General features: G+C 43.8%; 93 protein-coding genes, 2 tRNA genes and 3 pseudogenes (1 of these 98 running past the window's edge). 57 read left to right on the forward strand and 41 right to left on the reverse strand.

Translation table 11 applies throughout. The features are described from left to right. Positions 1 to 103 precede the first annotated feature (103 nt). Both ABR189_RS26880 and ABR189_RS26885 read right to left on the reverse strand, forming a co-directional pair. Positions 104 to 292, reverse strand: coding sequence for an ester cyclase (locus ABR189_RS26880; protein WP_354663613.1), 189 nt, complete (start codon positions 290 to 292; stop codon positions 104 to 106). Positions 293 to 338: 46 nt separating this feature from the next. Next, positions 339 to 854: a hypothetical protein gene (locus tag ABR189_RS26885; RefSeq protein WP_354663614.1), complete on the reverse strand. Its 516-nt coding sequence runs from the start codon at positions 852 to 854 to the stop codon at positions 339 to 341. A gap of 247 nt (positions 855 to 1101) precedes the next feature. On the opposite strand from ABR189_RS26885, the gene ABR189_RS26890 reads away from it, so the two are divergent. From ABR189_RS26890 to ABR189_RS26995, 22 genes are all read left to right on the forward strand, one after another. Continuing rightward, a complete protein-coding gene (locus ABR189_RS26890; RefSeq protein WP_354663615.1) occupies positions 1102 to 1578 on the forward strand; it encodes a hypothetical protein in 477 nt (158 codons plus the stop codon). 183 nt (positions 1579 to 1761) lie between these two features. Continuing rightward, on the forward strand, positions 1762 to 2049 hold the full coding sequence (locus ABR189_RS26895; protein ID WP_245989110.1) for a DUF4134 domain-containing protein: 288 nt from the start codon (positions 1762 to 1764) through the stop codon (positions 2047 to 2049). A 13-nt stretch (positions 2050 to 2062) separates the two neighbouring features. Next, positions 2063 to 2491: a DUF1896 family protein gene (locus ABR189_RS26900; protein ID WP_354663616.1), complete on the forward strand. Its 429-nt coding sequence runs from the start codon at positions 2063 to 2065 to the stop codon at positions 2489 to 2491. 38 nt (positions 2492 to 2529) lie between these two features. Next, positions 2530 to 8070 carry a helicase-like domain-containing protein gene (locus tag ABR189_RS26905; protein WP_354663617.1) on the forward strand — a complete coding sequence of 1847 codons (5541 nt, stop codon included), beginning with the start codon at positions 2530 to 2532 and terminating at the stop codon, positions 8068 to 8070. 20 nt (positions 8071 to 8090) lie between these two features. Beyond that, a complete protein-coding gene (locus ABR189_RS26910; RefSeq protein ID WP_354663618.1) occupies positions 8091 to 8420 on the forward strand; it encodes a DUF4133 domain-containing protein in 330 nt (109 codons plus the stop codon). Then, positions 8417 to 9244: a hypothetical protein gene (locus tag ABR189_RS26915; protein WP_354663619.1), complete on the forward strand. Its 828-nt coding sequence runs from the start codon at positions 8417 to 8419 to the stop codon at positions 9242 to 9244. The genes ABR189_RS26910 and ABR189_RS26915 overlap by 4 nt, the downstream gene beginning before the upstream one ends. A 49-nt stretch (positions 9245 to 9293) precedes the next feature. Beyond that, positions 9294 to 11762: a TraG family conjugative transposon ATPase gene (locus ABR189_RS26920; RefSeq protein WP_354663620.1), complete on the forward strand. Its 2469-nt coding sequence runs from the start codon at positions 9294 to 9296 to the stop codon at positions 11760 to 11762. Between the two features lie 10 nt (positions 11763 to 11772). Continuing rightward, a complete protein-coding gene (locus tag ABR189_RS26925) occupies positions 11773 to 12168 on the forward strand; it encodes a hypothetical protein (protein WP_354663621.1) in 396 nt (131 codons plus the stop codon). Next, positions 12165 to 12851, forward strand: coding sequence for a conjugal transfer protein TraI (locus ABR189_RS26930; RefSeq protein WP_354663622.1), 687 nt, complete (start codon positions 12165 to 12167; stop codon positions 12849 to 12851). The genes ABR189_RS26925 and ABR189_RS26930 overlap by 4 nt, the downstream gene beginning before the upstream one ends. A gap of 10 nt (positions 12852 to 12861) precedes the next feature. Then, the gene (locus ABR189_RS26935) at positions 12862 to 13512 is read left to right on the forward strand and encodes a hypothetical protein (RefSeq protein ID WP_354663623.1); all 651 of its coding nucleotides are present in this window, start codon (positions 12862 to 12864) and stop codon (positions 13510 to 13512) included. Between the two features lie 2 nt (positions 13513 to 13514). Then, complete coding sequence (locus tag ABR189_RS26940) at positions 13515 to 14153, forward strand: TerB family tellurite resistance protein (protein ID WP_354663624.1); 639 nt, start codon at positions 13515 to 13517, stop codon at positions 14151 to 14153. A gap of 10 nt (positions 14154 to 14163) precedes the next feature. Then, positions 14164 to 15372, forward strand: coding sequence for a conjugative transposon protein TraJ (traJ, locus tag ABR189_RS26945; RefSeq protein WP_354663625.1), 1209 nt, complete (start codon positions 14164 to 14166; stop codon positions 15370 to 15372). Between the two features lie 18 nt (positions 15373 to 15390). Further along, positions 15391 to 16014, forward strand: coding sequence for a conjugative transposon protein TraK (traK, locus tag ABR189_RS26950; RefSeq protein WP_354663626.1), 624 nt, complete (start codon positions 15391 to 15393; stop codon positions 16012 to 16014). 11 nt (positions 16015 to 16025) lie between these two features. Then, entirely contained in the window at positions 16026 to 16508 is a 483-nt protein-coding gene (locus ABR189_RS26955) for a hypothetical protein (protein ID WP_354663627.1), read from the forward strand. A gap of 2 nt (positions 16509 to 16510) precedes the next feature. Next, on the forward strand, positions 16511 to 17818 hold the full coding sequence (gene traM / locus ABR189_RS26960; RefSeq protein WP_354663628.1) for a conjugative transposon protein TraM: 1308 nt from the start codon (positions 16511 to 16513) through the stop codon (positions 17816 to 17818). A 28-nt stretch (positions 17819 to 17846) separates the two neighbouring features. Beyond that, the gene (traN, locus tag ABR189_RS26965) at positions 17847 to 18689 is read left to right on the forward strand and encodes a conjugative transposon protein TraN (protein ID WP_354663629.1); all 843 of its coding nucleotides are present in this window, start codon (positions 17847 to 17849) and stop codon (positions 18687 to 18689) included. Between the two features lie 74 nt (positions 18690 to 18763). After that, positions 18764 to 19921, forward strand: coding sequence for a hypothetical protein (locus tag ABR189_RS26970; protein WP_354663630.1), 1158 nt, complete (start codon positions 18764 to 18766; stop codon positions 19919 to 19921). Positions 19922 to 20007: 86 nt separating this feature from the next. Continuing rightward, positions 20008 to 20757: a hypothetical protein gene (locus ABR189_RS26975; protein ID WP_354663631.1), complete on the forward strand. Its 750-nt coding sequence runs from the start codon at positions 20008 to 20010 to the stop codon at positions 20755 to 20757. A 26-nt stretch (positions 20758 to 20783) separates the two neighbouring features. Then, positions 20784 to 21836: a hypothetical protein gene (locus tag ABR189_RS26980; protein ID WP_354663632.1), complete on the forward strand. Its 1053-nt coding sequence runs from the start codon at positions 20784 to 20786 to the stop codon at positions 21834 to 21836. Positions 21837 to 21849: 13 nt separating this feature from the next. Then, the gene (locus tag ABR189_RS26985) at positions 21850 to 22143 is read left to right on the forward strand and encodes a hypothetical protein (protein WP_354663633.1); all 294 of its coding nucleotides are present in this window, start codon (positions 21850 to 21852) and stop codon (positions 22141 to 22143) included. Positions 22144 to 22208: 65 nt separating this feature from the next. Further along, positions 22209 to 22403 (forward strand): hypothetical protein, encoded by a 195-nt coding sequence (locus tag ABR189_RS26990; protein ID WP_354663634.1) that lies wholly within the window; start codon positions 22209 to 22211, stop codon positions 22401 to 22403. Positions 22404 to 22408: 5 nt separating this feature from the next. After that, positions 22409 to 23968 (forward strand): recombinase family protein, encoded by a 1560-nt coding sequence (locus tag ABR189_RS26995; protein ID WP_354663635.1) that lies wholly within the window; start codon positions 22409 to 22411, stop codon positions 23966 to 23968. Positions 23969 to 23973: 5 nt separating this feature from the next. Here the strand turns inward: ABR189_RS26995 and ABR189_RS27000 are convergent, their stop codons facing one another. Further along, entirely contained in the window at positions 23974 to 25536 is a 1563-nt protein-coding gene (locus tag ABR189_RS27000) for a Fic family protein (RefSeq protein ID WP_354663636.1), read from the reverse strand. Positions 25537 to 25705: 169 nt separating this feature from the next. Here ABR189_RS27000 and ABR189_RS27005 point away from each other — a divergent pair. Then, positions 25706 to 26635: pseudogene (locus ABR189_RS27005) on the forward strand (recombinase family protein); the annotation flags it as partial. A gap of 580 nt (positions 26636 to 27215) precedes the next feature. Here ABR189_RS27005 and ABR189_RS27010 read toward each other — a convergent pair. Both ABR189_RS27010 and ABR189_RS27015 read right to left on the reverse strand, forming a co-directional pair. Then, a tRNA-Lys gene (locus tag ABR189_RS27010) sits at positions 27216 to 27291 on the reverse strand. A gap of 283 nt (positions 27292 to 27574) precedes the next feature. Further along, complete coding sequence (locus ABR189_RS27015) at positions 27575 to 28267, reverse strand: response regulator transcription factor (RefSeq protein WP_354663637.1); 693 nt, start codon at positions 28265 to 28267, stop codon at positions 27575 to 27577. Positions 28268 to 28910: 643 nt separating this feature from the next. Between ABR189_RS27015 and ABR189_RS27020 the strand changes: the two genes are divergently transcribed. Next, positions 28911 to 29237, forward strand: a complete 327-nt coding sequence (locus tag ABR189_RS27020) for a helix-turn-helix domain-containing protein (RefSeq protein ID WP_354663638.1) — start codon at positions 28911 to 28913, stop codon at positions 29235 to 29237. Between the two features lie 5 nt (positions 29238 to 29242). Here ABR189_RS27020 and ABR189_RS27025 read toward each other — a convergent pair whose 3' ends face one another. The 9 genes and pseudogenes from ABR189_RS27025 to ABR189_RS27065 form a co-directional block, all read right to left on the reverse strand. Continuing rightward, entirely contained in the window at positions 29243 to 29554 is a 312-nt protein-coding gene (locus ABR189_RS27025) for a hypothetical protein (protein ID WP_354663639.1), read from the reverse strand. Between the two features lie 270 nt (positions 29555 to 29824). Beyond that, positions 29825 to 30418: a hypothetical protein gene (locus tag ABR189_RS27030; protein ID WP_354663640.1), complete on the reverse strand. Its 594-nt coding sequence runs from the start codon at positions 30416 to 30418 to the stop codon at positions 29825 to 29827. A 123-nt stretch (positions 30419 to 30541) separates the two neighbouring features. Continuing rightward, a complete protein-coding gene (locus ABR189_RS27035) occupies positions 30542 to 31633 on the reverse strand; it encodes a DUF6371 domain-containing protein (protein ID WP_354664010.1) in 1092 nt (363 codons plus the stop codon). 75 nt (positions 31634 to 31708) lie between these two features. Further along, positions 31709 to 31921: pseudogene (locus ABR189_RS27040) on the reverse strand (PG0870-related protein); the annotation flags it as partial. Positions 31922 to 31956: 35 nt separating this feature from the next. Continuing rightward, positions 31957 to 33585, reverse strand: coding sequence for a DNA primase family protein (locus ABR189_RS27045; RefSeq protein ID WP_354663641.1), 1629 nt, complete (start codon positions 33583 to 33585; stop codon positions 31957 to 31959). A gap of 3 nt (positions 33586 to 33588) precedes the next feature. Beyond that, the gene (locus tag ABR189_RS27050; RefSeq protein ID WP_354663642.1) at positions 33589 to 33885 is read right to left on the reverse strand and encodes a helix-turn-helix domain-containing protein; all 297 of its coding nucleotides are present in this window, start codon (positions 33883 to 33885) and stop codon (positions 33589 to 33591) included. A gap of 74 nt (positions 33886 to 33959) precedes the next feature. Continuing rightward, on the reverse strand, positions 33960 to 34829 hold the full coding sequence (locus ABR189_RS27055) for a hypothetical protein (protein WP_354663643.1): 870 nt from the start codon (positions 34827 to 34829) through the stop codon (positions 33960 to 33962). Positions 34830 to 34914: 85 nt separating this feature from the next. Beyond that, positions 34915 to 36195, reverse strand: coding sequence for a site-specific integrase (locus tag ABR189_RS27060; RefSeq protein ID WP_354663644.1), 1281 nt, complete (start codon positions 36193 to 36195; stop codon positions 34915 to 34917). Positions 36196 to 36384: 189 nt separating this feature from the next. After that, positions 36385 to 36458, reverse strand: a tRNA-Lys gene (locus tag ABR189_RS27065). A 158-nt stretch (positions 36459 to 36616) separates the two neighbouring features. On the opposite strand from ABR189_RS27065, the gene ABR189_RS27070 reads away from it, so the two are divergent. From ABR189_RS27070 to ABR189_RS27090, 5 genes are all read left to right on the forward strand, one after another. Beyond that, positions 36617 to 37795 carry a thiolase family protein gene (locus ABR189_RS27070; RefSeq protein WP_354663645.1) on the forward strand — a complete coding sequence of 393 codons (1179 nt, stop codon included), beginning with the start codon at positions 36617 to 36619 and terminating at the stop codon, positions 37793 to 37795. Between the two features lie 293 nt (positions 37796 to 38088). After that, on the forward strand, positions 38089 to 39720 hold the full coding sequence (locus ABR189_RS27075; protein WP_354663646.1) for a DUF1800 domain-containing protein: 1632 nt from the start codon (positions 38089 to 38091) through the stop codon (positions 39718 to 39720). 78 nt (positions 39721 to 39798) lie between these two features. Next, positions 39799 to 41382: a DUF1501 domain-containing protein gene (locus ABR189_RS27080; RefSeq protein WP_354663647.1), complete on the forward strand. Its 1584-nt coding sequence runs from the start codon at positions 39799 to 39801 to the stop codon at positions 41380 to 41382. 255 nt (positions 41383 to 41637) lie between these two features. Beyond that, positions 41638 to 41970 (forward strand): hypothetical protein, encoded by a 333-nt coding sequence (locus ABR189_RS27085; RefSeq protein ID WP_354663648.1) that lies wholly within the window; start codon positions 41638 to 41640, stop codon positions 41968 to 41970. Positions 41971 to 42112: 142 nt separating this feature from the next. Beyond that, positions 42113 to 44575, forward strand: a complete 2463-nt coding sequence (locus tag ABR189_RS27090; RefSeq protein WP_354663649.1) for a TonB-dependent receptor — start codon at positions 42113 to 42115, stop codon at positions 44573 to 44575. A 546-nt stretch (positions 44576 to 45121) separates the two neighbouring features. On the opposite strand, the gene ABR189_RS27095 is transcribed toward ABR189_RS27090, so the two are convergent. Together ABR189_RS27095 and ABR189_RS27100 are read right to left on the reverse strand one after the other, a co-directional pair. Next, complete coding sequence (locus ABR189_RS27095; RefSeq protein ID WP_354663650.1) at positions 45122 to 45559, reverse strand: DUF983 domain-containing protein; 438 nt, start codon at positions 45557 to 45559, stop codon at positions 45122 to 45124. A 103-nt stretch (positions 45560 to 45662) separates the two neighbouring features. After that, positions 45663 to 47456: an ABC transporter ATP-binding protein gene (locus tag ABR189_RS27100; RefSeq protein WP_354663651.1), complete on the reverse strand. Its 1794-nt coding sequence runs from the start codon at positions 47454 to 47456 to the stop codon at positions 45663 to 45665. Between the two features lie 456 nt (positions 47457 to 47912). Between ABR189_RS27100 and ABR189_RS27105 the strand changes: the two genes are divergently transcribed. After that, complete coding sequence (locus ABR189_RS27105) at positions 47913 to 50042, forward strand: elongation factor G (protein ID WP_354663652.1); 2130 nt, start codon at positions 47913 to 47915, stop codon at positions 50040 to 50042. A 51-nt stretch (positions 50043 to 50093) separates the two neighbouring features. Here the strand turns inward: ABR189_RS27105 and ABR189_RS27110 are convergent, their stop codons facing one another. The 5 genes from ABR189_RS27110 to ubiE all read right to left on the reverse strand — a co-directional run bounded on the left by ABR189_RS27110 (position 50094) and on the right by ubiE (position 56118). Further along, positions 50094 to 51635, reverse strand: coding sequence for a YifB family Mg chelatase-like AAA ATPase (locus ABR189_RS27110; RefSeq protein WP_354663653.1), 1542 nt, complete (start codon positions 51633 to 51635; stop codon positions 50094 to 50096). Between the two features lie 118 nt (positions 51636 to 51753). Further along, positions 51754 to 53082: a MutS-related protein gene (locus tag ABR189_RS27115; protein WP_354663654.1), complete on the reverse strand. Its 1329-nt coding sequence runs from the start codon at positions 53080 to 53082 to the stop codon at positions 51754 to 51756. Between the two features lie 177 nt (positions 53083 to 53259). After that, the gene (locus tag ABR189_RS27120) at positions 53260 to 54603 is read right to left on the reverse strand and encodes a dihydroorotase (RefSeq protein WP_354663656.1); all 1344 of its coding nucleotides are present in this window, start codon (positions 54601 to 54603) and stop codon (positions 53260 to 53262) included. Positions 54604 to 54697: 94 nt separating this feature from the next. Beyond that, positions 54698 to 55399: a type IX secretion/gliding motility protein PorT/SprT gene (gene porT / locus ABR189_RS27125; protein WP_354663657.1), complete on the reverse strand. Its 702-nt coding sequence runs from the start codon at positions 55397 to 55399 to the stop codon at positions 54698 to 54700. Beyond that, the gene (gene ubiE, locus ABR189_RS27130) at positions 55372 to 56118 is read right to left on the reverse strand and encodes a bifunctional demethylmenaquinone methyltransferase/2-methoxy-6-polyprenyl-1,4-benzoquinol methylase UbiE (protein WP_354663658.1); all 747 of its coding nucleotides are present in this window, start codon (positions 56116 to 56118) and stop codon (positions 55372 to 55374) included. The genes porT and ubiE overlap by 28 nt, the downstream gene beginning before the upstream one ends. Positions 56119 to 56249: 131 nt before the next feature. Between ubiE and yihA the strand changes: the two genes are divergently transcribed. Further along, the gene (gene yihA, locus ABR189_RS27135) at positions 56250 to 56858 is read left to right on the forward strand and encodes a ribosome biogenesis GTP-binding protein YihA/YsxC (protein ID WP_354663659.1); all 609 of its coding nucleotides are present in this window, start codon (positions 56250 to 56252) and stop codon (positions 56856 to 56858) included. A 69-nt stretch (positions 56859 to 56927) separates the two neighbouring features. Here the strand turns inward: yihA and ABR189_RS27140 are convergent, their stop codons facing one another. The 13 genes from ABR189_RS27140 to ABR189_RS27200 all read right to left on the reverse strand — a co-directional run bounded on the left by ABR189_RS27140 (position 56928) and on the right by ABR189_RS27200 (position 73358). Further along, the gene (locus ABR189_RS27140; RefSeq protein WP_354663660.1) at positions 56928 to 57326 is read right to left on the reverse strand and encodes a hypothetical protein; all 399 of its coding nucleotides are present in this window, start codon (positions 57324 to 57326) and stop codon (positions 56928 to 56930) included. Positions 57327 to 57487: 161 nt separating this feature from the next. After that, a complete protein-coding gene (locus ABR189_RS27145; RefSeq protein ID WP_354663661.1) occupies positions 57488 to 57961 on the reverse strand; it encodes a ribonuclease H-like YkuK family protein in 474 nt (157 codons plus the stop codon). A gap of 205 nt (positions 57962 to 58166) precedes the next feature. After that, entirely contained in the window at positions 58167 to 58559 is a 393-nt protein-coding gene (locus ABR189_RS27150) for a CoA-binding protein (RefSeq protein ID WP_354663662.1), read from the reverse strand. A 35-nt stretch (positions 58560 to 58594) separates the two neighbouring features. Further along, positions 58595 to 59542, reverse strand: coding sequence for a TIGR01777 family oxidoreductase (locus ABR189_RS27155; RefSeq protein ID WP_354663663.1), 948 nt, complete (start codon positions 59540 to 59542; stop codon positions 58595 to 58597). Between the two features lie 62 nt (positions 59543 to 59604). Further along, positions 59605 to 60111 carry a GbsR/MarR family transcriptional regulator gene (locus tag ABR189_RS27160; RefSeq protein ID WP_354663664.1) on the reverse strand — a complete coding sequence of 169 codons (507 nt, stop codon included), beginning with the start codon at positions 60109 to 60111 and terminating at the stop codon, positions 59605 to 59607. Between the two features lie 285 nt (positions 60112 to 60396). Further along, positions 60397 to 61848 carry a TlpA family protein disulfide reductase gene (locus ABR189_RS27165; protein ID WP_354663665.1) on the reverse strand — a complete coding sequence of 484 codons (1452 nt, stop codon included), beginning with the start codon at positions 61846 to 61848 and terminating at the stop codon, positions 60397 to 60399. A 19-nt stretch (positions 61849 to 61867) separates the two neighbouring features. Further along, complete coding sequence (locus tag ABR189_RS27170) at positions 61868 to 63280, reverse strand: RagB/SusD family nutrient uptake outer membrane protein (RefSeq protein ID WP_354663666.1); 1413 nt, start codon at positions 63278 to 63280, stop codon at positions 61868 to 61870. 21 nt (positions 63281 to 63301) lie between these two features. After that, positions 63302 to 66811: a SusC/RagA family TonB-linked outer membrane protein gene (locus ABR189_RS27175; protein WP_354663667.1), complete on the reverse strand. Its 3510-nt coding sequence runs from the start codon at positions 66809 to 66811 to the stop codon at positions 63302 to 63304. A gap of 326 nt (positions 66812 to 67137) precedes the next feature. Beyond that, positions 67138 to 68262 carry a FecR family protein gene (locus ABR189_RS27180; RefSeq protein ID WP_354663668.1) on the reverse strand — a complete coding sequence of 375 codons (1125 nt, stop codon included), beginning with the start codon at positions 68260 to 68262 and terminating at the stop codon, positions 67138 to 67140. 113 nt (positions 68263 to 68375) lie between these two features. Next, positions 68376 to 68948 carry an RNA polymerase sigma factor gene (locus tag ABR189_RS27185; RefSeq protein WP_354663669.1) on the reverse strand — a complete coding sequence of 191 codons (573 nt, stop codon included), beginning with the start codon at positions 68946 to 68948 and terminating at the stop codon, positions 68376 to 68378. Between the two features lie 183 nt (positions 68949 to 69131). Continuing rightward, positions 69132 to 69521, reverse strand: a complete 390-nt coding sequence (locus tag ABR189_RS27190; RefSeq protein WP_354663670.1) for a VOC family protein — start codon at positions 69519 to 69521, stop codon at positions 69132 to 69134. A 192-nt stretch (positions 69522 to 69713) separates the two neighbouring features. Next, positions 69714 to 71360, reverse strand: a complete 1647-nt coding sequence (locus tag ABR189_RS27195; RefSeq protein WP_354663671.1) for a pyruvate dehydrogenase complex dihydrolipoamide acetyltransferase — start codon at positions 71358 to 71360, stop codon at positions 69714 to 69716. A gap of 72 nt (positions 71361 to 71432) precedes the next feature. After that, positions 71433 to 73358, reverse strand: coding sequence for a DNA polymerase III subunit gamma/tau (locus ABR189_RS27200; protein ID WP_354663672.1), 1926 nt, complete (start codon positions 73356 to 73358; stop codon positions 71433 to 71435). A 243-nt stretch (positions 73359 to 73601) separates the two neighbouring features. Between ABR189_RS27200 and ABR189_RS27205 the strand changes: the two genes are divergently transcribed. Then, positions 73602 to 75803 (forward strand): ATP-binding protein, encoded by a 2202-nt coding sequence (locus ABR189_RS27205; RefSeq protein ID WP_354663673.1) that lies wholly within the window; start codon positions 73602 to 73604, stop codon positions 75801 to 75803. 13 nt (positions 75804 to 75816) lie between these two features. Here the strand turns inward: ABR189_RS27205 and ABR189_RS27210 are convergent, their stop codons facing one another. Continuing rightward, positions 75817 to 76977, reverse strand: a complete 1161-nt coding sequence (locus ABR189_RS27210) for a hypothetical protein (RefSeq protein WP_354663674.1) — start codon at positions 76975 to 76977, stop codon at positions 75817 to 75819. A 282-nt stretch (positions 76978 to 77259) separates the two neighbouring features. On the opposite strand from ABR189_RS27210, the gene ABR189_RS27215 reads away from it, so the two are divergent. From ABR189_RS27215 to ABR189_RS27235, 5 genes are all read left to right on the forward strand, one after another. Further along, a complete protein-coding gene (locus ABR189_RS27215; RefSeq protein ID WP_354663675.1) occupies positions 77260 to 78510 on the forward strand; it encodes an efflux RND transporter periplasmic adaptor subunit in 1251 nt (416 codons plus the stop codon). A 20-nt stretch (positions 78511 to 78530) separates the two neighbouring features. After that, positions 78531 to 79901, forward strand: coding sequence for an ABC transporter permease (locus ABR189_RS27220; RefSeq protein ID WP_354663676.1), 1371 nt, complete (start codon positions 78531 to 78533; stop codon positions 79899 to 79901). Further along, complete coding sequence (locus ABR189_RS27225) at positions 79894 to 81360, forward strand: TolC family protein (protein ID WP_354663677.1); 1467 nt, start codon at positions 79894 to 79896, stop codon at positions 81358 to 81360. The genes ABR189_RS27220 and ABR189_RS27225 overlap by 8 nt, the downstream gene beginning before the upstream one ends. Before the next feature lie 34 nt (positions 81361 to 81394). Further along, on the forward strand, positions 81395 to 81997 hold the full coding sequence (locus tag ABR189_RS27230; protein ID WP_354663678.1) for a hypothetical protein: 603 nt from the start codon (positions 81395 to 81397) through the stop codon (positions 81995 to 81997). A gap of 139 nt (positions 81998 to 82136) precedes the next feature. Then, entirely contained in the window at positions 82137 to 82688 is a 552-nt protein-coding gene (locus ABR189_RS27235; RefSeq protein WP_354663679.1) for a GNAT family N-acetyltransferase, read from the forward strand. A 57-nt stretch (positions 82689 to 82745) separates the two neighbouring features. On the opposite strand, the gene ABR189_RS27240 is transcribed toward ABR189_RS27235, so the two are convergent. Continuing rightward, on the reverse strand, positions 82746 to 84071 hold the full coding sequence (locus tag ABR189_RS27240) for a DUF6600 domain-containing protein (protein WP_354663680.1): 1326 nt from the start codon (positions 84069 to 84071) through the stop codon (positions 82746 to 82748). 351 nt (positions 84072 to 84422) lie between these two features. Between ABR189_RS27240 and ABR189_RS27245 the strand changes: the two genes are divergently transcribed. Continuing rightward, entirely contained in the window at positions 84423 to 85064 is a 642-nt protein-coding gene (locus ABR189_RS27245) for a hypothetical protein (protein WP_354663681.1), read from the forward strand. Positions 85065 to 85076: 12 nt separating this feature from the next. Here the strand turns inward: ABR189_RS27245 and ABR189_RS27250 are convergent, their stop codons facing one another. Further along, entirely contained in the window at positions 85077 to 86030 is a 954-nt protein-coding gene (locus ABR189_RS27250) for an Abi family protein (protein WP_354663682.1), read from the reverse strand. Positions 86031 to 86173: 143 nt separating this feature from the next. Next, positions 86174 to 87418: a purple acid phosphatase family protein gene (locus tag ABR189_RS27255; RefSeq protein ID WP_354663683.1), complete on the reverse strand. Its 1245-nt coding sequence runs from the start codon at positions 87416 to 87418 to the stop codon at positions 86174 to 86176. Between the two features lie 364 nt (positions 87419 to 87782). Between ABR189_RS27255 and atpD the strand changes: the two genes are divergently transcribed. Then, positions 87783 to 89285, forward strand: coding sequence for a F0F1 ATP synthase subunit beta (gene atpD, locus ABR189_RS27260; RefSeq protein WP_354663684.1), 1503 nt, complete (start codon positions 87783 to 87785; stop codon positions 89283 to 89285). 63 nt (positions 89286 to 89348) lie between these two features. After that, positions 89349 to 89606 carry an ATP synthase F1 subunit epsilon gene (gene atpC / locus ABR189_RS27265; protein ID WP_354663685.1) on the forward strand — a complete coding sequence of 86 codons (258 nt, stop codon included), beginning with the start codon at positions 89349 to 89351 and terminating at the stop codon, positions 89604 to 89606. Positions 89607 to 90238: 632 nt separating this feature from the next. Here the strand turns inward: atpC and ABR189_RS27270 are convergent. Continuing rightward, positions 90239 to 90790 (reverse strand): YqgE/AlgH family protein, encoded by a 552-nt coding sequence (locus ABR189_RS27270; RefSeq protein WP_354663686.1) that lies wholly within the window; start codon positions 90788 to 90790, stop codon positions 90239 to 90241. Between the two features lie 601 nt (positions 90791 to 91391). On the opposite strand from ABR189_RS27270, the gene ABR189_RS27275 reads away from it, so the two are divergent. The 4 genes from ABR189_RS27275 (at position 91392) to ABR189_RS27290 (ending at position 96914) form a co-directional block, all read left to right on the forward strand. Next, on the forward strand, positions 91392 to 92663 hold the full coding sequence (locus tag ABR189_RS27275) for a sensor histidine kinase (protein WP_354663687.1): 1272 nt from the start codon (positions 91392 to 91394) through the stop codon (positions 92661 to 92663). An 11-nt stretch (positions 92664 to 92674) separates the two neighbouring features. Beyond that, positions 92675 to 93487 (forward strand): HesA/MoeB/ThiF family protein, encoded by an 813-nt coding sequence (locus tag ABR189_RS27280; RefSeq protein WP_354663688.1) that lies wholly within the window; start codon positions 92675 to 92677, stop codon positions 93485 to 93487. An 89-nt stretch (positions 93488 to 93576) separates the two neighbouring features. Further along, positions 93577 to 94371, forward strand: a complete 795-nt coding sequence (locus tag ABR189_RS27285) for an alpha/beta hydrolase (RefSeq protein ID WP_354663689.1) — start codon at positions 93577 to 93579, stop codon at positions 94369 to 94371. 170 nt (positions 94372 to 94541) lie between these two features. Continuing rightward, on the forward strand, positions 94542 to 96914 hold the full coding sequence (locus tag ABR189_RS27290; RefSeq protein WP_354663690.1) for an ABC transporter permease: 2373 nt from the start codon (positions 94542 to 94544) through the stop codon (positions 96912 to 96914). Between the two features lie 106 nt (positions 96915 to 97020). Here the strand turns inward: ABR189_RS27290 and ABR189_RS27295 are convergent, their stop codons facing one another. Then, the gene (locus ABR189_RS27295) at positions 97021 to 97938 is read right to left on the reverse strand and encodes a S66 peptidase family protein (RefSeq protein ID WP_354663691.1); all 918 of its coding nucleotides are present in this window, start codon (positions 97936 to 97938) and stop codon (positions 97021 to 97023) included. A gap of 177 nt (positions 97939 to 98115) precedes the next feature. Here ABR189_RS27295 and metG point away from each other — a divergent pair, with 177 nt between their 5' ends. The 9 genes and pseudogenes from metG to lpxB all read left to right on the forward strand — a co-directional run bounded on the left by metG (position 98116) and on the right by lpxB (position 109045). Then, positions 98116 to 100191 carry a methionine--tRNA ligase gene (gene metG / locus ABR189_RS27300; RefSeq protein ID WP_354663692.1) on the forward strand — a complete coding sequence of 692 codons (2076 nt, stop codon included), beginning with the start codon at positions 98116 to 98118 and terminating at the stop codon, positions 100189 to 100191. Positions 100192 to 100385: 194 nt separating this feature from the next. Continuing rightward, positions 100386 to 100678, forward strand: a pseudogene (locus ABR189_RS27305) (four helix bundle protein). A gap of 69 nt (positions 100679 to 100747) precedes the next feature. Continuing rightward, complete coding sequence (locus ABR189_RS27310; protein WP_354663693.1) at positions 100748 to 103147, forward strand: 3-hydroxyacyl-CoA dehydrogenase/enoyl-CoA hydratase family protein; 2400 nt, start codon at positions 100748 to 100750, stop codon at positions 103145 to 103147. A gap of 262 nt (positions 103148 to 103409) precedes the next feature. Beyond that, a complete protein-coding gene (locus tag ABR189_RS27315; RefSeq protein WP_354663694.1) occupies positions 103410 to 104171 on the forward strand; it encodes an SDR family NAD(P)-dependent oxidoreductase in 762 nt (253 codons plus the stop codon). Between the two features lie 759 nt (positions 104172 to 104930). Then, positions 104931 to 105818, forward strand: coding sequence for an ABC transporter ATP-binding protein (locus ABR189_RS27320; RefSeq protein ID WP_354663695.1), 888 nt, complete (start codon positions 104931 to 104933; stop codon positions 105816 to 105818). A gap of 6 nt (positions 105819 to 105824) precedes the next feature. After that, positions 105825 to 106610: a DUF2705 family protein gene (locus ABR189_RS27325; protein WP_354663696.1), complete on the forward strand. Its 786-nt coding sequence runs from the start codon at positions 105825 to 105827 to the stop codon at positions 106608 to 106610. A 144-nt stretch (positions 106611 to 106754) separates the two neighbouring features. Beyond that, entirely contained in the window at positions 106755 to 107528 is a 774-nt protein-coding gene (gene surE, locus ABR189_RS27330; RefSeq protein WP_354663697.1) for a 5'/3'-nucleotidase SurE, read from the forward strand. Between the two features lie 19 nt (positions 107529 to 107547). After that, positions 107548 to 107844 (forward strand): hypothetical protein, encoded by a 297-nt coding sequence (locus ABR189_RS27335; protein ID WP_354663698.1) that lies wholly within the window; start codon positions 107548 to 107550, stop codon positions 107842 to 107844. A 97-nt stretch (positions 107845 to 107941) separates the two neighbouring features. Beyond that, a complete protein-coding gene (gene lpxB / locus ABR189_RS27340) occupies positions 107942 to 109045 on the forward strand; it encodes a lipid-A-disaccharide synthase (RefSeq protein WP_354663699.1) in 1104 nt (367 codons plus the stop codon). Between the two features lie 78 nt (positions 109046 to 109123). Here the strand turns inward: lpxB and ABR189_RS27345 are convergent, their stop codons facing one another. Beyond that, positions 109124 to 109291, reverse strand: a complete 168-nt coding sequence (locus tag ABR189_RS27345; protein WP_354663700.1) for a DUF6728 family protein — start codon at positions 109289 to 109291, stop codon at positions 109124 to 109126. An 89-nt stretch (positions 109292 to 109380) separates the two neighbouring features. Here ABR189_RS27345 and ABR189_RS27350 point away from each other — a divergent pair, with 89 nt between their 5' ends. The 4 genes from ABR189_RS27350 to ABR189_RS27365 all read left to right on the forward strand — a co-directional run. Continuing rightward, complete coding sequence (locus tag ABR189_RS27350) at positions 109381 to 111966, forward strand: beta-mannosidase (RefSeq protein ID WP_354663701.1); 2586 nt, start codon at positions 109381 to 109383, stop codon at positions 111964 to 111966. Positions 111967 to 111968: 2 nt separating this feature from the next. After that, on the forward strand, positions 111969 to 113405 hold the full coding sequence (locus ABR189_RS27355; protein WP_354663702.1) for an alpha-L-fucosidase: 1437 nt from the start codon (positions 111969 to 111971) through the stop codon (positions 113403 to 113405). A gap of 335 nt (positions 113406 to 113740) precedes the next feature. Next, positions 113741 to 114451: a response regulator transcription factor gene (locus tag ABR189_RS27360; protein ID WP_354663703.1), complete on the forward strand. Its 711-nt coding sequence runs from the start codon at positions 113741 to 113743 to the stop codon at positions 114449 to 114451. Between the two features lie 142 nt (positions 114452 to 114593). Continuing rightward, a protein-coding gene (locus ABR189_RS27365; RefSeq protein WP_354663704.1) for a 2'-5' RNA ligase family protein crosses the window boundary here: on the forward strand, positions 114594 to 115343 show its 5' portion. It continues 84 nt past the right edge of the window; the window shows 750 of its 834 coding nt (coding positions 1-750); the start codon lies at positions 114594 to 114596; the stop codon falls past the right edge of the window.

The raw sequence follows: 115343 nt of genomic DNA on the forward strand, positions 1-115343 counted from the left end.
ACTTCCCGGCACCCGGTCAGTAACGACCCAAAAGGGACAAAAATAAAAGCAAAATGGTTGCTATATTTAATCTTTAAACATCCTAATTAACTACCTGCGGATTTTAGGGAATAGTGAAATATAGATCAGGGATTTCGTCAAAATTTTTTTCAAGCATCTTTTGGTAACCCGAAATGCCAATTTGATTGCCATTGTAGCAAACATCGTCATGGACAAAATGCTTCAAATTGTCTAAATCACGACTATTCAGGCAGGTAATGTATTCTCGATAGATTTGTTCACAATTGGCCATAACCTTTTTTATTTAGGTAACATTGAATGTCACAGAAAATCTATTGCTACTTATCCAGTTTCCAGCCTGTGTCAAAGTAAGAAAGAGTTGCACGTTCAACTTTCTTTTCGGAAAGGTCACGTTTCATCAGCTTGGCAAAAGGTGTGATGTTCTTATAGGCGATAGTATATTCCACGGTAGCACTTTTGTTGTCTTCCTGCAATTGAATTCCAGTAACATCTGCTAAGTCCATATCTGCCACCTTTACCACCTGTACATTGTCATACTTCTCATCTATGCGGATGAGGTAAGGCTTTGCCTTCTCGGTAAAATGGACAATAGGTTGTCCCGCATCTTTTAGCTTCTGCGTTTTATCTATTGTTACTAACCCTTCCGCCTCCAGTCCTGCGTCCAATAGCTTCCGGGCACTTGCCGGATCACTCACATTAACTTCATATTCGTACACCTTCGGATAATTCTTTTCAGAACGTATAACCGAAGCTGCTTCTTCCTTCTCCAGCTTTGTCTGGCTGCAAGATGCCATAAGTAAAATGGCAAGTCCTAATACACTTACTGTTTTCATAACAATGCTTTTTAGCTATTCAACAATAATAGTCAACTAATTTCCTATTACTAATTTAAAAAAAATAATCGGTTTTCAGCCTCTGGAATGGCTGATAATCACAGGGGTACAACGGGTACAACTTTCAATGCAAGAAATGTTGGACTTGAAACGCCTTGCTCATCTTCGTTTTTTTGCTTTCAGAAACAACAGAATACAACGGCTTTCAAAGTCGGGATGAAAAAGTGTAAACGAAAAAAGCAAGCGTATGTTAAAAAACATTTCATGGTCAGACTACATTATTGCAGTTGCCATACTATTAGCCATCTATTACCTCTTTGTAGGGATGAAGTATTTCTCAGGTGAGATCAAGGATCTACTATCCGGGAAAAGAAAACTGAAGTTCAGAGCAGCCGTTCCTAACGAACATGCTGCATACAATCCGGACAATGAGCAAAGCCTTCAGGAAACGAGTGGTTTTGAAAACACCACGGATGATGAATTTTCAGAAGTGGAGCATCTTATTGAACGCCTGAAAACGGTAATAGCAGATGCCTCCAGTAGAAAACTCATTCCCCAGGAGTTTAAGCAATATCTCAGCATGGTGCTGAAAGAATACCCTTCTGTAAGATACTCTCCCCTTCGTTCATCTATCAATGAACTGATTGTATCTGAGTGTCAAAAATATGGTGCTGTTACACTTGACGAGGATGAAGTGGAACTGCTGTGGAAAGAAGCAGTGTAGCAGACCTAATGGAGTGCGCTTCCCTGTCCTTCCCGGTGCGTAAGGGCAAAGTGTGGTAGGAAAGCGGGTTATGTGACGGCGAAGCCACTCCATTCCTTTCGAGTTGATTTCAAACTTTAATAAACGTGTGTTATGGAAATGTGCAGCAGGAAAACAAAAGCAAATAACCGAAAAAGGGTTATTATGATCTGTGCCGCTCTGGCACTATTGGCTATCCATTATGGGGCATTTGCTCAGGATGGCATACAGGGTATCAACGAAGCCAACACTAAGGTGCGAAGCTATTTTGCAGCAGGTACAAACCTGATGTATGCAGTGGGAGCATTGCTTGGTTTGATTGGCGCAGTTAAGGTGTACCAGAAATGGAATGCAGGTGACCAGGACACCGGTAAGGTTGCAGCCGCCTGGTTTGGCAGTTGCATTTTTCTGGTCGTGGTAGCCACTGTTATTCAATCCTTCTTTGGAGTTTAAAAAATCAGGACGTATGCAAAGTATGCTAACGGAAAAGTTGTGGGCGTATATCGTCCACAACAACCCTGACCTGATGCTCAGCTTGCAGGAGGACTATTCAGTTACACGCTATCTGGAGAACAAGGTAGCCGCAGTGATGCCTATGGCAGCGCAGTTTCTTAGCGAAGAAAAGCCGCAATACATTATTGAGGAATTGTGCCTGCAAGCTATGACGGAAGATTTAAAACCGTCCCGCTATCAGTATATCCGCTCAGTTATCGAGGAAGAATTTAATAGTGACTACCTGCGGATGAAGGAAAACGGAACACTCACCTATGAAGTAGTGAACCTCATTGAAGCCTGCAAAAGCATCTTCAGTGATTTTGATTTTAACGGTGAAAATGAAGCAAACAGGCATTTGAGATATGCCATCATCGGACAGGTGCATGACTATCTCGCCTAAGCCCAAAAAAGAAAAGTGAAGAAAGAAAATGTGTGGTTATGGCTTACAATGTTTCTCAAAAGCTGCAAGATAATCTTGATGCTATCCGAATAGCGTTGGATTATCAGAACGGTCGCCCGCTTACTGCGGAGGATGTCGCCAGCCTGAAAAAATACGCAGGTTTTGGCGGCATCAAGGTCGTTTTATATCCTTACGGAACGCCGGAGGAATGGCAGGCTAATGGGGCTACCAAAGAAGATCTGAAGCACCACCAGGGTATAACACAATTACATGAGCTGCTCAGGGAAAACTATGATGATGCAGCCTATAAAGAAATTATCGCTTCATTACGACATAGTGTTTTGACCGCATTCTACACACCAGAGGTCGTACCACAAACATTGTATAGCGTGCTTGAAGCGCAAGGCATACAGCCTAAAAGGTTATACGAGCCTTCTGCCGGTTCCGGGGTATTTATAAGCGAGGCTGTTACAGCCTTTCCTGAACTGGAACAGATCACCGCAGTAGAAAAGGACAGGCTCACCGGATTAGTGCTTTCTGCGGTTAACAGTACGCTCCCTGTTAAAACAGCTACTCACATTACGGGGTTTGAAGAAGCTCCGGTTAGAGATAATGGCGGCTATGACCTTGTAGTAAGCAATATTCCCTTTGGAAACTTCTCGGTATATGACGAAGCATTTCCAGACAAGGAAATATCTGGCAAAATTCACAACTACTTTTTTGCTAAAGGTTTGGATAAACTGGCCGAAGGCGGCCTTATGGCATTCATTACGACGGATGCCTTTTTGAATAGCCCTTCTAACCATGCGGCACGGGAATACCTGTTTGAGCGGGCAAACTTCGTGGGCCTGGCTGTAATGCCGGACAACCTGATGAAAGATACAGGTAATACCGAAGCGCCGAATCACCTGTTAATCGTTCAGAAAAATACAGCAAAGGAAAAGATAAGCTGGGAAGAAGAATGGCTGAATGAAGTACGTGAGAGGGAGAATGAGTTTGGCCGATTTCCTTATAACTACTTCATATCTACGCATGATCACGATGTTGTCATGGGCAATGTGCGTAAGCCCGGAAAAAACCAATACGGCAGGGCTTCAGAAGTAGTATGGCAGGAAGGTGATATTAGCCAGATACGGGATGCCCTTTATGCCAGCCTTACCCATCAATTACAAAATCGCTTCAACACCGAACTGTTTGAGAAAGCACAAGCACTCGCCCTACCAGTTTCAGAAAACGAAGGCAAAAAGCTGACTTACCTGCCTATGCCGGAAAGCAAGGCAGAAGCCCCGTCAGTACAGTTAGGGTTATTTGATACCGCACCGGCAGAACAGATCAACCGGGCAATGGCCTATATCAACCCGCTCGATGAAACCATCGTACAAAAAACAACGGCCCGGATTGTCGGTACAATTCGTACCACTGATAAGCCGAGCCACGAAAATGTAGTATTGCTTACCGCAAAACAGCATAAAAGCAACCGCTTTTTATACAAGCTCTATTCCAACGTCAAAGAAGTAAATCAACTGTCTGTAAACTGGATGGATGCCCGCTTATTGGGACATGAACTTACAGGTATCTCCAATTACCTTAAACAGTTTGATCACAGTTTCAAATATGAAGGCGATCAGACATTGGAAGGTTTTTTCCGCTTTGAGCAAAAAACACCACTTCCTTTTATTGGCCTCAAATCTTATTACCAGGAAGGAACATTGGTAGTGCACATGGGCAGCGTTGGAACTATAGGTAGTCCCGATCCTGAATATAAACAGGCTCTTTTCCAGCCTCTCGGTCTTCAGGGTAATATTCGCTTCTATGAAAGTTACGCTGTATTACGTGACGCTTATCTCGAATTATCTGGCAAGGAAGTATCAGGGGAAACCATCACCGATGTTGATAGGGACAGCCTTAACACTACTTATGAAAAGTTCATTGCCGAATACGGGCTTTTAAATGGTCCCGACAATCGGAGGCGCATTCTTGAAGATACCGCCTTTGGTGTTATTACGCTTTCCTCGCTCGAACGCAGGGATGGCGAAAGGTTTGTAAAAGCCGACATTCTTACTCACGCTATTCATCACGTAAAAGAACGGTTCATCACCGATGACCCCATTGAAGCGCTTGCACACAGCCTTAATGATACAGGCAAGGTAGATGTAGGGTTTATAAGCGCCGCAATGGGGCTGGAAGAAAACGAGGTGATCGGTCGTCTGGGCAACCATGTGTACCTGAATCCTGCAAGCAATGAATGGGAAACTGCCGATCAATATTTAAGCGGCAATGTGGTAGAAAAACTAAGACAGGCAGAACATCTGTCTAATGAGTTTTCTGAGAATCCGCAATATAAACGAAGTACTGAGGCCATATTAAAAGTGCAGCCGGAGCGTATTCCATTTGAACTACTGGATTTCAATTTAGGTGAACGCTGGATACCCACTTCTTACTATGAGCGTTTCGCAACAGCACTGTTTGAACAGGACGCTACTATCAATTATTTCGCTTCGCTGGATGCTTTCAAAGTAAGCACCGGGATGAACATTAAAGTATCGAGGGAATTTGCTGTTACACCCAAAAGCGGACGCACCACTTACGGCTACACGCTGATGGAACATGCACTGGAGAATACCACTCCCTTCTTTACTTATGAAGTAAAGGGGCCGAACAATACAACCATCAGGCTGCCGGATAGTGAAGCCATACAGTTGGCTCACCAAAAGATTGAGCAGATCCGAAGCGGTTTTATCAACTGGCTGAATGAATTGCCCGATACAGAAAAAAAGCACTTGGAAAATCTGTACAACGATACATTCAACTGCTATGTATTACGGGAGTTCGATGGCACTCACCTGAATTTTCCGGGACTTGATAAAAAGGCTTTGGGCATTGAAGACCTGTACAGCAGTCAGAAAAATGCAGCATGGCGCATTATACAGAACAGAGGAGCTTTGGTTGACCACGAAGTAGGGTTAGGTAAAACGCTTACCATGATCGTTTCCGCTCAGGAAATGAAACGCTTGGGCATTGTACATAAACCCATGATCGTTGCCCTGAAGGCAAACGTTAACCAGATTGCCGAAACTTATAAGAAAGCCTATCCAAAGGCCCGCATACTGTTTCCCGGACAAAACGACTTTACACCAGCACAGCGGCTACGGCTCTTCCATGAAATAAAGAATAACAATTGGGATTGCATCATTCTTACACATGATCAATTCGGAAAAATACCACAGTCACCAGAGATACAAAAAGAAATATTCCAGGCAGAGCTTGACAATGTAGAACGTGATCTTGAAACGATCAAAGAGCTTGGCGGTGAAATCTCTAAGAAAATGCTTAAAGGCTTGGAGATACGCAAAAACAACCTGGAAGGCAAGCTGAAGGGAGTGCTTAAAGATATAGAGGAAAAGAAAGATGCAGGTATCAATTTCAGGGATATGGGTATTGATCACCTCTTTGTGGATGAATCTCATAAGTATAAAAACCTCACGTTTACAACCCGTCACAACCGGGTTGCAGGCTTAGGCAATATGGAAGGCAGCCAGAAGGCCCTTAACATGCTGTTTGCCGTCCGTGAGTTGCAGAGCCGGTTTAACAGTGACCTGTGCGTAACCTTCCTTTCCGGCACACCCATATCTAATAGCCTTACCGAAATGTATTTGCTGTTCAAGTACCTGCGTCCGAAGGAAATGGAGCGTCAGCATATTGAGAATTTTGATGGTTGGGCAGCTGTATTCGCACGTAAGACAACAGACTTTGAGTTTTCAGTAACCAATGAAATCATAGCTAAAGAACGCTTCAGGCATTTTATCAAAGTGCCGGAATTGGCTTTGTTCTATAATGAAATTACCGACTACAAGACAGCGAAGCATATTAACCTTGACAAGCCTGATCTGAATGAAACGTTGGTGAATATAAAACCAACGCCCGAACAAGTCGAGTTCATCAAAAACCTGATGCAATTCGCTAAAACAGGTAACGGCGAACTTATTGGACGTGGCAGGCTAACGCCTGAAGAAGATAAAGGCCGGATGCTGATTGCCACCAACTATGCAAAAAAGATGGCCGCAGACATGCGACTGATTAGTGAATGGAAGTACAGCGACCATCCTGATAACAAGGTAAACGTCAGTGCCCGCAAGATTGCTGAAATCTATAAGGAAAGTATGCAGCATAAGGGTACGCAGATTGTGTTCTCCGACATTGGCACGCCTAAACCCAATGACTTCAATATTTACGATGCGCTTAAAGAAAAGCTCGTGAGGGACTTTGGCATTCCTGAGCGTGAGATCACATTCATACACGACTGGACAGATGCTAAAAAGCCAGATCTGTTCCGAAAAATGAACCGGGGTGAAATACGCATTCTATTAGGCAGTACCGAAAAGGCAGGCACAGGATTGAACGTTCAGCAGCGTATGGTGGCTATGCACCATCTGGATATTCCCTGGAAACCTTCTGAGCTGGAGCAACGCAATGGCCGTGGCGCACGCCAGGGCAACCTGATTGCTAAAGAGCATTATGAAAACAAGGTTCGGAACTATGTATATGCCGTGGAGCAGTCGCTTGATAATTACAAATTCAACCTCTTGAAAAATAAACAGACGTTCATTTCGCAAATGAAAAATTGTGAGCTGAATGTCCGCACTATTGATGAAGGCGCAATTGATGAAAAGAGCGGGATGAATTTCTCCGAATACATCGCTATTCTCTCCGGTGATACATCGCTGTTAGAAAAATCAAAGCTGGAAAAGAAAATAGCTGTAATGGAAAGCCTGAAAGTATCTCATTTCAGGGAAGTGTCCCGTAACAAATACCAGTTGGAAACCTTGCAAAACGAGCAGGCTTCTACAGTCAAAACACTGGACAAGTTGCGGGCAGATGAAACAGCCTATAAAAGCGTCCTTCAACTGGATAAGGACGGTGTGAAGGTCAATCTCATTAAACTGGATAACATCAGTTCATCAGATAGCGAAGCTATCGGCAAGCATATTATCAAACTGTACCAGGACTGGAAACCAACTGATGCTGGAGAGCATACCGCACAGGTAGGTACATTATATGGTTTCAACCTGTATATCCGCAGGCAACAGGATGCCTACGAAGAAAATGGCGTTTTTGAGTACCGCTACTCCAATAGCTTCTATGCCCAAAGGGACAATGAGGGCATTAAATACACCTATAATAATGGCCTTCCAAATACAGATAATCCTAAGCTGGCCGCAAGACATTTCCTTAATGCCATTGACCGGGTTGAAAGCCTGAAAGATAAATACGAACATACATTGGCCGACCTGACTACAGCTATCCCGAAACTGGAACAGCTTACTACGAAGCCTTTTTTACAGGAGGTCGAATTGTCGCAAATGAAAAGCGAACTGGCTAATCTGGAAAGGCAGATAGCCATTAAAATACAGGAAAACCAACTGAAGCAGCAACAGGTAGCAGAAAACCAGCCGGGCGAAGTGAGTGAAGTACCTGTCATTCAAATTAACGAAAAACTCAATGGACAAACTGTTCCGAAGGACGTAATACTTGCCACACAACAAATGGCCGAACGTCCCCGAAGCAGAATAAGATTATAAACCAATTAAAGGAAATGGTTATGGCAAATAGTGTCTATCAGATCAACAAGGGAATTAACCAGAGCATAGAGTTCAAGGGTTTGAAAGCGCAGTATATATGGTATCTGGGCGGCGGTGTTGTGGCCCTGCTTATTGTATTTGCGGTAATGTATATCATCGGCTTGCCTACATACCTGTGTATCGGCATTATCCTATCCGCAGGAGCATTCCTCATCATGAAGATTTACGCCATGAGCAATAAGTATGGAGAGTATGGCTTAATGAAAGCCCTTGCCCGTAAGCAGGTCCCGAAGCTCATCAAATCGCGGAGCCGAAAAATTTTTATAGGAACTAAAGAAAAACAATCATGAAAAGAGAATTGCCGGTGTATAGCATCGAAGGAACCGACTTTGTGGTTGATGCGGCTAACCTACAGCTTAGCGAAAAGGCAAACCCTGAAAACGTAATACCTCTGTCAGACATGCGGGATGTAGGCGATGGATATGTATTTGACTACAGTCCAAAAGAAAAGAACATACCGATGCTGTTCAGTGATGATACGGATGTAAGAACAGTTAAAATACCTGAGTTGGTACAGCTTGACCCTGTTGGAATGTCGGAAAAATATGGCTGTTCCATTCAAGAGATGCAGGGTAAAACTGATTTTTCATTGATGGTAGATCAGCAGGCACTTGGAAGAAGGTTGATGGGACAACTGCCGACTGTAGATATTGCCGGTCACACCTTCTTTGTTGATATCCGCATGGACATGCTTCGTCCTAAAGACGATTTTCTTTCCAAAGGAATTGTGTTCAGCCAGATTGATCATTTCTATGATGATGACCGTAAAGTTTACACCATTCCTTACAATCCAAAGACGCATGAATTTCAGGATCTGGACCACGATAATATCACGTCTATTCCCAAAGACCTTATCGTTATTTCGTTTCCTCACGAAAGCGCATTAGACCCCATAGGATATAACCGGAAAGGTGGCTGGGATGAAACATACGGATTAAAAGAAACCAATGTAAAATCTCATTTCGAGGCAAAGATGGTTGATTGGAAGGAAACCGGTATCGAAGCAACAATACAAGAGAATATTAACAAACAGCATAAGCAACAAAATCAAATCAAGCAAACAGACAAAGAACAAAAAAGCCAAAAACGGCAACGCAGAGGGCCGAAGCTATGACATAGCGCTGCCAGAGTGCAGTAAGTGATAACAGGTAAAATAAAGTGAGATGGAAAAAGTGTTGGATGATATATTACCGATCATGGATGTGGAGCATGACTGCATCCTGAGTAAGCAAGGCGACGTGACAGTTGTTTTTAAGGCAGACCTGCCCGAAATATTTACCCTTTCCGATCAGGAATATGAAGCCTTTCACCAGGCATGGATAAAAGCAATTAAGCTGCTTCCCAAATTTAGTGTATTCCACAAACAGGATTGGTTTTTAGAAAGCAGTCATAAACCCGACTTCTCAAAAGACGATACCAGTTTCCTTAGCCGGGCCAGCGAACGGTTCTTTAATGAACGTCCTTTTCTCGCTCATACCTGCTACATCATGCTTACCAAAAAGCCGGAAGGCCGGAAAACAGCCAGTTCGATGTTTTCAAGTCTCCTGCGGAAATCCATAGTGCCAGAAGAAACTTTGAGGCCGCAGATGCTACAGGACTTTCTGGACAGTACGGGACAATTCAAGCGGATCATGGAAGATAGCGGGTTTGTGAAGCTAACAAGATTAAGAGAAAAGGAGCTGCGCAGCCATAGCCGCAAAATGGGATTGGTAGAACAGTATTGCTACCTGTCTGAGCAAAATGATAGTTTCCTGATGGGCGATATCGTTTTTGATGAAGCGATGCGTGTGGGCGATAAATATTGCCAGTTATATACGCTGGGCGATGCAATAGATCTTCCTGCACTATGCGGCAGCCGCATCAATTACGATAAATACAGTACAGACAAAACGAAGTTCAGTGTCGGGTTTGCTTCTACGTTAGGCCAGCTTTTGCCCTGCAATCACATCTACAATCAATACATCTTTATAGAAGATGCACAGAAAACCATCCAAAAACTGGAGAGTAAAAGGCTGAGGCTGCAATCCCTTTCTGCATACAGCAGGGAGAATTTAATTGCAAGGGATGCTACCAACGATTTTCTGAATGAAGCCATCAGTCAGCAACGGTTGCCGGTCAAGGCGCATTTCAACGTGCTTGTATGGACAGACAATAAAGAGGAACTCAAAGACCTGAAGAATATGGTATCCTCTGCACTGGCACAGATGGATGCAGTAGCCAAACAGGAAACCATTGGCGCTCCGCAGATATTTTGGGCGGGCATTCCTGGGAATGCCGCAGACTTCCCGATGAATGATACGTTTGATACGTTCGCGGAACAGGGAACCTGCTTCCTAAACCTCGAAACCGGCTACCGATCTTCTTTAAGTCCGGTAGGTATTCGCATGGGCGACCGGCTTACAGGCAAGCCCGTTCATGTGGACATCAGCGACGAGCCTATGAAAATGGGCATCTGCACAAACAGGAACAAATTTATACTTGGGCCTTCCGGTAGCGGCAAATCATTTTTCACCAACCACATGGTACGCAGCTATTATGAGCAAGGTACGCATATCGTACTGGTGGATGTGGGACATAGTTATAAAGGACTTTGCGACATGGTGAAGGGCTATTACTTCACTTACAGCGAAGACAATCCCATCCGCTTCAATCCCTTTTACATAGGCGAGGGCGATAGCCTTGATACCGAAAAGAAAGAAAGTATCAAAACACTGCTTCTGGCACTGTGGAAGAAGGACGATGAGGCATTCAAGCGGAGCGAATACGTTGCCCTGTCAAATGCCATTGGCGGTTATTACAGTTATCTGGAAAAAAATGCGGCTGTATTTCCCTGTTTCAACAGTTTCTATGCTTTTCTGCGCGATGAATACACGCAGGTGCTGGAGGGTGACAGGGTAAAAGAAAAGGATTTCGATATAGACAACTTTCTCTATGTGCTGCGCCCTTACTACGAAGGCGGCGAATTTGATTACCTGCTGAACGCTACCGAAAACCTGAATTTGTTGCAGGAAAGGTTTATCGTGTTTGAACTGGACAACATTAAGGATCACCCTATCCTGTTTCCGGTGGTAACCATTATCATCATGGAGGTCTTCATCAACAAAATGCGGAAGATGAAAGGCATCCGCAAAATGATATTGATAGAAGAAGCCTGGAAAGCCTTAATGAAAGAAGGCTTTGCCGAATACATCAAATATCTGTTCAAAACAGTCCGCAAATTCTTCGGCGAAGCAATCGTGGTAACGCAGGAAGTAGAAGACATCATTTCTTCTCCGGTGGTAAAGCAAGCCATCATCAATAATAGTGATTGCAAAATCCTGCTCGACCAAAGCAAGTACCAGAACAAATTTGATCAGATACAAGAACTATTGGGGCTAACGGAAAAAGAAAAAGCATTGGTACTCTCGGTCAATAAGTCCAATGATCCCGCTAAGAAATATAAAGAAGTATTCATCAGCCTGGGTGGTATGATGAGTAAGGTTTACCGGACAGAAGTAAGTCTTGAAGAATACCTCGCATACACTACCGAACAAACAGAGAAGGTAAAGCTGATGGAATACGCTACAAAGTTTGATGGAGACATACGCAAAGGCATTGCGGCAATGGCCGAAGACATTAGGAATAAAAGTTAAAAAACATCCGATGAAACTGAAAAAACTGATACGGGATCTATGCTGCGCAATTAAGGTAATCGTGCATTTCGGCAGGGAGCATCATGCCACCATTTCTATGATGCAGGGTATCTATGGAAAACAATCATTGCACAATGATATGGTTACAGGAGTAGATACGATGCTGAGCATAACATCTTGTGGGAGCTTTTATAAAATCACACGCACCGATTACATCAGCAACATATCTGAGAACGAAGAAACGTGGCTTGCTACTTACGGATGGCATTCTAACGGGCATCTGATTGAAATAGGCGGTGATCGGTACTGCATTTTCGATACGGTTTCAAAATCGCTGTACCTCGAAAAGCTAACGGAACAAGGAAAGACAACAATTGAATTATTTACTAAAATCTTGAAGCAATGAAAAAATATGTAAGAATGATGCTTGTGGCTCTTTGCATTTCCTTCACCGTTCTTCCGGTACAGCAGGCAAATGCTACACCCATAGCCATACTGGAGATCATCAAGGCGGCGGTTAAAAAAGTGATAAAGGCGGTTGACTTAAAAATTCAGCGATTGCAGAATAAAACGATCTGGTTGCAGAATGCTCAGAAGACACTGGAAAACACTTTGTCTAAGTTGAAACTGGATGAAATTTCTGACTGGACGGAAAAGCAAAAAGAACAGTACCGCAAGTATTACGACGAGCTGGCACAAGTAAAAGCAATTATCTCCTATTACCAACGCATCCGCGATATTACCAAAAAGCAATTGCGCCTCGTGGACGAATACAACAGGTCATGGGCACTGATCCGGCAGGACAGCCGCTTTACTGCAAAAGAAGTGGTGTATATGGAAAAGGTGTATTCGGGTATTCTCGATGAGAGCCTAAAGAATATTGACCAGATCAATCTCATTATTAAGTCCTTCACCACGAAGATGAGCGATGCGAAAAGGCTGGAGCTGATCAACAATGCAGCCGACCAGGTAGATGCCAACTACTCTGATCTGGTACAGTTCAACAGGCAGAACACATTACTAAGCCTTCAGCGTGCTAAGACCGAAACTGAAGTGCAGGCAGTTAAAAAATTATATGGGCTTCCTTAAATCAATACGTATGAAAAAGATAATCTTATTTCTAATGCTGTTTGTATCGGCAGGGAGCAGTCTGAAAGCACAATCTTTTGCAGAATGGTTTCAGCAAAAAAAGACACAGAAGAAGTACCTGATCCAGCAAATAGCGGCACTTCAGGTATATATCGGATATGCAAAAAAAGGGTACAATATAGCCAAAGAGGGTCTAACAACTATTGGAGGCTTCACCAGAGGCGAATTTAACCTGCACACAGATTATTTCAATTCATTGAAATCTGTCAACCCCGAAATCAAGCGATATGCAATGGTTGCAGATATAGTAGCCTTACAGCTCAAAATTGTACAAAACTACAACCGTACATACCGGAGGCTTAACGGCAGCGATGCACTTTCAGATGATGAACTGGCATACGTCCGCAGGGTCTTCAGCAGACTGCTTGATGATTGCGATAAAATACTGGATGAGCTTATCACAATTACTACCGATGGAAAAATGGAAATGAAGGATGATGAGCGCATGAAGAGAATTAATATGCTATACCTGGACATGCAGGATAAGCTCACATTCTCGCAGAGCTTTTCTAATGATGCAGTATCACTTGCAGCATCACGGTTAAAGGAGAAAACAGATGTACAAACCAGCCGTGTACTGCATGGCATTAAAAACGAGTAACGATGAAAAAGGTAATTGTAATTATATCGCTGTCATTCATGGGTTTGCTTCCCGCTTTCCGAGCATCTGCGCAAGCTGATGAGATAGCACAGCTTTTACTCAATGTTGAGAAGCTGGCGCAATTCAAGCAGATCCTGAGTGACATGAAAAAGGGCTACCAGATTTTGGAAGGTGGCTACAACACCATAAAGAATATTTCCGAAGGCAACTTCAGCTTGCACAAGGCTTTTCTTGACGGTTTAATGGGTGTAAGTCCTACCGTGCGCAATTACAGGCGTGTAGCGGACATCACTAACTACCAGATTACTTTAGTTAAGGAATACCGTAATGCGTATGATCGGTTCCGGCGGGATAACAATTTCAATCCCGATGAGCTGGCGTATTTGGGCCGGGTGTATGACAATTTGTTCAAGGAGAGCCTGCGTAATCTGGATGAACTGCTCACGGCCATCACGGCAGGCAAAGCCCGCATGAGCGATGATGAACGACTGCAAACCATCGACAGGATTTATGCCGACATGCAGGATAAATTAATGTTTCTGCGGCACTTCAATAATAACACTACAATACTGGCTGTGCAAAGGGCGAAGGAGCGCAACGATGCACAGACCATTCGTAAAATCTATGGGTTAAACAATTAAATAAACAGATATGGCAAAGCGTGGAAAGACCGCCTGGCTGGCGGTGGTGGGGTTGATAATGCCTTTTATAAGCCGTGCACAAGGTATAGCCGATGAAATGAGAGGGATGCACGGTGTATTGGAACAATTGTATGATGAGATGATGCCTTTGTGCAGCCAGTTGATCGGCGTAGGCCAGGGATTGGCGGGATTTGCGGCAATGTGGTATATCGCATCAAGGGTATGGGGACATTTATCAAGAGCGGAACCTATTGATTTTTATCCGCTGTTCCGTCCTTTCGTTATTGGATTTTGCGTGATGATATTTCCCTCCGTTTTGGGATTGATCAATGGCGTGATGAAACCTACTGTGACAGCTACTGCTGCAATGGTGGAAAATTCAGATAAAGCTATTTCGGTGCTTTTGCAAAAAAAGGAAGAAGCCATCAAGAAAACGGATGTGTGGCAAATGTATGTGGGAGAAAGCGGTAGCGGTGACAGGGACAAGTGGTATAAATACACACACGATAATGAGGACCCTTCCGAAGAAGGTTTCTTTGAAGGCATCGGTAACGACATCAAGTTCGCCATGTCCAAAGCCTCTTACAACTTCCGCAATTCGGTAAAAGAATGGATGAGTGAAGTGCTTAGGGTTCTATTTGAAGCGGCATCCCTGTGTATTGATACGCTACGAACGTTCCAGTTAGTCGTATTAGCGATACTTGGCCCTTTGGTATTTGGCATTGCAGTGTTTGACGGTTTTCAGCATACGCTTACTGTCTGGATAGCCCGTTATATTAACATCTTTCTATGGTTACCTGTCGCCAACATCTTCGGAAGTATTATAGGGAAGATACAGGAGAAAATGCTGGAGCTGGATATATCACAGGTACAGGATTACGGCGACACATTTTTCAGTAGAACCGATGTGGCTTATCTGGTCTTCATGATAATCGGCATAGTCGGATACTTTACTGTTCCCTCCGTAGCGAATTACATTGTTCATGCCGGTGGTGGTGGTGCATTAGGTCACAAAGTCACAAGCATTTTCGGTAGTTCTTCCAGAACAGTAGTCAATACAGCATCAGCCGGTGCAGGCATGGCCGTAGATGCTATGGGCAGCGCGGCTAACCGTATGTCGCAAAGCATGGCCAGTAGCGGCAATTCCAATCCCTATTTCGGTGATGGCAGTAGTGGCAAATCTGGCTATATGAACGACAAGCTAAAAGGCAATTCATAATAATTCAAAGGAGGATATATGTTCAAGAAAATGAAAAATATTGATACAGCTTTCCGTCATATCAGGAGTTTTACCCTGGTAGTAATTATAGGCTGTGTACTGATATGCTGCTTTGCACTATACAAGAGTTTTAGCCTTGTATCGCAGATGCAAAGCAAAATATACATTCTTGCTAATGGCAAGGCACTGGAAGCCTACGCGTCCGAACGGAAAGATAATATACCTGTTGAGGCAAGGGATCACGTAACTACTTTCCATAAACTATTCTTTACGCTTGACCCTGATGATAAAGCAATCACAGCAAGCATTACTAAAGCCTTGTATCTGGCAGACGGAAGTGCCAAAAGAGCCTACGATGATCTGAAGGAGAACGGGTACTATGCAGGACTTATATCCGGCAACGTCAATCAAACCATTGTTGTGGATAGCGTGGCGGTAGATATCAATGATTACCCGTACAAATTCCGTTGCTATGCTACGCAAAGCATTATCCGACCAACCAGCATTACTACCCGTAGCCTGGTGACAGACGGTGCATTGCGGAATGTATCACGCAGTGACAATAATCCACATGGTTTCCTTATCGAGCGATGGAGTACGATTGACAACAGGGATTTAAAAACAGTAAGCAGGCGACAATAAAAATCAAGATCATGAAACTATTTCCAAAAAGAAAAAAGGACGATGCTGAGTTAAGGCCCAATGCGCTTTCCAAAGGAATAAAAGCAGGCTATCAGCGAATACAGGGTGGCTGGGCAAGTTGGATGATGAGGCGAACAGAGAATTTCTCACGGCGTACATGGTTTGTACTGCTTATTCTTTTCGTTCTATGTACCGGCACATACAGCATATATCTGGGAGTAAGTGCTTTTACCGGAAAGAACACGAGTTCAATGACTATAACACCCATCAAAAAACCGAAGCACGTCACCGAAACCGGAGAAGCAAATGTTGAACCTGCGGAAGTGTCTGAGGCTGAATACAGCCGCATCAAAAGGTTCAGGGTGTATATGGATAGCTTGGCACGAAGTCCTGCGGGGAAAACTCTTTATGACAGCATAATCCACCATCGTCCGGGGCTAATGGACAGTGTGCGGTTTATTGAAAATTATTATCAACAATTAAAACAGAAATAAAAATGGAAAAGCAAGTAAAAACTCCGAAGGAGATCAGGCAGCGCAGGTTCTTATTGGTATTACCACTTCTCGCATTGCCTTTTATGACCATGATTTTTTGGGCACTTGGCGGTGGCAAGGTTGAAAAGGTGGAAGCCCAGGCATCTGCGAAGAAGGGATTTAACATTAACCTGCCGGACGCCAATCTCAAAGAAGACAAGCCGATGGACAAAATGAGCTATTACAATCAGGCTCAACTGGATTCTATCAAATTTCAGGAAATGGTAAAAAATGATCCCAATTACAGGAATATTGGATTATCAGATACCGATGAATACCTGTCGAATGACGAAGATACCTTTCAGCAGCCTGCCAGTCCCAAAGGTTTGAATACATCACTTCAGGGAAGCCGGGGACACAATGACCCCAATACTGATAAAATCTACCGCAAGCTGGCAGAACTGGATCGGGAGATGAACAAGCCAGTACCGACATCATCAGACAATGACGAGTATGATACGTACCAACCCGCTTCATCAAGAAACCGCAATAGTGCCACGATAAATTCTCCTGATGTGGAAAGGCTGGAACAAATGATGAACATGATGAATCAGTCTAATGGCGAAGATCCTGAATTGCAGCAATTGAATGGTATGCTGGATAAGATATTGGACGTACAAAATCCCGAAAGAGTGCAGGAGCGACTAAGACAAACTTCTGAAGCAAACCGGGGACAAGTATTTGCGGTATCATCGAAAAAGAAAGACAATAGTATCACGCTGCTTGATATGGAGCATACATCAGGCAACACAACCAATGGCTTCTATTCACTTACCGGCGCGACAGCTATTGAAGATTCGCAGAATGCTATACAGGCTGTTATTCACGAAACTCAAACTATCGTAGATGGCTCAACTGTCAAATTGAGATTGGTAAATGATGTTTTCATAAATGGCATTCGCATTCCGAAAGACAATTTCCTCTTTGGAATAGCCTCGCTGCGTGGTGAGAGATTAAGTATCAAGATTAACAGTGTACGTTTTGGTAATTCTTTATTCCCGGTTGAATTATCGGTATATGACATGGATGGCCTGGACGGCATTTATATTCCCGGAGCGATTACAAGGGATGTTGCAAAGCAGTCGGCAGACCGTTCTATGCAAACAATTGGGCTAACCAGCCTTGATCCGTCGTGGGGCGCACAGGCAGCAAGCGCAGGTATTGAAGCTGCAAAAACGCTGTTCAGCCGAAAAGTAAAGCTAATCAAGGTAACTGTGAAGGCAGGGTATCAGGTGCTTCTGCGAGACGAAAAGCAAAAACAATCCAACTAAATATTTCAATCACTTAAAATTCCAAAAGATGAAAAAGATCAGTGTAGTAATGGCAATAGGAATTTTCCTGCTATTTACAATTTTCAAGGCTCAGGCCCAAACAAACACAACCTGGCAAACCAAAGCAATCGAAACGTATCATGTAACAGTTGCTTTCACCAAAACCACCAACATCATCTTCCCTTATGCTATCGTTAGCGTCGATATAGGAAGCAGGGATGTACTGGCGCAAAAAGCGAAAGGTGTAGAAAACATTTTGCAGATAAAGGCTGCAAAGGACAGTTTTCCACAAACAAATATCAGCATCATTACGGCTGACGGCAAGCTCACGTCATTTCTCGTTGATTATGACAACCAACCGTCAGTGCTAAACCTGGCTCTCACAGGCGTAGGCAGGCAAAATACTATCTCCATTCCTTCAGAAAACATTAACCAGGAACAAATGGAGCATTTTGCTAAGATGGCTGCGGAGTCAAAAGCGAAGGCAAGAGGTATAAAAGATAAAACTTTCGGCATTCGCTTTAAGCTGAATGGAATCTTTATCCATGAGGACATAATGTTGCTTCGCTTCAATATTTCCAATCAAACCAATATCAACTATGATATTGATCAATTGAGGCTTTATATCCGTGACCAGAAGAAATCCAAAAGGACAGCAACACAGGAAATTGAAATATTACCTGTACTTGTGCAGGATAATACCAGCAAGGTTGCAGGTCAGTCGGATAATACAATTGTGTTTGTTGTACCAAAGTTCACCATTCCTGATAAAAAATATCTCGCTGTGCAATTAATGGAGAAAAATGGCGGTCGGCATCTGGAGCTTCATGTGAAGAACAAGAAGATTATAAAGGCATTGCCGATTGATTAGCATTCGGCAATGAAGCCAATCATTTCATTCCCATTAAATCTCAATCAGCATCTATTTCCTTTAAAAATTGAACTATGAAAATCAGGAAAGACGATTATCAGGAAGTCCTTGAATACCTAACAAATAAACGTTGGGAAGGTGAAGAATTTGTAGCGTTTCTCAATGATGGCTTACCTGCCAGTAAAGAAGAACTATACACATTCTCTACGGAATATGATGCCAGGGAGTTCTGCTATGAAATGTCAACCGACATAGACTTTTACAACTTCTTGTCAATACGGTCGGCGTACAGGACAATGCAGGAAGCTGCGGAAGATAGTAAGCTAATGATTGAAAGGGATGGCATCATTGACGTTTCTCTGATGGTTGCTGTTCGATATGAAAGATTAGAAAGAGAACAATTAAATAACAATCAAAATTCAAAAGTCATGAATCAGAAAAATTTTGAATACCTGCGTGACCAAGTAAAGTACACGGGGTTTGGTGAAGGGTTGGAAAATGACCTGAAGCAAAAAATTCAGGAAGGGAACCCGGAATTTAAGTTGGCCTACGAAAACAAGTACGGCAACGATACAGTAAACGCAACATTGAATTTCAGCCAATCCAAGCAAAGCGATATGTACTTCTTTAATTCCTACCAGGTGAATGTACAGAAGGAAAACACTGCTGAAACAATGGATCAAACCTTCTACATCAATAAAGGCAACAACATTACCCTGAAAGAAGCCTATAACCTGATGGAAGGCAGGTCGGTCAACAAAGATCTCACCAACAAGGAAGGACAAGTGTACAATGCCTGGGTGCAGATGGACTTTAAACAAAGTGACGATAACGGGAACTTCAAGTTGAAGCATTACCATCAAAACTATGGCTATGATCTGGAGGCTGTCTTGTCTAAGCATCCAATCAGAGAATTGAGCAATGAAGAATACAAGGCTAACCTGATGGATTCTCTCAAAAAGGGCAACCTGCAATCTGCAACGTTTCAGATCAACGGTGCAGACCATAAGCAATACGTAGAAGCAAACCCTCAATTCAAGACAATCAACATTTATGATAGCAGTATGCAAAGGGTGGATAACCGGCAATCAAAAAAAGAACAGCAATCTGAAGGGGAAGGCCAGTCAGTTAAACAAGATGGTAAAAAGGAAAAGCAGACACCTGCTGAAGATGATGGCCCTGAGATGCCGAAGACATCTAACAAAAAGAAGAAAAGGCAAAGCATCAGCTAAAAATTGGACAGACCAGCTTACCATAAGTAGCCGTGATGTTGGATGTGTGAAAAGGGAAACTATTTATAACAAAAAAGCAAAGTCAAATGAAAAGTCAAATAATAATGCTGTTAGTATTCATCATCGGTATTTCAGCATGTAAAAAGGATAATAATGCAACAGTAACCGAGGAAGAAAATAAAACTGTGCTGCTACGATCAGGTGCAGGCGCAGTTATGCCAGATAATCCCAACAACGCCTATGACAGCATAGGTTATTGGCATAACGAGATCGTTGCGTATGTGCAGGAATGCAAACAGCCTAACAATGAGCCGGATGTAAAAGCATCAACACAATGTATCCTCCGTTTTTGCAGAGAGAACCAACGGCCTGAACCACCTCCATCGCTGTTTATTACAGTGGAGCAGACGGTACGGCAAAGTAATGAAAGCATTGAAAACCTTATTGCGAATTGTCCTTATGAAGAACCGGTAAAGGCTGCCCTGGATTCGCTGGTGCAATTGATAAAGCGACTTTCAGACAACGAAAGTCCTTATCCGGTCATTAAAGCCACTATTATGGACTATGAGCGCAGGATAATGCAGAATGACATGCTTACTCCTGAGGGACGCGGTATTGCACTTAAAGCCGCATCGGTAGCACGTTACTCCATTTATTATTGGATAGACACGCTCCCTCCTCCGGTTCCAGTGGCAGCTTTTAAGTTTAAGAACATCGTGAAATGGATTGCTGCGGTAACAAGTGATATAGGCGGTGCTATTGTGAGCGGCAATGTGGAGTATGCTGCCGATTGCAGCACCTATGCTTATGATTTGGTGACTTACAGTATGCCTTAATTGTGTACCCTTTAAAAAGTCAGGTTATGAATAACAGCCTTGTGAACAGAGTGGAAGCGGAATTGAATCAATGGCGGTCAAGGGAAGAACGGTTTAGCAAACTATTCTCCTTTAACCTGTCATCGAACAGAGCATTGCTAAAAGAAAAGCTGGATTACTATGAACGTATAGCGGCAAAGTACAAAGGCACGCAGGATCTGGACGAACGGTTTGCGCTTAGGATGTTGCGGCAGGAACGCAGCCGCATGGAGAAGCAGCTTTACCCTAACCTGCTAATAAGGCTGTTGCGACGGTTATTGATAACACCCGTAAAGGAACAAATTGTGATTAGGCAGGATAACAGGAAGACAGAACAAAACAGCCAGGCACTGCACCAACAGGTGCAGCGCACTGGCTTTCCTGACCTTTCGGCAAAAATTAATGAACAGATAAGGCAGGGACAGCAACAGTTTTCCATTCCGGTTTCCTATTACCTCAACGATAAGGAAAGAGTAGATCACCAGCTATCATTTGTAAAAGACCAATCCGGGCAATACCATTTTGAAGGGTATAAAACGGCCTTGTATAATGAAGCAAAACCGGATGAAAAACGCCAGCAATACTTTAGTATGCGTCACGAGCATAATCTCAATACTTCGGAAGCCTATAACCTAATGTCTGGCCGGTGTATTCAGAACGGCGGAACCTGGTTACAGCTCGACCTTAACGATAAGGACCAGCATGGCAACTTTCGTATCAAGCAATTTCATTCCGATTACGGATATGATCTTGATAAGGTACTACAACAGCTTCCTTTGAGGGAGCTAACGAATACAGCCGAAACGGAAAAACTGAAAGAGGCTTTAAAGAATGGCGAAAAGATTTCTGTGAGTTTTATAAAGGATGGCAATGAACAACGCTTTTACATTGAAGCAAATCCACAGTTTAAATCAGTCAATATTTATGACGAGCATTCCAGAAAGATAACCCTACACACGGCATTAGGTAATAAGACAATGGATGCCATGAAGGTAACCCACAAGGTGAATGAACAGCAACAGCAGCAACATTCTAAAAAGAACGGTCTCAAAGTAGGTTAAAAAGATATGGGCAATGGACAGGTTAAGTTACTTATCGGATTTTTTTGAAGCCATAGGAACTGATCCACGCATCAGCATTACCCATATTGGAGTATATGCAGCCCTGTTACAATACCGGATGCAAAAAGGTTTCACTAATCCGATACAGGTATTTAGCCATGAGATTATGAACATTGCGAAATTATCATCGGCTATAACCTACCATAAATGCGTGAAAGAATTAAGCAGTTATGGATACATCAGGTATGAACCTTCATTTAATCGTACAAAAGGCAGCAAGATTTACTTTGCCGAAAGAAGCGATTGAAACTTAGCGTTTAATAATAATCTAAGCCCGTGATGGGCTTTCGTTATCTAAAAGGGAGGTGTGAGATGGAAGATGAAGTGTTGATAAGAATAACTCCTGACAAGGCGATAGAACTATTACAGAAAGATGGCATTTACGTCAATATGGAAGAAGCTCAGATTATACTTGACTTCTTGTACAGCATGGCAAATATCGTCGTGGAGCAGTATGTCAGCAGTAGGCAATCTGATGCCATAACCGCAACAAATGACAATAAATAGCAGCTATGAAAATTGCAGACCTTTATATCAGGGTGAGTACAGATGAACAGGCAGACAAAGGTTATTCTCAACGTGACCAGGAAGAAAGGCTGCGCAGGTATTGCAACATCAATAATATTCAAATACGAAAGGTTATTTTTGAAGATCATTCGGCAAAGACTTTCAAGCGGCCAGCATGGCAAAACCTGTTGGTTGATTTACGGAAGCAAAGAGGTCATTCTGACCTTATTCTTTTTACAAAATGGGATAGGTTTAGCCGTAATGCCGGGGATGCCTACCAAATGATAAGCCTGTTACGCCATCTTGGAGTAGAGCCGCAGGCAGTGGAGCAACCATTGGATTTGTCCATTCCTGAAAACAAAATGATGCTGGCGTTTTACCTCGCAGCACCGGAAGTAGAGAATGACCGCAGGGCGTTAAATGTATTCAATGGGATGCGACGTGCTAAGAAGGAAGGCCGCTGGATGGGCACAGCTCCGATTGGCTATCTGAACAGAATTACAGAAGATGGCAAGAAATACATTGCGCCGAAAGATCAGGATGCTAAAATAATGAAATGGGCTTTTGAGGAAATCTTTCGCAATAAGCTGAATACTGAACAAGTCTGGAAACAAGCACGGGAAAGAGGTTTGAAATGTAGCAAGAATAACTTTTGGGTAGCAATAAGAAATCCTATTTATTGTGGATTGATTTTCGTTCCGCAACATAAGGATGAGCAAAGCCAGCTTGTGCCGGGACAACACGAGCCGATCATAACCACTACATTATTTTTTGATGTGCAGGATGTGTTGGATGGCAGAAAGAGAAAGGCGGTGAGTAAAAAAGTAGTGTCACAGGATGATATTCCTTTACGGGGTTATCTCATTTGTCCAAACTGCGGCAGGTTTCTAACAGGCAGCGGTTCAAAAGGCAGGAAGAAATATTATCATTACTACCATTGCAGTTCTGAATGTGGTGTACGTTACAAAGCAGATGACGCAAACAATTTGATGATAGACGCAATCGGAGATGAAGTGCGCAATGTTCCGCAACTTAAACTGTTCAGGGAGATTATCACAGCCACTTATATGGACGTAAATCGGGTTGAAAAAACGGATCAGAAGCGCATGATGTCACAACTCGATCAGATAAAGCATCGCCTCTCAAAAGCTCGTGAGCTTTTACTACGTGAAGAAATTGAGGGGGAAGACTATCGTACCATTAAGACAGAGGCCAGCGAAAGAATGGCTGATATTGAAGCAAAGCTGAAAGCCTCTAATTCTTTTTCAGACAGTATGGAACTGCTTTGGGATCTTCCGATTTCCAAAGTCTCTCATTTAGGTATTTTATTTCAAAATGGAACTGTCATACAGAAAAGGAAAATTGTAAGTACAATGTTCCCTGATAACCTGATATACGATGGTGTAAAGCTCCATCGCACCAGGGTTAGCGCAGCAATCAGCTTCTTGACCACCCGCAGAAAATGTCCACAGGAAGCTGTTGCAAATAGCAACCAAACTTATCGGGCTGAAAGTGTTCATCTTAACCGCAAACATGCCGTAACTGCATTGCGAAACAGAATGTAGTTTTCCTATTTAGCGTCAGGCAACTTTGCTACAATCTTCCCATGTAACCGCTCGTTGACCAAATAACCGAGAAAAGAAGCAAACGAAGTAATGTCTTGTCCTACACTTGCCTGCTCCAATGCCTGCATATATTCATCCCTTCTTTCAACTGGTATTATTGTCCACGGGTAACCTCCCGAAGCCAGCATAGCATTCATCATAAAACGCCCGATCCGTCCATTACCGTCCATATATGGATGGATAAAAACGAAGATAAAGTGTCCTAACACTGCTCTCACCGATGGTTCCGTTTCTTCCTCCAGTAACTCAAAAAGTACAGGCATAGCATCTCTCATTGCATCTACATTCAAAGGAACATGCTTGGAATTGCCAATGTACACTTGGTGGTTTCGATACCCTGCAAGGTCTGCGGCTTTTAAAAGTCCTGCGGCTATACTTGGGTCAAACAGTTGCCTGTACCATTTTGAATGATCCTTGTCAACCTGCTTTCCTGCATTTGCGCCTTTCAATATAGCTGTGATGGTGTCCTTCACCTGCAGGAAGGCTTGGTAGTAACCTCTGGCTGCCATTGCATCCCTTTGTTTCCGATCTTCTTCGTTCTCCTTGCTGTTCCACTCGCCGCTGCTTACTCTTTCGATCAGTTCCGGGGTTACACGATACCGCTCGATTGAAAGCGAATGGTATGCGTCCGTAACGTAAATGTCGTCAACATCCTTTAAGTAGGCTTGCGGATCATCCGGTAAGCCGGGTGCTTTTGGAAAGCTGGCAATAACAATCTCACGCATCTGCTCCCACATGAGCCTGATACGGTTGGCGTAGGGAGAACGTTCACGGGAGGACAGACTAAGGGTTAGTTTGGTTTCAAAAGGATCTTCTTCCCGTATATCATAATCAGCTTGTTTAAGGGTGTCAACAATTTGATCAGCTATCTTGTCTCTGTTTATATTTCTGAAAGCACCTGCTAACCTACCTGCAAAGGTTGTATGCCCATTCTCCAGTAGAATAGGCAATACTTCCGAAGCATCTCTTATCAATGCAAGGGCTGTACGGGCATCAATGGCATTTCTTGTATAAATACTTGGAGAGCTATAAACCAATGCAGCCGGCAGATTATACATTCTAATCCCATTTGCTATGATGGTTTGATCCGCAGGCGGGACATTTGCCTTTAAATTGAACAAAGAAGTATTATGCGGCAAGGGTGTAGGATTATTATTGCCCTGTGGCGACCGTAACATTAGCTGTTGCGGTACGGCACTGTTTCCTGCATGGATAAGAAGGGATTGGTCTGGTGATAAGCACCATTCTTCTCCAAATTTGTAGTTCAGGAATTTGGCAACAAATTCCCAATAAGAGCTGTACCAGGAAGTTGTTTCTCCTGCTTTTTCCGCAGGGTCAGTAGGTATATACCATCCCTTAGTAACTTCCCTGATAAAGCCGTTTTTAAGTAGTATCTCTCTGTATTTCCGATTGGGTATTTCATCGGTATGAATACCAACAACCCCATTATCCTGCAATTCTTTCAGAAACTTCAGGGATTCTACTAACCGTTCGCGTGGTGTTGCCATATCTTATTTTTATTGAAAGGATGTGCCTCCTATTAAACCGTGTCGCTTTCTGTCTATTAAACAAAGATGTGACAAATTTAGTAAATTTTGCAGTGATAATTCTATTAAATGTTGTTCAATATGATTTTTCTTTGTATCTTTACATTGTACCACACTTAATTTTTATAGTATGAAAATAGCAGACCTTTATGTACGGGTAAGTACGGACGAACAGGCCGATAAGGGCTATTCGCAACGTGACCAGGAGGAACGTTTGCGGAAATACTGCGAAATAAACAATATCCGGGTCAGGAAAGTGATACTGGAAGACCACTCTGCAAAGACGTTCAAACGACCAGCTTGGACTGGATTATTAGGCGACCTGCGTAAGCACAAAGGACATACTGACCTTATTCTGTTTACAAAATGGGATAGGTTCAGCCGTAATGCAGGGGATGCTTACCAGATGATCAGCACCCTTCGGCGTTTGGGTGTCGAGCCGCAGGCAGTTGAACAACCGCTTGACCTATCTATTCCAGAAAATAAAATGATGCTGGCGTTCTACCTCGCAGCACCTGAAGTAGAGAATGACCGTAGGGCATTAAATGTGTTTCATGGTATGCGCCGTGCTAAAAAAGAAGGGCGCTGGATGGGAACCGCACCTATTGGATATGCGAATAAGGTTACTGAGAATGGCAAGAAATATATTGCTCCGAAGGATATTCAGGGAGACATAATGAAATGGGCGTTTGAGGAACTTTCCCATAGTCAGCTTAACACGGAACAGGTATGGAAAAAAGCGAAAGAAAAAGGCTTGAAATGCAGTAAGAATAACTTTTGGGTTGCCATAAGAAATCCGATCTACTGCGGATTAATTTTTATACCAAAGTACAAGGAAGAAGAAAGCATGTTGGTAAAAGGACAGCATGAACCGTTAATTTCTGAAACTCTATATTATGACGTTCAGGATGTATTGGATGGACGCAAGCGGATTTTAGGAACTAAGGTTACGGCAGACGATAATATTCCATTGAGAGGCTTCTTAATCTGTCCAAAATGCGGAAGGATGCTTACCGGCAGCGCATCAAAGGGAAGAACGCAATACTACCACTATTATCATTGCAGTTCAGCTTGCGGAGTTCGTTACAAGGCAAAAGAGGCAAATGACAAAATGGTTGAGGAAATCAGGAAATATGTATTGCCTCTTTCAAGACTTGAAACATGCAAAGACGTAATCACATCTACGTACAAATCAAAAGAGCGTGGTGAAAGAGATGAACAGAAAGATTTAAAGCTGCAATTGCAGGAAGTAAATAGCCGGATTGTAAAAGCAAGAGAATTGCTTTTGTGTGGCGATATAGAAGGCGATGATTATCGTACAATCAAATCTGAATGTGAGGAGAAGATCAATCGTCTGGAAGCAAAATTGAAAGCTGCTGTGAGTTTTCAAACTACGGTACAACCTCTGTGGGATAAGGCATTTAACAATATCGCTCAGCTTTATACTTTGTACAAAGAAGGCTCAGTAGAACTTAAAAGAAAGGTTGTTGGTTCGATATTCCCTGAAAATATCGTATTCGACGGTTGCCAACATCGAACCAAAAGATTGAACGAAATCATCAACATTATATCCTTGATAGATAGGGAATTAAAGCCCAAAAAAAATGGGACAAGTCGTTTGAATTTTGACTTGTCCCATATGGTGATCCCGTTGGGACTCGAACCCAAGACCCATACATTAAAAGTGTATTGCTCTACCAACTGAGCTACGGAATCTTTCCTGCTATAATACAACTTCCAGTTTGCTACAGGTTGGCAAGTTGGAAGTGAAATAAAAACCTGCGGCATGCGCAGGTTTTTATTTCCTTTTGTGACCCCCCTGGGGCTACGTAATGTGTATGTAAGTTATTTATAATCAATTTATTAAGAATTTTTTTAAAACTTTGGGGTACATATAGGGGTACAGCCAAAGCGGAGGCAAAAGTAATAGCCTTTTTGTTATTTTCCAAATTGCTACAATTTATACTAAGCACTAACGAAGTTTGTACCTGGGTCATCATTAAGTATTAAGTACTAACATTAGCCCTTTACTGTGGAAAGATTCTAGCCTTATGATAGGGTCAAGCGAAAAGTGTTTGCGTAACCGGGTTAAATAAACGTCCATGCTGCGTCCAGCAAAAAAATCATTGATCCCCCACACATGCGTTAATACAAACTCCCTTGTTAGCTTTTTGTTAGCATGTTCGCAAAGAAAACGTAATAAGTCTGCTTCCTTGGGGGGAAGTTGGATACTAAGAGAAGAGGCCGTATGAAATATTCGTAACTCACTGTAGTCAAAAGTAAGCTCCCCCATATTATAAGTTAATTTCCTGTCACTTTGCAGCAGTCTGCTTCTTTTTAAGAATACTTCTATCCTCATCAATAATTCTACCAGGTTAAAGGGCTTAATCATGTAATCATCGCCGCCAATTTCAAACCCGTAAATTCTGTCTTGTTCCTGGTAACGGGCGGATGAGAAAATAATAGGTATGTTTTCATTGTGGCTACGTATCTTCTGTGTTAGCTGGAATCCATCCATTTTAGGCATTACAATATCTAAAATGCAAAGGTCAAAAGTGTGATCTTGATACGTTTCCCATCCTTCTTGCCCATTCAGGCAATGTATTACCTCATGGTCTGCCCTTTCCAAATGTCGTTTTACTACTCTAGCGAAAAACTCATCATCCTCTACTAATAGGATAGCTGCTTTCATATTTAGGGGTGGTTGGTTCCTTCATGGAGGGCTTATTGTGTTAATTCTGTATTCTACTGATTATCTCTAGGAGCTTAACAACCTCATTATGATGAATAGAGGAGCTAATCAATAGGCCACAGGAAAAGCCGGTAACAAAAACGATGATACAGAAGATAATAAGCAAATACCAGTCATGCTTTTTTCCCTCATCCATTGTTGCAAGGCTTTAGTAATAAAAGATGATGCGCCTATTACGCTTGTTAAAAAGAAATATAAGGAGAGTAAACCGGGGCTTTAGGATAGACATAAAAAAGGCGCGGTACTCAACTTGCCGCCAGGAGCCAGTAGGAAGGCTATGCGCAGACAAGAAGAGCCCACGCCAAAACGTGAGCCCCTTCCTTTTTGTCTAAGCGCATTGGAAATTTCCTACTTTTCCTGGCTAGATTCAAAAGAAGCAGCTTCTAAATATTGTCAGAAGTGCAAATATATAATTATAATTAACAAAGCATTAATAGCTATTCAGTTATAGCTATACTACCTTGTTGAATATTTTTTACTAAGATAAGAAAAAATATTAAATACCCATGCTATAACATGGGTATTTAATGCATGGATATTAATAACAGGTAACATAGAAGTACGGCGAGGGGTAATTTTAAGAATGGCACGGCGGATATTAAAGAAAAAAGCAGAACGGAAAAAACCATATCCAGTAACGGAGGAAAAATTAAATCTGGCCCTGGGGCTTCTTGCTGAAAGATTGAAATCAGTACGGGATGCGCAAGGCTTCACGTCCTATGAGCATTTTGCCAATGATCTAGAAATTTCTCGGTCACAATATGGGAAGTATGAAGCTGGAGACACGGACATACGTTTTTTGTCCTTGGTAAAAATCATCTTAGGAATGGGGCTTCCATTATCAGATTTTTTTAAGAAAGGGTTTGAAGCTCTTACTGTTGATGAGTCTAATGCCCAAAAGGGTAATTAACTTTTTCATATTAATGAAAGTAACTTCTTCGTGGATGCCCAATAATTAGCAACTTCAACCCAGAGCCTGGTATATTGATCAACATAAGTTTTAACTTTTTCTGTTAAAAATTCGTGGTCTATATTAGTTCCAATATCCTCAGAAATCGTCCAAAAATAATCTAATAAGACAACAGGTACAGGATCAGCTTTGATGAAAAATGGTATAAAGCATAACTCTCCATTTACATTAATTATTTGTAGAAATAGCTCGCCCGCTAAATGTGGCTGGCCTAAAAATAAGATGCAAACTATCTCCCCTTCATTATAAATTGCCATGATTGCATATTATACTTAATTCAAAACTTGATTGTTAATTACCAGTTAACCAATGAAAAAAGCATCCCTTTGGATCACTAATAAATTGGCGGTGTAGATTCCTTTACGGTACAATTAAAACTCGCGGTGAGTTTAATATCGCTTTCCTACGAAGCATTTTCTTTCTATTCCTTTACTGTACAATAAAAACGTGAAGCATCCACCTGCCCGCTCGACTCTCGCTAGTTTCTATTCCTTCAGGGCTTAATTAAAGTAAGCAAAAGTACTATTCTATTTCCTTTTGCACATTGCATTAATAAAATCCTTTTCGCTCACTCCCTCCGCTGCTTTTAACTGTACCATAATCTTTAGATATCGCTTTGTTGGTTTACCTTTATAAAACATCCTAAAGTGCCTGCTGTACAATTCCTCATATAATTTATCAACGCGGAAAGCTGGGCCGTATACCTTTTCTAAATCCCGGTACTTTTTAGACTGTATTTGTTTTTCGTAGTAACCATTTATAGCTGATCGGTGGAGAAAGTAATCATCATATTGGTACAGCTTCCGACAAAGTTTATTTGTAAATGGGCAAAGGAAATACCAAACATAACCCTTACCTAAATTGCTGGCAGCCTTTATAAGGAGAACATTGTACTTAATAGCCTTTTCCTTGTTAACAGTGTACGATAGGGTCAAATAGGCTTCGTTATCATTAATCACTACAATTAAACCTATACAGCCATTGGGGTTACCATTACGGCTCCAAGTTAAAGTGCCAGTTTTCCAGGTGTTAGGCTCCAGGTACTTCCATTTACGAAGATCAGTAATAGAAATACTCTTTCTTTCTTCAAATGTCGTTGGATATTTACCTATTCGTGCCATGTTATTATTTTCAAACCGAAATTATTAGGGAATGTTCCTTTTATCTTCACTTCAATGTTAGTATTTGTTAAGGTGTGGGTAGTAATAGCCCCCTAAAAGGTGTCACATTATGACACATAATTGCTAAGGAATTTTGGTATCCGCCATATACACCAGGCAATCGCTACCGTTTATTTGCCCCTTTCGGAACAATTTATTAAAAGTGTGCTCAATCATCCTTAAAAGACCGTTGTTTATGGTCAATAGATGACCCGCAGCATTAAATAATATATCACCATTGCCCTTATTTTGCCCTATTTTAAGGGAAAAAGAGGTTATTATACAGTTTTCAAAACGTGCTCCCAGGTGTGTAATACAAACTAGGTTGGTAACGGTATATACTTGGTCATTCAGGTATAATAAGTAATCAGGTTCAGGCTCTACATTGCTGCTCTTTGTAGTATCCTGAAATAACCTGAAATCAAAACGGGTTAAATAATCCCGGAGGTCAAGCCCTTTTAGTCTTTCTTCATTGTTAGCAGCTCTTTCCAATAAGTCCGATACTGTAAATGTAGTTATGTGTGTAAGCTCTTTTACTTTCTTGTTCCATAAGTCATACGCTTTACCATCTTTTGATATGTCAGGGAATAGATAAACCTGTCTGCCCTTTAGAGCCTGGCATCTTTCCGCCGTTAAATAGGATAAACTACCTATGGCAAGCCAGGTAAAAGCAGGCAAATATACACTGGCGACTATAGCCGTGGCCGGAGCTTCCACAATGGCTACCGGTTTAGCCTGGTTACTTTTTAAAAGGTGTTCGCCAAATAGGCAGCTAACATAATTACCTTGTTCCTGGTATTCTATTAGCCAACCTGGTACCGGCAGATTCTCCTTTTCCTGTTTGCACTTAAATATAGTATGTACCCACGAAGTGCAGCTTTTCTGTTCCCCATCGGTATTAATACGTTTGGCAGTATGCCCGACGTCATCAAATAGCTTTACCTGACCGGCCCGGATATTACCATTAATATCAATAAACCAAAACACGGTAGCTCCATACCACCGGCTATTTGATGTACCTAAATGATAGGTAGCAATCAATTCCTTTGTTTTATCAGTACCAAATAAGCGGAGGAGATATAATACAAATTTGTTTTGCTCATATGCTTTCCTGCTTTGCCTTAAAAGGTTAAAAGGTATGTAGGTTGGGGATGTTTTAACCTTCGGTTTTATCAACCGATTATTATAAGTAGGGAATATCCATTTTGGGACGTTCTTTAACTGTGCTATTGTGCCAACATCAGGCTTTAGGATGTACCCGCAGTTTACTTCCCTATCACAGCGTCCAAACTGATCCGGTAAGTACTGTTTAGTTTTATTGTCAACAAACCTAACAAACCGTTTCTTACCACAACCGGGACAAAGATGCTTTCTATTTCCTACCTCCAAAGAATATCTATACTCCACCATAAAAAATACTTTTTGTTTGGGCCTACATTTGCTACACCTCCTACACCAGGTCATTTATTAATTGGTGTAGGAGGTGTAGCAAGTGCAGCTTATAAAACATCTTTTATTTTTTCAATAAACAGAGCCATACCGTAGTTTTTGCGTTCTATCACAAAATTGTGATTGCGTAGCCGTTCACTAAATGTCTTTATAGAACAGGCCCGGTAACCACTATCAATGCAGTAAATCCGGTATTCGCTGAATAGGTCTTTAAGTGGTCTGCTTTCATAAGAAGAACTTTGATAGCCCTCATCTTCCAGGAACATTTGTACGCTATCGGATTGCTTTTTATACTGTTCTACCTGCAACCTGGCTGCTTCGCAAGGAGAAAATTTCTTTTGTTTTAATAGTCGGTGTAGTCCTTCCAATACCCAATTAAACACCCCTGATAGCTCCGTTGCAATGATCTTTTTTGATAGCTCTTTGTCTTGTTCTCCTTCCGGAATGGTAATATCAAAGGGAACAATCATAAAGCGCCGAAAGAAAGCGTTTGACTGTTCTACATCCCTGGGCAATTCGTTACAATTAAATATTAGCTTGGCATAATGAGTAAGGGTAAAAGGCTCACCATAGGGTAACCGGGCCTCTACTGGTTCTCCTGATACTAATTGTTTGAAAATGGCGGCTTCCAGGTGCCCGTTTATTTCACTGGCATAGTTTACCAGCATATTAGCCAGTTTGGCCCGGAAATAGCCGGTTTCATTGGTAAGGCTCTGTAAGGAATAACTACTAACATTCTCTTTCCCTAATAGTGCATTCACAATTTCAAAAAACACTGATTTTCCATTGGCCCCACTGCCAAATAGTAGCAGTGTTTTTTCCAGCTTTAAAGCCCCATGTGGTATAAATACATATCCCAGGTATTCAGCTAGTATATACTGGCGTTGTTTGTCGGGGAGTACCTTATTAAGATATGCTTCAAACAAAGGAGCCCTGGCATTACTATTATATTCAAAAGGTAGTTGGTAGGTAATAAAATCCTCTCTGGAAAACCCCCTTAATTTGGTTCCTTTGGGTGTGATTTCAAAGGTGCCATTTTGCAGATTCACTAAAACCATATCGGTGGGCCTGTGCGGGGTAGGCAGATTGGCGGCTGCCAAAAACTGCTTATGTAAATGATCCTTAAACTGATAAAACCGGCTTTTATATTTATCCAGGCCCATTTTTTCGCTGGCCATACCTAAAAAGGTTTTTAGTTCCTCTACATCAAGCAGACACCAGTAAGCCCCATTATACAGGTAAACAAAATCATGATTCCGGCAAATACCCCACCGATTGTCAATTGCCAGTCTTAATATTTCTTCAATGGTGATAATTAAATAATGGGGATGCTTTAATTTACGTTTGTCAAGCTGGGCTTGTACATCTTTGATTTGTGCCCTTATTGCAGGATCATCTTTAAATTGTCCATTAGGCCCAATTAATTGCTTTTCCAGCTTTTCCAGTTCATCGCGTTTACGTTCTATATCAGGAAAAGCCAGCAATTGAAAATCTACCTTTTGTACCTTTTCCAGTAGTTCGCTTAATACTTCACTATGTTGCAACGGAGCCCCTGTTTTTAACAATTCAGATGCATGGGATAAGATGGACGCGGGTGTTATTGCCGAATTATTGCCGATCTCAGCAAATAAAAACTGGTCTTGTTCGGTGAAATCGGGGGTAATATTATGCTCTTTCATCCTTTATCCCCTTTTTGCCTTAATAGACTTTATTTCATTTAATGCCTGTTCAAGTTCTGCGCGTTTATATCGTACACGTGTACCAATACGATAGCCGACAATTTTACCAGTTTTGGTAAAGTCTGAAAGGGTGGGAAGTGAAATGCCGAGGAAAACGGCTGCTTCCTTACGGGTTATTAATTCTGTCAGATTGGGTTGGGTAATACTATCTAATCTCTTAGATAGTTCCATCCTTACAGAATCACAAATAACTGCCTTTAACTGCTCTAACGGGATGGGTGATAAAATTAAATTTTCCATTGTATCGATTTGATACAAAGTTGCCTCTGCTTTATTCCTTTTACTGTCGGGGAACTCTCGGTTACTCTCGGTTTTTATCTTTTCAACTCACTTCTATGGGGTATTCTTTGGAAACGATCTATAACGGTGGGATCACTGATTGGGAAACGGTCTTTGTGCAAAAGCTTTCCCAGGCTTTCTTTGGTTGGGTTGTGCCCTGTAAAATTGAACATGTTTAATAATTGTTCTGCCGTGCGTTCACCAAATGGTGTGGGCTGCTGTAAATACCCTTTTTCTATCAATAGGTCAACTACAAGTGCAAGATGGGCCGGAGTTCCGCACCAGGTTAGTTTGTAAGTATAATGGGAATCTTCCTCATGCGTCCTATTATTATCTAATTCTAAATTGCTTAAACGCTCAATATTCTCATTAACTACTTTTATCTTCTCTATAACACCAAGGTTAGTTAGTTCATCATGAAAATGACTACTATCTATTAAATCAAAACCATCGAAATCAATATGTTTGCATTTTATCCAATATGTTGCCCATTTTTCAAAATGTTTTACTATAAAGTAGAACATATTCTCTCTTGAATGTGATTTTAGCTTATGTGTGTATCCTGATTCTTCCCTTTGTAAAAGGTTGCTTTTCAAGTCATTTAATTCATCATATAATAGGTTTAGCTGCCTATCTAAAATGGCAGGTTCTAATAATAATTTGTTCTCTATTTCTATCTCATGGGAATACCTATAGCTTTCAATTGCACTTTTGATATAAAATTCAAGTGCCTTGCATATTTCATCACAGTAAGGCTTGGATGCGTAAAAGACTTTATTGCCTTTGTGGATATTCAAATAGTAGCAAAATTCATCACTAAAGGGAATGTATGGTGATTTATCAAATTGAGCTTTTGTTATTAGCTGTTTTTCATTTAATAAAAGGTTAATAGTCTTACTGTCCATCTCGCGTAGATTAAATAGGTAATTGTCATATAACAGTGATAGTTAACTCTAACCTAAATAATTACTACGCAACCTATCGGCAGTATCAGACCACCTTCAATTCTTGCCTTTTATCCCAATGCATTTTTAATAGCTTAGCATGTTCATCAGGGGTCAGTTTAATATATCGTAAAAATGATTTATCTGTTTTGTGTCCAGTAATTGCCATGATTGTAATTACTGGGGTGCTTGCCAGGTATTCATTTGTAGCAAATGATCTTCGGGCCGTATGGGTACTAATAAGTGACCATTTAGGGTATGTCTGGATGATTTTATTACCTCCTTTAGTATAGGTAATAGTTATTAATGTTGTAAAGGCGGAAACTAATTTGCCTATCTCCTTTAGGTACTCATTCATCTTTTGATTACTGATAACCTTTGGTAAAGCATAATTGTATTTTTTACGAATCCTTTCTACTACCGGATGTACTGGGATTACAACTTTACTACCTGTCTTGGTTTGTCTTATTTCTATAAAACCATCTTTTATATGTTCAGGGCTTAATATTGAGTAATCCGAAAAGCGTAAACCAGTAAAGCAACCAATCAGGAATAAATCCCTTGTACGGTCTAACCTCGGATTTTGTGACAAGTCTAACTGCTCTATTAACTTTAATTCCTGTTCATTTAGATAAATACTATCACTTTCCTCCTTTGGTTTAAAGAAGTAAGCACTTTCAAAATCAGTACAAACATTAATCCCCCTGCTTTTAGCCTCCCCCAATATTGTTATGATCCGCTTAATATGGTCACCAATCGTATTAATACTTAGCTTTATTTTTGTCGTCAGATAACCTATGTAATCCCCATGAAACCTAATATCTATTGTATCAAAGTCAATTTTTCGGCCATAGGATTTTTGAAACTCTTTTAAATGATTTAAGGTAGTTATATAGCCTTTATTGGTATTGGGTGATATTTTTTGTTTGGTGGCAGGGCTTATGCGCTCTCCTTTTTCTGACCGGGTATTAAAATCCTCATAATAAGAAAAGAAGGTTATCTCTTTAGGCGTTTCCTTTCTCCCTAAGGCTACATCTAACAAATCTTTAAATATCGCAGGGGAGGGGATAGTGCTATTGTCATTCAGGTATTTACGGTAAGTTGTTTTTATTATCTGCTCTATGCTGTCCAGGCGGGCGTTAAATTCTGAATATTCGGGAAAATCTTTAGGCGCCTTAATAGCTCTATGTGTTTTTTTACTCCAATAACTGGGATGTATGTTTTCGGGGAGGTAATATTTTAAAGTAGCGGCTTCGTATGTGATCCGTGCAAATATGCTGGTAGGGGCACCTGCATCGGGCCTTTTGAGATAAAGTTTAATTTCCATTGATCAGGATTAAAAGGTTAACAAATTGTTTTACGGTGTACCCCAATATTGCTTGGGGTACACGTTGGGGTACACGAAAAGTTAATTTCTCTTTTTCTCTCTTTATCGCTCTTTCTTCTGAAAGGCACGTCCAGTAAAGAAAAACGCCCAACCTTAGTAATACTAAGATTGGGCGAATTAAGTTTTTAGTGACCCCCCTGGGGCTCGAACCCAGGACCTACTGATTAAGAGTCAGTAGCTCTAACCAACTGAGCTAGGGAGTCATGCTTTCAAAAGCAGAGCGCAAATTTAATTGATCTCCCGAATATTTCGTGCACTTTATTTAATTAAATTTGAAAATAGGGGGGAATGTGGAAAAATAGAGATGTGGATAACTATCCCCAATAAATCAATCAGTTAGCTAACACTTTAAAAATATTATATGGAAACAGCGTACATAGTAGCCGGATATCGGACAGCGGTAGGCAAAGCCAAACGGGGTGGTTTACGTTTTTACAGACCGGATGATCTGGCGGTAGATGTAATTACGGGATTGCTGAAATCAGTACCACAACTGGATCCCAGCAGGGTGGATGATCTGATTGTAGGTAATGCGGTGCCGGAGGCTGAGCAGGGATTACAGATAGGACGAATGATCTCTGTACGTGCATTGGGCATTAGTGTGCCTGGAGTAACGGTTAACCGCTACTGTGCTTCGGGGCTGGAAACCATTGCTATTGCAACTGCCAAGATACAGAATGGGATGGCGGATTGTATCATAGCTGGTGGAACTGAAAGCATGAGTCTGGTACCTACGGCAGGTTGGAAAACAGTACCCAACTATACTGTGGCCAGTACTACGCCGGATTATTACCTGGGAATGGGGCTCACCGCGGAAGCAGTGGCAAGGGAATATAAGGTGAGCCGGGAAGAGCAGGACGAATTTTCGTTTAAATCTCACCAAAAGGCGATGCATGCCATTAAGAACGGATATTTTAAACAGGGGATATTACCGATAGAAGTGACAGATGTATATGTAGATGAGAAGGGTAAAAAGCAGCAGCGTAAATATGTGGTGGATACTGATGAAGGGCCCCGTGCAGATACATCCATGGCTGCATTGGCTAAGCTGAAACCGGTATTTGCCGCTGATGGAAGCGTAACTGCCGGGAATTCTTCCCAGACATCTGATGGTGCGGCATTTGTAATAGTGATGAGCGAAAAGATGATGAACGAGTTGGGATTAAAGCCAATAGGCCGTTTAGTGGCCTGTGCTTCTGCAGGGGTACATCCACGTATCATGGGTATTGGTCCTGTTGCAGCAGTGCCAAAGGTGCTGAAGCAGGCTGGTAAAACGTTGCAGGATATTGATCTGATAGAGCTGAATGAAGCATTTGCTTCCCAATCAGTGGCAGTTATCCGCGAGTTGGGCATCAACCCCGATATTGTGAATATCAATGGTGGTGCAATAGCATTAGGCCATCCTTTAGGCTGCACTGGCGCGAAATTGACAGTGCAAATACTGGGAGATATGAAACGCCTGCAGAAGAAATATGGTATAGTTACTGCCTGTGTGGGCGGAGGCCAGGGGATCGCAGGAATCATTGAAAATATTACCTAAAATCAGGTGTTTAATGATATAACCGGCTTATAATCATTTGATTATAAGCCGGTTTTTATTTTGTGGCACAGGAATGTGCACCCGGACACCTCTTTTGTATAAAATATTCCCGATAAATTAAACTTTTCATTAATTTGGCACTGGCAAACCTGTACCGGTTTAATACCTGTGTAGACAACCTATGAGTATCAGCTTTTTCGTTTCCCCTGAATAGTGACTGTGCCATAACGAAGAAGAAAGCAACATATCAGCAACTTGTTTATTGGATTTACCTATATAACCATATCGATTTTATGGATCGCAGACAATTCCTAACCTTAACTCCTGCACGCAATAAGCGTACAACAGTGAGCTATGCCCGTACCGCTTCCGGAATTACTCCCTATAATGGGGAATGGGATACCGCACAGGTGGTTCATTTGCTTAAGCGTACCATGTTTGGGGCTACAGGGGCAGATATTGCTCATTTCAGGGCTATGAATATGGAGCAGGCGATAGATGCACTGCTCACTCCGCAAGGAGCACCGCTTCCACCGGTAAATAATTACGGAGCTGATAGTACAGGGGTGGCGCCTGGCGCTACCTGGGTAAGAGCGCTCAAAGGGGATGAAATGCTGGAAGATAAAAGGATTGCATCGTATAAAGCCTGGTGGGTAGGCATGATGCTGAACCAGCAGCGCAGCATACATGAAAAAATGATCCTCTTTTGGCACAACCATTTTGTTACCGAAACAGGTATGGTGAAAGATAGCCGCTATATTTACCAGTATAATGCTACTTTAAGAGCAAATGCGCTGGGTGATTTTAAAGCCCTTACTAAAGCAGTAACACTGGACCCCTGTATGCTGGTATATCTGAACGGGAATCTGAATACGAAAGAGGCCCCGGACGAAAACTATGGCCGCGAATTACACGAGCTGTTTACCGTTGGAAAAGGACCGGATTCCCATTATACGGAAGGGGATGTGCAGGCTACCGCAAGAGTGCTTACCGGCTACCGTATTGATCCGGTAAATATTACCAGTTATCTGGAAACTACCAAGCATGATAATACCAACAAGGTATTCTCTTCCTTTTATGATAATAAAGTAGTGATAGGACAAACAGCACAGGCAGGAGCCAAGGAGCTGGATGAGTTGTTGAAGATAATTTTTGCGCAACCGGAAACTGCCAAGTTCATTTGCCGTAAGCTATACCGTTTCTTTGTTTATTATGATATTGACAGCGCTACAGAAGAAACGATCATTACGCCACTGGCAGAAGTTTTCCGTAACAGCGGTTATGATATCAAACTTACACTGAAAACACTTTTTCAAAGCGAACATTTCTTCGATCCGCTTAATATGGCTTGTTTGATTAAGAGCCCGGTGGACTTTTGTGTTGGGATGTGCCGTGAGTTTGGGGTACAGTTTCCTACAGATGTTACCAGTATGTATAGTGCCTGGAGCCGTATACACGACCGGGCAGCCAATATGTTGCAGAACCTGGGAGATCCACCACTGGTAGCTGGCTGGGATGCGTACTACCAGGCACCTTCTTTCCATGAATTATGGATTAATACTGACACCCTGCCCAAGCGCAACCAGCTGAGTGATATGCTGGTAAGCGATATGGGATTTGGAGGTCTCTATATAGATCCACTTGCTTTTGCCAGCTCATTGTCTGATCCGGGCAACCCGGTGACACTGATCACGGATTCCCTGAATATCCTGTATCGTATGGGCGTTTCAGACACCGTTAAAGCGGCCTTTAAAAACTCCATATTACTCACCGGGCAAGATCCCAACAGCGACCATTACTGGACCACAGCCTGGAATCAGTATAAGGCAAACCCCAACGACATGGCTGCCAAAAGTAATGTACACCTGCGTTTACAGGCGCTGTATAAATATATTATGAACCTGTCTGAATATCAATTGGCCTGATGGCAGAAAAACCTTGTTATGGTACCGGGTATGAAAAGAGGTAGCGGCGTCCGGCCATGATAAATAAAAAATTAACGGATGAAAAGAAGAGACTTTCTCAGATATACTGCTCCTGCTGCTATATTGCCAGCTTTTATTAATGGCTTTTCTATTAAAGCATTTGGACAATCTCCATTACTGGATGCGCTGAATGCTGCTACAGATAATGATCATGTACTGGTGATGATTCAGCTTACCGGCGGTAATGATGGGCTGAACATGGTAATCCCATTGGATGTATATGGTAAATATCAGGCAGCGCGTTCCAATATTGCCATTGCAGAAGGGAAGGTGTTGCGCCTCGCAAATTATAACAAGGCAGGCCTGCATCCGGCGATGAAAGGTGTACAGCAATTGTATGATGAGGGAAAGGTGTCCGTGATCCAAAGTGTGGGATATCCATCTCCCAATTATTCCCATTTCAGGGCTACCGATATCTGGGTAACAGGTTCGGATGCCAACCAGGTGCTAAACAGCGGATGGGCTGGCCGTTACCTGGACAAGGAATTTGCCAATTATCCGGTTGGTTTTCCGAATACAGATATGCCCGACCCATTGGCAATACAGATAGGTTCTATCGTATCTCCGGCTTTCCAGGGGCCGCTCATGAATATGGGGATGGCTATAACAAGTGCTACCAGCTTTTACGATCTGCTGAATGACAGACTGGACCCGGTACCCAATACCAAAGCTGGTACCGAATTAAAATACATACGTCTGATTGCGCAACAAACAGACGATTTTGCTTCCAGTATTAAAAATGCGGCGAATAAAGTAACTAAGCAAGGAGACTATCCTGCTAATAATTATCTGGCGGATCAATTAAAAATAGTAGCCCGGTTGATTGCAGGTGGTCTTAAAACACGCCTGTACATGGTAAGTATGGGAGGCTTTGATACCCATGCCAGCCAAACAAATACAGGAGATACGTCTACCGGAACGCACGCCAATTTGCTTGGCAATTTATCTGCAGCCATCAAAGCGTTTATGGATGATCTTACTACCCTTAAAGCTTCTAAACGCGTGGTAGGGATGACGTTTTCGGAGTTTGGCCGCCGTATAAAATCTAATGGGAGTGTGGGGACAGACCATGGTGCGGCAGCTCCTATGATCGTTTTTGGAGATTATGTATTGCAGGGCGTTTTAGGGAATTCCCCAGCTATGCCGGATGCAGCTTCTGTAAACGATAATATTCCTATGCAGTACGATTTCCGTTCTGTATATGCCTCTATACTGGAGCAGTGGTTTTGTGTAAAGCCGGAAGACCTGTCTACTATCCTGTTGAATGACTATCAGCGCCTGCCCATTGTAAGTGGTATTGCCTGCGGGCTGATCACCGGTGTGCCCGACCCGGTACAAAATGCGGGAATCAATCTTATCACTAATAATCCCAATCCCTTTACCACAAAAACATCCATTGTATACAAGACGAGCGGCGGACATACCATGATACAGATCTTTGATACAATGGGCCGCCTGGTGAGTGTGCCGGTTAATATGGTGCAAACACCGGGGCAATACACTATTACTTTTGATGGGGAATACCTGGCTAATGGCATCTACTATGCCCGTTTCCAAAACGGTGCAGTACAACAGGTAAGGACAATGCTAAAAGTTAGATAAGTACACAGCAGGTAATACGTTTTAGCTTGATTTACTTGTGTTTAAATGGAAATTAATATCATTTTTTCTGTTATGGATAGGTCATAGTTATTCTTGCGCAACATTGTTGCAATTAATTACTACCTTTGCTCCGGATTAAATAGTCCTTAAATCTAAGTGCTGTAGCACATGCTATCAATAGACCACTGTATCTTTAATACAGGTTTTGTCAGGTGAATATTGGATAAGTAAAACTACCGGCATCAGCAGCTGAAAGTGAAAAAGCAACGATTACATAAGATACTGGCATACTTTCTCTTGAGCATTTTTGTGTTTCACACAGCTCCGAGGGAATTTATACACCAGTTTGCAGGCCATGATGATACGATGGACGTGCATGCTTTGCCTGGTACTGTCAGCTTTTCTGTTCCCCATACGCACTGTGATTTTCTGCAAATAGAGGTGGCGCCTTTCGAGCCTGCCAGCTATTTTTATACCGCTCCAATACAACAGGTGGCATGGATATTTGCCCAGCCGTTTATGCCTGTCGTGAAACACATACCTTACCGCGACCTGTCTCCAAGGGCGCCTCCAGCATACCTGATCTGAATTTCTTCGCTGTACAATCATCATTGTACCTGTTATGATTTATTGGCTGCCAGTTATCCTGTAACCGCAATGCAGTAAAGGCATTACTACAGGTAAAACTTGTGCAGGCAGCTGTTATTATTGATTATTTTATTTTTCTTATATGCATTATGTACGCATAATTGTCAGTGGATTATTAGGGATGCTGCTGTTGCTACAGTTGCCGGTACTGGCGAAAGGAGGCCCTGAGGAAGGGGGCTATGATAATTCCTTAAAGGGTAAAGTACTGGACAAATCATCACATACTCCTTTGGTAGGAGCTACAGTTTATTTACCGGATTTACGGGTTGGGGTAGTCGCTGATGCAGCGGGAGCGTTTTTTATCAAAAACTTGCCTAAAGGAAAATATGCGGTGGAGATACATTACATAGGGTATGCCGGATATACAGAAGTGGTAAATATCAATGGTGCTACTACGGCCAACTTTGAATTATCGGAAACACTGATTGAGAAAAACGAGGTAGTGGTGACCGGTGTAAACCTGGCTACTTCCGTTAAGAAAAATCCTACTCCCATTAGTGTTATTCGTAAAGAATATCTGGATGATAATATTGCTACCAATATCATAGATGCCATTTCCAAGGTGCCAGGGGTAAGCCAGCTATCTACCGGACCGGCTATTTCCAAGCCTTTTATCCGGGGATTAGGGTACAACCGGGTAGTAGTAGTAAGTGATGAGGTACGCCAGGAAGGCCAACAGTGGGGTGATGAGCATGGCATTGAAGTGGATGATTATAATGTGAACAAAATCGAGATCCTGAAGGGACCAGCTTCTCTTATATACGGATCAGATGCGCTGGCAGGTGTTATTAATATTATGCCTCCTCCACCATTGCCACTTGGCAAGGTGAAAGGAAATGTAGCAGCTAATTATCTTAGTAATAACGGGATGATAGCTTATCATGCTGATATTGCCGGTAATCAGAATGGATTTAGCTGGAGTGCCTTTGGTACACAAAAATGGGCACATGATTATAAGAATAAGTATGATGGCCCGGTATTTAACTCCCGTTTTAATAATACCAATTATGGTGCTACCATCGGTATTAACAAAGAATGGGGATATTCCCGTCTGAGTTTTACTTCCTTTAATCAAAACCTGGGCCTGGTAGAAGGGGAACGCGACAGTGATGGCCGGTTTCTGAAACCGGTAAATGATAATGGCACCGCAGATGAAACAGTTGCTACAGATAGCGATTTTAAGTCGTATACTATGAGTGTACCTAAACAGAAGATCGTACATCAAAAGCTAGTATGGGATAATAATCTGTATCTGCATAATGGTGGAAGATTGGGAGTTACCCTGGGCTATCAGCAAAATGAACGTAAGGAGTTTGGTAATGTATTATTGCCGGATGAGCCGGAACTTTATCTGCAACTGCGCACATTTAATTACAGCCTGAAATATTATTTACCGGAAATGCATGGCTGGCAAACGACAGTAGGGGTAAATGGTATGCAGCAGCAAAACAAAAACCTGGGAGAAGAATTCCTGATTCCGGCGTATAACTTATTTGATGTGGGAGGATTTGCTATTACCCGTAAGTCATTTAATAAGCTTACCCTGAGTGGTGGTCTGCGTTTTGATAACCGTTCTTTGCATACAAAATCTCTTTACCTGGATGAGGATGGCAAACCGGTGAATGCACCTAAGGATAATGGTACTACCCGCTTTATGGCGATAGACCGTAACTTCTCAAATGTATCCGGTAGTGTAGGCCTCAGCTATGAAGCCAGTGAAAGAGTGACCTTGAAACTGAATGCCGCCCGTGGATTCCGTGCCCCTAACATTTCAGAACTGGCGGCTAACGGTGTGCATGAAGGAACTATTAAATATGAATATGGTAACCGGGATCTGAAGCCGGAAGTAAGTACACAAATTGATGGGGGAGTTGAATTTAATACGCAGCATGTGTCTATGACAGCCAACCTGTTTTACAATCATATCAATAATTTTATTTTCTCACGCAAGCTGGTTAATAGCGCAGGCGCAGATTCCATTCCTGCTGAAAATAATGAAGAACAATATGCAGCGTTTAAATATCAGCAATCAGATGCTAATTTATACGGAGGGGAATTTATGCTGGACATTCACCCGCATCCTATTGACTGGCTGCATTTTGAAAATACGCTTTCTTATGTAAGAGGGGTAGCTGCTAATGGAACGGACTCTACCAGGTACCTGCCTAATATTCCTGCTGGCCGCTGGGTATCTGAGCTGAAAGGAAAGTTTAAGAAAGCAGGGTATTTGCAGAACATTTATGCCGGAGTACAAATGGATATGACCTTCCGGCAAAACAATGTGTTTACGGCGTATGAAACGGAAACGCCTACCAGTGGGTATACTTTATTGAATGCCGGTGTAGGTGCTGACATTGTGAATAAACATAGTAAAACATTATTCTCCCTGCATTTTGCTGTAAATAATTTTACCGATGTAGCCTATCAGAATCATCTCAGTCGTTTAAAATATGGTCCCGTAAACGAGGCGACCGGCAGAACCGGGGTGTTTAATACAGGACGTAATTTCAGCATAAAACTGGCAGTGCCACTTGAATTCAAATAGTTCATAGGTATTTTCTTATTTACTTCCAGGGTGTTTCAGTTTTGAGACACCCTATTTTTATTCTCATACCTGATGAGGAGGGAGGGCTGTCTGGCACTATACTTAGTGTAAGATTAACAATATCCTATTATGACAACCGGAGCGGCATCTTTTACGTATGTAAAGTAGTTCATGCCCCAGGCGTAAAATGTAAAAATAATGTTAAAGCGCTTGCAAACTAGATAAGTTGTTTGTATTTTAATTTAATATAAAAGAAATAATTAAAATAATTTATAACTTTGCTCTCGCTAAAGTAAAGAATGCTAATGTGCGATTACACGGTGGACACCAACCATTTGAGCGTGTAATACCTATTACCTTCGTTTAATTATTCTAGTTATATCATGCAGTGAACATTTTCCCTCAACGTCTATTTCTTCTGTAGTTTAGTGCCCATAAAAATATTCAAGATTTATCTGACAAATGGTTCAGATTTTGGTTGAAAAAAATAGGGGCTGTATTTACAGCCCCTGATTTTTATATTATTTTTTTAAAAGATAATTATTGTTAGTGTTCATGCTGAGATGCTTTATCCGCGGGTAGATTGGCGGTATCTTCATCATAGTACACAAAGAAATACAGGTAAAGTGTTCTGGAAAAGCGCATGAGCCATGGCTGAAAGATGATTAATATAGCGCAGTTTACTGCCAGCCAGATAAAGACGCTGTTATCCCTCCAGCTGATGCCGAAAAATAACCAGTACCATACCAGGTTAAATACAGACAATGCTACAGACAACGCATAACTAACATATCCTGTACCAAACCAAAAGCCCGTTTCCAATTCAAATTTCTGATCACATACCGGGCATTTCTCATGCATGTTGAATATCCTGGAAAAACGCCAGTGAAAAGGATTTTTATCACGATACATATCACCCTTCCTGCACCGGGGGCACTTCATGGTTAACATGCTGAGAAAATAATTAGGATGTTTATGCTTCATGATGCTAGATAAAATTATGCCCGCAAAGTTACGTTTTTTAACTGGCAGTTTTAAGTAACAGGTGCTCATTTCATGTCAATAGCTATTTAGTGGCCATTGTCAGTTATACGCTTACTTCCTGTTTTCTTTCTCCTATCTGCTGACGCCACATCGCATAATAAAGCCCTTTTTCTGCTACCAATTCGTTGTGGGAGCCGGTTTCAATGATTTGTCCTTTTTCCAGTACATATATGCGGTCCGCATGCATAATGGTAGACAAACGATGTGCAATCATTACCGTAATGTGCTCCCGGCTGGAAGTAACTGCCCGGACTGTTTTGGTAATTTCTTCCTCCGTGAGTGAGTCCAGGGCTGAGGTAGCTTCATCAAATACCAGCAACCGGGGCCTGCGCAACAAGGCCCGGGCAATGGATAAACGTTGTTTTTCGCCCCCAGATATTTTTATACCGCCTTCTCCTATCACCGTATCAATACCATTCTCTGCGCGTGCCAGCAAGGAGTAACAAGCTGCCTTGTTCAGCACATCCATGATTTCTTCATCCGTAGCACCGGGATTCACAAACAGCAGGTTTTCCTTGATACTGCCGGAAAAAAGCTGGGTATCCTGGGTTACAAAACCCACCTGGTGGCGCAATTCCTCAATATCAATTTCCTGTGCGTCGGTACCATTGTATAGTATTTTTCCCTCATTAGGTTTGTATAATCCTACCAATAGCTTTACCAGCGTGGTTTTTCCAGAGCCGGATGGGCCTATGAAGGCAATGGTTTCACCGGTTTTAACTTCAAAACTGATTTGATCCAGGGCTTTATTGTTGGCCGTAAGATGTTTGAAGCCCACTTGCTGAAAGGCCAGGTGTTGCAGGCGATTCACCTTTACAGGGTGAGCCGGCATTACTTCTACGGGAGTGTTTAAAATACTCTGGAAGTTCAGCAGCGATACCTGTGCCTCGCGGTAAGACAGAATAATATTGCCCAATTCCTGCAAAGGTCCAAAGATGAAAAAGGAATATAACTGAAGGGTAAATAGCTGCCCCACACTCACCTTATCCTTATAAATGAAATACAGCAGTAAAAACAGGATACTTTGCCGTAACAGGTTTACAAAGGTTCCTTGTACAAAGCTGATACTCCGGATGCTGCGTACTTTTTTGAGTTCCAGCAACAATATTTTTATAGTAGTGGAGTTCAGGCGCCTTATTTCCTGATTGGTAAGCCCAAGGCTTTTTACCAGTTCTATGTTACGTAATGATTCTGTAGTAGCCCCTGCCAGCATCGTGGTTTCCTTCACGATCGTTTTCTGGATTGTTTTTATTTTTTTACTCAGTACATTCATCAGGATACCCAGCAGAATAGTGCCTCCAAAATAAACAGGCACCAATGTCCAATCCACCCGGAATGCGTAAATCATCACAAATACTACCCCTACCAGGGCAACAAAGAGCACATTGATAAAGGAGGTAATAAACTTTTCACAATCGATCCTTACTTTTTGAAGAATAGCGAGGGTTTCTCCGCTCCGCTGATCTTCAAACTGCTGATAAGGCAAACGCAGGGAATGTTTTAATCCATCGGTATACACCTGTGCGCCAAACTTCTGAATGATCACATTCACGAAATAATCCTGGAAAGCCTTGGCAATACGGGATACCATAGCTACTCCAATAGCTGCCAGCAACAAGAGGATAACGCCATTTACATATTCGCTCTGGGAGCGGAGTACGCCTGTTTCTCCTGCTTTTACCACGTCGGTTGTTTTAGGATGGGAGGCATACTGGTCAATGATTTTACCAAATATGTAAGGATCCAGGAGCGAAAATACCTGGTTTATAGTGGCCAGCAACAGTGCCAGCGCAATCAGCCATTTATAGTTTTTTAAATACCGGAGTAATAGTTTCATCTGTAAATTAATTGTCTTTTGTTAGTCGTACGATGTCTGCCTTCCACTTCAGGGTGGGATACTTGCTTTTTTATGTTGATCGGTGCATTCCCGGAGTTCAAATGCCTTGTTTTCCGGTTATGAATACAGTTCTTTGCCAGCTGGCAGGGGTTTTACTGTCAGGTGTGCTTTTTACCAGGTTAAATACCTGGCGCAAAGTTAAGGTAAAACACCTAATTGCGTGTTGTAACATCATTAGGATAAAGTACTGGTAATTTTGCGCAAAATACGTTAACTTAATAGTAAGTTATTAACCAGTTAAAGAAACATCCCGGAAGCAGCTATTCCAACGTATTCCGGGGATAAAATAAGCTATACCAGCAAGGTTTAGTACAATAGGAGATCTTACTCCTGCAGCATAAGGCACTATTACTCCGGCATTCCACGGCTCCCATTTAAAAGACAAAACTTTTACAGATGAAAGCGTATGATGAAAAACACATCAAAAACATTGTATTGTTAGGCGCAGCCAAGAGTGGAAAAACTACCCTGTGTGAAACCATGTTATTTGAAGCGGGTATTACTCATAAGCGCGGTACAGTGGAAGAGAAAAACACCTTGTCAGATTACCATGAGGTAGAGCATGAGCGGGGTAATTCTGTATATGCCACCTGCCTGCATACGGAATGGCGGGACTATAAGATCAATATCATTGATACCCCTGGCCTGGAAGACTTCATTGGCGAGGTGATTGCTGCTATCCGGGTATGTGATACCGCCTTATTGCTCCTGCATGCCCAATATGGGGTAGAAGTAGGCACAGAGCTGATCTGGGATTATGTGGATACTTATAAGAAGCCTACTATGCTGGCAGTCAATCACCTGGACGCAGAGCAGGCCAATTTTAATAAAGCTGTAGAGGATGCCCGCCGTATTCTCGGATCTGCGGTTACTGTTATGCAATACCCTGTTAATCAGGGTATTGGTTTTAATGGGATTATTGACCTGCTGAAAATGACTTATTATAAGTTCCCGGAAGCAGGCGGAAAGCCGGAAAAACTGCCTATTCCGGAAAGTGAAAAGGAAAGGGCTGAGCAGTTGCACAATGAGCTGGTAGAGAAGGCGGCAGAGAACGATGAACAGTTGATGGAATTATACTTTGAAAAAGGTAACCTGGACGAAGATGAATTACGGAAGGGGCTGAAGATAGGTATGTTGAAACATGACGTATTTCCTGTATTCTGCCTGTCTGCTGTGAATAACATGGGCAGCGGGCGACTAATGGGTTTTATTGATAATGTAGCACCCTCTGCCATTGAAATGCCACCGGAACGTACCGAGGATGGGAGGGAGGTGCCCTGCGATCCTGCAGGGCCGGCATGTTTATTTGTATTTAAAACGCTGCTTGAAACGCATATCGGGCGGCTTTCTTTTTTTAAAGTACTTTCCGGTGAAGTAAGGCAGGGCGCAGAGCTGATCAATGAAAAAGGGAATACTACGGAACGGCTGGGACAATTGTTCATTGCGGATGGCCGGAACAGGAATCCTATAGACAGATTACGTTCCGGCGATATTGGCTGTACCCTGAAACTAAAGAATACATTTACCAACCATACCTTATGTGATAAGAATTTTAAGGGGCAGATAGCCCCTATAAAGTACCCGCCTCCTAAAGTAAGGGTAGCTATTGAAACCAAGAGTAAAAGTGATGATGAGAAACTGGGCGAAGTACTGAGCGAAATCCACATGGAAGACCCTACACTGGAAATTGAATACAACCGGGAGCTGAAACAGATCATCCTGCATGGACAGGGGGATTTACACCTGCTGGTTACCAAATGGAGACTGGAAAACATTTATAAGATGGAGGTTGACTATCTGACGGCAAAGATTCCTTATCGGGAAACTATCCAAAAACCGGCGATGTCGTCTTACCGGCATAAAAAGCAGTCGGGTGGGGCAGGACAGTTTGGAGAAGTGTTCATGAAAATAGAGCCTTATTTTGAAGGGATGCCTCCCTTTAAGGAATTTACGGTAAGGGATACAGAAGAAATTGCATTGGATTGGGGGGGCAAGCTGGTTTTTAATAACTGTATTGTAGGAGGGGCTATCGATAGCCGTTTTTTGCCTTCTATTCTTAAAGGGGTGATGGAGCGCATGCAGGAGGGACCGCTAACGGGGTCGTATGTACGTGACGTGCGTGTGAGTGTATACGATGGTAAAATGCATCCGGTAGACAGCAACGATATCTCTTTCAAGATAGCGGGCATGATGGCGTTCCGGGAGGCTTTTCATCAGGCAGCGCCTCAGCTGCTGGAGCCGGTATTTGATCTGGAAGCCACAGCACCGGATGTTATGATGGGAGATATTATGAGTGAGTTGCAGAGCCGCCGTAGTGTTATCACCGGCATGGACTCCCTGAATGGGTATCAGGTAATAAAAGCCCGTACACCACAGGTGGAGTTGGATAAATTAATAGCTGCCCTGCGCAATGTAACGCAGGGAAAAGCTAAAATAAAAGCTGTATTTGCAGAGTATGCACCCGTGCCACCAGAGCTGCAGCGTAAGCTCAGCGAAGATTACAAGAAAACAGAAGAAAGTGTCTAAACTCTCTTTAAATACCTATTGCCAGCAAGTATACTTAACATAGGCGGTCTATCAGCCACCCCATTTCTCTTTATCCAGGCTGCGGAATTGTATAGCTTCTGCCAGATGAGGTGTTTGTATCTGTTCACTGCCTTCCAGGTCTGCTATGGTACGGCTCACTTTCAGGATACGGCTATAGGCTCTTGCTGAAAGCTTCATAAAATCCATTGCTTTTTTTAACAGCGTTGCTCCTTCCTGATCTGGTGTACATATGGTTCTGAGCAGATGACTGTTCATCTGTGCATTGCAGTAAATGCCAGCATGGTCAGCAAAGCGGGCTGTTTGTATTTCACGTGCTTTAATGACTCTCTCCCGGATAGATTCGCTTTTCTCTGTTTCTTCCGTACTGGATAATGCAGAAAAGGGAGTAGGGGTAACTTCTACGTGCAGGTCTATACGATCCAGTAATGGCCCCGAGACCCTGTTTAAATATTTCTGTACTGCGCCAGGCGGACAGGTGCAATCTTTCTCTGAGTGATTGTAAAATCCGCACTGACATGGATTCATAGCTGCAAGTAATAAAAAATTTGAAGGGTAGTCAATTATGGCTTTTGCCCGGGATATTGTGACCAGTCTTTCTTCTATTGGTTGCCGCATTACTTCCAGCACTTTGCGGCGGAACTCCGGAAGTTCATCTAGGAATAATACGCCATTGTGCGCCAGGGAAATTTCGCCGGGCTGTGGAATGCTGCCACCTCCTACCAGCGCAGTATCGCTGACGGTATGATGTGGAGAGCGGAAGGGACGCCTGGCGATAAGGGAAGTATGAGCCGGCAGCTTACCTGCAACGGAATGTATTTTAGTGGTTTCCAATGCTTCGTTCAGGCTTAGTGGTGGGAGTATAGTAGGGAATCTTTTGGCAAGCATGGTTTTGCCTGCACCTGGCGGACCTATCAGGATTACATTATGCCCTCCGGCAGCGGCTATTTCCAGTGCACGTTTAATATTATACTGCCCTTTTACATCAGCGAAGTCAACATCAAAATCGGCCTGAGCGGCTAAGAATTCCTGCCGGGTATCTACTATTACCGGTTGTAAGGATTGGGGCTGTTCAAAAAAATGGATTACTTCCCGCATATGGGATACGCCATATACTTCCAGTTCATTTACCATAGCGGCTTCCCTGGCGTTTTGTTTAGGTAGTATCAGTCCTTTAAAACCATCTTTGCGTGCCTGTATGGCAATAGGAAGTGCTCCTTTAATGGGTTGCAGCGTACCATCCAGGGAAAGCTCACCCATTATAATGTAATCAGCGAGCTTGTCGGCAGGCATTTGTTTAGAAGCAGCAATAATGCCTAATGCTATGGGCAGATCATAAGCGGAGCCGGCCTTTTTAATATCTGCGGGCGCCATATTTACGACCGTTCGTAACCGCGGCATCTTACAGCCGAGGTCAATAATAGCAGACTCTATTCGCCGCTGACTTTCTTTTACGGCATTATCGGGAAGGCCTACAATATAGAATTTGGTTCCTTTGGGGGCTACATTTACCTCTAAGGTAATGGTGATGGCTGCCACGCCTTGCACGGCGCTGCCATAGGTTTTAACAATCATAATGGATGCAATTGGTTGATTTATACCAAGATAACGAAAAATCCTGATGCAGCCAATCCGCAGTGTCCCTGTTCATGAAAATGAATGCCTGTTTACCGGAAGGTCACAGGTCTGATGGTTATTTAATTTCCTGCAACAGATCGAGCACCTTTTCCCGTTTTAAAATGAGGTACCCTATTTTTTCTTTTGCAATACCATCTTTCAGCTGATAGGTAAATTGCAGGTCATCATCAATCACTTGAGATTCGAAATATTTAAAGAGGATTTTGGACTCCTTTTGCAGTTCATCTGCTATCTCATATAAATGGGTAGAGAGGATAAATAAACAATTGGTACTGCGTAAAAGGCCGCGAATAACAGCCAGAGAACAGTTCCTGGCATCTTCCACATTGGTGCCTTTAAACATTTCATCTATCAGTACCAGCCAGTTTTTGCCATTGTTGATCTGAATGATGGTGTTTTTAATACGCTGTACTTCACTGAAAAAATAACTTTCTCCCTTAAAAATATTATCCTGTACCTGTATGTTGCTGAATATACCATGGAAGAAGCTCAGCTGCATTTGTTGTGCAGGTACGCCCATGCCTATATGAGCCAGGAAAACAGCCACTCCAATGGCTTTAATGAAGGTAGTTTTGCCCGCCATATTGGCGCCGGTAAGAAACAGGAAATGAGATTGCTGATCCAGTGTAATATCATATGCTACCGGTTGCGGAATAATCAGGTGATACAACTGTTGTGCAGCAATAAATGGTTGTGGTTTATTTTCAAAAGTGGGGAACTTTAAATTATAATGTTTGATGGCTTTGGCCATAGCATAATAAGCATCCAGTTTTTTATACAGGTCCAGCAGTTCCCATACCAGCTTCTTATGTTTTTTACGGATATGATGATCGTAACGCAGAATTTCCCGGTTGGAAATTTTGCCGCTATCATCCGCCTCCAGGATTTCACTAAAGTCGCGCAGGTGTAACAGGTGAGCTGCACGATCCAGCAGGTATTTCAGTTCTTTGGGCGTTTTATCTGAATTAAAAGTTTCAACAAAGGCGCGGAATCCTTTCACCAGGTTGACCAGTTGTGCAAAGGAAAATTTTATAAAGCCATTATCCGGTGCATACATCGTCTTATACAGCAGGGTACTGATCGTCAATGATAAGCCTTCTGTACTGGAAACCGGTTCTATCTGGGCCTCCATATAGTTTTCCACTACTACAATGGTGCCGTTGGAAATAATAGAGGGCCATTTATCTTCCTGTTCCAGGATGTATTGCAATGCCCGCTGGCGGTTTTCTATTGCGGTGATATCCTGCAACGGGGTGCTGAACAGCTTGCGTAAATAATCCCTTCCACCTGTGGTAGTTGTAAAATCCAGCCGGTGAAACAGCGAAAATTCTTCATCCCGGTTAAAAATTGACAGGTCATAGTAGGAGGTTTTGTCCAGTTGCATGCAGGATATTTTTAGTGAATATACGTTTTGCTATAAAAAAATACTATTGGATAGATGCAGGGATGAGAAAATTCCATAAAGAAAATGGACCACAGGATATCATTATATTCTGTGGTCCATTGTATAAAATAATAAAACGATGATAATATGAGGGGCCGACTATATTATAGCCTGCAACTATCTGGCAAACAGTAGTCTTTGACCTTTAACACTTTCGTTAAACTGTCCATTTTCGTAGGCCAGGTGTCCATTAACAAAAGTATGGGTAATGGCCGCCGGGAAAGTATGTTCTTCAAACGGACTCCAGTTGCATTTATAATAAATGTTTTCTTTGGTAACGGTAGTAGCCTGTTGCAGATCCACTATTACACAATCTGCAAAATACCCTTCCCGGAGATAGCCTCTTTCTTTTATCTGGAAACAGATAGCGGGAGCATGGCACATTTTTTCCACTACCTTTTCAATAGTAATGTTGTTTTTGTTCACATATTCCAGCATCAGCAGCAGGCTATGTTGCACCAGGGGCACACCGGAGGGGGCCTGTAAATAAGGCTGCGCTTTTTCTTCCCAGGTATGGGGAGCATGATCCGTAGCAATAATATCCAGGCGATCATCCAGCAAAGCCTGCCATAGCGCATGTTTATGATGGGGCGCTTTAATGGCAGGGTTACATTTGATCAGGTTGCCATAGCGTGCATAGTCATCGGCAGTGAAATGCAGGTGGTGCACGCATACTTCTGCTGTAATACGTTTTTCTGCCAGGGGCAGCATATTGCTGAACAGCTGCAATTCATTCTCGGTAGAGATATGCAGGATATGTAAGCGGGAATTATATTTTTTAGCAAACTGGATAGCTACCAGAGAGGATTCGAAGCAGCCTTCTTCATTGCGGATCAGCGGATGATCAGCAGCGGTGAGTTGATCGCCTTTTTCCTGGATGAATTTTTCCATGTTGCGGCGGATGATATTTTCATCTTCGCAATGGGTAGCAATCAGCAGTTCTGTTTCTGTGAATATTTTTTCCAGGGTGAGGTAGTTATCCACCAGCATATTGCCGGTAGAAGATCCCATGAATATTTTGACCCCGCAAACGGTTTCTTTTTTATCGTTGGTTTTCAGCACTTCTTCCACATTATCATTGGCTACTCCCATAAAGAAGGAATAGTTAGCCAGAGAATGTGCTGCACCGATCTGGTATTTTGCTTCCAGTAGTTCCTGGGTAAGGGCAGCAGGTTTGGTATTAGGCATTTCCATAAAGCTGGTTACACCACCAGCTACCGCAGCGCGGGCCTCCGTATAGATAGTAGCTTTGTTGGTAAGTCCTGGTTCCCGGAAATGCACCTGGTCATCAATTGCACCCGGCAGTAAGTGTTTGCCTTCTCCGTTTATCTCGGTGAAATTACCGGTAGCTTCAATCTGCGGGGCTATTTTTTCAATCCGGTTACCTTTAATCCATACGTCTTGTACCGTAGTGCTGCCTTCATTTACGACAGCAATATTCCTGATCAGATAGTTTTGCATGCCGCAAAGATAGCAAAGTTTGTAATTGGCCGTTTGTGTGCAGGATTGATCTGATTTAGCCCAGGCTAAATCAGGAGAAAAACTGCCTGTGAACTTAGCCTTCCAGATGAATAGAAAATACGATCATGCGGGAATGCATCTGATCAATCACGTTGGAATAGCGCAGGTGTTTATCCTTTACATGTACGTTGCCCAGGCCGTTACTGATCTTGATTTCGGGAGAGAAGATAAAGCTGGGGAAATAGAACTCAAAACCGGCTCCTACTTCATAGCCATAATCTGTTTTACTGATCTTTACGAGGTCTTCTGCCCGCCGGGCCCTTGCATTGGAGGCCAGGTCATAATCAAATTTTAATCCTGCGATGGTGTATACGCGCATATTGCCGATACGGTCTGATTTAAATTTGATTTGCAGGGGAAAGCTCAGTAAAATGGATTCGATCTTTTTATCGGTGTCCTGTGGTTTGGGATAGGTTTCCCGGTAATACAGGTTTTTAGAGGCAAAGATGAGCTGTGGATTAAACCGGAGATCAAACCGGCTATTCAATCTGGCATTCGCCAGGAGGCCCAGATTAAAGCCCATGGTTTTGAGGGGTTCCGCCACCATAATGGAGTCATCGGCCAGAAAGGCAGTGGAATGATACATTTTAAAATAGGACTGATTGGCAGCCAGTGTAATACCAAAGTAATAGGGTTTGGCATCATGTTCTTCCATATTCAGATAAGTTTGCGCCATAGCCGGCACTGATTGCCACAACAGGAGGCAGATCAGCGGGTAGCGCAATAAATGGAGCATATGCCGAATGTTAGTTTTTTGCATGTAACTGCCTGGAACCCAGTATTGGTTAAAATATTACACATTACTTCCCCTTGTGGAAAAGCCTTCACAGACTCCGGCAGATAACTGTATGCCGCTTTGCTTTTGGCCACCCATTTTCCCAGAAGGGGTGTAATATAACGAAAATACAAGTTATATAATTGTTTAATGGGAAAAACTGTTGGATTAGAAAACTCCAGGATCACGAGTTTAGCACCGGGTTTTAATACCCGCCTCATTTCTGCCAGTCCCTTTTCCAGGTTTTCGAAGTTACGTACTCCAAAAGCCACAGTTATGGCATCAAACGTTTGATCGGGAAAACTTATTGTTTCGCTATCGCCCAGCTGTAAGGTTATTTTGTCTGTCAGCCCTTGTTTGGCAATCTTTTGGCGGCCTACTTCCAGCATGCCTTCAGAAATATCTATACCGATGATTTTTTCAGGTTGCAGTCTTTTATTGGCCATAATAGCAAAGTCGCCGGTGCCGGTAGCTATGTCCAGCATCAGTTTTGGGCGATGCTGCTTCAGGTATCCCAGTGCTTTTTTACGCCAGATCACGTCTATTCCCAGCGACATGAAGTGGTTAAGAAAGTCATAACGGAAAGCAATATCATCAAACATGGAGGCTATCTGCTCCTTCTTGCTTAATTTTGACTCCGCAAAGGGAACTATCTTCTGAGCATTTACATTTTCTGACATAGCCCGCAAAGTTAATTACTTAATAGGGAATTACCGATGAGAAATTAGCATGCAGCAGCGGAAAGTTACTTAAACAACAGGTATTATTTCCGTGGAGTAAAGGCCGTGGGAGGAGGGAAAAAAGTAAAATTATGATTATCAAGTCAGCAGAATATCTTATCAGCAGCCCGGAATGGGAAAAATGCCCTGTACCTAATATGCCGGAATTTGCTTTTATAGGCCGGTCCAATGTGGGGAAATCCTCCCTGATCAATGTGTTGGCCAATAATGAAAAACTGGCGAAGACTTCCGGTACACCGGGTAAAACCCAGCTGATCAACCATTTTGTTATTAATAAGGCCTGGTACCTGGTGGATTTACCAGGATATGGATTTGCCAAAGTGAGTCATTCCCAGCGGAAAAAATGGGAGCAGATGATTGAAAACTATTTGCGCAAACGTGAAAATCTGATGCATGTGTTTGTGTTGATAGACAGCAGGCATACGCCACAAAAGCTGGACCTGGACTTTATCAGCCAGCTGGGACAATGGAATATTCCCTTTAGCCTGGTATTTACCAAAGCAGATAAAAACTCGCAGGCAGAAACCAGCCGTAATGTAAAGGCATTCCTGAATAAAATGCGCGAGACATGGCAATTCCTGCCCGCAAGTTTTATTACCTCCACGGTAAAGAAAACCGGACGTGATGCAATACTTGAATTTATTGATGAAATGAATGCCCAGTTCAGGGCTATTGCATAAGTACCTGCATATAGGGGCTTATGGGATAACAGGCCACCTGCTATTCTTTTGCAAAAGTAGTATATGCTGTTATTTAAGAAAGATGTAGGTGGGGCCGTCATTGATGCCACTTCCTAAGAACAACGTATCATCGCGGAGCAATCCTGGCTGAAACTCCAGCGGTATGTCTTTTAATGTGATGGCAACCACTTCCTTATTGCCCGGTTGTTGGGTACGCTTTTCTGTGCTGTAAGTACCACTGGCAATCTCTGCATCTTTTTTAAATAATTTGTAGCTAGAAGACTGAAGGGAAATCCTATAGGTTTTATCAAGGTGGATAGCAGGATTGGCTATCATGCCACCGGTTGTTCCTACCTGCTGCCAGGTACCCTCCGGGTTTGCCTCTTTTTTGGGCGCATTTTTGTCTTTTTTGCAGCTTACTGTTGTTAAAGCAGTAGCTACCAGGAATAAGGAAAGCATGTTTTTCATGTAACGAGGTTTTAATGTGCTTGTTAAGCGTAATAGCCTGTTGAAATGTTACATGAAAACATTAGCAAGAGCAGCAGATGGGAAAAGTTAGGGGGAAGAAATCACCTGATGTGAGGGGACCACATCAATAACAAGGGGTTAATCTGATAAAAGGGCCTGTTTTAGTTGACCATTTTATTGGCACAACTACTGCTGGCAAAGGCTTCCGGTTTAGCTTTGAATGCAAAGCCCATACCCAGAATGTATCCCATTGCTTCCCGCAGTGCCAGGTTGCTTTTGAACTGAGGATTGGTATTAATGTCTGCATGTACCTCCATGTCTACATCATATTCTGTAAACAGGTCGCACAGTTCATACGCAATCTCAATACTCTTGGCTACCTCCACGAGCATACGTTCTTTAATGGAATAGCAGTCCCTGGTTTTTTCGTTGTGGATGAACATGAAGCCGCCGTGGCCTTCCCGGAGGAAAACAATCACTGTAGCAAATTCAGTTTCTAATCCTTTTACCTGGGAATCTGTGCCTATGCACACTTTCAGATGATAGCCCCTGCCGGTTTCCCGGATAATGGCCTGCCGTACCTCGTCTTTAACAGGTACATGAATGGGTTCTCCATTGAATCTTCTCCATTGCATATATATAGTAGTTAAAAGTGAATATGCGATGTGGTGGCGTGATACCAATGCCTGTTTCTGTATACGAATGCCTGTCGCTGAATGAAGCCAGTCTGCCGGGGATGTATTGAATATTAACCGAATATACGAAAAAAACGGTTTGTAATTTACAGGCTATAATTGATTTATACGGATAGCTGGAGTAAAAGCAGTAACCTGGTTGTTATTAGTATTGTCCTGTACTCAATAGTACGAGGGTACAGGCTTCCTGGGTCTGGATGCCTTTAGCTTTTGCCATTTGTGCCAATTCCTCATTTTCCGTACCTGGGTTAAAGATAATGCGCCTGGGATGCAGTTGAAGAATGTAGTCATAGTACTCCCGTTGTAATACCGGGTTCATGTATAAGGTAACGGTGTCTACATTTTCCAGTGCGGGGTGTTCCTTAATAACAGGGATATCCATTATTTGTGCCTCCCGCTTGCCGATGGCCACTACAGGGTGTCCGTGTGCTTTCAGGCGGGTAGCAGCCAGGTAGCTATAACGCTCCGGGTTGGGAGAAGCCCCTAATACTACGGTCAGTTTCTTTTGTTCATTGGAGGTCTGGCTCATCTTTTCCATTATTCATCTAAAATTAATGTATTGGAGCAAATACCTTACCACAAATGATATTGTTTGCGGGGGAGATGTGCCAGGATATCTTTAAAAGCATCTGCCAGGTGCCCATACTCAAAAATAAACCCTGCCTGGGTGATACGGGTAGGTAATACCCAGCGGCTTTTTAGCAGCAACTCGGTTTCTGTACCAATGATGGCCGCACCTGCTGCCAGTAGCGGCGCTGGTGCAGGAATGCCTATCTTATGGCCACTTACTTTCCGGAGTGTTTGCATAAATACTTTGTTGGGAACGGGGTGGGGAGCACTGCAATTGAACGTACCCTCCAGGGTGGGTTGTTCAAATAACCAGGCTATCATCCTACATACATCGGTAACGTGCACCCAGCTAAACATCTGACGGCCATTGCCCTGATGTCCGCCTAATCCAAATTTTACCAGGTTGAGGTAGGGATGCATGACGCCCCCCGGTTGCCATCCCAGTGTAACGGCTATACGTAATACGATCTTGCGGGTAGCCGGTAGCTGGATATCATTGAAGGTCTTTTCCCATAATTTGCATACCTGCACAGAAAAGTCATTTGCTGTTTCGCCTGTAAATTCATCCATAGGGCGGTCTTCCGCATGCCGGTAAATTGTGGCAGAAGCTGCGTTGATCCATACTTTGGGTGGATGAGTAAGGGTACGGATCGCCTCTCCCAGCACTTTGGTGGCATTGGTTCTGCTATCAAAAATCTCCTGTTTGTTCCGGGCGGTATAGCGGCAATTAACGCTTTTGCCGGTGAGGTTAACCAGGAGGTCTGCATTTTCCAATGCCTGTTCCCATCCCTGTAAGGATTTCCCATCCCAGGGTACATAAGTAATGCTACCGGATGCGGGGCGTTTCTGCCGGCTCAGGATCACAATATTATTATCCCTGCCAAAGTATTCAATCAAACTATTGCCAATAAAGCCGGTACCACCTGCGATGACTATTTTTTTATTTTTCATATACTTATCGTATTTATGTTTCTAAACTTTCAGTAATTATTGAAAGATGTAGATAAATTTTTTTATTTAAAGAGTTTTAATAAAGCATTGGAAAACCAGTGTTCTTCGGATTTTATGAAAGCAGTGATGGTCTTGTCTGTTTGGTGGGCAAACTTGTTGATATTCTGAACCGATTCCCGGAATGCTTTTACATGTTTGTCCTTTTGTTCTCCTTCTACTTCCTGCAATTGATTCAGCACTTTTATAATAGGATCGAGCTCCCTTTTTTTCCTTTCACGGGCAATCAGGGTAGACACTTTCCAGATATCTTTTTCGGCGCTGAAGAATTCCCTTCTTTCACCGGGAATAAGCACTTTTTCTACCAATCCCCAGTTGATGAGGTCCCTTACATTCATGTTGGTATTACCTCTGGAAATATTCAGCTCCTCCATAATGTCATCTGCACTCAATGGATCAGGGCTGATCAGCAGCAACGCATGTATCTGAGCCATGGTGCGGTTTATGCCCCATTGTGCTCCCAGGGAGCCCCAGGTTTGAATAAATTGTGCTTTAGCTTCTGCCAGTTTCATATGCATATAGTTTGTTGCAGGTACGTGGTTCTGATGTCAAAAGTATACCAAGTTTTTGAACTTTCAAAATAATTTGAAAGATAAGGATAGTTAGTGCGGGGCAGGAGAGAAGAGCATTAAGCTACGAGCTTCGAGCTTAATGCAGCGGAGAAGCGCCACGAGCCCCGAGCAAAAATGCAGTGAATGGTATTAAGCGGTTAACCATGAGCTACCAGCTAACACCTCTAAACAAAAATGGCCGCCTCAGTATATCGAGACAGCCACTTTTTTTACTGGAGTAACAATTTAATTTAAGTAGGTTTTTAGTTGCCTGATCAGGTCCAGGTTATCGCTGGGCCTTTTCGCATCCCATTCTACTACATTTCCTGCTTTATCCAGGATCAGGTAGCGGGGGATCCCCGTGAACTTAGGGATAACCTTACTTACATCTTTATGAAGTTCATTGCTGGTACGCAGGTTAATTCCTTTCAGCGGCAATTGCTGGATCATTTCCCGCCATTTTTTATCTGCGTTTTCAACATCAATAGAGATATATACCGTTTGTACACCCAGTGTTTTCAGGGTATCATGCAACTTGATGGAGTACTGTAGTTCTGCACGGCAGGGCACACACCAGGTGGCCCAGAGATCTATATAAGTTACCTGGCCTTTCAGTGCAGCAAATACTTCGGATAATGATTGCATGGATTCATATCCGGGTAATAGCTGAATGGCAGGATCTTTTTTCCTGGCAGCTTCCTGGTAAGCTACTACTTTGGTAATATAAGGTTGCAGTTTACTGGTCAGTGCGCTTGCGGGGAAGGCCTTCCTGAATGCCGCGAAATTATCTATCCATTCCGGTTCAAAAAGTTGTTGCCCGATGCCCATTACCATATATTCTGCCCAGGCATATTCCAGCATGGAGCCTTTCAGTGATTTGCGGAACTGGTTAATACCGTTCAATGCATAATTACCGCGGGCAAAGATCAGCCGGCCGCTGTCGGCAATATTTTGGAAAGATGCATATCTGCCCAACAGGGAGGAATAACCTGCAGCATGCAACCAGTTGTGGTTGGTGTTGAAATTAGCATACAGTTTTTTCCATTCAGGCAGATACGTTTGCATAAACTCTTTCACTGCCGCCGGGGTTTCTTCTCTTTGTCTGAACTCAAAGAAGAAATTGGTAGACAGCAGATTGACCCGATATAGATCAATCGCATCATTTACAGCATTGTAAAAACCGGTGCTTATTTTTCCGGCAACTTTCAATTTTTCCATCGCTGCCTTTTTCTCCTGCGCGATGGCATCGGCGGTATGAATACGGGCGGTTACTGTTTTTACACTATCCAGGCGGGCAGCATCCGTTCTGGTATCCTCAGATAGCCCCAGCTGTTGCAGCAGTACCTGCCCTTCCTGTTCAGCGCCCGTGATTTGCAGGGTACTGAAATCCTGCATGTTGGCCTGGAGGTGATAAGATTTTCCAGGTTGTACATATAAGCGAACCTGTTGCCAGTTGTTTGTCAGCGTTACAAATCCCGGTTTGCTGATCTTGTAGGACAGCTTGAAATCGCCGGTAAGGGTATCCAGGGGGATATCTACTTTAGCACCGGAGAACTGGTTACCATTTATGGGCATGGTAGCTACTATTACAGGATCGGGAGAGTTGGTGAATTTCCCATCTATGGTAATCTGCTGGCCTACGCTGATCGCTGAGATCAGTAGCAGGCAGATGGCTGAAACTAAATTACGTATATACATAGTCGTTTTTTTTTGCGTATTACTCAGGGTTTTGAACAATGTTGGCGGTAAGTGCAGATATTGGTAAAAACAAGGTGTAGCGCTTGCTGCCAGGTGCCAGGGCTATACTGGTTCCATCCTGGAAATAATGTCTGGCAGTAAAGCCAAAATCAGGATCACTGTTCAGTCTTCTCATGTCAAACCATCTGCTGCCTCTGAATAAGAGTTCCCGTCTTCTCTCTTCCAATACCAGCCTGGTGGCTGCTTTTTTATCTGCTGCTGTTAAAGTTTTGTAGGCAGTGGTTTTAATCCTGTGCTGCCGTAACCGGTTGATATCATCCATGGCATCTGCTACTTTTCCCTGGCGTGCATTACATTCTGCACGGATCAGCAACATTTCCGGGCTGGTAAAGCTGATATTATAATTAAAGCTCATGGCGCCCATAAAAAGATAGTTGCTGTCAGGTTTGTTTGTGACAGGATCTGTTTCTATTTCGAGGGTCAGATAAATATGCCGGAGATCCGCTGCGTCAAACAGGTTAACCGCTTCTTTGCTTACATATTGATAGGCCATTCCCCTGGTATAGGAGTAGTGCTGCACGAAGATGTTTTCCGGATCCTTCAGCATGTCAGCATATTTCCCATCTTCTTTCGGGAATACCTGCCCGTCTGTTTCTTCATATTCCGTATTATAATCTATCAGGTTGTTATTGAAAGACAATGCATCGTTGGCGGCCTTGCCGGCATTTGCATAATCCCCCATCATCAGATAGGTTCTGGCCAGTGCACTGTATCCGGCAGCCTTGGAAAGCTGGTAGGGATCCTGTACAGAAACAGGCAGGTCCGGAATGGCTTCCTGCAGGTCTTTTAGTATGAAATCATACGTTTCTTTTACTGTACCTCTTCCTGGAAGTGGTGCTGCAATGTCATTGGAAGTGATCAGAGGTACTCCCGGGTCTGTAGCCGCTGTTTGTGTTTGATATGGCTGTGTATAGAGGTTGACCAGGTACCAGAAAGTCAATGCCCGGCCCAGCTTTGCTTTAGCCATGATGACTTTCTTCTTGGCAGGAGTGCCCCCGGTAGCTGTTTTTATACCATTGATGATGGCATTATACTGATAAGCATTGTTGTACAGCAGGTTCCAGAAAGCATTATATTTCATGTCATCCGGTGTGGTATAGATCTCCGCTTTCCACAGGTAGATCCGGCTTTCACTACTGTTATCCTGTTCCATGGCAGCTTTCCCGGATCCTTTAACAAAATAGTCATCTGTCAGCATGTCCAGGTGATTGGCAATATTCCTGGCCATGGTAGGATTATTGAGGATACGGTCAAAGTCTTCTGTTGTTTGTGGGATCACATAACCTTTAGGTTTGAGATCCAGGTATTTTTTGCAGGAAGTAAAACAGATTATCCCCGCCAGGACTGTGGTAATAAAGAATGTTTTTTTCATGTTATGCAGGAATAAAATGGTTTAAAAATCAAGGTTGATACCAAATGCAAAAGTGGGCATTACCGGCATGGTGCGGGTGCGGTCAAATGCTTCAGGATCTATACCTTCTTTATTTTTGGTAATGGTGAGAATATTCCTGGCGTTGGCGGTAAGCTGTAAGCCACGTACAAAGCCCAGTTGCCGCAATGCCTGCTGTGAAAAAGTATATCTTAAAGACACATCCCTTAATTTCAGGTAAGAGGCATCAAACACGTTTACATCCAGATAAGGGCCATAGTAAATGGTGGCGTAATAGCTGTTATTGCTGTTGAGCAGCACATTAGGAATATGGGTAAATTGTTCATCACCAGGTTTTTTCCAGGCATCTTTCAGCCTGTTGTCGAAAGCACTTACACCTGATAATGCTCTTGGCATACTTTGGCGCTGATAATGTCCGCCATAGTATACAAACATAAAGCTGAGGTCAAATCCTTTGTAGAGGAAACTGTTTGAGATCGCCGCAGTAGTTACCGGTCTGGTATTTCCGGTAAAATACACCATGTCCATATCGTAATAGTAGTTGTCTTCCACAATTTTTCCGGAAGCATCCAGCAATTGTATCTGTCCGTCATCATGAGAGAGACCACCGAAGCGGAAGCTATACATACCACCATAAGGTTGTCCTACAATATAGGGAGAACCACTTGCCAGCCGGAGTGGAGTACTATAGTCGCTGGAAATAGCCACCTTGGTGATCTTATTTCTATTGAGTGCATAAGACACGGTGGTATTCCATTCAAAGTTTCGGTTCACGATGTTTTTGGAGGTGAGCTGAAATTCCCAGCCTCTGTTTGTCATACTGGCTGTATTTACCTGTGCAGAAGTAAATCCTAGGGTAGGGTTGATTTCATAGTCGCCCAGCAGGTCAGCACTCTTTCTTACATAATAATCTGCTTTACCGGACAGCCGATAGTTAAACAGGTTGTAGTCAATACCCAGGTTGGTAATAGCGGTACGTTCCCATCTCAGCTGATTATTGGCAGGTGTGATAATCGTGTTGGTAGGCAGGTTGTTAAAATAGTTGGTACCTGATTCTGCGATCATAAACGGACCACTGTTTTTGGGGATGTTCCCGTTGATTCCATAGGTAGCTCTTAACTGCAGGTAATCTACAAAAGCGGCTCCTTTCAGGAAGTTTTCATTAGAGAGGATCCAGCTGGCACCTGATGACCACATCGGCCGGTACAGATATTTAGGGTCTGTACCAAAAAGATTGGTAGCATCCATTCTTACGCTTCCACTCAATACATATTTTTTACGGTACGTATAGGCCGCATTGGCAAATGCAGAAACAAACCTGTTTTCGCTGAATTTGAACTGGTCTGTAATACCATTAAATCCATTCTGTATATTCAGCAGGGTGCCACGGATATTTTTCAACCGTTGTACATCGAGGTCTACATATTGCAGGGAGTTATCATCATAACCATATTTCACGACACTGTTGCCGTTGCTTTTGGTTTGCCTGCTTTCTGCACCTATTACCGCAGCAATTTCATGATCATTGGCAATGGTTTTATTGACATTAAATAAGGCTCTTAGTGTATAGGCTGTGAAATCAGTTCTTTCTTCTGATAGTTTGCCTCCCTTGGGGATGTTGAAAGTGGGATTTTTCAGCGTACCATCTGCGTTAGTTACAATTACATTACCATTGCGTTCCGGTACGATATAATCATTGATTTCCTTTACCAGTTGTGCCTGGTCGGGATGTGTATATATTTTGTTGTAGGTATAGCCGTTTTCAAGCTGATAGCTGACATTAAAATCAATACCAGGCGTGATCGCATACTTTATTTCGGCCTGCAGGCGGTTATAAATACTTTTATTGGTGTTTTCCTGCCGGTCTATTTCTTTTAAAGGATAGAAAGATTCATCGTCCAGTCCCCAGCCCAATCTTTGAGCAATGGAAAAATCATTGGAGTTGTTCTGGTTAGCAGGATCAGAATTCCGGTTTAGTACCAGGGGTTGTCCGTTAGCTCCGGCCAACAGCTGATAGGGTTTCAGCCGGTAGATATCTGTAGGTGAAAGCACCGCAGCAGTGCTATTACCAAACGTCATATTAGTGCTTACATTAAAGGATAACTTTTTCGTTACATTAAAGAACCCTTTAAGCAGGAAGCTATAGTTTTTATTATCTTCTTTTAGCGAGTATCCTCTGGAGCCGGTGTATCTCACAGAACCATAATACTGGTTGTTGTCATTGCCACCCATAAAGCTCAGGCTATGGTTTTGCGTCAGCGGAGATTGCATCAGCAGGTCCCTGATCTGTTTGCCGTTATCAAAGTTTCTCAGAGAGTCCACACTGTTCCGGTAGGCTGCCGGTGATATTCTGCCGGCTACAGAATCCATATAGAATTTTTCAAAAACAGAGAACGCCTGATTGGAGTTTTTTACCCTGGATTCAAAGCCGGTAAACATGAGTTGCCGGTCAATATCGATATCATCTGATGCATTCAGGCGGTTAAGATATCCCAGGTCTGGTTTAGGTTCAAACTGAAAGCTGTTGCTATAGGCAAACTGGATCTTGCCTTTGCGGGCATTTTTAGTAGTGATAACAATCACGCCATTGGCGGCACGTGCCCCCCAGATAGAAGCCGCAGCCGCATCTTTCAGTACGGTAATACTGGCCACATCGTTAGGGTTGATGGCATCCATGGTACCTTCAAAAGGAAAATTGTCGATTACAATTAATGGCCGTTTGGTACCATACAAGGTAGATACCCCGCGGATGGTCAGTCCATCATCGCTGCCATTATCTTTTCCATTGATCAGCATCAGTCCTGGTACCAGGCCTTCCATACGTTCCAGTACATTGGTCTGAATCTTATTTTCCAGTTGTTTGGAAGTGATCACATCAAAAGAGCCGGTAGCGCGTTCGCGGGGGATCTTCTGATAGCCGGTGTTGCCCACTACTTCTACGGTATTAATGGCAGCCGTGCTTTGTTTCATTCTTACCTGGATTTCGGTCCTGCCTTTCAGCGCAATTTCAAGCTTCTCGTATCCGAGCATGGAAAACACTAACACTGCATTGGCGGCATCGATATTTTTGAAGATAAACCGGCCCTCACTGTCAGTAGCAGTACCCCTGGAAGTTCCTTTCAGCATTACAGATACGCCGGACAGTGGTTTCCCATTTGCGTCTGTAACAGTACCCGTGATGGCAGTTTGCTGAACAGCTGTACCAGCGGTATTTTCAATGGTCCGTTTATTGATGAAAATAGTTTTGTCTTCAATGGTATAGGTGAGTGGTTGGTCGGCAAAAAGTTGCTGCATCACTTCCTTCAGGGGCCTGTTTTTTACAGACAAGGTAGCAGGAGCCGCATTGTTCAGTACTTCTTTAGTATAAAAGAATACGTATCCTGTTTGTTGCTTAATGGCTTTAAACACCTCTTTCAGCGGAACAGCGCTGCCGGTGTAGGTAATGTTTTGTGAGTAGCTTGCAGCAGAAACATGCAGGCATACCATAAGCAAAATAACTGCTGTGAGCTTCATAATGCGCAGTGTTTTGATCAAGTGTTTGTGCCTGTGCGGTGAGGCCGGAGAGGTCACCAAAAGGCAACAGGACTTCATACAAGTTAAATCCATAACTTTGTTTTAGTTGGTTGAATAAGTGGCTGAAATAAACGCTTGTAAGACCAGCTCAAACCTTTGCCGGGAGTGTTACGACCACTTCCGGCTTTTTTGTGAGCATACGGCAGTTTGTTAGTACAGTATTCTTTTCATTGTTTACAGATATAATGGTTGATTTATAAATTATTAATCCCGATTATTATTTGGTATAAGTTGACAATTCCGGCGGGCAATGCAGATAGAGATCATTATTGCGTTACCGTAAGTGTTTTCTCATTCAGCTTGAATTTTACATCTTTTTGTTCCAGGTGTTTCAGTACCTGCGACAGGCTCAGATTGCGTTGTATTTCTCCTTCAAATGTTACGTTGGAGGTAGTGTTGTAAATAATATCCACATCATACCAGCGGGATAATTGTTCCATTACTTCCTGCAGGCTGGCATTGTTAAATACAAATAGTCCATGTTTCCAGGCAATGGCCTGTTCTGGGTCTACGGTCTGCACTTTGATATTGCCGGTGCCTGCAACGGACTGTTGTCCGGGTTTTAGTATTACCGCTGCCGTAGGAGCAGTTACTTTCAGGCGGCCTTCTACCAACGTAGTGATAACCCCCTGCTGCTTTTCATAGGCATTCACATTAAAGCTGGTACCTAATACCTGCATGTTTACCCCCTGAACGGTGACTATAAAAGGTTGTTCCGGTTTTTTAGCTACTTCAAAATAGGCCTCTCCGGTTACCTCCACCTGTCTTACACTGCTGGTAAATGCAGCAGGATATCTCAGGGAGGAAGCAGCATTGAGCCATACCGCGCTTCCATCAGCCAATATGATCTTGTATTGTCCGCCCCGTGGGGTGGTAAGTGTATTATAGGAGAGGGGAGCGTTACTACCTGCGGCAGCTACCTTGTAGGTGAGCATACCGCTGTCTGAGCGGCTTACCTGTACATTACCCTGAAGTGGCAGGGGATTGTTTTGCGGTTCGTCTAAGTTTATCACGGTACCATCTGCCAGGGTCAGCAATGCTTTGTTCCCGGCGGGAGCCGCATCCTGGGGAGCCGATCTGGTTACCGGTTCAGGAAGTTGTTTTGCCGGAGTAAGCAGCCAGTAAGCGGTACCGGCAGCCAGGAGCAGCGCAATACCTGCCGCTACCCACCAGGAAGTGGCCCGCCGGAGTATATGCACCTTTTGTACAGGAGGATGAAGCTGTTGTTGTAAACGCTCCCATACCCGGTTGCCCGCAGCGGGCAATGATGCCGGTGTGGGCTCCTTTGCTTCCATACGCAGCAGGTATTCTTCCAGCAATGCCTTTTCCTGGCTGCTGGCTTCGCCCGACTGGTACTTTTGAATAAGTGATATAAAAGTTGTCTGATCCATAGTAACTATATACTAAAGACACTACAAAAAGGAGGGCACCCTACCGAAACCAGTTTTTTTTATGTGCAGGAGGAATATATCATCACGAGGCATTCAGCAGGGGCGACCAGACTTTACTGTGGAGGAAGCGCCGTGAGGCAGGGCAGTAATAATACCAATATCACATAGTGGGTGCGCAGGTATTGTAGTGATTTGGACATACGTTTTTCCACTGTTTTTTCAGACACCTGTAATAAGGAGGCAATTTCTTTATAGGTAAGATGATGGAGGCGGCTTAGCCGGAAAGTTTCCTGGCAGTCGGCCGGCAGCATGTTAATCAGTTGTACCAGCAGTTGTTCATTTTCGCGGATTAATACATGGTTTTCTTCCAGGAGGTCTGCACTTACGGCAGCCAGGCGGGAGTAAAAGCGATGGTCGGTTTTCCGGGCACGGATAGCGTTCAGTACTTTATTGCGGGTAGCTTGCTGCAGGTAGGCTTTTATGGATTCGATCTGTTGTGCTTCCCGGCGTTCCCAGATTTTAAAAAATACTTCCTGGACAATATCTTCGGCCAGGTCGGGTAAGTTTAAAATCCTGCAGGCGGTAAGGTAGCAGGCCTGCCAATGCCTGTTGTATAACTCGGCAAATGCCGCTTCATCATGATTCCTGATTTTTTCTAATAACTGTATGTCGCTAAACTCCTGCATCTACGGAATCCTTGTTCCTTTTTTGATAGCCTAAAATCTTTTGGTGGAAGAGAGAATGGTTTGGTTGGTAATATCCTCCACAAGGTAAGGTTATTTACGTAAATCTCATAATGAAGCGGACAGGGTACAGCATTCCTCCCTCCAGGGATCCTGCAGGCAATCATCATCAGTAAGATTATGCATTTAATGCATGGAGTGTAGCGCCAGGCGATTGCCAGCCACATCATGTATGATAGCAAAATATCCCAGTTCTTCCCCTGCTGCAACCAGGGTCTTTTCTATTTCTATTCTGCCTCCGGCACTTTCCACGCGGTCCAGAACTTCCTGCAGGTCGGGGCCCGCATTCAGGTATACCAGGGCGCCACGCTGACTGGGAATATAGTCCGGGCCTTGTACAATGGCACCACCTATCCCTCCATTGCCGGAATCATACAGGAAAAAGCCCATACGATTGGGCCCCATTTGATTTTCCGGCATTTCAACATTGAAGATGTGGTTGTAGAACGCTTTGGCCCTGTCAAAATCATTAACAGGTATTTCAAACCAGTTAAGCGCATTCCTCGGGAGTTGCATTTTTTTATGTTTAGGGGTAACTAAATTTAGTTATTAAACAGGAATATTCAAAACATTGTTAATGATGTCAATAGGGAGATATTATTAAATTATTGTAATTGTAATCCGATAACATGTTTAGCGGTATCAGGATAAACAAAAAAGGCGAAGCCATCGCTTCGCCTTTCCTTATCGAATGAGGTAGGAATATTATTATACCAGCATGGTTACCGGGTTTTCCAGGTATCCTTTCAGGGTAGCCAGGAAGCGGGCACCTACGGCACCGTCCACACTTCTGTGGTCGCAGCTTAGGGTCAGCTTCATGATATTAGCTATTTTCACCTGTCCTTTTTCCACGATAGCCGTTTCTTTGATACCACCTACTGCCAGGATAGCGGAGTCTGGTGGATTGATGATCGCGGTAAATTCGTCTATCCCCAGCATACCCAGGTTGGAAACGGTGAAAGTATTGCCACTGAAATCCTGCGGTTGCAGTTTTTTGTTCTTGGCTTTATCGTAAAGGCCTTTTGCTTCTGCAGCGATCTGGCTCAGTGTTTTCTGATCAGCAAAGCGGATCACGGGAACAATCAGGCCATCTTCGATAGCAACGGCAGAGCCGATATGAACATGCTGGTTATGACGGATGAAGTCACCCATCCAGCTGCTGTTTACATCAGGATGCAGGCGTAATGACAGGGCACATGCTTTGATGACCATGTCATTAAATGAAATTTTCACCGGGGAGATTTCATTGATTGCCTTGCGGGCATCCATGGCTTTATCCATATTCACATCTATTTTCAGATAGAAGTGAGGTGCATTGAATTTGCTTTCGCTCAGGCGTTTGGCAATTACCTGGCGCATTTTGGTGAGTGGGGTATCGGTGTAACCTTCCTGTCCGGCAGGTACAAAAGGAGCTGCAGCAGGCGCGGAGGCCGCAGGAGCACTTTGAGCCGCAGGAGCAGCAGCCGGAACATAATTGTCCACATCTTTCTTCACGATTCTGCCACCATCACCGGAGCCGGTTACTTGCTGGATATCGATCCCTTTTTCTTCTGCCAGCTTTTTAGCCAGTGGAGAGGCTTTTACGCGGCCATCTTTATTGCTTTCCTCTGCAACAGGTGCAGGAGCCGCCGCCGCCGCAGCGCCATTGGTGGCGGGAGCAGCTTGTGCCGCAGCAGGTTGCGCCGGAGCAGCACCTTCAGCAGCCAGTATGGCATCTACGTTAGTACCTTGTTTACCTACGATGGCAATAATGCCATTTACTTTTGCAGCATCTCCTTCTTTAACACCAATATACAGGAGGGTACCATCTGCATAGCCGATTACTTCCATGGTAGCCTTATCGGTTTCCACTTCCGCCAGCACATCATCACTTTTCACGGTATCGCCTACCTTTTTATTCCAGGCTACTATTTTACCTTCCGTCATAGTATCGCTGAGGAGCGGCATCCGGATAACAGTAGCATTTTTTAGTGCTTCAGCAGTAGCGGCGGTGTCTGCAGTATTGGCCGCAGGAGCCGGAGCAGCTTGTGGAGCAGCAGCTTTTTCAGCAGCTGCAGGGGCCGCAGCGGGAGCAGCACCAGTATTTTCTCCTTCCAGTAAAGGTTTGTAATCTTCTCCGGGTTTGCCCACAATGGCAATAATACCGTTCACTTTAGCAGCTTTGCCCTTCTCTACCCCTATATATAATAAGGTGCCTTCCACATAGCCCATCACTTCCATGGTGGCTTTATCAGTTTCCACTTCAGCAATCACATCATCTGCCTTTACCTGATCGCCTACCTTTTTATGCCATTCCGCAATCACCCCTTCCGTCATCGTATCACTCAAAAGGGGCATTCTGATAACTTCTGCCATAGTGTTTATTCAAAATTTTGCTCAAATCTACATGGTTTTGCGCAAAAACGCAACGCAAGAGTTTGAAAGTGTTTAAAAATCAAGTTCCATATTCAGCCTGTCCTTCAGTTCTTTTACCAGGGGATATTTTTCCGTCATTTGCTGGAATTGTTCCCTGCTCGAAAGGGGAGCAGGCCCGATGTCCTGGGTTTGCTGGCTTTCATCCAGCTGGAGGGTGAGGATGATGCCTGCATTATTAAATTTTTGTTTCAGGAACTCTGAAATCGCGAGTTTCTCTTCTTCCATGAAGCGGAACATCACAATATTGCGGCTTACAATACCTATTTCATCGTTAGCCAGCAGTTTCAGCTGCGCCAGCTGGAGATTACTTACTACCGTCATTTTGTTAGCCTGCCGGAAGCGGTCGATAAACTCTTCCCAATACACATGCAGAGCCCCCATGGTGATCGGGATTGTTTTTTGTACCACGGTATCCTGTTGGCGGGCTGCATGCGCCTGTCTCATCCCTGCCAGGCCGGTAAGCTTGGTCGGAGGTACTGCTGTGGCTGGTCTGGTAGCCGTGGCGGCAGGAGCATTAGCGGTAGTATGGGTAACCGGACTAGTGGTAGCCGCTACAGGAGCTTGCTGCACTGGTGCTGGTGCCGGCGTTGGTGTAGGAGGTGCTACCGGCGTAACAACCGGTGTGCTGGCAACCGGTGCAGTATAGGTACTGGCAGCGGGTGTTTCGATGGTGAGCTTGGGCTCATTAGCCGCAATAGATGCTGTAGTGGCTGGTTTTTCTGTAACTGACCTGGCAGTTACCGGTTGTGCATGAGGGGCTCTCAGCTTTTGAGGAGCTGATCCATCAGGCACTAATTTTTTTTTTACCACCTCTCCGGTCTGATCATCACTTACCAGGGTTACCGCCTGCTGGAGGTAACACAACTTGATCAGTGCCATTTCCACATGCAGACGTTTATTGCGTGCCTGGCGGTAATTGATCTCCGTTTCATTCAATAAATGGAGGGCAGTGATCAGGTAAGCCGGACTTAATTTGCCCGATAGCTGGCGGTAACGGTCTTTCAGGTTGCCGGAAACTTCTACCAGGTGCAGGGCTTTTTCATCCTTACACAACAGGAGGTTGCGTAAAAACTCTGCCCAGCCATTGAGGAAGTTATCGCCTTCAAATCCTTTTTGCAGGATTTCGTCAAATATGAGTAATGCCCCGGCTACATCCTGTACCAATACGGTTTCCATTACCCGGAAAAAGTAATCATAGTCCAGTATATTGAGATGTTCCAGCGTATTCTGATACGTTAGATGCCCACTGGTAAAGCTGACGATCTTATCCAGGGTACTCAGCGAGTCGCGCATACAGCCGTCTGTCTTTTGGGCTACCAGGTGCAGAGCATCCGCATCTGCACGGATGTGCTCCTTTTCACAGATTTCCTGTAAATGATCCACAGTATCCTGTATGGTGATACGTTTAAAATCAAAGATCTGGCAACGGCTGAGGATGGTGGGGAGTATTTTATGCTTTTCGGTGGTGGCAAGAATAAATATGGCATAGGAGGGTGGTTCTTCCAGTGTTTTCAGGAAGGCATTAAAAGCCGAAGAACTCAGCATATGCACCTCATCTATGATATAGATCTTATACTTACCCGCCTGTGGCGCAAAACGTACCTGTTCTACCAGCGTACGGATATCATCTACCGAATTATTGGACGCAGCATCCAGTTCATGGATATTAAATGAACTGCCTTCATTAAACGATTTACAGGAATGACACTCGTTACAGGCTTCCCCGTCGGCCTGCAGGTTTTCGCAGTTAATGGTTTTAGCCAAAATACGTGCACAAGTGGTTTTACCTACCCCTCTGGGACCACAAAACAGAAAGGCATGTGCCAGCTGGTTATTGCGGATCGCATTTTTTAACGTAGTAGTAATATGTGACTGGCCTACTACGGTAGAAAAGTTCTGAGGACGGTATTTACGGGCTGAAACGATAAAATTCTCCATATGCAACATCGCTTTCGCGAAGGCCGAAAATACGCACAAATTCAGTAAGGAAAAAATGTTAGGGCAGGGCCAGCTACCAGTTTATCACCCTCATTGCCCACCCATCCTGCGGCTCCTTCCGGTTACCATCACCACATATTTAATTTATTATCCGGGGGATTTACCTTAATTTAAGGGCGAGTTAATTCCAAAGTACCCTAGCACGTGCGCGTTTATTATTTATTATAATAATAAATTAAAGTAATGCGTAAAACCCTGACCCTACCATTAATTGGAATCTGTTTATTGTTTGCATTGGTGGCCACCGGCATTATTGCGGCCTATCGCGAACATCGTCACAATTCACAGCAGCTTTTACAAGAGGTACAAACCCTTAATCAGGAGTATCCTCATTTTCGCCTGATGGACTCTGCGCTGGTAGCGCTGAATGAAGCTGAAAACAATTTCCGCCTGTACACTGCCTCTTTTGAGCGCAGGCATTTAACCGACTTTGGGAATGACCTGGCGCTCGTATCCTCCCTGCTGGATACCATCAGCACACCTGCACCAGGCCAACCCAGGAGCCAGCAATTTGAAGATCTGGTCAGGAAAAAGGAAGAGATGTCAGGCAAACTGGGGCAATTGAAAAAAGCTACCGATTCCCTGCTGACCCGTTCCATGAAAGATGAAATGATAGACAAGCTGCTTAGTTCTATCCCTGTTTACAACGTTTCCAAGGTGAAGAAAGAGGAAATCACCATGGATACGATTAATAATGTGCAACAGCCCAAAGAGGAAAAGAAAGGTATTTTTAAACGGATCGGGAATGCACTGGCCAATAAAAAGGATACCGTCAAGGCGCAGATGACCATTATGGTGAAGACGAAAGACGGGAAAGTAATGGACAAACAGACCTATGATGCCCAACGGCTCCGGAATATCCTGACAGATGTAAATGTTTATTATAAGGATATTCTGAAAAAGCAGTTATCGGGCCGCTCTGCGATCAACACCACCGAACGGCTGCTGGCAGGTAATAATATGGTGCTGTTGCAGCAGGTAAAGGCGCTTATCCTGAAACTGCGGGAACAGGCCGCACAAGAGCAGGCCCTGGTCAAATCCAATGCAACCAGGGATGTAAATGCCAGCAACAATAAAATGAGCACATTGGCTATTGCCGGTATGGCGGGTTTATTATTCTGTATGATATTAGGGGCGGTCATCTGCAGTATCCTCTATCTGGATCGCCGAAAACTGAAGGCAGCCAGAAAAGCAGCATTGGAAGTGGCACAAACACGTGCTGATTTTCTGAATAATATGAGCCATGAAATTCGTACTCCTTTAAATTCAATTGTCGGATTCGGGGAGCAACTGTCTTATACTCCCCTGAATGCTGACCAGCAGGAATTATTGCGGGCAGTAAGTATTTCGGCAGATATGCTGATGGAAGTTGTAAATGATGTGCTGGATTTTTCAAAGCTGGAGGGTGATTATATTTCCATCCAGAAACATGCTTTCCCACTCTATGCCGCTTTTGAAGAGGTGATTAACACCATGCGGATACAGGCTACCAAAAAGAAACTGACCCTGCATTTTGATTTTCAGGGCAAGCTGCAAACACAGGTGGTGGGAGATACCTTCCGGCTAAAACAAATATTGTTTAACCTGGTAAGCAATGCTATTAAGTATACGGATGAAGGGGAGGTATCGGTGAAGGCCATACTGGAAGAGCAACAGGAAGGAAAAGCGCTGCTTACTTTTACGGTTAAAGACTCGGGGCCTGGTATCAGTGATGAAGCGCTTCCACATATCTTTGACCGGTTTTACCAGGTAAAATCTCCCCGGATTACTGAAATTAAAGGTACGGGCCTGGGGCTGGCTATCACCAAGCGATTGCTGCTGATGCACGGAGGAGATATAGAGGTAGATAGTGTGCCAGGAAAAGGGTCCTGCTTTACCGGCCATATTCCCTACGAAACAGTAGAAGTAACTGTAGTAGAAGTACCCAAGCCTAAAGAAAAAGCAGAAAAAACAGGTGCGCGGATGGCGGACAAGTATGTATTGGTGGCGGATGATCAGGAAATGAACCTGTTATTGCTTAAAATGATCCTGACCCGCTGGGGCTGCCGGTTTGATATGGCAGTAGATGGAAGTATCGCCTGGGAGCTTTTCCAGCAAAATAATTATGACCTGGTATTACTTGATTTGCAGATGCCTAAAATGAGTGGTATTGATGTGATACAGAAAATAAGGCAGGATAAAGACCCGCAAAAGGCTAAAGTACCGGTGCTGGCTCTGACAGCGGATATCAGTCAGCAAGATATGATTGACTTCCGGAAGGCAGGTTTCAACGATTGGTTGCTGAAACCTACCCGGGAAAAAGATATTTATGCCACTATGGTCAAGTATGTGGAAACCGTTAAAGCGGAAGAGCGCTCTAGCAATAACGGTATTGCCACCCATTAAAAGCTAACAGCTGTTACAAAAACGGATGCCGTTTGAAAGGCTTGGTCCTGTCAAACAGGTAGCGATAGGTAGTCAGCTGCCGGTTCCGGAAGGTACCCAGGCTTTCTGCTACATTGATCATTTTAGTATTGAAGTCGCCAATCCACTGCATCTCATAGTCTTCATAGGGCAACTTATCTTGTATTAGTTTGGCGCCTTCTACAATCATATAGGCATCGGCTCCCATTCCCTGAAATTCAGGGATAATGCCAAATAAGAGGCCGATGAATTTTTTGCTGTTACCGGTCCACTTCAGGTAGAGGAACTGCAGTTTTCTTAACAGGCCAAACTGCCCGTTGAGATGTTTGAAGTATTGATTCAGATCGGGCAGATTCAGCCAGCAACCGATAGGTTCATTGTTATGGTAGATGAACCAGACCAGTTTTTCATCCATCACCATGGCCAGTTGCTTGAACATGATCATGGCCTTTTCCTTGGTAATATCTTTACCACCAGCATGTTGTGCCCAGGCTTTATTGTAGATAAAGCAAAAGTCCTCTACGAATTTCTCCAGCTCTTTTTTACGTATATGCCTGGCTGAATATGCAGGGTCTGCAGCCAGTTGTGCATGGCGTACATAGAATTTATCCTGCAGCTGTGCTCTTACCTTCAGCGCAAAGCACACCTGGTGGAAGAATGGCTGGAAGCCATAATTCTCCAGGAGCTGCTGGTAGTAAGGTGGGTTGAAATTCATGCAGTATAAAGGCTCATGAAACCCTTCTGTGAGCAGTCCCCACCAACGATCCCGTTCCCCGAAGTTAATAGGACCGTCCATCGCTCCCATACCTTTTTCCAGCAGCCAGTTTTTGGCGGTGTCAAACAGCAGGTTGGCTGCGGCCTGGTCATTTATACAGTCAAAAAAGCCAACCCCGCCGGTGGGTTGTTCATCGCCTTTATTTTTGTATTTTTTGTTTACAAAAGCAGCGATACGTCCTATTAATGCACCGTGGTCATCTTTCAGTATCCAGCGTATGCATTCTCCATGGCGGAAAGCTTTATTCTTTTTAACATCAAAAACATCATTCACATCCTTATCCAGCGGGCGTATCCACTGAGGAAGCTGTTTGTTTAGTGCTACATGTGCGGCTATAAACTGCCTGGCCTTTTGTTCATTATCAACAATAATCAGTTCCATAGGTGCATTTGTGCAAAAATAAAAGAATATGTGAATATCAGTTATTCAATTAAGTGCCAAACAGGATTTTGACCGTTCAAAGGATATTAACATTTATTTATAAAAGAATTATTAATAATAAAAAAAATAGTCGTCTATATTTATAGGATAAATGTTAAATGAACGTTTATCATCCAGACTGTGTTGTGAGCTACTATAACCCGATTAACCAGGAACTAATGGCCAGTGATGTAATTCCGTACCTTATTTTATCAACTTTAATCTGTTAATACTGCCCACGTTATGAAGAAAAACAAATGGTGGCTCCTGGGAGCGCTCCTGTTACTGGTGTCAGGTAGTTTGTATTTTACATTTGCAGGTAAGAAGCTCGACAATGGTATTACCGCCAGTGTACGAAAAGGTAGTTTCAGAGATGTAGTAAGCAGCCCCGGTGAACTGATGGCCGAAAATACCGTGTATGTATCTGCTCCAAGCGATCTGCAGGCCAACCAGATATATGAGGAAATAAAGATCCAGGACATGGTGGCCGAAGGCTCTATGGTAAAAGAGGGCGAATATGTAGCTACACTGGATCCCACCATTGTAAATAAAAAAATCAGCGACTGGCAGCTGGAACTGGACCGTTCCTTATCCTCCCTGGCACAAACTACCCTGGATACTGCACTGGCACTCAGAGAGGCCCGGGATCAGATGACCAACCTTGAATTTCAGATGGAACAAAAACGTTTAGCCCTGGAGTTAAGCAAATTTGAACCTCCGGCTACTATACGCCAGGCAGAGATTGATCTGGAAAAAGCGCAGCGGGATCTGATGCAGATGAAGGAAAACTACAAGATTAAATTACAGCAAAACGCTACCCGCGTAATGCAGGCCACCCGCGATGTAAAGCAACGGGAAGGAAATATCAGCCGGTTAGAAGATCTAAAAGGCCGGTTTATTGTAAAAGCACCTAAGAAAGGATTGCTGGTATATATACCGGACTGGATGTCGGGCGGAAAAAAGAAGACAGGTTCTGTAGTTCGTCCCTGGGATCCCCGGGTGGCCATGCTCCCGGATCTTTCCAGTATGATCTCCAAAGTATATATCAATGAAGTAGACATCAGTAAAATTAAAAAAGAGCAGACAGTTACCATGGGGCTGGATGCTTTTCCGGAAGTAAAACTGGATGGTAAGGTGATAACGGTAGCGAATATAGGAGAAAATCGTCCGGGTTCTACTGCCAAAGTATTTGAAGTAATGATCAAACTTAATAAAGTAGATCCTGTACTCAAACCTGGTATGACCACCTCCAATAATATTCTTACCAATGAAATAAAGGATAAGCTCATTATCCCGCTGGAGGCGGTTTTTGCAGAAAAAAATATCAGCTACGTATACCTGAAAAAAGGAGGTAGTATAGAAAAGAAGCAGGTGAAACTGGGGAAATCCAATGACGAGGAAGTAATAGTGGATAACGGATTGACAGAAGGGGATGACGTCTTTTTGTCTGAACCGGCCGTTGCCAAAGAGAAGACGATCACCCTATTGAAGTAATTGTTTCAAAAAATTCCTCCATGCGAAAACTTTGGGGTACCCGTAACTTAAACAACCTGTATATAGCCCTGGATTCGCTGGCTGCAAACCGTCTGCGGTCTTTTCTCACGGCGTTGGGGATCATCTTTGGTGTGGCTTCTGTAATTGCCATGCTGGCCATTGGTAAAGGCGCTAAAGAAGAAATACTGAACCAGATGAAACTGGTTGGGGTAAACAACATCGTTATCAAGCCTAAAATAGACAATAAAAAAACAGAGGACGAAGACGAAACCAGCAACACGCAAACCAAAGGAGAGCCTCAGGAACAAGCCAGCAAAGGTAAGTTTTCCAAAGGCCTCAGCTTGCAGGATGCCGTGAGTATCCGTAAAATAGTGCCTACGGTTTCCGAGATCAGCCCTGAAATTATCCAGGAACAAACTGTTATTTATAACGGTAAAAGTAAAAGCCTGAAAATAGTAGGTGTAGAGCCGGCCTTCTTTGATATCAACAATATGGCTATTGCTACCGGAAAGATGTTTAATGAACGGCAATTGTCCGCAGGTGAAGGGGTGTGTATTATCGGGCCGGGTGTAAAGAGAAAATTCTTTATTTCAGAAGACCCCATGGGTAAAACCATCAAATGCGGCCCGCAATGGCTTAAAATAATAGGGGTAACGGACGAAAAATATATCAGCGCAGCTACCAAAGAAAACCTGGGCATCCGTGACTATAACATGGATATTTATATCCCCATTCAAACTGCACTGATCCGCTATCAGAATCCTGCCTTATACCTGGGTAAGCAGGATGGCAGAAGAGATGATGATGACGGGGGCGGGAACCGGAAGAAGGAAAAGATTTTTCACCAGCTGGACCAGTTAGTAATCAAAGTAGATAACTCCGAACAGCTGTCAGCCTCCGCCGCTATTATCAGCCGCATGCTCAAGCGCAGGCACAGTGGTGTAATGGATTTTGAAATCGCCATCCCTGAACAATTGCTGAAACAACAGCAGAAAACCAAAGATGTATTCAATATTGTACTGAGCGCAATTGCTGGTATCTCCCTGCTGGTAGGGGGAATCGGTATCATGAATATTATGCTGGCATCCGTACTGGAACGTACCAGGGAAATAGGGATCCGCATGGCACTGGGCGCACAAAAGCTCGATATTGTTATGCAGTTTTTGTTTGAAGCGGTATTGATCAGCCTGTCCGGTGGTATCATCGGTATTTTGCTGGGTATTACCGGTGCGTATCTGGTAGATAAAATAGCTGATATACATACGCTTATTTCCGGTATATCCATTTTGCTGTCCTTTGTGCTGGCATCCCTGGTAGGACTTGTTTTTGGTATATCACCAGCCCGCAAAGCGGCCAGTAAAAATCCAATTGAATGTTTACGTCATGATTAAAGTAATTACGTTTGCCCTTTGTTGTTGCCTGTTAACTTCTACTATCGCAACGGCGCAGCAGGTATTGTCATTAAATTCGGTTGTACAGGACGCACAGCATAAATCACCTTCTTTTTATCGTGCACAAAGCTATGCCCTGAATAGCTTGTATGCCTACCGGTATTATATTTCCGGACAGCGGCCGGAGCTGAGAATGGATTTTAATAACAGTAGCAGCCCGATGGGGGAAACGATCTCTGTATTGCAACAGGATGGAACCTATCAGTTTGCCCGCCGCTCTTATTCTTCCAGCAGCCTGGGGCTTTCGTTGCGGCAGATTGTACCGCTGACAGGAGGTGTTTTTTCTGTTCGTTCCAGCCTGGCCCGTAACGATCAGTTTTCTCCTTTTGATACGGCGAGCTATTTATCTACGCCTTTTTCTATCAGCTATAACCAACCCATGATCCTGTATAATGGTTATAAGTGGGACCGGCGCATACAGCCGCTGTTGTACGAGGAATCCCGTCGCCAGTACGTGGAAAATATGGAAAAGGTATCCCTGGATGCCGCCAATCTCTATTTTAATGCATTGAGCGCACAAGTACAGGAAAAGATCCTCCAGTCTAATGTAAGTAATACAGATACCTTATACAAGATTTCCCAGGGCAGGTATGGGCTGGGAAAAATTGCAGAAAATGAATTGTTGCAGATAGAATTGAGTCTATTGAATGCCCGGACGTCGTTGGAGCAGGCTACACTGAATAAGGAGATTGCCTATCAGAACCTGAAGCAGTTCCTGAGTATGCCTAAGGATGCGGATATTGTATTAAATCCGCCGGATAGTACGCCCGTTTTTGTAGTCAGGCTGGATAAAGCAGTTGCAGAAGCCAACACTAACCGGCCAGCCGTTATGGCATTCCGGCGGCGGCGCTTACAATCAGAGCAGGAGGTGGCCCAGGCCAAAGGAAACAGCGGATATGAATTTAATTTAAATGCCAACCTGGGTAAGTCGCGCGATGGGGCCTCTCTGGGAAGTGTGTATACCGGTGGTATGGCACAACAAAGTTTTTCAGTGGGCGTGGGGATCCCGATTGTAGATTGGGGAAAAGCACGCAACCGCATCAAGCAGGCAAAGGCCAACCGCAGCCTGGCAGAAATAGATATTGAGCAGGATGAGCGGAGCTTTGAACAGGAAATTTATTTGCAGACGCAATTATTCAATATTCAGCAAAGACAGTTAACCAGTGCTGCAAAAGCAGATACGATTGCCCGTCAGCGCTATGAAATCACCAAACAACGTTACCTGATCGGCAAAATAAGTATTACAGACCTGAACCTTGCCCAGCAGGAAAAAGACCAGGCCAGCCAAGCCTATATCAATACATTAAGGTCTTACTGGAATGCGTATTATACCGTACGTCGCCTCACGCTTTATGATTTTGAAAAAGAACAGAAAATCAAGTATGAATTTGAAGAGTAGGTAATTCCGGCACTATTTTTTCTGTAAGGCTGGTATGAACCGACACTTAGTTTATCCCACCATTATCGTCTTTTTGATCATACTTTTTGGTGTTAGCTACTGCCAGCAACAGAAACGTACCCGGCAGGTATTGTCTGAAAATGAGCGCCTGGTAAATGAAAACAGGGGGCTTAAGAAGAATCTGGAGCTGAGTAGTCTTACCGCACAACAGATTGCTGACCGTAAAGATATGCAGCAGCGGGTAGAAGGTACCTTTGTAGACCAGCGGGAATATTACCGCCGTAACTGGAAACAGTTTATAGCGGTAAATACCAGTGATTACCGTACAGGGTTGCTGGGAGGCATTAAAGACCTGAAAATCCAGGTCCGCAATCAGTCAGATTATCCCCTGGATAATGTGGTGGTATCGGTAGAATACATGCGGGGTAATGATAACGTATTTAAAACGGAGCAATATACGATCAATAATATACCGGCCAAGGGTACACAGTCTGTAGCAGCCTCTAATAGCCGTAAAGGCATGAAAGTAAAGCTAAAGCTCATCAGTATTACCAGCCAGGCGATGAACTTTTGCTGGGCCGTTAATAAGCCTGCACCTCCCGATAATCCTGATCCTTACCGGTGTGCGGGAAAATGATCCTCCATCAGGAATCATCATTTTAGACTGCCATAAAACCTTCATCATTCCGGAAAGGTGCCCAATGATCAGCAATAGCCACTTTCAGCTATCGTAAAACTTTCCTTTACTTTTGTCATGAAATCAAAGTAAAGTAAGTATGACAACAGCAGTGTTAAAGATGGCGGTGCACCCGGTTGACCAACCTATTCCGGAACCGGTTAAAACACTCTTTATGGCTTCCTTTCCACCGGAGGAACGGCGTAACTGGACGCTGCAAAAAGAACTGGTAGAAAAGGGCCGTTTGCGTTTGCTGTTATTGTCCAGGGAGGAGCAGTTTGCGGGCTTTATATTTTATTGGCCACTCACTCATTTTGATTTTATCGAATACTTTGCTGTTGAACCGGCTATGCGTGGTGGAGGTACCGGCAGCCAGGTAATGACGCTGCTGATGGCCTCCGGCAAGCATATTGTGCTGGAAGTGGAGCCTCCACATAATGAAGATGCCATCCGGCGGATCCGGTTTTATGAGCGCCTGGGATTTGTTGCATTTCCCTATATTTATAAACAACCTCCTTATCCCCCGTATCAGGACCCATTGGATATGTGGCTGATGCAAAAAGGTATGCCCCAGGAGGAGCATACCTTTCATCAGATCAGTACGGAAATTTATAAGGAAGTATATGGAATGGTATGGCCTTATCCGGCTTAATACATCTTCATATGTTCCTTTCCGTTATTATCCATTTTCACTTTCAGCCTTTTATATTTATTCGCCTCTTCTTGGTGTAGCCACCCTTCTTACCGGAGCAGAATTTTGAGCAGGAGCTACCCTTTGCTGAGGCGCACTACGTTGTGGCGCTACTCTTTGAACAGGCGCCTGCCTTTCTATTCTGGGGGCAGAACGTTGTGGTGGTGCTACCCTTTGTACTGGTGCCTGTCTTTCTACCGGCGCCGTATTTTGTTGTGGGGTACGTGATGGAAATGAACGTACCGGTGGTGTTATCCTTTGCGGTTGGTTAGACTGCGGACGGGATTCCGGCGATGATGGTATCCGTTGTGGTTCTCTGGAAGGAAATGCCCTGCCAGGATTATTACCCGGTGTACGGTTGTCGCTGGGGGGAGTTACCCGGTTGTTATTATCCGTTCCTGAAGGCAGCCTGTTGACATTGCGCAAAGGTTCATTACTATTGTTATTGTTGTTGAACACACGCGTTGGTGTGTTAGGTTGTCCATTATTGTTATTGCCATTTACACGGCTGTTATTGTTATTGCTGTTATTATTGTTGAAAACCCGGGTAGGGGTATTCGTTTGCCCGTTATTGTTCCGGTTGTTTAATCCATTGCGGAGTGCACTTTCATCCGGACGATAAACGCGGAACTGATTGTTCTGCACTCTTCCCGGATTAGGTTGTGTCGTACTTGCCACCCTTACAGGAGTAATACGGTTGTTGGTTACCCTTTCCACTTCTCTTACTTCTGGTCCGCGATAGTACCTTCTGTTGTTGATCACTGTAGTATTATTGATGATGGTGGTATTGTTGTAGATCTGCACATTCCGGCCACCAGAGATATAATAGCGGTTGATATCCCGGTGTGTGATATAACGTCTGTCTACAAACACCCATTGGGAGGCGGGAATACCTATATTAATCCCTATGCTTACGCCGGGACCCATAGGTGCCCATCCATAGTAATCACCACCGGATCTCCAGTCAACCCATCCGGGGCCCCATTCGTTTCCTGGTATCCAGGCCCATCCAAAGCCGTTGTCATACATCCATCTGCCATAGTGGAAAGGTGCCCAGCCCCAGGCATAATCGGAAGCCCAGGTCCATCCATAGTCTGTATACACCCAGTGACCACCGGTATAATATGGACGGAAATCACGTCCGGCGTTAGGAATCCAGACCCTGTCATATCCCGGATAATCTACCCATCGTCCGTAAGGACTTAAGGCATCGTAAAAGGATATAGAACCACTTACCTGCACCTGCGGTGAAGGGGAGTAGCCCGACGTGTAGCCGGTAGTGGCGCAACTTGAAGCAGCCACCGCCAGCACTATTATTGCGGTATATCTTATGATTGTTTTCATACCCTGCATTTTAGTTCGTAATGGTTGTTTGCTTTTTACTTAGACGGGTAAAATGGTGTAAGGATTAAGTACGGGTTAATGTTTTAACATTTTATATAGTTTTAGCGTATTTGAAATATTGTGGTAATCAGGAGGGAATAATACCTGCATTATTTCCCTACCTATATAATACAATAATTGGGCCGGAGCAGCCGGAGCGTGAAAATCCCGGGAAATTGTTAACCCATCTTTAACAAATAGGAAGGAAAGTTATCCGGCAGGAAAACAGTTGTGCGGTTTGGTAAACAGGAAATAATCCTAACTTTAGCGATGTTGCCGCTATTTTAGCGGGACTAAAACAAATAGTTGCAAATGAACTTTTCAGCGATCAGGGAATTATTCGAAGTATATGATAACGCATATGGTTATACGGAGGAAGAGTTGGTAGTACAGGAGAGCCGTATGAATATAAAGTTACCCGCAGCATTAAGGGCCTATTATGGGGCATTTGGCAAGCACAAAGAGATGAACCAAACGCAGGATAGGCTGATCTTACCGGAGGAATTACACGTAGACCGCAGCGGGCGCATGGTGTTTTATGCAGAAAATCAATTTGTTGCTGCCTGGTGTATTTTGCTGTCAGATATGGGATTGGATAATCCCCCCGTGTATGTTTCCTATGATGATGAGCATTGGCAGGAAGAGGGGAGTACGGTAACGGCGTTTTTAATTTCGATGGCCTATCTACAGGCAATTTTTGCCTTCCGGTTTGCAGCGAATATGGCAGGTGTAACAGATGATATCATCTCACTGGTAAAGCAACACTGGAAAAAAGTGGAAGGAACGGTATCTATATGGCAGGTAGCTTTTTATCAGAATACGAAAGATGAAATACTCGCTTTGATGCAAAGCCCGGATCAGACTGATTTGTTCATCGCAGCAAAGTCGGCGGAACAGCTGATTGCAATGGACGCGCTCCTAAAAGTAGATTGGGATTATCATACTATGGAATAGTATTACAGAGAGTCACATTAGCCATAACGGTTCTGTTTTCCATTTAGCTGGAAAACCTAGTGCTTGTTGGTCAACACTTGGGTATTCATCTAAAAGTTCGCTCATCTCCTGACAGTATTGATTTTTAGGATTAATCACATTCAACAGGTATTTCATACAGCAGGCGTGGACGTACAACATATGGTGCTCATTGACAGGAGGAATGGATGCTAACCATGGGGCGGGTGGACGAGAAAGCAGATGCGGTCTGCCAGGTAAGTTTTTGTTCCATAATCTTCCATGATGGGCACATATATTCCTGATTTGGGCTATACTTTGTAGCCAACTGGGTAAAAAAGTGTGGTTAACAGTTTTAAATTCCCAGGCGATTATATCTTTTGATTTAACAGAGGGCTTAAGGTTTCCATACAATTTGGATAGGCTGCCAAAACTGGTTATTTCCAATGTTTTCCAGGAAGGAGGAAAGCGTTGATCGTTCTTATACCTTTTAAAATGATCCTTAATAAAAATATCCTTGGACCTCTGAAGTTCATCTTCTATATGGGCAAGTGTTTTAATGTGTTCTCTTGAATTAATAAATAAATTTGAATCCTGGAACCACCAAGGGCCATGTTCATGTGATAAATGATATATCATTTTGGACCTTAATGCAATTTCTATTCTTTCAATTACATTGAATAGTAAGAGCCTGAGCGCGCTATCAAATTCGTATAAAGCTATTACATCTTCAAACTTACTGTTGGGCTTAAATAGATGATTGATTTTATCAGCCTGCATCGGCCACCAGTAACCGGCCAAGCGATAATAGCTGGTATTAGATAAGAAACATGCAGCAAGTGGTTCATCTGCAATTATTAAACCTCTTGTTTTAAGCTGAATTAGTTGATCGGAAATAGTAGTTGCTGGTTTATTACAGGTCATATGGCGGTTACAAACTAAAATGCCTTCCCAAAAGGTATAACCCATCAGGAAGGCATCTATAATGAATGATAAAGTAGTAAAAGCAAAAGACTCACCCTGGGACGCTGTTCTTAAGGGTAGCGTGGTGAGTACTGTTAGTACGAAGATACGTTTTTTCTTTTGCTTTTTGTCATGCTATTAGCGCTTTGTTATCCTCTTCTTGTATTCACTTTATATTCACCAACTTTCACGCCATCGTCCCGCAGCATGGTGAGTGCCAGTTCTTTTTGATCTGCTTTTATTTTGATGAGGGTACGTTTACCTTCTGTGGGGCCACCGCCTATAACCAGCGGGTAAGTATGTTTACCTGCTTCAGGAGCATACACGCCGTATTTATGAGTATGTCCGCATACGAGCAGATCTATTTTGTACTTGTCGAAGAGTGGGCCAAATAGTTTCCGGCAGTGCACCGTGCCATGCCAGTCGTCTGAATGGTAGTGGGGAATATGCATCATCACTACCCGGAATTTAGCTTTCTTGAATGCTTTGGTTTGCATTTGCTGTTCCAGCCATTGGGCCTGCTGTTCCCGGTAAGTATCAAAATCCACTATCCCGGCATAAACGGGAGCAGTATCTTCTTTATCTTCTCCAGTGTCAATAACGATGGCATGTACCGGTCCATGGGTAAACGAAAAGAAGTTATTGTGGCCGGGATTGTCGAAATAGTTGTGCCATTCCTGGCGGAATTTACCCCGCGTTTCATGATTGCCCCTTACATACATAAAAGGGATTTGTGTGCTGAAGGTATCTCCGCAGGCGGTGAGCATATGATCTATGATCTGCTTTTCATCTGATTGATAATCAAAGATATCGCCGTTAAAAAATACAAAATCATAAGGATCCTGCCCGTTCAGTCCCATCAGATGGGGGATAGATGCCGGCCGGTCATGGATATCGTTCATGATCACCCAGGATACTTCCCGGGAGTTGGGATCAGGGGTAGTAAAAGAATATACTTCGCTTTCGATAGTATTGCCATAGGTAAGTTTGTAGGGTTGAAAATCCACAATATCCTTTGAGCATACCTTATAGCTGTATTTTTTACCTGGTAACAGGCCTTCCAGTTGTATTTTATGCAGCCGGTTGTAGGCTGTGACGATGCCATGGCTTACCAGATGTGCTTTTTTATCCAACTGCCCGTTTTCGCCATATTCTACCCAGCTGTAACAGGGGCGGGAGGTAAGCCACATGATGGTCATGGTATTGGCAGTAGGGCATTGGAGGTAAGGTTTACATAAAAAAGCGTGCTCGTCGGCCAGGGGAGCATCAGTATCCGGGGATTGCCCCGGGAACATCGCTTTGGCAGCAATCGGAGCAAGGCCTATTGTGCCAAGCAGTCCGGCTTTTGAAAGGTTACCCAGAAAACTGCGCCGGGTTAAAGGATTTTTAGTCACTTTTAAATTAGTTTTATGAGAGATGATTTTACAGGAACAACGTTAAATATAGCATGTAAGGGCAGGATATTGCATAAAAATTATATGGCCGGAAAAATATACAGCAGTTGTTCGATGACTTCATTATAAATATATAAAAAACATATTTGATAGATGCCGCTTTGGTCTCCCGCCATACCAACCGGGGCTAACAGATCATTGGGGGCTGTTAACTCCTGCAAACAGGCATTTTTCATCAAATCACGTTTTGAATTTCTATCATTAACTATTACCTTTGCGCAAATTTTATAAACCACTCTTTTTGAGGGTGGTTTGCTTAAATAAAGGATTTAACTTTTAAGTATTTATAAACCTTTTTTAAAATATGCCTAACACAGGTAAGATCAAACAAATAATCGGTCCCGTGGTGGACGTGCATTTTGAAGGAAAATTGCCCGAAATCTACAACGCATTGGAATTAACCCGTGAAAACGGTCAGGTAGTTGTGCTGGAAGTACAGCAGCACCTGGGAGAAGACAGCGTTCGTACTGTGGCAATGGACTCTACAGACGGTTTAGTACGTGGTATGGCCGTAGTAGATAAAGGTGCACCTATTAAAATGCCGATCGGTGATCAGATTAAAGGACGTTTGTTCAACGTGGTAGGTGAAGCTATTGATGGTTTAAGCCCTATCGACGCTTCTAACGGTAATCCTATTCACCGTCAGCCGCCAAGATTTGAAGATCTCGCTACCGATACGGAAGTACTGTTTACCGGTATTAAAGTAATTGACCTGATCGAGCCTTATGCAAAAGGTGGTAAGATTGGTTTGTTCGGTGGTGCTGGTGTGGGTAAAACCGTATTGATCCAGGAATTGATCAACAACATCGCAAAAGGACACGATGGTTTGTCCGTATTTGCTGGTGTGGGTGAGCGTACCAGGGAAGGTAATGACCTGATGCGTGAAATGATCGAGGCTGGTATTGTGAAATATGGCGAAAAGTTTAAAGAATCCATGGAGCATGGAGGTTGGGAACTTTCTTCAGTAAATATGGAAGAACTCAAAAACTCCCAGGCTACCTTTATCTTCGGTCAGATGAACGAACCCCCTGGAGCACGTGCGCGTGTGGCCCTGTCAGGTTTAACAATGGCTGAATATTTCCGTGATGGGGATGGTACTGCCGAAAGTGGCCGTGATATCCTGTTCTTCGTGGACAACATCTTCCGTTTTACCCAGGCAGGTTCTGAAGTATCTGCACTGTTAGGCCGTATGCCTTCTGCGGTGGGTTATCAGCCTACACTGGCTACTGAAATGGGACTGATGCAGGAACGTATCACTTCTACCAAAAACGGTTCCATTACCTCCGTACAGGCGGTATACGTACCTGCGGATGACTTGACCGATCCGGCTCCTGCTACTACCTTCTCTCACCTGGATGCTACTACGGTACTGGATCGTAAGATCTCGGATCTGGGTATCTACCCTGCGGTAAACCCACTGGAATCTACTTCCCGTATCCTGAGCCCTGCTATTGTGGGTGAATCTCACTACAACTGTGCACAGCGCGTGAAAATGATCCTGCAACGTTATAAGGAGTTACAGGATATCATTGCGATCCTGGGTATGGATGAATTGAGCGATGAAGATAAACTGACGGTATCACGTGCACGTCGTGTACAACGTTTCCTGTCACAGCCTTTCCACGTGGCAGAACAGTTTACCGGTCTGAAAGGTGTACTGGTACCGATCGAAGAAACTATCCGTGGCTTTAACATGATCATGGACGGTGAAGTGGATGAGTATCCTGAAGCAGCGTTCAACCTGGTAGGTTCTATCGATGATGCCATTGAAAAAGGTAAGAAACTGCTGGAATCAGCTAAGAATTAGAATTAAAGCAGGTGAAAAGTGAGTGCGTAGCACTTCACTTTTCACTTATAACTATACACTAGCATGCAATTAGAAGTATTAACACCAGAAAGAAAACTGTTTTCCGGAGAAGTATACGGTGTACAACTGCCTGGAATTGACGGTTCTTTTGAAATACTCGATAAACACGCACCATTGATTGCTGCCCTGGGAAAGGGTAAGATGAAAGTGTTGAAAGACAAAGCAAATGCAGAGCTTTTCACTATTGATGGTGGTTTTGTGGAAGTATTGCGTAATAAAGCTACTGTACTGGTTGAAGGTGCAGCTGTAGCAGCCAAGTAAATGACAGGCCATTCAAAAGTGGCTTAAAATAATAGAGGCCGGGTAGGAATGCCCGGCCTTTCGTTTGTCCTAACTATTCCAATCTAAAATGACCCTGTTAATTGCCGGCAGGAATGCCGGCCGGGGGGTTATCAAAATAATCAGTTATATACAGGCAGTACAGACTGTACATCCGTCTCTTTTGTTCCCCCTGCATTGTTGTAGGGCCTAAGCTTATTTTATACCAGTGAATATTAAAGAGGTAAACAATACTGCACATTTATGACCCGGTTGTGACCGTACAACAGGTACACTATAGCAGCGATGGTTATTCTAAGTAGCAACCGGTCAATTGTCCTGGCTCATAGCAAAAACAGTACGTCAAATGAAGAAAACTTATAAAATCCGGCATTTGGGTTCATAGGTTATCTTCATAGGTATTGATCCATCAATAGGGCTATTACCGGTATTTTAAACGGGTTGGATCACTTTTCTGCAGTCCGGTAATATGATATTAGCAAGTTATTTAAATTGTATAGGATATCTCCCGTTCATTTTATTCATTCATTGAATGAGTAAATGCTACCAAGTGTAAGTCGTACATTAGCAATAAACTGAAAGGAAGGAATAAAAATGAGGTTGCCAGCTTACAGTTAATTTAAGCTGGGATCTATAGGAAAGTTGGCCATCAGGGCAAAATTATTACCCAGGTTCCGGAGCGACTGTTGCCAGATATTCTGGTCTTTTTCTTCAAATATCAGGGTCTTGTTACTTTCAGAAAGGATCCATGATTTTTCCTTGAATTCTCCTTCCAGCTGCCCGCTGGTCCAGCCTGAATAACCAATAAAGAATTTAATCTGCTGCAGGTCCAGCTGCCCGGTATTGATCATATGGACCACATCCTCAAAATTACCGCCCCAGTATATGCCGGGTATCACTTCCAACCCGCCCTTGATAAGCTGCGGCTGCTGGTGTACAAAATGGATGGTATCCATTTGTACGGGCCCTCCATAATATACAGGGATATTAGGCATCACCACATCTGGTACCAGCTCGTCTAAACGCTGGTCAAATATCTTATTGATAACGAAGCCAAAACTTCCCTTGTCCTGGTGTTCACAGAGTAAAACGACGGTGCGGGCAAAATTCGGATCTTTCAGAAATGGATCGGCTATTAATAAAATGCCGGGCGACAAGTTAACCATAAGCATACAATTTTATCGCTGAACCAAATTTAACTAATTGATATCAAGTACTGTAGTTAATTTTTTATATCCGGCAATTTTCGATGGAACAGCTGCCTGCTGCGATGATGATGGACAGGCGTTTCCGTTAATCTCTCACTGCCGGGCCTATGATGGGCTTGATACAAAAAAATAAAGGAGGCTAGAAAGCCTCCTTACCATTTTATCAACCAAAATCTAAATCGCTTATGGAACGAATCCACGTCGATGTATGTAGAAAATTTAAGTTCTTTGTTTAAGTGATACTAAGCAAAATTAGTACCAGTTTTGTAAAGCAAAGTTAAGGAATCTCACATAAAAAAATCGTGCTTTCCCCCGTTAAAATTACGTTAAAGTGATGTTGTTTTGATAGAGTCAAGCTGGTAAGCCATCTCAAGGATCTAATTTTGTATCATAGTTGCTATAGCAATCATTGATGTTTAACAAATTAATAGGCTGTAACCGCTGATTCTTTAAGTATATTTAAGGCTTTACAACACTTTTCATGATACCATTGAAGAAAATATTTCCTGTAATTGTAGTCCTAATTACCCTGTCACTGTTGGGAATTATCTACATTCAGGTGAATTGGATTAAGAGTGCATCCGTGATCAAGAAAGAGCGGATAGATCAGAATATTAACAGTGCCGTGAATGAAATTGTGGAAACTATCCTCTTAAGACAGGGTGTTCCTATGCGGTTTAAGGTAAATGCGGTAGATAATTCCGGCAAAGGATTGGGAATTGACAAGTCATTTGAGCTAAAAGGCGAGTACATCCCCCCACCAAGTAACCGGTTCACCCCTGATGAAATACAGAAGCTCATCAGCAGCACCCTGAAAAAGCAGGGCCTGGACACTACTTTTGAATTTGCGATTGCAGGTCCGGCTACTTTTGACGGTGGCGTAAAAATGCAGTCTGCCGGTTTTGGAGAAATGTGGGTACAGGCTGGCAAAGATAGTGTGAACTATAAATGGAAATATGCCCCACTCAGTACTTTTGACCAGATCTCCGACAGAACAGAAACGCTGATCATGCTCATGCCCAGCTCCAATGATTCCCTGATGGTACAACTGGGGACAATGATTGCTGGTAGTGTGTTGTTTACCATCATCATTATTACAGCATTTGCACTTACCATCCGTACCATGTTGAACCAGAAAAAGCTGTCTGAAATAAAATCAGACTTTATCAATAACATGACGCATGAGCTCAAAACGCCACTGGCTACCATATCGCTGGCTATTGATGCTATCGGGAATGAAAAGGTGATGGACAACAAGGAAAAGATCCGCTATTTCTCGGGTATCATCAAGGAGGAAAACAAACGGATGAACAAACAGGTGGAAAGCATTCTGCAATCCGCGCTGCTGGAAAAAGAAGAAATTGGACTTAACCTGCAGGCTACTGATGCGCACCATGTGATTCAAAATACTGTGGATAACCTGCAACTACAATTGGTGGCTAAAGGTGGTAAGGCGGATCTTCACCTGGATGCTATTAATCCGGTGATCAAAGCGGATGATGTACACTTCTCCAACCTGATTTTTAACCTGATGGATAATGCCATCAAATACTCCAATGAAAACCTGGAAGTAAAAATAACCACCTTTAATACCCGCAATAGTCTGATTGTTACCATTGCGGATAATGGGATCGGGATGAACCGGGATACGGTTTCCCGTATCTTTGAAAAATTTTACCGCGCACACACCGGCAATGTACACAATGTAAAAGGCTTTGGTCTGGGACTTGCTTATGTAAAAGCAATTGTAGATGCCCACAAGGGAAAAATAAAAGTAGAGAGTACATTGGGTAAAGGCAGTAAATTTACATTGGAATTTCCGCAGGATTAATAAATAGCATCATGGCATTAAGTGAAAAAGAAATACAGTATTTTAAAAACCCGATAGCCGTTCCCGGTATGGGATTGTCCATGCAGGAAAAGCTGAAGGAAGCGAGGGTATTAGTGGTAGGCGCGGGCGGATTGGGATGCCCGGTGATACAATACCTGAGCACCAGTGGCATAGGAGTGATCGGTATTGCCGACTATGGTACTATCCGGGAAGAAGATATGCACCGGCAGCCGCTCTATCAACTGCAGAACTTAAAGAAGTATAAAGCTACGATGGCGGCCAGCCGTTTATGGGCTACCAACCCTTTTACCAAACATTACCCGCTACTACTGCAGGTAAAGCCGGATAACATCGGTGCTTTACTGGATGGGATGGATCTGGTAATTGATTGTTCCCAGCATTTTCCTACCCATCTGATCATCAATGATGCCTGTGTAAAACATAATAAGCCTTTTGTAATAGCAGAAGTGCATAACTGGATAGCCTGGTGGGGAGGGTTTAATATTCCTCCGGCAGATGGCAGTCCGGCACCTACTTTCCGCTGTGCGATGGATAAGATAGAGGAATACCGCAACTTTGATGCAGGGGCCATGTCTGTTACACATGGTGCTACCGGCATGCATGTGGTCAATGAAGTGGTAAAATATTTTATTGAAGTACCTGGTGGGCTGGCCGGCAAACTCTACAGCATGGATTATCTGCATAATAAAATGGAGATACAACAACTGGAAGCCAATAGTACTATACTGGCAGATACGGTTGCCCATGGTATTTTAACTGCAGATGATTATGGTATTGAAATACTGCCGGATATTGAAGACTAACCGCTGCTTATTAACTGCTTTTACTCGGCTGCCCGGTAGGGTACGGTAAAGATAACGCTGCGGCATTTGCTGCAAATCTAACTGCATACATGCGAAAAATTAAGACCTTACTACTCTGGGCTGCATCCATATATATACTGGTGGGAGTGGGATTATATGCTTTTCAAAAAAAAATAATCTTCCGCCCCGAATCATTATCAGATGATTACAAATTCGAGTTCAATATACCGTTTGAAGAACTGCGTATTCCCATCAATCCTAAAGAACAGCTAAGTGCTATCCTGTTTAAAGCCAGTCAGCCCAAAGGCATCGTATTATACTTTCATGGTAATATGAAGCACATCGGTTTCTACGGAAAGTATGTACCCAACTTCACCAGCCAGGGATATGATGTGCTGATGATGGACTACCGCACTTTTGGTAAAAGTACCGGTGAGCTGAGCGAAGCGCTGATTTACCAGGATGCATTGCATATGTACCAGATTGCCAGGAAACGTTTTGAACCGGGACAGATCATTATCTATGGCCGCTCCCTGGGAACAGGTATTGCCGCACAACTGGCGGCAGTGAGAGACTGCAAGCGGCTGATTCTCGAAGCGCCTTATTACAGCGTGGAAGACGTGGCTAAACATTTTATTCCCTTCTATCCACATGGCCTCCTGCTGGAATTTAAATTTCCCACTTATACCTATTTGCCAAAGGTAACAGCACCCGTGAGTATCTTCCATGGTACCGATGACCATACCATCCCTTATGCTTCCGGCGAAAAGCTAAAACAATACTTTAAACCGGGTGATGAATTCATTTCCATTAAAGGTGCTACACATAATAACCTGAATGATTACCCGCTGTTTCATCAACGGTTGGATGAAATGCTTAAATAGCTGTTACCGTACACTTCCTGTACTAAAATCGGACAAATTGTATATTAATAATATGTATATACGATTTTACAACAAGAGGATAATATCCTGGCATTTTCTTCGTGGCATAAAAACCAGTGCCGGGGGAAAATGCAGCCGTAAAGTATTTACAAACAGTGTAAGCAGCAGCTATGTTTAAAAGCTATTTTAAGATTGCCTGGCGTCATCTTCTGAAAAACCGTCAGTTTACTTTCCTCAACCTGGTAGGGCTATCCACCGGACTAGCCTGTGCATTGCTGATTTATTTATGGGTGCATGATGAAATGTCTTTTGACCGGTTTCATCAGAAAGATGCGCAGTTATTCCAGGTAATGGAAAACCAGCCACTTACCGATGGAGTAAGAACGGTGGCCGAAACACCAGCCCCATTGGCAGAAGCCTTGCTGAAAGTAATGCCGGAAGTGGAATATGCTACGGTTACCACCCCTGCTTCCTGGTTTCCCAGAATGGCGATTGTCACAGAGGATAAGCATATTAGTGCGGCAGCATTATTCGCAGGTAAAGATTACTTCAACATCTTTTCTTATGGCCTTTTGCAGGGCAATATATCCGAGGTACTCAGCGACAAAAATGGTATTGTCATATCAGAAAAACTGGCGTTGTCCTTATTTCATACCACAGATAACGTGATTGGTAAAACGATGGAGTGGCAGATCGATCAGTTCAAAAAAACAGGGATGATCACCGGTATCTTTAAAGGTACCCCGGCTAATTCTTCTGTTCAGTTTGATGTGGTATTATCCTTTGATGCATTCTCAGCATTGATTGGAGGACCAGGCACGCTGGATGGGCCAGGTCCGTTTCAAACTTACCTGGTAGTAAAGAAAGGCACCAACATTGCGCGGTTCAACGATAAGCTGAGCGCTTTTATGACAAGCCATAGCAAAGGTGCTGCCCGCAACTTGTTCCTGAAACCTTATGGCGACAATTACCTTTACGGCCATTATGAAAATGGCGTACAGGCAGGTGGCAGGATAGGGTATGTAAAGCTGTTTGCGCTGATCGCCGTCTTTATCCTGGTAATAGCAGGGATCAATTTTATGAATCTTTCCACCGCCAAGGCTGCCGGACGGATGAAAGAAATAGGTATCCGGAAATCTATCGGCGCCAACCGCGATACGCTGGTGATACAATACCTGGGAGAATCCCTGCTGATGAGCTGCCTGGCGTTGATTGCTGCCCTGTTGCTGGTATGGCTCTTTTTACCACAGTTTAATGAAATTACCGGTAAGCAACTGGCAGTTCGTGCTGATATAAACATGATAACAGCTATTGCAGGAATTACCTTACTGACAGGCTTACTGGCGGGCAGTTATCCAGCTTTATATCTCTCCGGATTTGAGCCGGTCAACATCCTGAAGGGAAAGCTTAAAAATACAATCGGCGCATTATGGGCCAGAAAGGGATTAGTGGTTTTTCAGTTTGCGATGTCTGTATTATTCATGGTGGCAGTAATGGTAGTATACCGGCAAATAGCTTATGTGCAAACTAAAAACCTGGGCTACGATAAGGATCATGTTATTTATTTTGATGCAGAGGGCAGGGTACCGGCCAATATCCCGGATTTTCTTGCTGCACTGAAAAGCATTCCCGGTGTAGTAAATGCTTCTGGTATGGTGGGCAATGTGCTGGGAGGGCCTTCACTGGGTATTCCCTGGAAGGAGCCGGAGGGTGGGGATACGAAGGTGATCCAGTTCAGGCAATTCCTGCTGAATTACGGTATGATGGAAACCCTGGGATTGGAAATGGCGGCAGGACGTGCCTTTTCACGCAACTTTGGTGCAGACAGCCTGAAGGTGATCTTTAATGAGGCCGCGATTAAAGCCATGGGTATCCGGGACCCAATAGGAAAAGTCATCAATCTCGGTGGTGTGAACCGCGAGATTATCGGGGTGGTGAAAAACTTCCATTTTCAGTCCCTGCATGAAGCAATAAAGCCCTTGTTCTTTAACCTGGATCTGAACGGTAGTACTATTATGGTAAAGATCCAGGCAGGCCAGGAAAAGCAGGTAACAGAACGGTTAGCCGCTTTTTATAAGACCTATAACCCCGGATTTGTGTTTGATTATAAATTCCTGGATGATGATTACCAGGCGCAATACCAGGCAGAGAAGCGGGTAGCAGCGCTTTCAAAATACTTTGCAGGATTTGCCATACTGATATCCTGTCTGGGATTGTTTGGGCTGGCTGCATTTACAGCGGAAAAGCGACGTAAGGAAATCAGTATCCGGAAAGTGCTGGGAGCTTCCGTGAGTAATGTGGTGGTGCTGTTGTCAACAGATTTCCTGAAGTGGGTAGGTATTGCCATCGTTATTGCTACCCCACTGGCCTGGTGGATCATGCATCACTGGCTGAATGCCTTTGCCTACCATATCCGCCTGGGGGCAGACATTTTCTTAATAACAGGTGCTACCATGCTCCTCATTACGATGCTCACCGTGAGCTACCAGGCAGTCAAAGCTGCTATTGCTAATCCGGTGAAGGGAATTGAAGAAAGCTGTTAAGAAAGCTGTTAGTCGTTAGCTATTAGCTGTTAGCATTATGTTTTGTTGTTTCTCTGGTTTCCTTCAACGGGCTATTGGCAGCACGGATGGCGCTAAAAGCTAAAAGCTAACGGCTAACAGCTTCTTTTATCTCGCTCCGTTTTTCTCCTACTTTCAAGTCGTGCTTCAGGCCCAGTTTAAGCGCATAGTTTTCTACCTGGTGACCGGAAGGAAAGCCAAAGCAGACAGGGTACTTATAATCTTTTACGATGTTGCGGATAATTTCATATTCTGTTTGTCCGAACGGCGTATCAGTTTCCTGACCGTCGGTGAAGCCGCCTACTACCAGTCCGGCCAGTTTTTCGAGCCAGCCGGCACGTTTCAGGTTGTACATCATGCGGTCTACGTTATACCGGTATTCTCCGATATCTTCCAGCAGGAGTATTTTACCTTTGGTATTGATCTGGGAGCGGGTACCAGACAGATTGGCCAGCAGGGACAGGTTGCCGCCTACCAATATGCCGCTGGCATGACCGGTACGGCTTAGCTCATGCGTAGGATGGCTATAGCGGTAACTTTTACCTTTCAATGCCAGGTGCAGGCTATTTACATATTCATTATCAGCTGTTTGAGGAGTGATACCACTACACATCATGGAATGGAGTGTGGGGATCCCGAATTGTTCCTGTATATGTGCATGCAGTGCGGTAATATCGCTGTAGCCACATAACCATTTGGGATGTTTGCGAAAGCGGGTAAAGTCCAGTTTGTCCAGCAGGCATACCATACCATAACCGCCCCGGCCAAATACGATGGCCTTTATTTCCGGGTCGTCCAGCATATCCTGCAGCTCTTCCAGCCGCAGCTCATCCGGAGCGGAGAAGTTATGGAAACTGGTACCTACCGTAATACCCAGATGTACGCGGTAGCCCATATTATTCAACACACCCGCTGCAAATTCTGCTGCCTGTAATTCCATCTTACTGCTGGAGCAGGTAACACCTATCAAATCACCTTTTTTTAGATATGGTGGTATTTTTATCATTGTTCAACGCTTTATTTACCTTTGCCGACTAGTAGCCCTGTATTCAAATCACATTTTTAGTACTTAACTTACCGGCATTATAAGGAAAGTTACTTGTTGGCTAAGGTGATAAATTGTTTTGGCTATACCAAAAACTACAATACGAATTGAATTTATTTAAGCATTCTTTAAGATAATATGGCAAAATTTAATAGATATTTAATAACCGCCGCTTTACCCTATGCAAATGGCCCCGTACACATCGGGCACCTGGCAGGATGTTATCTCCCGGCAGATATTTATGTGCGTTATCTCCGCAGTACCAAAGCTGATGTGAAGTTTGTAGGTGGAACAGATGAACATGGTGTGCCTATCACGATCAAAGCCATGCAGGAAAATGTATCTCCCCTGGATATTGTGGACAAGTATTACAAAATCATCAATGACAGCTTTGCTGCCATGGGTATTTCCTTCGATATCTTTTCCCGTACCAGCCGCGAAATACACCATAAAACGGCGTCCGACTTTTTCCTGAAAATGTACCAGGATGGTTTGTTTGAAGAAAAGGAAACGGAACAATACTATGATGAAGAGAAAAAAGTATTCCTGGCCGACCGCTATATTATAGGGACTTGCCCTAAATGTGGTAACGACAAGGCTTATGGCGACCAATGCGAGCGCTGTGGTAGTTCATTAAGCCCGGAAGAACTCATCAACCCGCATTCAGCCCTGAGCGATGCGGTACCGGTGAAAAGGAAAACCAAACACTGGTACATGCCCCTGCAAAATTATGAGCCGTGGCTGAAAGAATGGTTACTGGAAGGGCATAAGGAATGGAAGAATAATGTATACGGTCAGTGTAAAAGCTGGATCGATAACGGATTGCAAAGCCGTGCGATGACGCGCGACAGCAACTGGGGCATTAAAGTGCCTTTGCCTGATGCAGAAGGTAAGGTGCTGTACGTATGGTTTGATGCACCTATCGGGTACATTTCTGCTACCAAGGAGTTGACAGAAAACTGGGCCGACTACTGGTGTAAAGACGATACCAAACTGGTGCACTTTATCGGGAAAGACAATATCGTTTTCCACTGTATCATTTTCCCGGCGATGTTAAAGGCGCACGGCAATTTTGTGCTGCCGGAAAATGTGCCCGCCAATGAATTCCTGAATATTGAAGGGGAGAAGGTATCTACTTCCCGTAACTGGGCGGTGTGGGTACACGAATATATTAAAGACTTCCCTGATCAGCAGGATGTGCTCCGTTATGTATTGTGCAGTACTGCTCCGGAAACAAAAGACAATGACTTCACCTGGAAAGATTTCCAGGACCGTAATAATAATGAGCTGGTAGCCATCTTTGGTAATTTTGTAAACCGTACGATGGTACTCATGCACAAGCTGTGCGGAGGTAAAGTACCTGTTTTTCATGAGTCGGTGAAAGATGCGAAGGATGAAGCTTTGCTGAAAAGTCTGGGAGAAGCAAAAACGAAGATCCAGGACGCCCTGGAAAACTTCCGCTTCCGCGATGCCCTTGCAGAAGTAATGAATGTGGCCCGCGAAGGTAACCGGTATCTGCAGGAAAAAGGTCCATGGCTGCTGGCTAAAACACCGGAAATGCAGGCCGAAAACCAGGCGGCTATCGATAACTGCCTGCATATGTGTTTGCAGCTGACGGCTAACCTGGCCATTTTCTGTCATCCATTCCTGCCATTTACTGCCAGGAAAATATGCCACATGCTGAAAGTGGTTGATAAAATGCTGGATTGGGAAAATGCAGGTAGCATCAAATTGCTGAGCGTAGGATACACTTTACGCGCGCCGGAGCTGCTATTTAAAAAGGTGGAGGACGAACAGGTGAAAGATCAGGTAGATAAGCTGCACGCGGGCCTGAAAAAGAGCGCGGTAGCTGCACCTGCCCCTGAAGCTGCTCCTGAAGTACCTGCCAAAGCAGCGATTACTTTTGATGACTTCGCCAAACTTGACCTGCGTGTAGGGACCATCCTGCAGGCAGAGAAAGTGGAAAAAGCGGATAAACTGCTGAAACTCCTGGTGGATATTGGTACAGAACAGCGTACAGTGGTTTCCGGTATTGCCATGCACTTTGCACCAGAAGAAATTGTAGGCAAACAGGTAACCCTGGTAGCCAACCTGGCCCCCCGCAAAATGCGCGGTATCGAAAGCCAGGGCATGATCCTCATGGCCGAAGACAATGGTAAACTCGTTTTCGTAAATCCTGCTGATGCAGTGAAAGCGGGGAGCGAAGTTAAATAAGCTGTTAGCCTTTAGCTGTTAGCTTTTAACATTGATGTTATGTTGTTTAAATATTATAAAGCCGGTGTGAACTTCGCATCGGCTTTATTGTTATATTATCTGAGAATATATTGAAAACCATTGTATTAACCCCTTATGAGAAATTTCAGAAATTTAACTGTCTGGCAAAAATCAATCGTGCTTAGTGTACAGGTATACGAGTTAAGCCGTACTTTCCCCCGGAAGAAAAATTTGGACTGACAAACCAGCTCAGAAGGGCTGTGGTTTCTATTTCCAGCAATATTGCAGAAGGGTCTCCAAATCTACAGATGCACATTTTAAAAAGTTCCTGGAAGATGCTATTGGCTCTGCTTTTGAGGTAGAATCACAGCTGGTGATAACCAGCCAGGTGTATACCCATTTGCAGGAAAACATAGAAAAACTCTTTCCTTTGATGAAGGAAGTACAAAAAATGCTAAATTCATTGATAGAAAAATTGAAGATATAATCGCAGTTGGCTAATCGGTTAATTAACACAACACCATCGCTAAAAGCTAACGGCTAAAAGCTAACAGCTATGAAAAGACACATTAACAAAGTTGCTGTATTGGGGTCTGGGGTAATGGGATCGCGTATTGCGGCCCATTTTGCGGGTATTGGCGTACAGGTATTACTGTTGGATATTGCACCAAAAGAACTGAATGATGCGGAAAAAGCTAAGAATTTGACATTAGACAGTCCGGCTGTGAAAAACCGTATCGTAAATGAAGCCTTACAGGCTGCTATCAAATCAAACCCTTCACCGGTATATACCAAGGCGGTGGTGAAACGTATCCGGACGGGCAACTTTACGGATGATATGAAGCAGATCGCCGACTACGACTGGATCATTGAGGTGGTAGTAGAAAACCTGGATATCAAGAAGTCTGTGTTTACAGAAGTGGAAAAGTACCGTAAACCGGGTACGCTGATCACTTCCAATACTTCGGGCATTCCTATTCACCTGATGACAGCAGGCCGCAGCGAAGATTTTCAAAAGCATTTCTGTGGTACTCACTTCTTTAATCCACCACGTTACCTGCGGTTGCTGGAAATCATTCCTACACCGCATACCGATCCGGAGGTTGTGGATTTTCTGATGCATTATGGGGATCTGTACCTGGGTAAAACAACCGTGCTGTGTAAGGATACACCTGCGTTTATTGCCAACAGGGTGGGCGTATTTTCTATCATGGCTATTTTCCATATCATGGAAGAAATGAGCCTGGGGATCGACGAAATAGATGTGCTGACCGGTCCCATCATTGGCCGGCCTAAATCGGCTACTTTCCGTACAGCGGATGTGGTGGGTATTGATACCCTGGTAAAGGTAGCCAAAGGCGTCATGGATAACTGTCCGGACGATGAGGCGATCAGTATCTTTAAAATTCCGCCTTTCCTCCAAACGGTAGTGGATAATAAATGGCTGGGAGATAAAACCGGCCAGGGATTCTATAAGAAAACAAAAGGAGCTGGTGGATCGGAAATACTGACGCTCAACCTGCAAACTATGGAATACGGGCCTAAACAAAGACCCAAATTCGGCAGTATTGATGCGGCAAAGCCGGTAGAAGACCTGAAACAGCGGATCCGTATGCTGGCAGCTGCAACAGATAAGGCAGGTCAGTTTTATCAACAGTTTCATGCCTACCTGTTTTCCTACGTATCTCACCGTATCCCTGAAATAGCAGACGACCTCTATAAAGTAGATGACGCGATGAAAGCAGGATTTGGATGGGAAATAGGGGCGTTTGAAACCTGGGACCTCCTGGGAGTAGAGGCTTCCGTAAAGCTGATAGAAGCAAAAGGACTGACGGTAGCACCCTGGGTAAAAGAGATGCTGGCCAAAGGAATCAAACAATTCTACAAAGCAGAAAACGGTAAAAAACTGTATTACGATATTCCTTCTCAGACATATAAACCACTGCCAGGGGAAGGTTCCTTCCTGATCCTGGAAAACTTCTCCAACAATATTGTATGGAAAAACAGTGCCTGCAATTTGTATGATATCGGAGATGGGGTAGTTTGCCTGGACTGGAAAACCAAAATGAATACTATCGGTGGAGAAGTGCTGGAAGGGGTGAATAAAGCCGTAGACCGGGCTGAAAAGGATTTCCGGGGGCTGGTGATCGGAAATGACGGCACTAACTTTTCGGCAGGTGCTAATGTAGGCATGATCTTTATGCTGGCGGCGGAACAGGAATACGATGAGCTGGACATGGCAGTAAGGCTGTTTCAGAAAACAACCATGCGGCTGCGCTATTCTGCTATACCGGTGGTAGTAGCTCCGCATGCACTGACGCTGGGCGGTGGTTGCGAAATGTGCCTGCATGCAGATAAAGTGCAGGCCAGCGCTGAAACATATATCGGACTGGTAGAACTGGGTATCGGGGTTATTCCCGGTGGTGGCGGCAGCAAGGAAATGGCATTGCGTGCCAGCAATGAATTTATAGAAGGCCGTATTGAAGAAGAGCCGTTGAAAGACCGGTTTATGACAGTGGCTACAGCCAAGGTGGCTACCTCAGCACATGAAGGCTTTGATATGGGTGTTTTAAGGCCCGGTATTGACGAAATCACGATGAACCCTGGCAGATTGATTGCTGATGCCAAACGCAGCGTAATTGCCCTGGCTGATGAAGGATATACCCGCCCTGTAGAAAGACAAGATGTAAAAGTACTGGGTAGAACAGGTATGGGGATGTTACTCACGGGGATCTACTCCATGCAGTTTGGTCATTACATTTCCGAACATGATGCCAAGGTAGCAGGTAAACTTGCTTACGTAATGTGCGGAGGAGATTTAAGTGAAGCTTCACTGGTGAGTGAACAATACCTGCTGAACCTGGAAAGGGAGGCGTTTCTCAGCCTTTGTGGAGAACGCAAAACATTGGAACGCCTGCAAAGTGTTATCAAAACGGGTAAGCCCATACGAAACTGATAACAACTGTAAATTATATATAGCGGCCTGCTGAAGAGATCTTTTCAGCAGGCCGCTTTTTTTGATGTCATAACAGGAAAATAGCTCATTTCTTAGCGTATTGTTAAAGTCCGCTCAAACTAACATTTATCATGTTTCCTGGCAGATAAAAGTGGTACATTTGAGTTATTACATACCCATTAAATAACAACCCCATACCTGCTACAACTGGATACTTTAAGTAATAGGAAAATTGTATTCATTAATCTAAAAATATATTAAGATGAAAAGGTTGGAAAACAAAGTAGCGCTCATTACCGGCGGTGCTGGAAGCATTGGACAAACAACAGCAAAATTATTTTTGGAAGAAGGAGCGAAGGTCGTATTGGTAGATCTGGATGAGGCTGCTTTGAAACAGGCAGTGGCAGGCCTGGGAAGTGATAAAGTGGATTATGTGGTGGCCAATGTAACAAAGGCGACGGATGTGGAACGTTATGCACAGGAAACGGTGAAGAAATTTGGTAAAATAGATGTGTTCTTTAACAACGCAGGCATAGAAGGGGTAGTAAAGCCTATTACCGAGTTTCCGGAAGATGTTTTTGATAAGGTAATGGCAGTAAACGTGAAAGGGGTATTCCTGGGATGTAAATATGTGCTGCCTCAGATGAATGATGGCGGAAGTATGATCATCACCTCTTCGGTAGCCGGATTGCATGGCTCTGCTGATTTTGTGGCCTATGTAGCGAGCAAACATGCTACTTTGGGTATCATGAAAACAGCCGCACTGGAAGCTGCACCAAGGAAGATCCGTGTCAATACGGTACATCCTTCTCCTGTAGATAACCGGATGATGCGTTCGATAGAAGAAGGTTATGCACCCGGTGCAGCTACAGAAGCCAAAAAAGGCCTGGAGTCCGGTATTCCGTTAGGCCGGTATGCGGCTCCGCTGGAAATCAGTAAACTGGTATTATTCCTGGGGTCTGATGACAGCCAGTTTATTACCGGTGCACAGTATGTGATTGATGGTGGTTCTTCCGCCAAATAAAGCATAAGTATTCATTACGTTCTTTCACAGTGGTTTCTTTATAATAGGAAGCTGCCAGGGAGAGGCTGAAATATAGAGAGGTAGTACCAGGTTCCTGGTATTATCTCTCTTTTTTTGTTAATAGACCCCGTGTCTGTGCCTGCATCTTTCTGGCACATTTTCCCCCGCTGAAGATTATTTTACCTACTATTTGCCTTGAAAAGGAAGCAAAAAACAAACGTAAACCTAATACAGGATAAAATCACCTGGTTGTAAACTCCTGTCAGGATTAACTAACAAAAGGTGTAAACCTATAGCAGGACTAGACCAATTGCTACCATGGGCCTACGTTTGCATAGGGATATCCCGTATATGTCCCGTATATATCCCGTATATATCCCGTAGATATCCCGACAATATAACTAGTCGGGATATCTACGGGATATCTATGGAATAACTCCGGGTTATCACTACTTTATATCAGACCACTTCCGGGATTTAAGGAAGGATAAGAAGGGGGTTACTATAGGTTGGGCCGGAGCCTGTGACCGGCCAGCTATGGTCAGCACCTGCTGTTCATCCCGCATTTATGACGCCGGGCAGCCCCAGGGTCCTTTTAAGTAATATTTATTAATTTAATATATTAATTAAGGAGGTTTAGCTAACTTTAGCCGGTAGTATTCATTTGATCACCATATTGTGACCACAAGTATTCGGAAATTGGCACCAGCCATTGGCTACCGTTACCCCCCTTGTGTATCGCAAGCAAAAACCTGAACATTGCCAGTTTTATCCTTACAGAATATTTCAAAAAGATATGGTGCGGTACAGGCGCTTACCAACGTTTCATTTGACGTGCCGGCAGGATGTGTATTTGGTGTCCTGGGACCCAACGGAAGTGGTAAAACCACATTACTGGGTATTGTGACCGATGTGCTGAAGGCCGATCAGGGAGATTTTACCTTATTGGACCAGCCGGCATCCGCCAGACAAAGGCAGCAGATAGGTACGTTGCTGGAAACGCCCAACTTTTACCATTATCTGAGTGGGTATCAGAATCTGAAAATAGCGGCTACTATTAAACAGCGTGGAGCCGATGATATTGAAAGGGTATTGAAGATAGCCGGGCTTACTGCGCGGCAACATTCTAAGTTTAAAACGTATTCCCTGGGGATGAAACAGCGTCTGGCCATCGCATCCGCATTACTGGGCGATCCGCAGGTGCTGATCCTGGATGAGCCTACCAATGGCCTAGACCCCGAAGGGATTGCAGAAGTAAGGGCACTGATCCGCCAGGTGGCCCAATCAGGCAAAACGATTATCATGGCCAGCCACCTGCTGGATGAGGTGGAAAAAGTGTGTACACATGTGGCCATTCTCCGGAAGGGCAATCTCCTGCTATCGGGGCCGGTTAGTGAAGTGATCAGCCGGAACGACTTTGTGGAAATCGGCAGCCGTAACAACCAGGCGCTCCGGGAGGTGATTACCCGGCATCCGGAGTATGTGTCTGTTGTAGAAGCAGGCGTAGTATTACAGGTTGTTTTCCGGGAAGAGCCGGATCCGGCGGCAATTAATGCCTGGTGTGCAGAACAGGGGATCTGGCTCACACATCTGCAGATACGGAAGAAGAGCCTGGAAACCGCATTTTTTGAAATTACCAACGCCTAAATCACCATGAAGCATATTATACATACCGAATGGCTTAAAGTAAAGGGATACCGCACCTTTTGGGTGCTGCTGCTGCTGGCAGTGGCTATTGTTCCGGCCGCCAATTATATCACGGCCGAAGTTACCTCCCAGGTGCAGCAAAAATCAAAGGAAATGCTGGTACTGAATGCCTATGATTTCCCGATGGTATGGCAAACGGTGGCTAATGTCAACAGCTATATTTCTGCTGCTTTTGGTTTTCTGATGGTGATACTGGTGTCTAATGAATTTACCTTTAAAACGCACCGGCAAAATATCATAGACGGATGGGAACGCCGCGAGTTTGTATTTTCCAAACTGTACTGGGTAGTGGCTTTTTCCCTGCTGGCAATGGTAGTGGCCATACTCACCGGCCTATGTTTTGGCTTTGCCTATAGTACCCACGATTTTAGCCTCGAAGGTTTCCGTTATATCTTTTATTACACGCTGCAAACAATGTTGTCCCTGTGTTTGGCGTTGTTGGCAGGGGTGTTTCTCCGTCGTGCGGGGCTGGCTATCGTACTTTACCTGGCTTATGCCATGATGATAGAGCAATTGCTGGTATCGATCCTGAAACGTTCTTCCCTGGGAGAGATCGGTGGGTTATTGCCTCTGCAAACAGGGGATGAGCTACTGCCCGTACCCACTTTTATCGGCACTATGATGGCCAGCCCGGATAAATATGATGAAGTGGTGTATCTCGGCTTCCTGTGCGGATATATTGTGCTGGCATTGTTCCTGGTATTCCGGAAAATGGAAAAAACAGACCTTTAACTAACACGATAAATAAAGCCGGATCAGCTGCCATGGCCCTGGAAAGCTGCCTTTTCAGTTTAAAATAATCTTAAGATTTGCATTTTAAATGGGAATGTATGCGATAGGTGTTAAATTTGTTGTTGAACGTAAAATGACTATAAAGTGGGAAAAGAAGAGAAAGTAATACTGGTAACAAATGACGATGGGGTAACGGCGCCGGGCATACGAGCATTGATCGAGGCAGTAGCACCTTTAGGTAAGGTCGTGGTGGTAGCTCCGGATAGCCCGCAATCTGGCAAAGGACATGCGATTACCATTGGGGTACCTTTACGTTTAAATCAGGTGGATATCTTTGAAGGGATAGAAGCCTGGCAATGCTCCGGCACGCCGGTAGACTGTGTGAAGCTGGCGCGGGACAAGATCCTGCACCGCAAACCGGATATCTGCGTAAGCGGTATCAATCATGGCGCTAACCATTCTATCAATATTATTTATTCCGGCACCATGTCGGCAGCGATGGAAGCGGCTATTGAAGGGATTCCTTCTGTAGGATTCTCTTACCTGGATTACAGCTTTGATGCCGACTTCACTTTACCGAAACAGGTGGCGCATACGGTAACGAAAAAAATGTTGCATAGTGAACTGCCCGCAGGTACACTGTTTAACGTAAATATACCAGTAGTAAAAGCGGCAGATTTCAGTGGAATAAAAGTTTGCCGGCAGGCAAACGCAAAATGGGTGGAAGAGTTTGATGAACGCCGGGACCCGCATGGCAAAAAGTATTACTGGCTCACCGGCGAATTTAAGAACCAGGATACCGGCAACGATACAGATGTGTGGGCACTGGAAAACAATTATGCATCATTGGTACCTGTGCAATTTGATTTAACCCACTATAAATTAAAGCAACAACTTGAAACAGAGTGGACATTTTAGGCTTCTCAATGTTGATACCATGTTTAAACGGGACAATCTGACTTTAGGAATTGTATTAGGGCTGATCACGCCTGTAGTCGCTTTTCTTTTATATTACCTGCTGGTATTCATGCCCAAAAATATCGGGCTCACAGAATTCCTGGAGGTACTGAAAGGGAATAAGCATATGATCCCTAAAGTAGTGAGTATTTGCCTGGTACTTAATGGTCTTGTATTTTACTTCTATACACAAAAAAGAAAGGACATCACTGCCAAGGGAATTTTCCTGGTCACTATGCTGTACGCTATTGCTGTGCTGTTGCTGAAATTACGATAGCTATAAAAGGGGCTGGCAATAACCCACTATCCGCTACTTTCTTGTATTATTGCAACAAAATTCTCATTTAAAATTTTCCGTTTCCGGCGGGCAGGGTATGAAATATTATATAATAGCAGGCGAAGCATCTGGAGATCTGCATGGCAGCAATCTGATCAAACAATTGCACCGGCAGGATCCGAATGCAGATATCCGTTGTTGGGGCGGCGATCTGATGGAGCAGGCAGGGGCACAGGTGGTTAAACACTATCGTGATCTTGCTTTCATGGGATTTATTGAAGTGGTGATGAACCTGCGTACAATCCTGCGGAATATGGATTTCTGCAAAAAGGATATTACCGCATTTAAGCCGGATGTATTGGTGCTGATAGATTACCCGGGTTTTAACCTGCGTATTGCCAAATGGGCTAAAAAACAAGGACTAAAAGTAGTATACTATATTTCCCCGCAGGTATGGGCCTGGCAGGAAAGCCGGGTAAAAGGTATCAAGGAGTGTGTGGATATCATGTTGTGTATCCTGCCCTTTGAACAGGAATTTTACCATAAATGGCATTACGAAGTGGAATATGTAGGCCACCCATTGGTAGAAGTTATCAAAGCTGCAAAGGAAGGTCCTCCGGATCCACCATTTTCTGACAAGCCAATTATTGCAGTATTACCTGGCAGCCGCAAGCAGGAGGTGAGTGTAAAACTTCCTATCATGCTTACCATGGCTAAACATTTCCCGGACTACCAGTTTGTGGTAGCACAGGCACCCAGCCTGGAGGATAGCTTCCTGGAAAGCCTGACCGGTCGTCATGCCAATGTTTCTATGGTGAAAGGGCAAACCTATGGTTTATTGCGGCAGGCCACCGCAGCGCTGGTCACCTCTGGTACGGCTACACTGGAAACAGCGCTCTTTGGAGTGCCGGAAGTAGTATGTTATAAGGGAAGCCCCATTTCCTACTTTTTTGCTAAACGGCTGATCAAAGTAAAATATATCTCCCTGGTAAACCTGGTGATGGATAAGCTGGTGGTAAAGGAACTGATCCAGCACGATCTTACAGAAGCCAACCTGCTGAAAGAATTATCCCTTTTATTGAATGATGCACCTACCCGCAAGCAGGTAAAAGCGGATTATGCTGCCCTGTGGCATAAGCTGGGAGAAAAGGATGCGTCTAAACGTGCTGCCGAAATTATCTTCACCGCAGCCAAAAAATAAGCTGCTATATTAAATACCGCATCATCATTTATCTGTTGCTGCCATGCTATTGCCCGGCTCATGGGACCCTGCCCGATTCTACCGCTTTATCAGGCGGATGATCATGATAATGATAGCAATGACAAACAAAATAATGGAAATACGGTTCATGCCATGCATCATCGACAGATAGGTGCTTTTAGGAGCATTGGGATCGGATTTCCGGATATAGAAGTACTGTAATACTTGTTGCCAGATACTTTTCATAATACAAATATCGTAAATCCGGATGGCTTATCAGCAACCTGGCGGCATTTACATTTGTCTTATTTTTGACACCAATCAAATAAGTGAACATGAAATCAGGTGTCAGGCCGGGCTACCATTCACCCGCGGTTGCATTATTGTTGTTGTTATTAAGTAATGTTTTGACCGCACAATCCTACCAGTCCGTATGGCTGCATGATGGCTGGGAGTTTTCCCGTATGGACGATGATAACTGGCGTACCGCTACTGTACCCGGTACGGTACATACAGATCTGTTGCAACACCAACTGATTCCCGATCCTTTTACAGGTACCAACGAAAAAGCAGTGCAGTGGGTAGATAAGCTGGACTGGCAGTACCGTAAAACATTTGCCGTGAGCACAGACTGGCTGCAGCAGGAGGTAGTGGAACTTGCCTTTGGCGGGCTGGATACCTATGCGGATGTATACGTGAACGAACAACTGGTATTGCAGGCTGATAATATGTTTACCGCCCCTGTGGTGAATATAAAACCCCAATTGAAACCTGGGGATAACCAATTACGGATTGTATTCCACAGTCCTGTTAAACAGGATATGCCCCGGTTTCTGAAAGAAGGACTGATCTATCCGGCTGGTAATGATGCCAGTGATATCCCATTGAGTGTATATGCGCGTAAAGCCCCCTATCATTACGGATGGGATTGGGGGCCCCGCCTTATTACTTCCGGTATCTGGCGCCCGGTACAACTACGTGCCTGGAGTAAAGCAGCTATCCGTAACAGCTTTATACGGCAGGAATCACTGACGGATAAAGTAGCGGTGCTACATGCAGGGATTACGCTGGAAGCTACACAACCAGGCATATTTAAAGCAAAGATAGAAAGTGCAGACAAGGAATTTCCTGCAGTAGAAATACCCGTAACGCTGGTAAAAGGTAATAACCTGGTACAGGTGCCTTTTACGATCAAACGGCCGGAACGCTGGTGGCCTAATGGCCTGGGAGCACAAAAGCTGTATGCTGTTAAAGTATCCCTGCGGGAAGATCAAAAAGAAATAGCTGCGGAACAGGTAAATATAGGACTACGTACTATAGAAGTGATCAATGAACCAGACAGCCTTGGGCAATCTTTTTATCTTAAAGTGAATGGCCGTCCGGTATTTATGAAAGGCACCAACTACATTCCCCAGGATAATTTTTTACCAAGGGTACCACCCGGAAAATACCAGCGCTTGTTTGACAACATGCAACAGGGGCATTTTAATATGGTACGTGTATGGGGGGGCGGGGTATATGAAGATGACCAGTTTTATAAACTGGCAGACGAAAAGGGAATACTGGTATGGCAGGACTTTATGTTTGCCTGCACCCTGTATCCGTCAGATCCCGGTTTCCTGGAAAAAGTAAAAGCAGAAACTGTGCACAACATTACCCGCTTACGCAATCATGCTTCGCTGGCATTATGGTGTGGTAATAATGAAGTGGCCGTAGCGATTAAGAACTGGGGCTGGAAAGAAGGTTATGCTTATACGGATAAACAATGGAAAGAGCTGCAACAGGGTTATGATAAGCTATTTAAAAAATTATTACCGGAGCAGGTAATGGCGCTGGATCCGGGCAGATTTTACTTTCATTCATCCCCTATCAGCAACTGGGGGAAAAAGGAGGAGTTTACGATAGGGGATAACCATTACTGGGGGGTATGGCATGGGATGGAATGGTTCGAAGCCTTTAATACACATGTACCCCGCTTTATGAGTGAATATGGTTTTCAGTCGTTTCCGGACATTCATACTGTGCGCCGCTTTGCAGCAGAAAATGAACGCAGTTTGTATTCGGCGGTGATGCAGCTGCATCAGAAAAGCCCTGCCAAAGGAAACACAGCCATTAATACTTATCTGGAGCATTATTATCATACCCCAGTTGATTTTACGCAGTTCCTGTATGTAGGAGGGGTATTACAGGCAGAGGGCATGAAAGTGGGGATAGAAGCCCACCGCAGGGCAATGCCTTATTGTATGGGCACGTTGTACTGGCAGCTGAATGATTGCTGGCCCGGTCCCTCCTGGTCGGGGATCGATTACTATGGCAGGTGGAAAGCATTGCAGTATTATGTGCAAAAAGCCTTTAACCCGGTACTGGTTTCAAATGTTATAGAGGAAGGTATGCTAAATACCTACATCGTTTCAGATGAAATGAAAGACCAGCAGGTAACGCTATCCCTGCAGGCCATGGATATGGAAGGGAAGGTCATCTGGGAGCAGGAAAAGCGGCATATTATGGTGCCATCTAATACCAGTAAGATCTATCATGCTATTGCCCCTGCGGAAGTATTGAAAGGCGTAGCTGCCGGAAAGGTAATATTCTACGCTAAAGTGGTAAAGGACAATAAGCTCCTCAGCGATAATGTGTTTTATTTTACGTTGGCTAAAGAGATGGCATTGCCCGAACCAGGAATTAGCACCACCGTTGCTACAAATGAGAAAGGAGAGATCCTGGTGAGGGTAAAAACGACCCGGCTGGCCAGGAATGTGTATCTGCTGGTAGACAATGATCCGGACTCCCATTTCAGTGATAATTATTTTGACTTACTGCCCGGCCAGCAAAAAGATGTCATCCTGCAAACTACACGTCCACTGACTGAAATAAAAGCGCAGCTGAAAGTAGAGAGTTTAGTAGATACCTATAAAAAATAGTTATGCAAAAATTAGTAATGGTATTGGGGTGCGTATTACTGGGCTTTGCAACTGCCCGTGCCCAGGAAAGTGAATCCCCTTATGTTCCGGAAACAGATCCGGCGGTAGTACAAAAACTGGATGAGTGGCAGGATTGGAAATTTGGCCTCTTTATGCATTGGGGGCCTTATTCGCAGTGGGGAGTAGTGGAATCCTGGAGCATCTGCCCGGAAGATGAAGGCTGGACCCAGCGCAAGCCGGCAGGGATCCCTTACTATGAGTACATTAAAAAATATGAAGCCCTGGGTAATTCGTTCAACCCGGTGAAGTTTAATCCGGCCAGGTGGGCGCAGGCTGCCAAAGCTGCGGGCATGCAATATATGGTATTCACGACCAAACATCATGATGGGTATTGTATGTTCGATACCAAACAAACAGATTACCGCATCACCTCCCCCCAGGGCACTTTCAGCAAAGATCCCCGTGCCAATATCACCAAAGAAATATTTGAGGCATTCCGGAAGGAAGGGATCCACACCGGGGCTTACTTTTCCAAACCCGACTGGCATTCCGAATATTATTGGTGGCAGTATTTTCCACCGAAGGACCGGAATGTGAATTATGATGTGGTAAAGTATAAAGACCGGTGGGATAAGTTTAAGCAGTTTACCTATAATCAGATAGAAGAGTTGATGACAGGGTATGGCAAGGTAGAATTGTTATGGCTGGACGGAGGATGGGTGCGCCCGCTGAAGCAGCAAACCAAGGAATCACTTTCCTGGAGTAAAACTGCCCCACAGGACCAGGACATTGATATGGCGGGCATTGCCGCTATGGCACGTAAGCATCAGCCGGGGCTGATCGTGGTAGACCGCAGTGTGCATGGACCTTATGAAAACTATCGTACCCCGGAGCAGGAAATACCGGAGCGGCCACTTAGCTATCCCTGGGAAACCTGTATGACCATGGGCGGTTCCTGGTCCTATGTACCGGATGATAAGTACAAACCGGTAACACAACTGATCCATAATCTGGTGGATATTGTGGCCAAAGGCGGGAATTACCTGTTAAATATTGGCCCCGGGCCGGATGGAGAATGGCATGAAGCTGCCTATACCACTATGGAAGGTATTGGTGCATGGATGAAAATAAATGGAAGCGCTATTTATGGTACCCGCGCCATAGCACCTTACAAAGACGGGAAAGTATGTTTTACCCGCAAGAAAGATGGTAGTGTATATGCTATCTACTTGCTGGATAAAGGAGAGCAGTTGCCCGCAGTGATCACCTTCAAAGGCATTATTCCGGCCAAAGGAGCGCGGCTGACATTATTGGGTGCCAGGGAAAAGCTGAGCTGGAAAAAAACAGCCGGAGGGGTGGCCGTGTCCATACCAGCGGCGTTGCTAAAGCAAAGCTGGGAGCACGCAGTAGCCATTAAAATACCGGCGGTGCAACCGTAATTCCGAAGATACGGGTATCATGCCGCCACATTAACGCGGTAGCTGCCAAAATACCGGTGCTGGTGCCATAATGAGATCCTGACACATCACACGCAAGTGATTAAATATCCTGCTTTCAAAATAAAAATGGTTGTATTGAACAGATACAACCATTTTTTGTTATAAGAATATAGTTAACCAGGAGTACCTGATAAAAATACCCGTAATAACAAGTCATTTGCAAATCAATAACGTTGGATTAACTAGAATGGCATTGTTTTATGAGATTATTGCATTAATATTAGTAATAGCATTATTAACACTAAAGTGTGATCTGAATCACCCCTGATAGGCACATGTATAACGCGAAAATTTTACTTGCAGACGATGACTTTGACATAAGCGGGGTTATTAAAAAATACCTGGAGGCAGCTGGTTATATAGTAGATCATTGTTCTGATGGAGAAACTGCCTGGAAAAAATTCCAGCGGGATAATTTTGATATTTGTTTGTTGGATATTGTAATGCCCAAAAAGGATGGTTTTGAGCTGGCAGAGGATATTCGCAGAAGGAATGGGTTGGTGCCTATTATTTTCCTCTCTTCGGAAAGGGTGCAGGACGATGACAAGCTGAATGGTTTCCGGTTAGGGGCGGATGATTATATCATCAAGCCTTTAAGTATGCGGGAGTTGTTGTTGAAGATCCGTGTTTTTCAGCGGAGAACGGCGTCTTACATGGTATCAGAGGGAGGTGACAGGCAGCGTTTGGGAAATCTGATGCTGGACTACAATTTGCTGGAAATACAGGATGCTGACTGTGTGACGCTGTATACTGTGACCCCCCGGGAAGGACTGTTGCTCAGGTACCTCGTTAATAATTCAAATAAGATCCTGAAAAGGGAGGAAATATTACTCAAAGTATGGGGTAAAGAAGGATTTTTTACGGGTAGAAGTATGGACGTATTTGTGGCTAAGTTGCGCAGAAAATTAAAAACTGATCCCCGCATAGTATTGGAAACATTGCATAATATCGGACTTCGGTTAAATGTCCCCAAAGAATTGATGTAGTCCGTTTGCACGATCCCGATATATGACCAGGAATATACAGACCCCTGAAGGAAAGCCGATTGAACAATACGGCCAGTAATCCCAATTAAGCAGTGCAGCAGTTGGCCTCGCAGCACACATAGAGCAATTTAACCTGACTGAAATGAATTTCGAACATCAAAGTCCGCGCGGAAGGCGTGCCGTTGATAACCGGCACTTGTCTGATAATGGCGGTAATAATCAGCGTCGGAATTACCGGGACCCGGATGCTGATCATAGTTATAACCGTGGTACAGGGGATAATTATAACCGCAATTACAATCGGGGTGGCAGCCATGACAGGCCGCATCACCGGGACAATCAAAGAAAAGATAACCGTAACCGGCCAAGAGGTGGCCCCTCCCGCAAGCCCCGGCCCTTTACCCGCAAGCCGGAGAATAAGCTCTACTTTATAGCACTCCTGCCAAATGCAGAAACCGGCATGGAAATTATCCGCCTGAAGCAGGAGTTTGCCGAACAGTTTGGTGCGGTACACGCCCTGAAAGTAATGCCGCACATTACAATGCAGGTGCCTTTTACCGCAGATCCGGCTATGGAAAGATCATTTTGTGAAGGGTTGACCGAATTTGCCGCCACGCAAACTCCTTTTGAAATTGTCCTGAACGGATTTGGCAGTTTCCCTCACCAGGACAAAAAAGTACTGTTCATCCAGGTGGAGAAAACGGCCGGTATGCTGGAAATGCACCGGCAGCTGGTGAGTTACCTGCGCAAGGAATTTGGCTTCAGTACTATGCTGGCCCGTAACAGTTTTACCCCGCATATTACCGTGGCCTTTAAAGACCTGACCCAGGAGCAATTTGACAAAGCCTGGGCCATTTATGAAAAGAAACCCTATAACGCCACTTTCAGGGTA

This window comes from Chitinophaga sp. H8 (genome assembly GCF_040567655.1).
Classification (GTDB): Bacteria; Bacteroidota; Bacteroidia; order Chitinophagales; family Chitinophagaceae; genus Chitinophaga; species Chitinophaga defluvii.

Excerpts from the sequence above, each read along its gene's own strand:
- ABR189_RS27185 (WP_354663669.1), bottom strand. The coding sequence starts at position 68,948 with ATGCAGGAGTTTAGCGACATACAGTTATTAGAAAAAATCAGGAATCAT.
- traN (WP_354663629.1), top strand. The coding sequence starts at position 17,847 with ATGAAAAAGATCAGTGTAGTAATGGCAATAGGAATTTTCCTGCTATTT.
- ABR189_RS27180 (WP_354663668.1), bottom strand. The coding sequence starts at position 68,262 with ATGGATCAGACAACTTTTATATCACTTATTCAAAAGTACCAGTCGGGC.
- ABR189_RS27160 (WP_354663664.1), bottom strand. The coding sequence starts at position 60,111 with ATGAAACTGGCAGAAGCTAAAGCACAATTTATTCAAACCTGGGGCTCC.
- traK (WP_354663626.1), top strand. The coding sequence starts at position 15,391 with ATGTTCAAGAAAATGAAAAATATTGATACAGCTTTCCGTCATATCAGG.
- ABR189_RS27075 (WP_354663646.1), top strand. The coding sequence starts at position 38,089 with ATGGATCGCAGACAATTCCTAACCTTAACTCCTGCACGCAATAAGCGT.
- ABR189_RS26980 (WP_354663632.1), top strand. The coding sequence starts at position 20,784 with ATGAATAACAGCCTTGTGAACAGAGTGGAAGCGGAATTGAATCAATGG.
- ABR189_RS27245 (WP_354663681.1), top strand. The coding sequence starts at position 84,423 with ATGAACTTTTCAGCGATCAGGGAATTATTCGAAGTATATGATAACGCA.
- ABR189_RS27155 (WP_354663663.1), bottom strand. The coding sequence starts at position 59,542 with ATGAAAAATAAAAAAATAGTCATCGCAGGTGGTACCGGCTTTATTGGC.
- ABR189_RS27270 (WP_354663686.1), bottom strand. The coding sequence starts at position 90,790 with ATGGTTAACTTGTCGCCCGGCATTTTATTAATAGCCGATCCATTTCTG.
- ABR189_RS27235 (WP_354663679.1), top strand. The coding sequence starts at position 82,137 with ATGACAACAGCAGTGTTAAAGATGGCGGTGCACCCGGTTGACCAACCT.
- ABR189_RS26880 (WP_354663613.1), bottom strand. The coding sequence starts at position 292 with ATGGCCAATTGTGAACAAATCTATCGAGAATACATTACCTGCCTGAAT.
- ABR189_RS27090 (WP_354663649.1), top strand. The coding sequence starts at position 42,113 with ATGCATTATGTACGCATAATTGTCAGTGGATTATTAGGGATGCTGCTG.
- ABR189_RS26995 (WP_354663635.1), top strand. The coding sequence starts at position 22,409 with ATGAAAATTGCAGACCTTTATATCAGGGTGAGTACAGATGAACAGGCA.
- ABR189_RS27115 (WP_354663654.1), bottom strand. The coding sequence starts at position 53,082 with ATGCAACTGGACAAAACCTCCTACTATGACCTGTCAATTTTTAACCGG.
- ABR189_RS26910 (WP_354663618.1), top strand. The coding sequence starts at position 8,091 with ATGGCAAATAGTGTCTATCAGATCAACAAGGGAATTAACCAGAGCATA.
- ABR189_RS27190 (WP_354663670.1), bottom strand. The coding sequence starts at position 69,521 with ATGCAACTCCCGAGGAATGCGCTTAACTGGTTTGAAATACCTGTTAAT.
- ABR189_RS26920 (WP_354663620.1), top strand. The coding sequence starts at position 9,294 with ATGGAAAAAGTGTTGGATGATATATTACCGATCATGGATGTGGAGCAT.
- ABR189_RS26990 (WP_354663634.1), top strand. The coding sequence starts at position 22,209 with ATGGAAGATGAAGTGTTGATAAGAATAACTCCTGACAAGGCGATAGAA.
- ABR189_RS27140 (WP_354663660.1), bottom strand. The coding sequence starts at position 57,326 with ATGAAAAACATGCTTTCCTTATTCCTGGTAGCTACTGCTTTAACAACA.
- lpxB (WP_354663699.1), top strand. The coding sequence starts at position 107,942 with ATGAAATATTATATAATAGCAGGCGAAGCATCTGGAGATCTGCATGGC.
- ABR189_RS26930 (WP_354663622.1), top strand. The coding sequence starts at position 12,165 with ATGAAAAAATATGTAAGAATGATGCTTGTGGCTCTTTGCATTTCCTTC.
- traJ (WP_354663625.1), top strand. The coding sequence starts at position 14,164 with ATGGCAAAGCGTGGAAAGACCGCCTGGCTGGCGGTGGTGGGGTTGATA.
- ABR189_RS27060 (WP_354663644.1), bottom strand. The coding sequence starts at position 36,195 with ATGGAAATTAAACTTTATCTCAAAAGGCCCGATGCAGGTGCCCCTACC.
- ABR189_RS27325 (WP_354663696.1), top strand. The coding sequence starts at position 105,825 with ATGAAGCATATTATACATACCGAATGGCTTAAAGTAAAGGGATACCGC.
- ABR189_RS27220 (WP_354663676.1), top strand. The coding sequence starts at position 78,531 with ATGCGAAAACTTTGGGGTACCCGTAACTTAAACAACCTGTATATAGCC.
- ABR189_RS27175 (WP_354663667.1), bottom strand. The coding sequence starts at position 66,811 with ATGAAGCTCACAGCAGTTATTTTGCTTATGGTATGCCTGCATGTTTCT.
- ABR189_RS27020 (WP_354663638.1), top strand. The coding sequence starts at position 28,911 with ATGGCACGGCGGATATTAAAGAAAAAAGCAGAACGGAAAAAACCATAT.
- ABR189_RS26915 (WP_354663619.1), top strand. The coding sequence starts at position 8,417 with ATGAAAAGAGAATTGCCGGTGTATAGCATCGAAGGAACCGACTTTGTG.
- ABR189_RS27200 (WP_354663672.1), bottom strand. The coding sequence starts at position 73,358 with ATGGAGAATTTTATCGTTTCAGCCCGTAAATACCGTCCTCAGAACTTT.
- ABR189_RS26940 (WP_354663624.1), top strand. The coding sequence starts at position 13,515 with ATGAAAAAGGTAATTGTAATTATATCGCTGTCATTCATGGGTTTGCTT.
- ABR189_RS27150 (WP_354663662.1), bottom strand. The coding sequence starts at position 58,559 with ATGGAAAAGATGAGCCAGACCTCCAATGAACAAAAGAAACTGACCGTA.
- ABR189_RS27280 (WP_354663688.1), top strand. The coding sequence starts at position 92,675 with ATGGCATTAAGTGAAAAAGAAATACAGTATTTTAAAAACCCGATAGCC.
- yihA (WP_354663659.1), top strand. The coding sequence starts at position 56,250 with ATGATTATCAAGTCAGCAGAATATCTTATCAGCAGCCCGGAATGGGAA.
- ABR189_RS27080 (WP_354663647.1), top strand. The coding sequence starts at position 39,799 with ATGAAAAGAAGAGACTTTCTCAGATATACTGCTCCTGCTGCTATATTG.
- ABR189_RS27050 (WP_354663642.1), bottom strand. The coding sequence starts at position 33,885 with ATGGAAAATTTAATTTTATCACCCATCCCGTTAGAGCAGTTAAAGGCA.
- ABR189_RS27110 (WP_354663653.1), bottom strand. The coding sequence starts at position 51,635 with ATGATTGTTAAAACCTATGGCAGCGCCGTGCAAGGCGTGGCAGCCATC.
- ABR189_RS27095 (WP_354663650.1), bottom strand. The coding sequence starts at position 45,559 with ATGAAGCATAAACATCCTAATTATTTTCTCAGCATGTTAACCATGAAG.
- atpC (WP_354663685.1), top strand. The coding sequence starts at position 89,349 with ATGCAATTAGAAGTATTAACACCAGAAAGAAAACTGTTTTCCGGAGAA.
- porT (WP_354663657.1), bottom strand. The coding sequence starts at position 55,399 with ATGCTCCATTTATTGCGCTACCCGCTGATCTGCCTCCTGTTGTGGCAA.
- ABR189_RS27205 (WP_354663673.1), top strand. The coding sequence starts at position 73,602 with ATGCGTAAAACCCTGACCCTACCATTAATTGGAATCTGTTTATTGTTT.
- ABR189_RS26885 (WP_354663614.1), bottom strand. The coding sequence starts at position 854 with ATGAAAACAGTAAGTGTATTAGGACTTGCCATTTTACTTATGGCATCT.
- ABR189_RS27335 (WP_354663698.1), top strand. The coding sequence starts at position 107,548 with ATGTTTAAACGGGACAATCTGACTTTAGGAATTGTATTAGGGCTGATC.
- ubiE (WP_354663658.1), bottom strand. The coding sequence starts at position 56,118 with ATGTCAGAAAATGTAAATGCTCAGAAGATAGTTCCCTTTGCGGAGTCA.
- ABR189_RS27045 (WP_354663641.1), bottom strand. The coding sequence starts at position 33,585 with ATGAAAGAGCATAATATTACCCCCGATTTCACCGAACAAGACCAGTTT.
- ABR189_RS27120 (WP_354663656.1), bottom strand. The coding sequence starts at position 54,603 with ATGCAAAACTATCTGATCAGGAATATTGCTGTCGTAAATGAAGGCAGC.
- ABR189_RS27165 (WP_354663665.1), bottom strand. The coding sequence starts at position 61,848 with ATGTATATACGTAATTTAGTTTCAGCCATCTGCCTGCTACTGATCTCA.
- ABR189_RS27225 (WP_354663677.1), top strand. The coding sequence starts at position 79,894 with ATGATTAAAGTAATTACGTTTGCCCTTTGTTGTTGCCTGTTAACTTCT.
- atpD (WP_354663684.1), top strand. The coding sequence starts at position 87,783 with ATGCCTAACACAGGTAAGATCAAACAAATAATCGGTCCCGTGGTGGAC.
- ABR189_RS27295 (WP_354663691.1), bottom strand. The coding sequence starts at position 97,938 with ATGATAAAAATACCACCATATCTAAAAAAAGGTGATTTGATAGGTGTT.
- ABR189_RS26935 (WP_354663623.1), top strand. The coding sequence starts at position 12,862 with ATGAAAAAGATAATCTTATTTCTAATGCTGTTTGTATCGGCAGGGAGC.
- ABR189_RS26985 (WP_354663633.1), top strand. The coding sequence starts at position 21,850 with ATGGACAGGTTAAGTTACTTATCGGATTTTTTTGAAGCCATAGGAACT.
- ABR189_RS27290 (WP_354663690.1), top strand. The coding sequence starts at position 94,542 with ATGTTTAAAAGCTATTTTAAGATTGCCTGGCGTCATCTTCTGAAAAAC.
- ABR189_RS27145 (WP_354663661.1), bottom strand. The coding sequence starts at position 57,961 with ATGCAATGGAGAAGATTCAATGGAGAACCCATTCATGTACCTGTTAAA.
- ABR189_RS27015 (WP_354663637.1), bottom strand. The coding sequence starts at position 28,267 with ATGAAAGCAGCTATCCTATTAGTAGAGGATGATGAGTTTTTCGCTAGA.
- ABR189_RS26905 (WP_354663617.1), top strand. The coding sequence starts at position 2,530 with ATGGCTTACAATGTTTCTCAAAAGCTGCAAGATAATCTTGATGCTATC.
- ABR189_RS27170 (WP_354663666.1), bottom strand. The coding sequence starts at position 63,280 with ATGAAAAAAACATTCTTTATTACCACAGTCCTGGCGGGGATAATCTGT.
- ABR189_RS26895 (WP_245989110.1), top strand. The coding sequence starts at position 1,762 with ATGATCTGTGCCGCTCTGGCACTATTGGCTATCCATTATGGGGCATTT.
- ABR189_RS26970 (WP_354663630.1), top strand. The coding sequence starts at position 18,764 with ATGAAAATCAGGAAAGACGATTATCAGGAAGTCCTTGAATACCTAACA.
- metG (WP_354663692.1), top strand. The coding sequence starts at position 98,116 with ATGGCAAAATTTAATAGATATTTAATAACCGCCGCTTTACCCTATGCA.
- ABR189_RS26890 (WP_354663615.1), top strand. The coding sequence starts at position 1,102 with ATGTTAAAAAACATTTCATGGTCAGACTACATTATTGCAGTTGCCATA.
- ABR189_RS27355 (WP_354663702.1), top strand. The coding sequence starts at position 111,969 with ATGCAAAAATTAGTAATGGTATTGGGGTGCGTATTACTGGGCTTTGCA.
- ABR189_RS26900 (WP_354663616.1), top strand. The coding sequence starts at position 2,063 with ATGCAAAGTATGCTAACGGAAAAGTTGTGGGCGTATATCGTCCACAAC.
- ABR189_RS27070 (WP_354663645.1), top strand. The coding sequence starts at position 36,617 with ATGGAAACAGCGTACATAGTAGCCGGATATCGGACAGCGGTAGGCAAA.
- ABR189_RS26975 (WP_354663631.1), top strand. The coding sequence starts at position 20,008 with ATGAAAAGTCAAATAATAATGCTGTTAGTATTCATCATCGGTATTTCA.
- ABR189_RS27360 (WP_354663703.1), top strand. The coding sequence starts at position 113,741 with ATGTATAACGCGAAAATTTTACTTGCAGACGATGACTTTGACATAAGC.
- ABR189_RS27240 (WP_354663680.1), bottom strand. The coding sequence starts at position 84,071 with ATGAAAACAATCATAAGATATACCGCAATAATAGTGCTGGCGGTGGCT.
- ABR189_RS27025 (WP_354663639.1), bottom strand. The coding sequence starts at position 29,554 with ATGGCAATTTATAATGAAGGGGAGATAGTTTGCATCTTATTTTTAGGC.
- ABR189_RS27230 (WP_354663678.1), top strand. The coding sequence starts at position 81,395 with ATGAACCGACACTTAGTTTATCCCACCATTATCGTCTTTTTGATCATA.
- ABR189_RS27195 (WP_354663671.1), bottom strand. The coding sequence starts at position 71,360 with ATGGCAGAAGTTATCAGAATGCCCCTTTTGAGTGATACGATGACGGAA.
- ABR189_RS27345 (WP_354663700.1), bottom strand. The coding sequence starts at position 109,291 with ATGAAAAGTATCTGGCAACAAGTATTACAGTACTTCTATATCCGGAAA.
- ABR189_RS27250 (WP_354663682.1), bottom strand. The coding sequence starts at position 86,030 with ATGGGTTATACCTTTTGGGAAGGCATTTTAGTTTGTAACCGCCATATG.
- ABR189_RS27210 (WP_354663674.1), bottom strand. The coding sequence starts at position 76,977 with ATGGAACTGATTATTGTTGATAATGAACAAAAGGCCAGGCAGTTTATA.
- ABR189_RS27215 (WP_354663675.1), top strand. The coding sequence starts at position 77,260 with ATGAAGAAAAACAAATGGTGGCTCCTGGGAGCGCTCCTGTTACTGGTG.
- ABR189_RS27315 (WP_354663694.1), top strand. The coding sequence starts at position 103,410 with ATGAAAAGGTTGGAAAACAAAGTAGCGCTCATTACCGGCGGTGCTGGA.
- traM (WP_354663628.1), top strand. The coding sequence starts at position 16,511 with ATGGAAAAGCAAGTAAAAACTCCGAAGGAGATCAGGCAGCGCAGGTTC.
- ABR189_RS26925 (WP_354663621.1), top strand. The coding sequence starts at position 11,773 with ATGAAACTGAAAAAACTGATACGGGATCTATGCTGCGCAATTAAGGTA.
- ABR189_RS27055 (WP_354663643.1), bottom strand. The coding sequence starts at position 34,829 with ATGGACAGTAAGACTATTAACCTTTTATTAAATGAAAAACAGCTAATA.
- ABR189_RS27000 (WP_354663636.1), bottom strand. The coding sequence starts at position 25,536 with ATGGCAACACCACGCGAACGGTTAGTAGAATCCCTGAAGTTTCTGAAA.
- ABR189_RS27350 (WP_354663701.1), top strand. The coding sequence starts at position 109,381 with ATGAAATCAGGTGTCAGGCCGGGCTACCATTCACCCGCGGTTGCATTA.
- ABR189_RS27105 (WP_354663652.1), top strand. The coding sequence starts at position 47,913 with ATGAAAGCGTATGATGAAAAACACATCAAAAACATTGTATTGTTAGGC.
- ABR189_RS27100 (WP_354663651.1), bottom strand. The coding sequence starts at position 47,456 with ATGAAACTATTACTCCGGTATTTAAAAAACTATAAATGGCTGATTGCG.
- ABR189_RS27030 (WP_354663640.1), bottom strand. The coding sequence starts at position 30,418 with ATGGCACGAATAGGTAAATATCCAACGACATTTGAAGAAAGAAAGAGT.
- ABR189_RS27285 (WP_354663689.1), top strand. The coding sequence starts at position 93,577 with ATGCGAAAAATTAAGACCTTACTACTCTGGGCTGCATCCATATATATA.
- ABR189_RS26955 (WP_354663627.1), top strand. The coding sequence starts at position 16,026 with ATGAAACTATTTCCAAAAAGAAAAAAGGACGATGCTGAGTTAAGGCCC.
- ABR189_RS27310 (WP_354663693.1), top strand. The coding sequence starts at position 100,748 with ATGAAAAGACACATTAACAAAGTTGCTGTATTGGGGTCTGGGGTAATG.